Source organism: Bradyrhizobium sp. JYMT SZCCT0428, assembly GCF_018131075.1.
Lineage (GTDB): Bacteria > Pseudomonadota > Alphaproteobacteria > Rhizobiales > Xanthobacteraceae > Bradyrhizobium.
Genome location: NZ_JAFCLS010000015.1, coordinates 56,461 through 168,343, shown reverse-complemented (window position 1 = coordinate 168,343; position 111,883 = coordinate 56,461). Strand labels below are relative to the sequence as shown.

General features: G+C 63.2%; 112 protein-coding genes, 1 other RNA gene and 4 pseudogenes (2 of these 117 running past the window's edge). 61 read left to right on the top strand and 56 right to left on the bottom strand.

The features are described 5' to 3' along the window. The 10 genes from JQ575_RS17835 to JQ575_RS17790 form a co-directional block, all read right to left on the bottom strand. On the bottom strand, window positions 1-375 hold the 5' portion of the coding sequence (locus JQ575_RS17835) for a Crp/Fnr family transcriptional regulator (RefSeq protein WP_212034515.1). It extends 306 nt beyond the left edge of the window; the window shows 375 of its 681 coding nt (coding positions 1-375); its start codon is at window positions 373-375; the stop codon falls past the left edge of the window. An 83-nt stretch (window positions 376-458) separates the two neighbouring features. After that, a complete protein-coding gene (locus JQ575_RS17830; RefSeq protein ID WP_212034514.1) occupies window positions 459-677 on the bottom strand; it encodes a hypothetical protein in 219 nt (72 codons plus the stop codon). 150 nt (window positions 678-827) lie between these two features. Beyond that, complete coding sequence (locus JQ575_RS17825) at window positions 828-1,199, bottom strand: nuclear transport factor 2 family protein (RefSeq protein WP_212034513.1); 372 nt, start codon at window positions 1,197-1,199, stop codon at window positions 828-830. Between the two features lie 43 nt (window positions 1,200-1,242). Then, on the bottom strand, window positions 1,243-1,800 hold the full coding sequence (locus JQ575_RS17820) for a hypothetical protein (RefSeq protein ID WP_212034512.1): 558 nt from the start codon (window positions 1,798-1,800) through the stop codon (window positions 1,243-1,245). A 19-nt stretch (window positions 1,801-1,819) separates the two neighbouring features. Then, a complete protein-coding gene (locus tag JQ575_RS17815; RefSeq protein ID WP_212034511.1) occupies window positions 1,820-3,409 on the bottom strand; it encodes a M48 family metallopeptidase in 1,590 nt (529 codons plus the stop codon). Window positions 3,410-3,569: 160 nt separating this feature from the next. Then, window positions 3,570-4,553, bottom strand: a complete 984-nt coding sequence (locus JQ575_RS17810; protein WP_212034510.1) for an ABC transporter substrate-binding protein — start codon at window positions 4,551-4,553, stop codon at window positions 3,570-3,572. A gap of 168 nt (window positions 4,554-4,721) precedes the next feature. Further along, window positions 4,722-5,315, bottom strand: a complete 594-nt coding sequence (locus JQ575_RS17805; protein WP_212034509.1) for a lytic transglycosylase domain-containing protein — start codon at window positions 5,313-5,315, stop codon at window positions 4,722-4,724. A gap of 824 nt (window positions 5,316-6,139) precedes the next feature. Continuing rightward, on the bottom strand, window positions 6,140-6,730 hold the full coding sequence (locus JQ575_RS17800) for a hypothetical protein (RefSeq protein ID WP_212034508.1): 591 nt from the start codon (window positions 6,728-6,730) through the stop codon (window positions 6,140-6,142). A gap of 339 nt (window positions 6,731-7,069) precedes the next feature. After that, complete coding sequence (locus JQ575_RS17795) at window positions 7,070-7,489, bottom strand: hypothetical protein (RefSeq protein WP_249166711.1); 420 nt, start codon at window positions 7,487-7,489, stop codon at window positions 7,070-7,072. Between the two features lie 6 nt (window positions 7,490-7,495). Further along, entirely contained in the window at window positions 7,496-7,717 is a 222-nt protein-coding gene (locus JQ575_RS17790) for a hypothetical protein (RefSeq protein ID WP_212034507.1), read from the bottom strand. 370 nt (window positions 7,718-8,087) lie between these two features. Here JQ575_RS17790 and JQ575_RS17785 point away from each other — a divergent pair, with 370 nt between their 5' ends. Beyond that, on the top strand, window positions 8,088-8,720 hold the full coding sequence (locus JQ575_RS17785; protein WP_212034506.1) for a LysE family translocator: 633 nt from the start codon (window positions 8,088-8,090) through the stop codon (window positions 8,718-8,720). Between the two features lie 24 nt (window positions 8,721-8,744). Here the strand turns inward: JQ575_RS17785 and JQ575_RS17780 are convergent. Next, window positions 8,745-9,143: pseudogene (locus JQ575_RS17780) on the bottom strand (DUF3734 domain-containing protein); the annotation flags it as partial. A 118-nt stretch (window positions 9,144-9,261) separates the two neighbouring features. Between JQ575_RS17780 and JQ575_RS17775 the strand changes: the two are divergent. Further along, the gene (locus JQ575_RS17775) at window positions 9,262-9,495 is read left to right on the top strand and encodes a pentapeptide MXKDX repeat protein (RefSeq protein ID WP_212034505.1); all 234 of its coding nucleotides are present in this window, start codon (window positions 9,262-9,264) and stop codon (window positions 9,493-9,495) included. Window positions 9,496-9,543: 48 nt separating this feature from the next. Here JQ575_RS17775 and JQ575_RS17770 read toward each other — a convergent pair whose 3' ends face one another. From JQ575_RS17770 to JQ575_RS17745, 7 genes are all read right to left on the bottom strand, one after another. Beyond that, entirely contained in the window at window positions 9,544-9,774 is a 231-nt protein-coding gene (locus tag JQ575_RS17770) for a DUF2798 domain-containing protein (RefSeq protein ID WP_212034504.1), read from the bottom strand. Between the two features lie 104 nt (window positions 9,775-9,878). Then, on the bottom strand, window positions 9,879-10,352 hold the full coding sequence (locus JQ575_RS17765; protein WP_212034535.1) for a VOC family protein: 474 nt from the start codon (window positions 10,350-10,352) through the stop codon (window positions 9,879-9,881). A 210-nt stretch (window positions 10,353-10,562) separates the two neighbouring features. Beyond that, window positions 10,563-12,056 carry a UbiA family prenyltransferase gene (locus JQ575_RS17760; RefSeq protein WP_249166709.1) on the bottom strand — a complete coding sequence of 498 codons (1,494 nt, stop codon included), beginning with the start codon at window positions 12,054-12,056 and terminating at the stop codon, window positions 10,563-10,565. Window positions 12,057-12,066: 10 nt separating this feature from the next. Next, complete coding sequence (locus JQ575_RS17755; protein WP_212034503.1) at window positions 12,067-13,746, bottom strand: hypothetical protein; 1,680 nt, start codon at window positions 13,744-13,746, stop codon at window positions 12,067-12,069. Between the two features lie 189 nt (window positions 13,747-13,935). Then, window positions 13,936-14,643: a Spy/CpxP family protein refolding chaperone gene (locus tag JQ575_RS44670; RefSeq protein ID WP_249166708.1), complete on the bottom strand. Its 708-nt coding sequence runs from the start codon at window positions 14,641-14,643 to the stop codon at window positions 13,936-13,938. Further along, the gene (locus JQ575_RS44665) at window positions 14,640-15,656 is read right to left on the bottom strand and encodes a hypothetical protein (RefSeq protein WP_249166707.1); all 1,017 of its coding nucleotides are present in this window, start codon (window positions 15,654-15,656) and stop codon (window positions 14,640-14,642) included. The genes JQ575_RS44670 and JQ575_RS44665 overlap by 4 nt, the downstream gene beginning before the upstream one ends. Before the next feature lie 686 nt (window positions 15,657-16,342). Then, window positions 16,343-16,552, bottom strand: a complete 210-nt coding sequence (locus tag JQ575_RS17745; protein ID WP_212034502.1) for a hypothetical protein — start codon at window positions 16,550-16,552, stop codon at window positions 16,343-16,345. A 192-nt stretch (window positions 16,553-16,744) separates the two neighbouring features. Between JQ575_RS17745 and JQ575_RS17740 the strand changes: the two genes are divergently transcribed. After that, entirely contained in the window at window positions 16,745-16,972 is a 228-nt protein-coding gene (locus JQ575_RS17740; RefSeq protein ID WP_212034501.1) for a cysteine rich repeat-containing protein, read from the top strand. A gap of 70 nt (window positions 16,973-17,042) precedes the next feature. Here the strand turns inward: JQ575_RS17740 and JQ575_RS17735 are convergent, their stop codons facing one another. Further along, the gene (locus JQ575_RS17735; protein WP_212034500.1) at window positions 17,043-17,462 is read right to left on the bottom strand and encodes a hypothetical protein; all 420 of its coding nucleotides are present in this window, start codon (window positions 17,460-17,462) and stop codon (window positions 17,043-17,045) included. Window positions 17,463-18,062: 600 nt separating this feature from the next. Here JQ575_RS17735 and JQ575_RS46105 point away from each other — a divergent pair. Next, window positions 18,063-18,968, top strand: coding sequence for a transglutaminase family protein (locus JQ575_RS46105; RefSeq protein ID WP_212034499.1), 906 nt, complete (start codon window positions 18,063-18,065; stop codon window positions 18,966-18,968). Window positions 18,969-19,059: 91 nt separating this feature from the next. On the opposite strand, the gene JQ575_RS17725 is transcribed toward JQ575_RS46105, so the two are convergent. From JQ575_RS17725 to JQ575_RS17700, 6 genes are all read right to left on the bottom strand, one after another. Continuing rightward, window positions 19,060-20,088 (bottom strand): ABC transporter ATP-binding protein, encoded by a 1,029-nt coding sequence (locus tag JQ575_RS17725; protein ID WP_212034498.1) that lies wholly within the window; start codon window positions 20,086-20,088, stop codon window positions 19,060-19,062. Next, the gene (locus JQ575_RS17720) at window positions 20,081-21,061 is read right to left on the bottom strand and encodes an ABC transporter ATP-binding protein (protein ID WP_212034497.1); all 981 of its coding nucleotides are present in this window, start codon (window positions 21,059-21,061) and stop codon (window positions 20,081-20,083) included. The genes JQ575_RS17725 and JQ575_RS17720 overlap by 8 nt, the downstream gene beginning before the upstream one ends. Next, the gene (locus JQ575_RS17715) at window positions 21,058-21,879 is read right to left on the bottom strand and encodes an ABC transporter permease (RefSeq protein ID WP_212034496.1); all 822 of its coding nucleotides are present in this window, start codon (window positions 21,877-21,879) and stop codon (window positions 21,058-21,060) included. The genes JQ575_RS17720 and JQ575_RS17715 overlap by 4 nt, the downstream gene beginning before the upstream one ends. Next, window positions 21,876-22,811, bottom strand: coding sequence for an ABC transporter permease (locus JQ575_RS17710; protein ID WP_212034495.1), 936 nt, complete (start codon window positions 22,809-22,811; stop codon window positions 21,876-21,878). The genes JQ575_RS17715 and JQ575_RS17710 overlap by 4 nt, the downstream gene beginning before the upstream one ends. A gap of 91 nt (window positions 22,812-22,902) precedes the next feature. Further along, window positions 22,903-24,492 carry an ABC transporter substrate-binding protein gene (locus JQ575_RS17705; protein ID WP_212034494.1) on the bottom strand — a complete coding sequence of 530 codons (1,590 nt, stop codon included), beginning with the start codon at window positions 24,490-24,492 and terminating at the stop codon, window positions 22,903-22,905. Between the two features lie 383 nt (window positions 24,493-24,875). Then, the gene (locus JQ575_RS17700) at window positions 24,876-27,521 is read right to left on the bottom strand and encodes an ATP-dependent helicase (protein WP_212034493.1); all 2,646 of its coding nucleotides are present in this window, start codon (window positions 27,519-27,521) and stop codon (window positions 24,876-24,878) included. A 232-nt stretch (window positions 27,522-27,753) separates the two neighbouring features. Between JQ575_RS17700 and JQ575_RS17695 the strand changes: the two genes are divergently transcribed. From JQ575_RS17695 to JQ575_RS17680, 4 genes are all read left to right on the top strand, one after another. Beyond that, window positions 27,754-28,740, top strand: coding sequence for a hypothetical protein (locus JQ575_RS17695; RefSeq protein ID WP_212034492.1), 987 nt, complete (start codon window positions 27,754-27,756; stop codon window positions 28,738-28,740). Between the two features lie 27 nt (window positions 28,741-28,767). Continuing rightward, window positions 28,768-29,004 carry a hypothetical protein gene (locus JQ575_RS17690; protein ID WP_212034491.1) on the top strand — a complete coding sequence of 79 codons (237 nt, stop codon included), beginning with the start codon at window positions 28,768-28,770 and terminating at the stop codon, window positions 29,002-29,004. 42 nt (window positions 29,005-29,046) lie between these two features. Next, a complete protein-coding gene (locus tag JQ575_RS17685) occupies window positions 29,047-30,429 on the top strand; it encodes a phosphatidylserine/phosphatidylglycerophosphate/cardiolipin synthase family protein (protein ID WP_249166706.1) in 1,383 nt (460 codons plus the stop codon). A 255-nt stretch (window positions 30,430-30,684) separates the two neighbouring features. Beyond that, window positions 30,685-30,858: a DUF1328 domain-containing protein gene (locus tag JQ575_RS17680; RefSeq protein ID WP_212034490.1), complete on the top strand. Its 174-nt coding sequence runs from the start codon at window positions 30,685-30,687 to the stop codon at window positions 30,856-30,858. 22 nt (window positions 30,859-30,880) lie between these two features. Here the strand turns inward: JQ575_RS17680 and JQ575_RS17675 are convergent, their stop codons facing one another. Beyond that, complete coding sequence (locus JQ575_RS17675; RefSeq protein ID WP_212034489.1) at window positions 30,881-31,405, bottom strand: thioesterase family protein; 525 nt, start codon at window positions 31,403-31,405, stop codon at window positions 30,881-30,883. 88 nt (window positions 31,406-31,493) lie between these two features. On the opposite strand from JQ575_RS17675, the gene JQ575_RS17670 reads away from it, so the two are divergent. The 3 genes from JQ575_RS17670 (at window position 31,494) to JQ575_RS17660 (ending at window position 34,993) form a co-directional block, all read left to right on the top strand. Further along, window positions 31,494-32,906: an FAD-linked oxidase C-terminal domain-containing protein gene (locus JQ575_RS17670; RefSeq protein ID WP_249166723.1), complete on the top strand. Its 1,413-nt coding sequence runs from the start codon at window positions 31,494-31,496 to the stop codon at window positions 32,904-32,906. Between the two features lie 131 nt (window positions 32,907-33,037). Beyond that, complete coding sequence (locus JQ575_RS17665; RefSeq protein WP_212034487.1) at window positions 33,038-34,438, top strand: Spy/CpxP family protein refolding chaperone; 1,401 nt, start codon at window positions 33,038-33,040, stop codon at window positions 34,436-34,438. 168 nt (window positions 34,439-34,606) lie between these two features. Beyond that, on the top strand, window positions 34,607-34,993 hold the full coding sequence (locus JQ575_RS17660) for a hypothetical protein (RefSeq protein WP_212034486.1): 387 nt from the start codon (window positions 34,607-34,609) through the stop codon (window positions 34,991-34,993). Window positions 34,994-35,002: 9 nt separating this feature from the next. On the opposite strand, the gene JQ575_RS17655 is transcribed toward JQ575_RS17660, so the two are convergent. The 10 genes from JQ575_RS17655 to JQ575_RS17610 all read right to left on the bottom strand — a co-directional run bounded on the left by JQ575_RS17655 (window position 35,003) and on the right by JQ575_RS17610 (window position 44,444). Next, window positions 35,003-35,992 (bottom strand): hypothetical protein, encoded by a 990-nt coding sequence (locus tag JQ575_RS17655; protein WP_249166705.1) that lies wholly within the window; start codon window positions 35,990-35,992, stop codon window positions 35,003-35,005. Next, window positions 35,989-36,780 carry a DNA-binding domain-containing protein gene (locus tag JQ575_RS17650; RefSeq protein ID WP_212034485.1) on the bottom strand — a complete coding sequence of 264 codons (792 nt, stop codon included), beginning with the start codon at window positions 36,778-36,780 and terminating at the stop codon, window positions 35,989-35,991. Before JQ575_RS17650 ends, JQ575_RS17655 begins: the two co-directional genes overlap by 4 nt. Next, on the bottom strand, window positions 36,777-37,694 hold the full coding sequence (locus JQ575_RS17645) for a DUF692 domain-containing protein (protein WP_212034484.1): 918 nt from the start codon (window positions 37,692-37,694) through the stop codon (window positions 36,777-36,779). The genes JQ575_RS17650 and JQ575_RS17645 overlap by 4 nt, the downstream gene beginning before the upstream one ends. 122 nt (window positions 37,695-37,816) lie before the next feature. Beyond that, on the bottom strand, window positions 37,817-38,074 hold the full coding sequence (locus JQ575_RS17640) for a hypothetical protein (protein WP_192738016.1): 258 nt from the start codon (window positions 38,072-38,074) through the stop codon (window positions 37,817-37,819). A 205-nt stretch (window positions 38,075-38,279) separates the two neighbouring features. After that, a complete protein-coding gene (locus JQ575_RS17635; RefSeq protein ID WP_212001595.1) occupies window positions 38,280-38,543 on the bottom strand; it encodes a hypothetical protein in 264 nt (87 codons plus the stop codon). 388 nt (window positions 38,544-38,931) lie between these two features. Further along, window positions 38,932-39,810 carry a tetratricopeptide repeat protein gene (locus JQ575_RS17630; protein ID WP_212034483.1) on the bottom strand — a complete coding sequence of 293 codons (879 nt, stop codon included), beginning with the start codon at window positions 39,808-39,810 and terminating at the stop codon, window positions 38,932-38,934. A gap of 61 nt (window positions 39,811-39,871) precedes the next feature. Continuing rightward, window positions 39,872-40,921 (bottom strand): hypothetical protein, encoded by a 1,050-nt coding sequence (locus tag JQ575_RS17625; protein WP_212034482.1) that lies wholly within the window; start codon window positions 40,919-40,921, stop codon window positions 39,872-39,874. Between the two features lie 149 nt (window positions 40,922-41,070). After that, complete coding sequence (locus JQ575_RS17620; protein ID WP_212034481.1) at window positions 41,071-42,864, bottom strand: thioredoxin domain-containing protein; 1,794 nt, start codon at window positions 42,862-42,864, stop codon at window positions 41,071-41,073. Window positions 42,865-43,104: 240 nt separating this feature from the next. Continuing rightward, window positions 43,105-43,569: a DoxX family protein gene (locus JQ575_RS17615; RefSeq protein WP_212034480.1), complete on the bottom strand. Its 465-nt coding sequence runs from the start codon at window positions 43,567-43,569 to the stop codon at window positions 43,105-43,107. A gap of 143 nt (window positions 43,570-43,712) precedes the next feature. Then, window positions 43,713-44,444 (bottom strand): cytochrome c biogenesis CcdA family protein, encoded by a 732-nt coding sequence (locus JQ575_RS17610; RefSeq protein WP_192738010.1) that lies wholly within the window; start codon window positions 44,442-44,444, stop codon window positions 43,713-43,715. 209 nt (window positions 44,445-44,653) lie between these two features. Here JQ575_RS17610 and JQ575_RS17605 point away from each other — a divergent pair, with 209 nt between their 5' ends. The 3 genes from JQ575_RS17605 to JQ575_RS17595 all read left to right on the top strand — a co-directional run bounded on the left by JQ575_RS17605 (window position 44,654) and on the right by JQ575_RS17595 (window position 49,061). Beyond that, complete coding sequence (locus tag JQ575_RS17605; RefSeq protein WP_212034479.1) at window positions 44,654-46,696, top strand: adenylate/guanylate cyclase domain-containing protein; 2,043 nt, start codon at window positions 44,654-44,656, stop codon at window positions 46,694-46,696. A gap of 21 nt (window positions 46,697-46,717) precedes the next feature. Next, the gene (locus tag JQ575_RS17600; protein WP_212034478.1) at window positions 46,718-47,695 is read left to right on the top strand and encodes an NAD(P)-dependent oxidoreductase; all 978 of its coding nucleotides are present in this window, start codon (window positions 46,718-46,720) and stop codon (window positions 47,693-47,695) included. Window positions 47,696-47,768: 73 nt separating this feature from the next. Then, window positions 47,769-49,061 carry an MFS transporter gene (locus tag JQ575_RS17595; protein WP_212034477.1) on the top strand — a complete coding sequence of 431 codons (1,293 nt, stop codon included), beginning with the start codon at window positions 47,769-47,771 and terminating at the stop codon, window positions 49,059-49,061. 4 nt (window positions 49,062-49,065) lie between these two features. Here JQ575_RS17595 and JQ575_RS17590 read toward each other — a convergent pair whose 3' ends face one another. After that, entirely contained in the window at window positions 49,066-49,677 is a 612-nt protein-coding gene (locus JQ575_RS17590) for a TetR/AcrR family transcriptional regulator (RefSeq protein ID WP_212034476.1), read from the bottom strand. A 140-nt stretch (window positions 49,678-49,817) separates the two neighbouring features. Here JQ575_RS17590 and JQ575_RS17585 point away from each other — a divergent pair, with 140 nt between their 5' ends. Together JQ575_RS17585 and JQ575_RS17580 are read left to right on the top strand one after the other, a co-directional pair. After that, the gene (locus JQ575_RS17585) at window positions 49,818-51,050 is read left to right on the top strand and encodes a cytochrome P450 (protein ID WP_212034475.1); all 1,233 of its coding nucleotides are present in this window, start codon (window positions 49,818-49,820) and stop codon (window positions 51,048-51,050) included. 171 nt (window positions 51,051-51,221) lie between these two features. Next, window positions 51,222-54,950 carry an AsmA-like C-terminal region-containing protein gene (locus tag JQ575_RS17580; RefSeq protein WP_212034474.1) on the top strand — a complete coding sequence of 1,243 codons (3,729 nt, stop codon included), beginning with the start codon at window positions 51,222-51,224 and terminating at the stop codon, window positions 54,948-54,950. Here the strand turns inward: JQ575_RS17580 and JQ575_RS17575 are convergent. Continuing rightward, a pseudogene (locus tag JQ575_RS17575) lies at window positions 54,947-56,520 on the bottom strand (ABC-F family ATP-binding cassette domain-containing protein). The gene JQ575_RS17580 and the pseudogene JQ575_RS17575 sit on opposite strands and share 4 nt — an antisense overlap. 244 nt (window positions 56,521-56,764) lie before the next feature. Here JQ575_RS17575 and JQ575_RS17570 point away from each other — a divergent pair. Continuing rightward, window positions 56,765-57,358 (top strand): tetratricopeptide repeat protein, encoded by a 594-nt coding sequence (locus tag JQ575_RS17570; protein WP_312015955.1) that lies wholly within the window; start codon window positions 56,765-56,767, stop codon window positions 57,356-57,358. 96 nt (window positions 57,359-57,454) lie between these two features. Here the strand turns inward: JQ575_RS17570 and JQ575_RS17565 are convergent, their stop codons facing one another. The 4 genes from JQ575_RS17565 to JQ575_RS17550 all read right to left on the bottom strand — a co-directional run bounded on the left by JQ575_RS17565 (window position 57,455) and on the right by JQ575_RS17550 (window position 60,201). Next, window positions 57,455-57,715 carry a ribbon-helix-helix domain-containing protein gene (locus JQ575_RS17565; protein ID WP_212034473.1) on the bottom strand — a complete coding sequence of 87 codons (261 nt, stop codon included), beginning with the start codon at window positions 57,713-57,715 and terminating at the stop codon, window positions 57,455-57,457. Next, on the bottom strand, window positions 57,712-57,900 hold the full coding sequence (locus JQ575_RS17560; protein ID WP_192738001.1) for a DUF4169 family protein: 189 nt from the start codon (window positions 57,898-57,900) through the stop codon (window positions 57,712-57,714). Before JQ575_RS17560 ends, JQ575_RS17565 begins: the two co-directional genes overlap by 4 nt. 275 nt (window positions 57,901-58,175) lie before the next feature. Next, window positions 58,176-59,594, bottom strand: a complete 1,419-nt coding sequence (fumC, locus tag JQ575_RS17555) for a class II fumarate hydratase (protein WP_212034472.1) — start codon at window positions 59,592-59,594, stop codon at window positions 58,176-58,178. Window positions 59,595-59,673: 79 nt separating this feature from the next. Next, window positions 59,674-60,201: an SspB family protein gene (locus tag JQ575_RS17550; RefSeq protein WP_212034471.1), complete on the bottom strand. Its 528-nt coding sequence runs from the start codon at window positions 60,199-60,201 to the stop codon at window positions 59,674-59,676. A gap of 24 nt (window positions 60,202-60,225) precedes the next feature. Here JQ575_RS17550 and JQ575_RS17545 point away from each other — a divergent pair, with 24 nt between their 5' ends. After that, complete coding sequence (locus tag JQ575_RS17545) at window positions 60,226-60,414, top strand: hypothetical protein (protein ID WP_212034470.1); 189 nt, start codon at window positions 60,226-60,228, stop codon at window positions 60,412-60,414. Here JQ575_RS17545 and ssrA read toward each other — a convergent pair. Further along, window positions 60,415-60,772: a transfer-messenger RNA gene (gene ssrA, locus JQ575_RS17540) on the bottom strand. Between the two features lie 78 nt (window positions 60,773-60,850). Between ssrA and JQ575_RS17535 the strand changes: the two genes are divergently transcribed. The 21 genes from JQ575_RS17535 (at window position 60,851) to JQ575_RS17440 (ending at window position 80,139) form a co-directional block, all read left to right on the top strand. Continuing rightward, complete coding sequence (locus JQ575_RS17535; RefSeq protein ID WP_212034469.1) at window positions 60,851-61,471, top strand: chromate transporter; 621 nt, start codon at window positions 60,851-60,853, stop codon at window positions 61,469-61,471. Beyond that, the gene (locus JQ575_RS17530; protein WP_212034468.1) at window positions 61,468-62,001 is read left to right on the top strand and encodes a chromate transporter; all 534 of its coding nucleotides are present in this window, start codon (window positions 61,468-61,470) and stop codon (window positions 61,999-62,001) included. Before JQ575_RS17535 ends, JQ575_RS17530 begins: the two co-directional genes overlap by 4 nt. Before the next feature lie 105 nt (window positions 62,002-62,106). Beyond that, the gene (locus JQ575_RS17525; protein WP_212034467.1) at window positions 62,107-62,607 is read left to right on the top strand and encodes a tripartite tricarboxylate transporter TctB family protein; all 501 of its coding nucleotides are present in this window, start codon (window positions 62,107-62,109) and stop codon (window positions 62,605-62,607) included. A 7-nt stretch (window positions 62,608-62,614) separates the two neighbouring features. Next, the gene (locus JQ575_RS17520) at window positions 62,615-64,180 is read left to right on the top strand and encodes a tripartite tricarboxylate transporter permease (RefSeq protein ID WP_212034466.1); all 1,566 of its coding nucleotides are present in this window, start codon (window positions 62,615-62,617) and stop codon (window positions 64,178-64,180) included. Between the two features lie 128 nt (window positions 64,181-64,308). Then, window positions 64,309-65,295, top strand: coding sequence for a tripartite tricarboxylate transporter substrate binding protein BugD (locus JQ575_RS17515; protein ID WP_212034465.1), 987 nt, complete (start codon window positions 64,309-64,311; stop codon window positions 65,293-65,295). 270 nt (window positions 65,296-65,565) lie between these two features. Further along, window positions 65,566-66,360: a thymidylate synthase gene (locus tag JQ575_RS17510; protein WP_212034464.1), complete on the top strand. Its 795-nt coding sequence runs from the start codon at window positions 65,566-65,568 to the stop codon at window positions 66,358-66,360. A gap of 8 nt (window positions 66,361-66,368) precedes the next feature. Beyond that, window positions 66,369-66,854: a GNAT family N-acetyltransferase gene (locus JQ575_RS17505; RefSeq protein ID WP_212034463.1), complete on the top strand. Its 486-nt coding sequence runs from the start codon at window positions 66,369-66,371 to the stop codon at window positions 66,852-66,854. Beyond that, window positions 66,854-67,381, top strand: a complete 528-nt coding sequence (locus JQ575_RS17500) for a dihydrofolate reductase (RefSeq protein WP_212034462.1) — start codon at window positions 66,854-66,856, stop codon at window positions 67,379-67,381. Before JQ575_RS17505 ends, JQ575_RS17500 begins: the two co-directional genes overlap by 1 nt. Before the next feature lie 169 nt (window positions 67,382-67,550). Continuing rightward, the gene (hflK, locus tag JQ575_RS17495; protein WP_212034461.1) at window positions 67,551-68,699 is read left to right on the top strand and encodes an FtsH protease activity modulator HflK; all 1,149 of its coding nucleotides are present in this window, start codon (window positions 67,551-67,553) and stop codon (window positions 68,697-68,699) included. After that, a complete protein-coding gene (hflC, locus tag JQ575_RS17490) occupies window positions 68,696-69,604 on the top strand; it encodes a protease modulator HflC (RefSeq protein WP_212034460.1) in 909 nt (302 codons plus the stop codon). The genes hflK and hflC overlap by 4 nt, the downstream gene beginning before the upstream one ends. A gap of 91 nt (window positions 69,605-69,695) precedes the next feature. Then, entirely contained in the window at window positions 69,696-69,896 is a 201-nt protein-coding gene (locus JQ575_RS17485; protein WP_192737988.1) for a DUF2065 domain-containing protein, read from the top strand. A 254-nt stretch (window positions 69,897-70,150) separates the two neighbouring features. Next, window positions 70,151-71,665 carry a Do family serine endopeptidase gene (locus JQ575_RS17480; protein ID WP_212034459.1) on the top strand — a complete coding sequence of 505 codons (1,515 nt, stop codon included), beginning with the start codon at window positions 70,151-70,153 and terminating at the stop codon, window positions 71,663-71,665. Window positions 71,666-72,067: 402 nt separating this feature from the next. After that, window positions 72,068-72,727, top strand: coding sequence for an NrtA/SsuA/CpmA family ABC transporter substrate-binding protein (locus JQ575_RS46100; RefSeq protein ID WP_312015954.1), 660 nt, complete (start codon window positions 72,068-72,070; stop codon window positions 72,725-72,727). After that, entirely contained in the window at window positions 72,610-73,068 is a 459-nt protein-coding gene (locus JQ575_RS45715; RefSeq protein WP_312015958.1) for an ABC transporter substrate-binding protein, read from the top strand. Before JQ575_RS46100 ends, JQ575_RS45715 begins: the two co-directional genes overlap by 118 nt. Before the next feature lie 3 nt (window positions 73,069-73,071). Next, a complete protein-coding gene (locus JQ575_RS17470; RefSeq protein WP_212034458.1) occupies window positions 73,072-73,818 on the top strand; it encodes an ABC transporter permease in 747 nt (248 codons plus the stop codon). 5 nt (window positions 73,819-73,823) lie between these two features. Then, a complete protein-coding gene (locus JQ575_RS17465) occupies window positions 73,824-74,687 on the top strand; it encodes an ABC transporter ATP-binding protein (RefSeq protein WP_409364797.1) in 864 nt (287 codons plus the stop codon). A 168-nt stretch (window positions 74,688-74,855) separates the two neighbouring features. After that, window positions 74,856-75,581: a Crp/Fnr family transcriptional regulator gene (locus tag JQ575_RS17460; RefSeq protein WP_212034456.1), complete on the top strand. Its 726-nt coding sequence runs from the start codon at window positions 74,856-74,858 to the stop codon at window positions 75,579-75,581. Between the two features lie 421 nt (window positions 75,582-76,002). After that, a complete protein-coding gene (locus JQ575_RS17455; protein ID WP_212034455.1) occupies window positions 76,003-77,058 on the top strand; it encodes an efflux RND transporter periplasmic adaptor subunit in 1,056 nt (351 codons plus the stop codon). A gap of 50 nt (window positions 77,059-77,108) precedes the next feature. Further along, window positions 77,109-77,789, top strand: a complete 681-nt coding sequence (locus tag JQ575_RS17450; RefSeq protein WP_212034530.1) for an ABC transporter ATP-binding protein — start codon at window positions 77,109-77,111, stop codon at window positions 77,787-77,789. Continuing rightward, on the top strand, window positions 77,786-78,946 hold the full coding sequence (locus JQ575_RS17445) for an ABC transporter permease (protein WP_212034454.1): 1,161 nt from the start codon (window positions 77,786-77,788) through the stop codon (window positions 78,944-78,946). Before JQ575_RS17450 ends, JQ575_RS17445 begins: the two co-directional genes overlap by 4 nt. A 2-nt stretch (window positions 78,947-78,948) precedes the next feature. Further along, entirely contained in the window at window positions 78,949-80,139 is a 1,191-nt protein-coding gene (locus JQ575_RS17440) for an ABC transporter permease (RefSeq protein WP_212034453.1), read from the top strand. 17 nt (window positions 80,140-80,156) lie between these two features. Here the strand turns inward: JQ575_RS17440 and atzF are convergent, their stop codons facing one another. Together atzF and serB are read right to left on the bottom strand one after the other, a co-directional pair. Next, window positions 80,157-81,515, bottom strand: a complete 1,359-nt coding sequence (gene atzF, locus JQ575_RS17435; protein ID WP_212034452.1) for an allophanate hydrolase — start codon at window positions 81,513-81,515, stop codon at window positions 80,157-80,159. Between the two features lie 97 nt (window positions 81,516-81,612). Continuing rightward, complete coding sequence (serB, locus tag JQ575_RS17430; protein WP_192737979.1) at window positions 81,613-82,506, bottom strand: phosphoserine phosphatase SerB; 894 nt, start codon at window positions 82,504-82,506, stop codon at window positions 81,613-81,615. Between serB and miaA the strand changes: the two genes are divergently transcribed. The 7 genes from miaA to ilvC all read left to right on the top strand — a co-directional run bounded on the left by miaA (window position 82,505) and on the right by ilvC (window position 89,759). Continuing rightward, window positions 82,505-83,446, top strand: a complete 942-nt coding sequence (gene miaA, locus JQ575_RS17425; protein ID WP_212034529.1) for a tRNA (adenosine(37)-N6)-dimethylallyltransferase MiaA — start codon at window positions 82,505-82,507, stop codon at window positions 83,444-83,446. The two genes, serB and miaA, sit on opposite strands and share 2 nt — an antisense overlap. Window positions 83,447-83,856: 410 nt before the next feature. Further along, window positions 83,857-85,632, top strand: coding sequence for an acetolactate synthase 3 large subunit (locus JQ575_RS17420; protein ID WP_212034451.1), 1,776 nt, complete (start codon window positions 83,857-83,859; stop codon window positions 85,630-85,632). Window positions 85,633-85,637: 5 nt separating this feature from the next. Next, the gene (locus tag JQ575_RS17415; protein WP_212034528.1) at window positions 85,638-86,624 is read left to right on the top strand and encodes a threonine dehydratase; all 987 of its coding nucleotides are present in this window, start codon (window positions 85,638-85,640) and stop codon (window positions 86,622-86,624) included. Between the two features lie 19 nt (window positions 86,625-86,643). Beyond that, window positions 86,644-87,186, top strand: coding sequence for an acetolactate synthase small subunit (gene ilvN, locus JQ575_RS17410; protein ID WP_192737977.1), 543 nt, complete (start codon window positions 86,644-86,646; stop codon window positions 87,184-87,186). 3 nt (window positions 87,187-87,189) lie between these two features. Beyond that, complete coding sequence (locus tag JQ575_RS17405; protein ID WP_192737976.1) at window positions 87,190-87,888, top strand: class I SAM-dependent methyltransferase; 699 nt, start codon at window positions 87,190-87,192, stop codon at window positions 87,886-87,888. A gap of 102 nt (window positions 87,889-87,990) precedes the next feature. After that, the gene (locus JQ575_RS17400) at window positions 87,991-88,593 is read left to right on the top strand and encodes a LysE family translocator (protein WP_212034450.1); all 603 of its coding nucleotides are present in this window, start codon (window positions 87,991-87,993) and stop codon (window positions 88,591-88,593) included. Window positions 88,594-88,739: 146 nt separating this feature from the next. Next, on the top strand, window positions 88,740-89,759 hold the full coding sequence (gene ilvC / locus JQ575_RS17395) for a ketol-acid reductoisomerase (RefSeq protein WP_212034449.1): 1,020 nt from the start codon (window positions 88,740-88,742) through the stop codon (window positions 89,757-89,759). A 103-nt stretch (window positions 89,760-89,862) separates the two neighbouring features. Here the strand turns inward: ilvC and JQ575_RS17390 are convergent, their stop codons facing one another. After that, complete coding sequence (locus JQ575_RS17390) at window positions 89,863-90,987, bottom strand: DUF2336 domain-containing protein (protein ID WP_212034448.1); 1,125 nt, start codon at window positions 90,985-90,987, stop codon at window positions 89,863-89,865. Between the two features lie 152 nt (window positions 90,988-91,139). Between JQ575_RS17390 and JQ575_RS17385 the strand changes: the two genes are divergently transcribed. The 3 genes and pseudogenes from JQ575_RS17385 to JQ575_RS17375 all read left to right on the top strand — a co-directional run bounded on the left by JQ575_RS17385 (window position 91,140) and on the right by JQ575_RS17375 (window position 92,633). Beyond that, window positions 91,140-91,397: a hypothetical protein gene (locus JQ575_RS17385; protein ID WP_212034447.1), complete on the top strand. Its 258-nt coding sequence runs from the start codon at window positions 91,140-91,142 to the stop codon at window positions 91,395-91,397. 158 nt (window positions 91,398-91,555) lie between these two features. Further along, window positions 91,556-92,400 (top strand): annotated as a pseudogene (locus tag JQ575_RS17380) (SDR family oxidoreductase). Next, entirely contained in the window at window positions 92,397-92,633 is a 237-nt protein-coding gene (locus tag JQ575_RS17375) for a hypothetical protein (RefSeq protein ID WP_212034446.1), read from the top strand. The pseudogene JQ575_RS17380 and the gene JQ575_RS17375 overlap by 4 nt, the downstream one beginning before the upstream one ends. Window positions 92,634-92,666: 33 nt before the next feature. On the opposite strand, the gene JQ575_RS17370 is transcribed toward JQ575_RS17375, so the two are convergent. Further along, window positions 92,667-93,290 (bottom strand): hypothetical protein, encoded by a 624-nt coding sequence (locus JQ575_RS17370; RefSeq protein ID WP_212034445.1) that lies wholly within the window; start codon window positions 93,288-93,290, stop codon window positions 92,667-92,669. A gap of 110 nt (window positions 93,291-93,400) precedes the next feature. Here JQ575_RS17370 and JQ575_RS17365 point away from each other — a divergent pair, with 110 nt between their 5' ends. The 3 genes from JQ575_RS17365 (at window position 93,401) to JQ575_RS17355 (ending at window position 94,699) form a co-directional block, all read left to right on the top strand. Next, complete coding sequence (locus JQ575_RS17365) at window positions 93,401-94,117, top strand: TetR/AcrR family transcriptional regulator (protein ID WP_212034444.1); 717 nt, start codon at window positions 93,401-93,403, stop codon at window positions 94,115-94,117. A gap of 145 nt (window positions 94,118-94,262) precedes the next feature. Then, window positions 94,263-94,445, top strand: a complete 183-nt coding sequence (locus JQ575_RS17360) for a hypothetical protein (protein ID WP_212034443.1) — start codon at window positions 94,263-94,265, stop codon at window positions 94,443-94,445. 11 nt (window positions 94,446-94,456) lie between these two features. Then, a complete protein-coding gene (locus tag JQ575_RS17355) occupies window positions 94,457-94,699 on the top strand; it encodes a hypothetical protein (protein ID WP_212034442.1) in 243 nt (80 codons plus the stop codon). 30 nt (window positions 94,700-94,729) lie between these two features. On the opposite strand, the gene JQ575_RS17350 is transcribed toward JQ575_RS17355, so the two are convergent. Then, a complete protein-coding gene (locus JQ575_RS17350) occupies window positions 94,730-95,335 on the bottom strand; it encodes a Crp/Fnr family transcriptional regulator (RefSeq protein WP_312015957.1) in 606 nt (201 codons plus the stop codon). Between the two features lie 372 nt (window positions 95,336-95,707). On the opposite strand from JQ575_RS17350, the gene JQ575_RS17345 reads away from it, so the two are divergent. The 4 genes from JQ575_RS17345 to JQ575_RS17335 all read left to right on the top strand — a co-directional run bounded on the left by JQ575_RS17345 (window position 95,708) and on the right by JQ575_RS17335 (window position 99,790). After that, the gene (locus tag JQ575_RS17345) at window positions 95,708-95,932 is read left to right on the top strand and encodes a response regulator (RefSeq protein WP_212034440.1); all 225 of its coding nucleotides are present in this window, start codon (window positions 95,708-95,710) and stop codon (window positions 95,930-95,932) included. Between the two features lie 13 nt (window positions 95,933-95,945). Beyond that, window positions 95,946-96,047, top strand: coding sequence for a Cir/Yir/Bir family protein (locus JQ575_RS44650; protein ID WP_249166703.1), 102 nt, complete (start codon window positions 95,946-95,948; stop codon window positions 96,045-96,047). 261 nt (window positions 96,048-96,308) lie between these two features. Next, complete coding sequence (locus JQ575_RS17340) at window positions 96,309-98,021, top strand: sulfatase-like hydrolase/transferase (RefSeq protein WP_212034439.1); 1,713 nt, start codon at window positions 96,309-96,311, stop codon at window positions 98,019-98,021. Window positions 98,022-98,119: 98 nt separating this feature from the next. Then, complete coding sequence (locus JQ575_RS17335; protein ID WP_312015952.1) at window positions 98,120-99,790, top strand: sulfatase-like hydrolase/transferase; 1,671 nt, start codon at window positions 98,120-98,122, stop codon at window positions 99,788-99,790. 104 nt (window positions 99,791-99,894) lie between these two features. On the opposite strand, the gene JQ575_RS17330 is transcribed toward JQ575_RS17335, so the two are convergent. The 7 genes and pseudogenes from JQ575_RS17330 to JQ575_RS17305 form a co-directional block, all read right to left on the bottom strand. Beyond that, window positions 99,895-100,836: an NAD(P)-dependent oxidoreductase gene (locus JQ575_RS17330; RefSeq protein ID WP_212034438.1), complete on the bottom strand. Its 942-nt coding sequence runs from the start codon at window positions 100,834-100,836 to the stop codon at window positions 99,895-99,897. An 8-nt stretch (window positions 100,837-100,844) separates the two neighbouring features. Continuing rightward, on the bottom strand, window positions 100,845-101,663 hold the full coding sequence (locus JQ575_RS17325; protein ID WP_212034437.1) for a dienelactone hydrolase family protein: 819 nt from the start codon (window positions 101,661-101,663) through the stop codon (window positions 100,845-100,847). A 111-nt stretch (window positions 101,664-101,774) separates the two neighbouring features. Then, window positions 101,775-103,334: an ABC transporter permease/substrate-binding protein gene (locus JQ575_RS17320; protein WP_212034436.1), complete on the bottom strand. Its 1,560-nt coding sequence runs from the start codon at window positions 103,332-103,334 to the stop codon at window positions 101,775-101,777. Beyond that, a complete protein-coding gene (locus JQ575_RS17315) occupies window positions 103,331-104,131 on the bottom strand; it encodes an ATP-binding cassette domain-containing protein (protein ID WP_212034435.1) in 801 nt (266 codons plus the stop codon). Before JQ575_RS17315 ends, JQ575_RS17320 begins: the two co-directional genes overlap by 4 nt. A gap of 143 nt (window positions 104,132-104,274) precedes the next feature. Beyond that, window positions 104,275-105,414, bottom strand: coding sequence for a hypothetical protein (locus tag JQ575_RS17310; protein ID WP_212034434.1), 1,140 nt, complete (start codon window positions 105,412-105,414; stop codon window positions 104,275-104,277). A gap of 95 nt (window positions 105,415-105,509) precedes the next feature. Continuing rightward, window positions 105,510-105,587 (bottom strand): annotated as a pseudogene (locus JQ575_RS46440) (ABC transporter ATP-binding protein); the annotation flags it as partial. Window positions 105,588-105,671: 84 nt separating this feature from the next. Continuing rightward, complete coding sequence (locus tag JQ575_RS17305; protein WP_212034433.1) at window positions 105,672-106,076, bottom strand: helix-turn-helix domain-containing protein; 405 nt, start codon at window positions 106,074-106,076, stop codon at window positions 105,672-105,674. 128 nt (window positions 106,077-106,204) lie between these two features. Here JQ575_RS17305 and JQ575_RS17300 point away from each other — a divergent pair, with 128 nt between their 5' ends. The 4 genes from JQ575_RS17300 (at window position 106,205) to JQ575_RS17285 (ending at window position 110,851) form a co-directional block, all read left to right on the top strand. Further along, on the top strand, window positions 106,205-107,839 hold the full coding sequence (locus tag JQ575_RS17300; protein ID WP_249166701.1) for an amidohydrolase: 1,635 nt from the start codon (window positions 106,205-106,207) through the stop codon (window positions 107,837-107,839). Between the two features lie 78 nt (window positions 107,840-107,917). After that, a complete protein-coding gene (locus tag JQ575_RS17295; RefSeq protein ID WP_212034432.1) occupies window positions 107,918-108,745 on the top strand; it encodes an ABC transporter ATP-binding protein in 828 nt (275 codons plus the stop codon). Next, on the top strand, window positions 108,745-109,530 hold the full coding sequence (locus tag JQ575_RS17290; protein WP_212034431.1) for an ABC transporter permease: 786 nt from the start codon (window positions 108,745-108,747) through the stop codon (window positions 109,528-109,530). Before JQ575_RS17295 ends, JQ575_RS17290 begins: the two co-directional genes overlap by 1 nt. 136 nt (window positions 109,531-109,666) lie before the next feature. Then, window positions 109,667-110,851 carry an MFS transporter gene (locus JQ575_RS17285; protein ID WP_312015951.1) on the top strand — a complete coding sequence of 395 codons (1,185 nt, stop codon included), beginning with the start codon at window positions 109,667-109,669 and terminating at the stop codon, window positions 110,849-110,851. A gap of 199 nt (window positions 110,852-111,050) precedes the next feature. Here the strand turns inward: JQ575_RS17285 and JQ575_RS17280 are convergent, their stop codons facing one another. Then, window positions 111,051-111,500, bottom strand: coding sequence for a cupin domain-containing protein (locus tag JQ575_RS17280; protein ID WP_192737955.1), 450 nt, complete (start codon window positions 111,498-111,500; stop codon window positions 111,051-111,053). A 208-nt stretch (window positions 111,501-111,708) separates the two neighbouring features. Between JQ575_RS17280 and JQ575_RS17275 the strand changes: the two genes are divergently transcribed. After that, on the top strand, window positions 111,709-111,883 hold the 5' end (the start) of the coding sequence (locus JQ575_RS17275) for an ABC transporter substrate-binding protein (protein WP_212034430.1). It continues 854 nt past the right edge of the window; 175 of the gene's 1,029 nt are visible here — the first part of the coding sequence; its start codon is at window positions 111,709-111,711; its stop codon lies beyond the right edge, outside the window.

Here is a 111,883-nt window from a genome sequence, read left to right as displayed (position 1 = left end):
CAACAGATAGGCCATGAACATCTCGGAAAATTTCGGTTGATCGTGAAGGGTCGCAAGCATCGCGGCCTTCGTGATACCGGTAACCAGGCAGTCTTCCATCGCGGTCGTGGTCGCGATCCGCACCGAATGGCCGTTCATGCAGCCTTCGCCAAAGAACTGGCCGGGTCCAAAAATCCCGACCACCGCCTCTTTGCCCTGCTCGGATATGACAACAACCTTGACCCGGCCGCTTTGAATATAAAAGACGGTGTCTGCCGCATCGCCCTGGGCGAAGACGACCTGATCCTTATGAAATTCAAGGATGGTTTTGCCCTCGCCCACGACGGCGAGGAACGCCTTGGGATCAAAGGCAGCGTGATTGGTGTTGTTGGCCATGTTCGGTTTGGTCCCGCGGCAGAACATCTACTCTAGCCGTTTTGGCCGTAGCGGTCCGCAATTTAACTACGTCCGGGGCGGCCCTACTTATGGCCATCCACGGTATGGGCGGCCAGCCACTTTTTGTCGCAGGCGAGCGAGCGCATCGAAGCAGCTATCTGCCGGCGCTCATTGCGGGCGGGCCCGGGCGGCATGGAGCGCGCGTGCCTGATAATCAGCCGGCGCAGTTCGTAAAGCTCCGCCATCGTGTAGCGGTTGGTTTCGACGGTGTTATTCTCCACAAGCTCGCGGGCCCATGTCATCTGCCTGATCTTCCGATGTGGGGTGATGATAGCATCATGCCGCGTCGCAGCACCGACTCGCTGGTCAAAATTGCTCACATTGCCAAATAACGGGAAGGGGAACCCTCGGGGGTACGCCGCACGAGGTCCGAAAAGTGCCCAAACCGTCTCTCAATCCACGATTTTCCAGTACGAGTCCTTGCGGATCACCTTGCCCTCGCGGAACGTATAGAAGTCACAACCCTGGAGTTCCTTTCGCGCGCCCTCGCGGGTGGTGCCTGTGAGGGTCCATTTCGAGATGCCGGTGTCGGCAACCGCGTCGACAAAATGCGCAGGGTTGCCGTAGTGGACATCGGGCAAGCCTTCCAAGCGCGTTGCCAGCGCTTGGCGTACATTCCGCTTGCCCTCGAAACGGGAGCCCCACGGGCTGCTTCCCCTCGGCATCTCCAGCACGCAATCGTCAGCAAAGCATGCCATGATGCGGTCGAGATCGTGCGCGTTGAAGGCTTCACACAGCTCCGTCAGTGCGGCGCGAATGTCCATTTGCCGTCTCCATCCCGTTTGGACAGTCCTGCCTGCACGCGCATCAGAGGCCGAGCGTGACCTCGGCCCAGCGCATCACCCTATCGCCGTTGAGGAATTCGATCACGCTTCGCTCGCTCGCCGCCGGCCGGTCATGGCCGAGCACGGCGGTTGCGGCGATCATGTCGCAGCGTTCGTTGAAGACGACCGATATCGCCGTTTTGCCGGGCGGATTGCGCGCGTTGAGCGCGTAGGCGCGGCTGCGGCCTTTCATCCACGCAATGTTGACCGGACGGCCGGCGCCGAGCGGCGCAACGTCGCCGACGAGAACAAGATCTCCCATGCGATCCAGATCTTCATCGTCGGCGACGCCGGTCGTGCAATTGCAGAACCCGATCTTGGCACGCAGATAGAGGCTTACCTCGGCGCCGCAGTCAGCCGCCTTGCAGCGGAACGCCTTGCCCTTTCCCCACTGATCGATCGGGAAGGGCCAGGCCACCTCGGTCCAAACAGGCGCGGTCGCAGTTGCGGCCGCGTGCCGTGGCAGACCGAACCAGGCCAACGCCGCCGCGAGTACGCACCCCAGCGAGGCTGCTGCGACGGCGATAGCTACCTTTCTCATTGCGTCACCGTTCTGCTCGCTAGTTGCTGGCGAGATAGGTCTTTGCCGCCGCTATCTCGCGCCGTTCCGTGTCGGCGTTCGCCGCAAGCGCCATCAGTTGCTGATAGTTCTGTCGCGCCGCCGCCTTGTCACCGAGCGTGTCGGCGGCCTTGGCTGCACCGGCGTAGCCCTGGAAGCGGTTCGGCTCCTTGGCCTTGGTGGCCTCGAATGCCACAAGCGCCTCCTTGGTCATGCCGCGATCGAGCAGCATGAAGCCGTAGAGTTCGCGCGCCGGCGCCAGCGGACCCGGTGTGACCACATGCTTCTCGGTCAGGTCCTCGGCGTCCGCTGCCGCACTCATGGCCTTGAGGGCCTCGTCGTATTTGCCCTCCGCGTGCAGCACCCAGGCAGCGGCGACCTGATGCTGGATGTCGACGATCTGCGACCAGTAATTATCCTTGGCGTCGCGCAACTTGTCGCGCAATTCCGCGAGCTTCTGGACATCGGCCTTGGCGGCTTCCGGCTTGCCGGAGCGCGCCGCGCCGAGCGCGCGTGCGAAATGCGAGATCGCCATCGCGTAGTTCAGGCCGCTCGGCCTGACCGATAGTTGCGAGGCGGCGTCCCAGTCGCCGCGGTCGATCGCAAAGCGCGCCGGCGAGGCCGCCAGCGCGTAGTCGGCGGCCGCGACCGTCGCCTTGAAGTCGGTCTCCTTGATCATGTCGTCGATGACGGCGCGCGCCTGCTGGTCCTGGGCGAGCTGAAGATGGGCATAAACCATGTAATCCTGCGCGTGCAGGTAATTGCCCACCGACTTCTCGGACTTCGCGGCTTTCACGGAGGCGGCGTTGGAGGCGATCGATTCCTTCCAATAGCCGACGCGGGTGTAGATGTGCGACGGCATGTGCTGGGCGTGCGGCGCGGCCGGCGCGATCTTGGCGTAGCGGTTGGCGGCGTCGAGGCCTTTTTGCGCGGTCGCCGGATAGTCGTAGAGGTGGATCAAATAGTGCGTCACGCCCGGATGCTGCGGCAGCCGTACCGACATCGGCTCCAGGATCGCGGCGCCCTTGGTCTGCTGCGCGTAGGTCTTGTCCTTCAAATCCGCCGACGTGTTGAGGGTGATGGCGTAGGCAATCTGGGCCTCGTCATCTTCTGGATATTTCGCCGCGATGTCGGCCTGTTTGTCGCGCAGCGCGCGCATGCGCTGGGCGTGGGGGATCGTTTCGTGGTCTGCGTACATCACCATCATCGCATCGATGTAGTCGCGTTCGCGATCGGTCTTTGCTCCGATCTCCCTGGCTTTGGTGATCGCGGCGAGGCCGGGCGCAAGATTCGGCTGCGGAATTGCGGCGTGCGGATTGTCCATCATCGTGAGCGCGATGCCCCAATAGGCCATGGCGCATGACGGGTCAGCCTTGATGGCCTCCTCGAAGATCTCCTTGGCATTGGTGTACCAGAACGAGTGCTGATAGCGCATCGCGCGATCGAAGCGGCGCTGCGCAACATCGTTGCAGGAGGTCTTGAAGTTCACGTTACCGAGCTGCTGATCGACGTCGTCTTGCGCGGCGACCAGCGGCTGAGACGTAGAAAGCATAAGAGCCGCGACGGCGACACCGAATGGAGACTTCCGCATGGATTTCCTCCCTCTGGCTCATCTATGGATGGCACTATACGACTTTCGCTCCTTTGCCGTAACCACTTTGCCGTAACCACCGCATCGTGGCAGTGCAATTGACCTTTCGGGCCCCTCCGGGCAATCGGCTTAGGTGCGTCTCGGGGACCGCTTTGCAGCTTCACTCGATCAGCTGATCCGCGAGCACAAGAATTGTCGGCGGGAAATTGAGCCCGAGCGACCGGGCAACCCTGACGTTGGCGACCAGCTCGAACCGCGTCGGCAACTGAATCGGCATCTCCGCCGGCTTCTGGCCCTTGAGGATGTTGTCGACATAGCCCGCAGCGCGACGGAACAGGTCGGCGAGATCGGCGCCATAGCTGAAAAGCGCGCCGGCCCGCGCGATTTCAGCATGTTCGCCGATCACGGCAATGCGCAGGTCTGCCGCGATCCGGCAGATGTCATCCATCATGGCCACCGTCAGGAAATCGCGGATGACGATCATGGCCGTGCCGCCGTCGTCGGCGAGCTTCCTGATCTGCTCGGTGAGTTGCGCGGCGGACGGCGCGTTGAGCCCGAGGCGCACCGGCTCGATGCTGGCGCTCCTCGCATCCGCCATGGTCTGCGAGCCCCAGGCGCTGAAGGTGGGATCGGTGGCGTTGTGCATGACGCCGATTTTCTTCAGGCCGGGTAGGATCTCCTTGAGCATTTCGATGCGCTTGGCCGAAATCTCCTCGCCGAACGCCGAGAAGCCGGTCACGGTGCCGCCGGGCCGGGCCAGACTCTGGAACAGTTCAGGATCGCTCTGCACCGCCGGCAACGCCACCGCGACCACGGGAATATTCGTCTTGCGCACGATGGCCCGCGCCGCGGCCTGGCCCGGCGAAAGAAATACATTCACCGGCAGCGCAACCAGCTCGTCGATCATGGCGTGGCCTCGCGCGACGTCGCCGTTGGCGCTGCGCGCATTGACGATGATGGTGCGTCCTTCGACGTGGCCGAGCCCAACCAGCGCCTTGCGAAAAGCGCCGACCGTCACGTCGTCGACGTCGGCATTGGCAAATCCGACAAAGCCGACGATCGGAATGCGTTGTTGTGCCCGCGCTGCCAGCGGCCATGAGACCGCCACGCCGCCGACCAGCCGGATGAACTCGCGTCGCTTCATGGCCGGCCCCGCGCTCGACAGTTTCACCCGATGGTAAGCACTTTTCGGCGGGGGTCCAAGTGCGGCCGGAGCTCCGCGTTGGGTCACAAGCTGATTTGGAGGGTGCGTCCGCACTGCAAGGCGGTCGTTCCACGACGGCGAATGGCCGGATCTCGGCAATAGGGCGATCTAGATGCCTCGCATCTTGTGATCGGCCCAGTTCTTGAGATCGCGTACCGTCAGTACCTCGAGGAACGGGTTGGCCCTGACAAGCTTCTGGCGGGTGGTTCGACCGGTCGCGTCAGCGGCGGCCATGACGGATGCGGCGTCGGCATGTTCGGCGCCGGACAGCAGGGCCACGGCGCCGGCCGGTCCGGCGAAATAGGCCAGATAAAGCGAACCGGATGTGAGCGGCAGGCCCCGCTTATGCAGCGTCCTGGCATATTGCTCCACCAGCCGCGTCATGATCTCCCGCGTCAGCTCGGTGTCCCGTCGCAGCTCCAGCAGTTCTTTGTCGCTGCGGCCCTTGAGCAGATCGCGGCGATGCTTTCGGATGGCTTCGAGCCATGTGTCGTCAAGAAACTGACCAGCCCCGGTGGCGCTGGACAGCTTGTTCTTCTTGTTCGCATTTCCCGCCGATTCGACCTTGATGATGCGCTCCACCAGAGCCTTGACGTCGATTGAATCGATTGTCTGCCGGTTTGAAAGGCTGCGAAAGATGTAGAGGCTTGCAATTACCGCCAACGCAATCGCCGCCGCCAGAACGATCGCAACGATTGCCACGTAGCGCGAGTCTCGCGATATGTCAGGTGCGCACCGCTCGTCCGGGCGAGGCGGCCTGATTTCCTCGACATGCTCTGTTCGCTTTGGGGGACGAGCGAGGTGAGGCGGTTCGGCGCCGGCCAGCGCGACATTGCACGACGGCCATTGCGCTAGGTCTGGCATCGGGACGACAAGTTCAATGCTTGAAGCAGACCATCGAAAGCATTCGGACGACACGGCCTGGCCTCGCCCATCGGCTTCGGCCGGGCCACCCTTGCCGCTTTGTCGGGATTTGTGGATTGAGGCCTGGGTTTGTCAGGCTCCGTGTAGTTGGACCCAGGTCGCAATTTTCGGGCAACGGGCTTGTTGCCGCCTGTAGCGCTCCCGACCGTGCCCGAATCCTTTTCTGGAGTTAAGGCCGCCGTTGCATCCGGCGGCGGTGCTGGTTCGACGGATGGGATCGGCTGAACCGGTGCTTCATGCTGCAAACGGTGGATTGCGCGCCGGTCAGCCGTCTCCAGGGTGTCACCCGAAGCGCTGACGTCGATGGTCAGTTGCTCGAATCGATCTGGCGCACTTGTCTTCGTGCGTCGCGGTGTCCCCAGCTCCATGATGGTCAGTGCGCTGAGGCCAACAACGATGAGACCTGCCCTCATCATGATCTACTGTTCCAGGACGAAGATGCTTGCCCCGAGACGGGGAAAGTAATCTGCCCAACGTCGCAGAACGATTTCTAGGATCCAATGCGGCGGGTTAGCGGCAGAATTGACTTGGGCGCAGGAGCGGCGAAGTAAGTCTGACAACAGGGTTAATGCACGGAGGTGCGAGTGTCGCTGCGCTGAAGCTCAATGAAGGTTGAACAGCTCTCTCACCAGCTGCCCGGAAATGATGTTCGCGAACGACAACCTGGTTGGCGGTGCGACCGGCGCCGGGCTGCTACTCAGGGCCACAGGCGTGTTGACTTGCGCATGGGGCGATGACGGCTGTCTGGCTGCAGCCTCCTTCACCAGCCTCTTTGTGGCCTTTGGCTTGCTTCTTTCCACGGCAGTAACCGACGCATGAGAAGTTATCGGCGCGTATGCTTGTGCTTGCGGAGGCGGCTCGTCCGGGATGGCGTCGGCGGCCGGCGCCGGCGGCGGAACGATCGTCGGAAGGTTGGTGTCGATGACGATCCGTTCCGGTGGCTGCTGCAGAGAAGCGATCCGGATGACCGGCCTGTTAACCTCGTCACTCGCCGGCTCCGCCAACGGTTGCGGAAAGAACCAGTTGGCCGCGAACAGCAACACAAGCAACGATGCGCCGACCCAGGCTATGTATCGTCCGAGAGGCATAACCATCTCCGCCACAAAACCTGACGGAGAGCAAACGCCGTAATTCCTGACAGTCCGTAACTGAACGTGGTTACTGCCGGAATTGCTGTTGCTGAGTTCGATCACAAACTTTCGTGAGCTACTCGGTGTAGATTTGATGGGAGTTCGGCAGGTCCGGGAATTGACTGCCTGCTACCGATGAACCGGCATACGCGCATACCGCGATGACAAGCGCCCTGATGATTGTGAACATTTGCTGCCTCTTGCTGTTGGAGGCAGCCTAGAGCGGATTCGTTTCAAGCCGCTTAGGGAAGGTGGTTTTCACGTCCTTGACCGACTTGGTAAACAGTCTGCTTGTATCCATTTTTTCGTAGCGATGCCGCCGGCGCAGCCCGTGCTGCACCGCATCAGGATCGCCAGCGCTTCTTCTGCCCGTGGCGGCGCAACGGACCTCAGACGCGAGGTTCAATGCCAAGTCGGCCGGAACGACTTAGCCACCGCCAGCGCAGCCCACTCGTCGGTTTCCAAAGCAATTTTCTGTGCGAGCATGACGTCGCCGGGCACCAGCGGCTGGTTTGGCACAAAACACCAACCGGCTTTCGGGCGCCCATGTTGGTCAAGTTCATGAATATTTGTCGCGGTGCCATAACAGATCCGGTATCGCTTGCCGCTCTGGCAGCCCGTGACTTCGAAATACCCGTACTTGTTGAACTGAATCAGTTGCTCAGGCGATAGCCACGCTTGCAGCAACCTTATGCCGCGCACCTCCCTTTGAGGGCAGCCCAATTCCCGATATTGAGCCCGCAGCAATTGCCAGCGGTTAGCACTATCCGCCAGCAATTGCCTGATGTTACGGACCGCATTCCGTAGCGTTGTCTGCAACATGAGACGCTAACCGCCGACCAGCCTTGGATAAAACAGGGTTTCTTCGGCTTTCGGATCGAATCTGCGGGTTATCGTCGGATCGCCAGAGGAATTTCTGACTGCCGCTGTGAAGCCGGCGCCTGTGAGCTGTTCGAAGCGTTTTTCCGCTTCGAGCAGCGCCTTCGCATCGTTCGCATCAAACTCATGGCGGGTATCGCCAGTGTGGTCCATCACGATTTGGGATGCCATTGCAAACACTCCTTGGGGTTCGCACCATCAGCAAATCTGCAATGGCAGAGGTTCCGAAAAGTTCCAAAGGCTCGCCAAAATACAATTGCCCTCCGCCGGCGGCTCAGAAATGGGTAATTCATTTTCGAAATGCGGCAGGGTGCAATTTTCCGGCTCGCTGGCCGAAATTACTCACATTCCGAACGGGGGCAGGGCGGCTCAGGGTAATTTGCGTCGCTTTTGGTACAAGTATGGGCTGGGTGGGCGGCTACCCAACTGCTAATGAAATGGGCCTGCCTCCGTCACAGCCATCACCGGCTGGCACACCCGACAGGGTGTCGCCTAACCTCACTACGCACGATCAAACTCACCACGCCTATGGATGCGAATAATGACCCTGACGACCTACTTGCTGTACCTGGCCGCCGTGGCCGTGTTGGTGCTGTCACCCGGCCCAACCATGCTGACCTGCATGACGACGGCGCTGAACGAAGGCAAGTCGGGTGCGCTGGCGGCTGCGGTTGGCAGCATCAGTGCGGTCCTCGGCGTCATGGCGCTTTCGGCGCTGGGCCTCGGTGCATTGCTCGCCGCATCGGAGCTTGCCTTCACCGTGGTCAAGGTGATCGGGGCGATCTATCTCATCTGGCTCGGCATCAAGACGTTCGGCAACACCGCGGAAGCCGTCGATATCAGGAGCGCTCCAGCGGACGGCGGCCGGCGCTTGCGCACGCACTATGTCAGGGGCCTCCTGGTCGGGTCGAGCAATCCCAAGGCCATCCTGTTCTTCACCGCGTTCTTCCCGCAGTTCCTCAACCCGGCCGAGCCGTTCGCCGCGCAATATTCCATCCTCGCCCTCACCTTCATCGCATGCGAATTCAGCGTGCTGGCGATGTGTGCCTTCGGCGTTTCCGCGATCGCTCCGGTCCTGCGCTCCAGCTGGCACATGCGCTGGATCAACAGGGTGACCGGCGGGCTGTTCGCGACGATGGGCGGCCTGTTGTTGCTCAGCCGCCGTCACGCCTGACAACAAGAACTCTGTGTCAGGCCGTCACTCGGCCGCCTCCGCCAACAGTTCCGTCTGCTCGTGCAGGACAACGCCCGACAGCGGATCGAACTCGCCGATCCACGGCTTGCGTTCGAGCACCGCCCTTGTGTGGCGATAGCCGGCGTCCCAGCGCTGCATGATGCCGGACGGGCTGAAGTCGATGTCCTTGGTGTGGTCTTCGCGGGCGAGCTGCGGAGCGAGCAGCCGCACCACATGCATCCGGGTCGGGCAACCATAGCTCGCTAGTTCCTTCACCGCTTCGCTGTAGCGCTCGGACTCCGGCAGGCGTGCGGCGAGCTGATTGATGACGTGGCGCAGCCGATGCGCCTGCTGCTGGCGCGCGACGTGGCTGGCGATCCGGCTGGAATACTGCACGTCCTTGTGTCGATTCAGCACCTCCGCCGATTGATCACAGCGATTTGTTCACCACCGTTCGATCGCCATTCGTAACGAAGGCCGATCGATCAACGTAATCGAAACAGCGGCTAACCGCTAACACGCACAACAAAGGGTATTGAACATGACAACCAGGAATCTGCGCGCCTTGCTCTCGAGTTCCGCTCTCGCTCTCTCGGTCGGGCTTGCCTCCGCGCCCGCGGCTTACGCGCAGGACAAGATGGGCAAGGACGGGATGGCAAAGGACGCGATGTCCAAGGACGGAATGAAGAAGGACGATGCGATGTCCAAGGACGCGATGAAGAAGCACGACGGCATGTCGAAGGATGCGATGTCGAAAGACGGCATGAAGAAGTAAGGTCCGGTCGCCAGAAAGCTGCAGGCTCGCTTCGGTGAAGCGAGCCTGCTATTCTTCCCTTGTCACGGCATGGGCGAGGCGCCGGATGACGGGCGCCGCGAACAGCACGACCGGCAGCATCAGGATCCAGGCGAATAGCCAGGCTTGCAGCCAGTGCATAACGAAATGGCCGGATCCGACCAGCGGAAAGCTGGCGATCGCCGCCGCTATCGCGCAGGTCAACCCCGACTGGATGAAACCATAGACAAAGTGGCTGTAGCGCCGCGGGATTCCCAACATGCGAGCCTCGACAGGGATTGTTCCCTGTCAGGAAGCAAGAGATATGCCTAACAACGTTGCCGCGATTGCGTACCCGACGGACCAGCCACTTCTCCCGGCGAACATCAGCCGCGCCGCGCGGCCTCGATCGCGGCGACGTCGATCTTCTGCATGGTCATCATGGCATCGAAGGCGCGCTTGGCTTCGGCGCCGCCGGTCGCCATCGCGTCCGTCAGCACGCGCGGCGTGATTTGCCAGGAGACGCCCCATTTGTCCTTGCACCAGCCGCATGCGCTCTCCTGGCCGCCATTGCCGACGATGGCGTTCCAGTAGCGGTCGGTCTCTTCCTGATCGTCGGTGGCGATCTGAAACGAAAACGCTTCCGTTTGCTTGAACACGGGGCCACCGTTGAGGCCGATGCAGGGAATGCCGGCAACCGTGAAGTCGACGGTCAGCACGTCGCCCTTCTTGCCCGAGGGGTAGTCACTAGGTGCGCGGTAGACGGCGTGCACGGCGCTGTCGGGAAAGACTTCGGCGTAGAAGCGGGCGGCCGCCTCCGCGTCCTTGTCGTACCAGACGCAAATCGTGTTTTTTGCAATCTTCTTGGTCATTTCTCATCCTTTCGCTGCGCTTGCGTGCCGCTTGCGGTGTCCAGACCGGCCCGGTCGGCCTGGCGAAACGACGAACGGGGTCGGCCGAATCCGACATCGTCCTGCGTTTTTTTTTGGATGATTTACAGGGCGCCAGGCTGTGTCTTCAACGTCCGACGACGCGGAACCTCCGCATGTCGATGCGCGATTGGCGGCATGTCAGCCGAACACGCCCGACCATGCCAGTCCGAAGCACACCATCAGGGCGCCGCCGAGCGCCAGGCTCGGCCGGTCGGTGACGGCAAAAGCCACGGGATCGTCGTGCAGCTCGCTGCGTCCGCATTTCAGCCAGATCCGGCATACGAACAGGAACAGGATGGCCGGAAAGGCCCAGAGCCAGGCGGTGTTGCCATAAAAACTCTGCCGGAAGGCGTCGTTGATGATGTAGAGCACCATGATGAGCACGGCCGCCACCCCGGTCGCCATGCCGATGCCCATGATGAGCGGCAGGTCGATGGACTTGTAGCCGCGGCCCCGGACTTCGGTGCCGCCGCGCTCGATGACGCGGGCGACCTCGGTGTGGCGTTTTGCGAAGCTGAGCGAGGCGAACAGGAACATCGCGAATACCAGCAGCCAGGGCGACGGCGGCGCGCCTGACGCCACGATGCCCGCGCCGAGGCGCAGCGTGAACAATCCGGCCAGCACGAAGCCGTCGAGAATCGGGATGCGCTTGAGCGCGAACGAATAGAGCAGGGTTATCGCGAGATACAGCAGCACGACGGCAACGGTTGCCGGTCCGGCCAGCGCCGCAACGGCCAGCCCTGCGAACAGCCCGACCGGAACGGCTGCGATGGCCGTTGCAAGCGGCAGGCGCCCACTCGCCAGCGGCCGGTTCCGCTTCGACCAGTGGCTGCGGTCGTCGGTCAGGTCCCAGATATCGTTGACGAGATAGGTGGATGAGGCAACCAGGCCGAGGGCGAGGAACGCGCATGTCGTCGCGTAGACGGCGTCCACATGAGAGACCAGTCCGGCGAGGATGAGCGGGACGAAAACCAGCGCGTTCTTCGCCCATTGGTGCGGACGCATGCTGCGCACCAGCGCACGGATGCGGGACGTTCGCGGAAACACCTTGGCGACGGTCGCGACGCTTGCGGCGGCGTGCTCTACCGAACTTGCCGCCTCGACGACGATGGCATTCCTGGCGCGGCGCCAGATCGGGATATCGGCGCGCGCGTCGCCGGCATAGTCGAATCCGTCGGGGAATCGTTCGGCGAGAACCTGTGCCTTCGCTTCGCCCTTCAGGTTGCGCAAGCCGTCGCTGCCGATGACGCCGCGAATGAACGCAATCCGTCGAACGACCTTTTCCGCGACCTTGGCGTCGGCGGCGGTGGCGACGTAGACCGGTCGTCCGCTCGCCGCGATATCGGCCGCGTAGGCCAGCAGTTCTTCGTTGAACGGCAGAACGTCCGGCTCGATATTGGTTTCCTCGGCGAGACGGCGCTTGAGATAGGCGCGGCCACGCAGCATCCACAGGCCGATCTCGAACAACCGCCACGGCGCGGCTCGCAGCAGCGCGAGCACGGTCTCAAGCAGCATGTCCGCGCGCACCAGCGTGCCATCGAGATCGAGGATCAGCGGCCGCGGTTGCGGCGCCTCGCGCCGATCGGAGAGTGGCGAAACGGAGAGTGCAAGCGGCAGGGGTGAGGTGGACATGCGGGCCCTTTCAGCGGGTACGGCTGTAGAAATCCCAGCAGGGATGCAGCTTGTGGCGCGTGAACTCCCGTTCCAGCACGGTACGGAAGGTCGCAGGATTGGTGTCGGTCGCGCCGGGGAGAATGCAGGTGCGGAAGAACACACCGTCCGCGTCCGCCAGATAGGCCGACGCTTCGGTTACGGAAAACGCCGGCACCGTGCGGCGGAAATCCATCGCCAGGGTGGTGCCGCGCGCCGGCGTCAGGCCGAGCAGCCGCGGGAAGGATTCGGCGAAATCGATGGTCGTATAGCGCTGCGCCTTGGTCGCGTAGCCAAGCCGCTGAAAGTTCGCGCCGGCCTCGGCAACGCTGACAGCCCACGCCGCGCGCGTCGCCGGGCTGGTGCTGCCGGGATCGCCGTCGAGATCGAAGCCGTTGTTGGCGGTCTCGTCGAGGAAGGGCAGCCACTCGGATTGCAGGCGCGTCATCAGTCGGGAGCCGGCGAGGGTGGCTGTTGGCACGCGCATGCCTGGAAGGAACGTTGCAAAGCCGTGGTCGGTCGTGCCCTGCCGTTCCCGGACGAATGTCGAGACGACGCGCTTTTCGACGACGTCGGCCATCGGCAGCACCAGCGTCGCGCCGAGTAGCGCTGCGGCAATCAGGCGCCAGCCGCGGGTCGTGCGCAGGCTCGGGTGGAAAAGGACGGCCGCGGCGGCGATCAATCCGACGCCGCCGGTGTTCTGACTTTCCGCGGCCAGCGCCACCGCGACCAGCAGCGCTGCGTCCACGACGAAGGCTTCGCGGGCAAGCGTATCGTGCACGAAATGGAGCGGGCGCCTCACCGCCGCGGTGAAATCGAGTTCGCGGGCCGCGAGCACCACGATCGTGATCGTGACCGCAAGCGGCAGCCAATTGCGCGCCGAGGAGGCAGCGAGCCGGAAAGCGGCGCCGCCCCGGTTCAAGGCGCTCATCGAGACGATGTCGTGCAGGTAGCCGGAGACGAGGCCTCCGGTCGCCAGTTCGACCAGTCCCGCCAGCGCGACGGTGACGAACAGCATGACGAAGAGCGCGGCGGGTCGCGCGCGTCCAAGCAGCACGGCCGCGACGACGAGGCCGAGCATTGCGATCGCGGCGGTGATCTTGATGAAGATCAGGGCGGTGAGCAGGTAACCCAGCAACACGCCGTCGTCACGGGCCTTCGGCAGCACATACCACAATGCTGCCAGGAACAGGATCGCGGTCGCGAAGCGGTTATAAGTGGCAAAATAGCTGATCTCGGAGAGCATGGTGGAGTCGAGCGTGTAGGGCACCAGAACCACCACGGCGAGAACCGCAAAGCTTGCGGCGAAACCCCAGGGCGATTGAATGCGCGACGCGATGACGGCGAACGGCGGCACCACCATGAGCCATGCCAGCGCGTGCAGGCCGATGAACGGTTGCCCGCCGGGAAAAAGCCGTTCGGCAAAATGCGTCAGGTAAAGCGTGAGCGGGCCGATCGGCGAAGCAAAGTCGACGTGCGGGACTTGCCCGACGCCGATGCGATAGGCGCCATCGAGGATGAAGACGAAATCCCACACCGCGCGGCCGTAAGGAACGACGTGGACCAATGCCGCAACTGCCACGACCAAAACCGTGAAGGCAGCAATCGCGGTGATCCGCCAATTGAAAGATGCTGCCCGGGACCTGATGAGATCGTAACTTGCTTCCGTCATATCGAACCCTCAGCTATCGCGCTTTGGTCGATATGGTCTTTTGGAGCGAGCGCAAACCCGTTTTAAAAAACACGGTAACTTTTAAGATGAACGCTCGCCGCACTGCTTTTCAGGCGTTTCAGAGTGACGCTGTTGGCACAACAGTGTCGATCATTGGCACACAATTTTCGGGCGATCTGTCGCTTGCAATCAGCGGCCAGCGAACCGTCCCAGCGTGTTGAAGCGCGCCTTCTGCTCGCTGGCGAGCGTGGCATAGAAATCATCGAGCGCCGGCTGCACCAGTTTGGCCGATTGCATCATCGCCTCGAGCCGCTTCTCCATCGCCTCCAGCCGCCCGACCGGCGTCAGCGGTACGTCCACCGGACAGGCAGCTTGCAGCGTCTGAACGGCCTTCTCCGTGGCCTCGCGCAGGCGGTCGAGCGCTTCCTTCTGTTTGCCCGCCGGACGTATCACCGTTTCGATCCGCTCGATCGGCAGGCTGGTCAGGCTGGGCTTTGGCTCGCCGCAGCTATCCGGCTGCGCGTTCGCTTCCTGCTGCGGCTGCGGTAGCGAACGTTCGCCGATGTCGGGGCCGAGCGCGTTGAAGCGGGCCTGTTGCTCGTCGCTGAGTGAGCTGTAGAATTTCTCCAGGGCCGGCCGCACGATCCGCACGGACTCGAGCGTGGCGCTGAGGCGGTTCATGATCGCCCGCAAGCGGCCGGGCGGCGTCATCGCAAACGAGTCGACGCAAGATTCCTTGAACGCGTCGGCGGCCATCGCCGCCGCATTCTTCAGATCGTCAAGCGCTGCGCGCTGTTCGGGCGTCGGCCGCACCGCCTCCTCGATCGCAGCGATCGGCCAGGCGGTGATACCCTTTTCGGGCTCCTTGCACAGTTGCTTGAGATCCTGTGGGCTCATGCCCGCGCTTTCGCGCGCTCGGGAGCCGCCGATTGCGCCGTCGCTCTGCCGGGAATCAGTCGAGCCGAGCCTGGCATAGGAGGAATACGGACTATCCGCGCCCAGAACACGGTATCGACGAAGTCATCGTAGGCGTGAGCCCAATAACCGGCGTCGTAGCCGGAGGGCCAGAACGTGTATTCGAAAATGTCGGAATAGGCATAGGGCCAGAACACGTGGCCGGCCCACGGCACAAACGCCGCGCGCAGGCCACGCTTCCAGGCGTGGCGGGGAGCCCAGCCGTGCCGCCCGCCCTCGAGCGCCGCCTGGACGCGCGGATCAGGATTGCTGCGGAAGCGCTCGGCAAATCGCCCGCGGGCGGCGGCCTGCACCGCGGCAGCGGCGGTCTCGGCCTGCCTGCCGGCAGGCGGCATTCCCAGCTCCTGCCGGCGCGCCACATCGCGTTGCTGCAGGCGCTGCTCGCGCTGCAGCTGCCGCTGCTCGGTTTGCAGCAATCGTTGCTGCGCGCGTTGCGCCCGCACGCCATCCGGCTGTCGCGACTGCAACTCCTGCACGCGCCGCTGCAGCCGATCGATGCGCTGCTCGCGTTGCGCGCTCTCGCGGTTGAGCGTGTCGCGCTGCCGTTCCTGCGTGGTTTGCTGGAGCCGCTGCAGGCGCTCCTCACGCTGCAGCTGCCGCTGTTCGGTTTGCAGCAACCGTTGCTGCGCGCGTTGTGCGCGCACGCCATCGGGCTGTTGAGACTTCAAATCCTGCACGCGCTGCTGCAACCGGTCGATGCGCTCCTGGCGCGGCGCGTTCCGGGGCGAAAGCCCGTCGCGCTGCCGCTCCTGCACCGCTTGCTGCGGCGGCTGAATGCGCTGCTCGCGCTGGCCGATCCGATCCTGCCGGGATGGGCTCGCGGCGGCCGGTGCAGCTGCTCTCGGAGCGACGGGGCGCGGTGGCGCGGCGATCTGCGGCGCCGGACGCTGCTGCGGCGGAGCCGGACGGAACGCCGGCGCGGCGGGCCGCGCCATAGCGGGCGGAGGGGCAGGGCGTGCCATCGCGGGAGGCGGTGCAGGGCGGGCCATCGCGGGAGGTGGCGCAGGACGGGCCATGGCAGGCGGCGGTGCAGGATGAGCCATGCCGGCCGGGGGTCCCGCGGGCCGGCCCGCGCCCGCAGGCGGTCCATGCCTTTTCTCCTGGGCGGCGGAAGAGCCCACGCTCGCCGCTATCATCGAAACGCCGAGAAGAATTGCTGAAAGGCGAAGGCTGGGTGCAAGCATGATCGTCGCTACCTGGCAGCTCGTTAGTCGCCCGTCACTCTCAACGCGCGAGCGCGGCAATCGATCTATGACCGTCATTGCGGCGTTGCGACGCAGGCTGACGGCGCCCAATCCTGACGAAACTCAAAACCTGACGAAACTCAAAATCGACGCGCAAGACCGTTTTACGGTTGGTGGATCGATTGCACGTCGAGCCGCTCGGCCTCAGCGGTCGCAACCACCGCCGCTGTTGCAGTGACGGCAAGGGCCACGATTGCAAAGGCTAGTCCGATAAGTCTCAAGCCTCGCCTGTCCGCCACCGGTCATCCAAACGCATATCGAAGCGCCGTTGCGATGCCGGCTGCCACGAGACTTGCAATGGCGGCCAGCGTCCAATCCGGTCGCGCGCTTCGTGTAGCGAGTCCGGTCAATGCCTTTGCAAAGCTTGCCATCAGCCTTCACCAACTCTCGGATCCCAGGCGATCCAGATACGAAAGGCCGGAGCATGTCAGTTCTTCGGGATCGCTTTCACCAGCCTGCCATTTTCCGCTCAGGTACCTCTCAAGCGAGCAACGACGCGGATCGGCCGCGTCAACATCATCGTGCGTGGCCAGGTGCACGGTCCAGGCTCGATCGACAGCAGTCTTCAGCGGAAACTCGTCATCCATTTTGAACTCCAAATCTTTCGCGCTTGCTTTCAATTCGATCGGGCGAAAAAAGTTGCCGCTTTTTCCCGAGAATATGATTCGTCCCGGCGGGCCGGATAAAGGCCCGCCACTGCCAGGCGCACCGGGTATGTCGATCGAGGAACCGCAGACGGGGAGCGACGTTTTGTTCCCGTCAACACACGGAGAATTGTCATGCGTTCAATCGTCCTGGTTCTGGTCATTTTGCTGACCGAGACTTCGCTGTCTTTTGCACAGGGTCAGAAGGGTACATCGCAGGAACAGCAGGCCTGCACACGAGATGCACAGCGCTTCTGCCGGCAGCAATTGGGCGATGATGGAGCGGTTCAAACATGCCTGCAACAGAACAAGGCCAAGCTGAGCACGAGCTGCCAAAAGGTATTTGCCAGCCGCGGCATGTGAGGCGCTGTGTTCTCGCCAAGTCGGGTTTGGACCGTAACGGACTTGCGGGCGCTATTGTTTGCTCAGCGCATCACCCAGCCGGTCCCGGAATGAAGCAGCGCCACATAGGGATCATACTTCCTCGGGTGTCGAAGCGCGGCCACCACCAAACCATCGCGATGCCGCTGAGGTTCGGCTGGTCGATCACGACGGAGTATGGCACGTCGAACCACTGCCCGGGTTCAGTTGGCCGATGCGGATGCTTCAGCAGGACCCTGTAGCCACCCTTTGCCATATCCCACTCGGCCTCCACGTGCTGGCCGTCTCCGGAGTCACAACACCCTACGCCCGCCTTGTTCTTGAGACTCTTGAACCAATTGTTGAGTTCTGGCCGCATCGCGTCATGCGGATAGGCTGTGCTGATCCCGAGAAAAGCAGCCGCACTCAATCCTGCCATGCGAGCTGCGATCAACCGATAGAGACGCGTCGGTCGTCCATTCGAGTTGGTCATGGAAACCTCCGTTTCCCCCAAACCCGCTCTTGTAAGTCATCGAGCCTACGCGACCTTTCAACCGGGAAGCGCCGCCACCCAGGGGTACTCCGTATGGCTGACCTGACCGGGAACAAGTGGCAGTTGGGCTGTGCGGCGGTACAAGGCTACGAAATTTCGCAGACCTTTGGTGGCCACCATGGTCGCGTCGTTGAATCGGATAAGGGCACGTTAGTTCGGTCAGGCCCTCTGTCATACTTGATCCTGACAAGGGCGCAGAACGCGTTATGCCTTTATGCGCGGGAATTAATTTGCGTTTGGCAGCGAACGTCTGAGCCTGGCGCAGGCAGCAGCTCTCCAAGGCAGGTTGTGACCCGGGCGGGCGCCGGCCAGAAGCAATCCTGAGCTTGCGCCCCAAGATGTTGAGTGTTCCACTCGGTGCATCTGTTGCACAGACGGAGTGCTGTTGCGGATTCAGGCGCTGCTGCTGCCGATCAAGACGCTGGTGATGAGCGGACAGTAGGTCCTTGCTCAACTGAGGGTGTGTCACCCTTCTAAACCTAAAAATCAGGAGATCGAGATGATGCAGGGCGACTAACCACATCACCACGGGAGGGAATAGTGGCGATTCTTTTCGAGATAAAACACGTCACCGGTTACAAGTATGCGAACCCGGTTACGTTTGGCACACACCGCGCCATGTTCTTGCCGAGGCCTGCCGCACGCGGGCGCCTCCTCAGTTGGTCCGCACAAACCAGCCTTGCTTCCACAATTCGCTGGGTCAGTGACAGCCTCTCCAATAACGTAACAGTGATGGAATTCAGTGAGCCCGGCAAGGAGCTGACGTTTACGTTTCAGTTTCGGGGAATCCATTTCGGCGGAAAAGAAGTTGAGGAGTTTCCTCTGGAGAAACGGGCGGAGCGAGTGCCGGTGCAGCATACCCCGGACGAGTGGACGGACCTTTCCGTCTATATGCGCCCCCATGCCGAGGACCCTGATGCCAGTGTTGCCGCCTGGGCCAAGAGTTTCGTTGCCGACAACCAGGATCGCACGACAGACGTTCTACGGCGGATGCTGGACACGTTCCACGATACCTTCCGCTACAATGCCAGGGATGCCGAAGGCACTCAGTCTCCCGGTGAAACTTTGAGCTCGAAGTCAGGAACCTGTCGGGATTATGCTTGGCTAATGATCGAGACATTGCGCCGGCTCGGCTTCGCCTCGCGCTTCGTCAGCGGCTATATCTACGATGCCGCGCTGGATGGCGGCGAGGTGGGTATGACCGGCTCCGGCGCAACTCACGCATGGCTCCAAGTGTTTCTCCCCGGTGCCGGATGGATGCATTATGACCCGACCAACCGCATCAGCGCCGGCTATGATTTAATCGCAGTGGCGATCGGCCGCCATCCAGGCCAAGCAGTCCCTCTGGCAGGCTCGTGGGCTGGTAAAACGCAGGATTACCTGGGCATGTCGGTCAATGTCACGGTCCGAAAGCTCGGTGACGTCTCCGACTCGTCCGAAGGATAATTTGCGTCGATATCCTGGAACGGCGTGCTCCGATCCCGATTTCGTCGCCAAATAAATCCTGTAGCCGAGAGTTCAACCCCGGGCAGCAATCTCAGCTGTCGGACGGGGCCAGCGCCGTCTGACCGGCAATCTCGTCGGCTCGCCAGCAGCGGACCGCGTGTCCGTCGGGACGCGTTTCAAGCGATGGCCGGGGCTCGCGGCGACACACGGCTTCGGCGTAACGACAGCGCGGACTGAAAGCACAGCCGTCCGGCGGATTGAGCGGATTGGGAAGCTCGCCCGGTATCGTAGCAAGCGGCGCGCGTCGCAGCGGATCGGGAATGGCTGATATCAGGGTCTGCGTATACGGGTGCGCCGGCCGTTCGAAGATCTCGCGCCAGTGGCCGCTCTCCACAATGCGGCCGAGATACATCACGGCGACCCGGTCGCTCATGTGTTCGACGACGCCGAGGTCGTGGCTGATCATGATGTAGGAGAGGCCGAGCGTCTCCTTCAGTTCCAGCAGCAGATTGATGATCTGGGCGCGGATCGAGACATCCAGCGCCGATACGGGTTCGTCACAGATGACGATCCTGGGATTGAGGATCAGCGCGCGGGCGATGCCGATGCGCTGACGCTGGCCGCCCGAGAATTCATGCGGGTAGCGGCCGGCTTGTTCGGGCCGCAGGCCGACATGCCGGAGCATCGCCGCGACACGGTCGTCGACCTCGCTCTTGGCCGTCACGCCGTGCAGGCGCAGCGGGTCTTCCAGCGTGCGGCGAACGGTCTGGCGTGGATTGAGCGAGGCGTAGGGATCCTGAAACACGATTTGCACGATGCGGGCCAAGGCCTTTCGATCGCCCGATTGCCGGTCCGTCACGACCTGGCCGTCCAGCACGATGCGGCCCCGCGTCGGCGCCTGCAGGCCCAGGATCGAAAGCGCCAATGTCGACTTGCCGCATCCGGACTCGCCGACCAGACCGAGGCACTCGCCGCGCTTCAGTTCGAGATCGACGCCGTCGACCGCCCGCAGCAGCCGCCGGCCGCCGCCCAGCAGGCCGCCACCGACGGGAAAATGGACCGCGAGATCCTCCACGCTGAGGATGACATCGTCGCCGGGCCTTGCCGCAGGTTCATGCATGGTGATGACACCTGACCAGCCCGCCGGCACCGAGCAAGGTCGTCTCCGGCTCGGTAGTCCGGCAAATGTCGGTCGCCCGCGCGCAGCGCGGATTGAACCGGCAGCCGTCCGGGAAATCCGTGATCGCCGGCACGACGCCCGCGATCTCCGTCAGCCGCGTCCGGCCAAGGGCGGCGCGGCTGCCCAGCCGCGGCAGCGAGTCGACCAGGCCTTGCGTATAGGGATGCGAACTGGTCCGGAAGATGTCGTCCGAGCCGCGCTCCTCGACAATGCGGCCGGCATACATGACGGCGACGCGGCGGCAGACATTGGCGACCAGGCCGAGATCGTGGCTGATCATCAAAATGGCGGTGCCTCTCTCGGCGCATAGGTTCCGCATCAGCTCGATGATCTCCGCCTGCACGGTGACGTCGAGCGCGGTTGTCGGCTCGTCGGCGATCAGAAGGTCCGGCCCGCATGCGAGTGCGATGGCGATCATCACGCGCTGGCGCATGCCGCCGGAAAGCTGGTGCGGGTAATCCTTCACCCGCCGTTCGGGCGCGGGGACGCGAACGCTCGCCAGCGCCTCGACCGCGAGTCGGTCGGCCTCCCGCCAGTCCTTGCCCTGGTGCAGCACGAACATCTCGGCGATCTGCCGGCCCACGGGCGAGACCGGATTGAGCGCCGTCATCGGCTCCTGGAAGATCATGGCGATGCGATTGCCGCGCAGCGCGCGTTGCTCGGCGGCCGAAAGCCTCTGGATCTCCCGGCCGTCAAATCGGATGGCGCCGGCGCCGATCGAAAGCGGCTGGCGCAACAGGCCGATCAAGGCGAGCGCCGTAATACTCTTGCCGCAGCCGGATTCGCCGACGAGTCCAAAAGTCTCGCCACGGTCGATGCGGAATGAAACGCCCTCGACCGCCGCAACATGGCTGGATCGATAGTTGAGATCGATGCGCAGATCCTCGACTTCGAGCAGCGGAGGCCCCGTCATGTGCGCCGGCTCCGCGACTGTGGATCGAGAATGTCACGCAGGCCGTCGCCGAGCAGATTGAGGCCGAGCACCGTCAGGAAGATGGCAAGGCCGGGGAAGATCGAGAGCCACGGCGCCGTCGTGATCTGGTCGCGGGCTTCCGAGAGCATGCTGCCCCAGCTTGGATAGGGCGGGCGTACGCCGAGGCCAAGGAACGAAAGCGCGGCTTCGGCCAGTATTGCGCCGCCCATGCCCAGCGTGCCGATGACGATGATCGGGCCGACCATGTTCGGCAGCAGCTGCGTGATCATGATGCGCAAATCGCCGTAGCCGAGCACTTTTGCGGCCTGCACATAGCCCTGGCTCTTGAGCGACAGTGTCGAGGCCCGCGCGATCCGGCAGGTAAAGGACCAGTTGGTCAAGCCGAGCGCGACCAGCAGGCTGGTCAGGCCGGGTCCAAGCACCGCCATGATGGCAAGCGCGAAGATCAGCGACGGGATTGCGAGCATCAGGTTGGTCAGCCCGTTGACGAAATCGTCCCACCAGCCGCCCCAATAGCCCGCGGTCAGGCCCAGTGTCACGCCGATGACGCTGTTGACGAGTTGCGAGACGATGCCGACCGTCAGCGAGATGCGCGCGCCATGCACGACGCGGGAATAGATGTCGCGGCCCTGCGCGTCGGTGCCGAACCACCATATCCAGCTCGGCGGCTCCTCGGCATTCAAGAGGTTGGCATCCATGACAGGATCGGTATGCGCCAGCCAGGGCGCGAGCAAGCCGACGAAGATCGCAAGCGCGAACAATGCCCCGCCGATGATGAGATTGGCCCCTAACCTCATGCGTATCGGATCCTCGGATCGATCACGCCATAGAGCAGGTCGATCAACACGTTGATGGTCAGGAAGAACAGCACCACCACGAGGATCGAGCCCTGGACGGCAGGAAGGTCGCGCTGCAGGACACTGTCGACGAGCAGCGAGCCGATGCCCGGCCAGGAGAACAGTTTCTCGACGACCACCGCCTGTCCCATCAACGCGCCGAACTGCAGGCCGATCGTCGTGAGAATGAGGACGAGCGCATTGCGCATCACATGCCACTTCACGACCCGGGTCTCGCTCATGCCCTTCGAGCGTGCGGTGCGGACAAAATCCGCGGTCATGATTTCGAGAACCGCGGCGCGCGTCGTCCGCGCCAGCAGCGCCATCGGCGAGACCCCGAGGGTCACGGCCGGCAGGATCAGGTATTTGAGCCCGCCGTCGCCATAGCCGAAACTCGGCAGCCAGCCGAGTTTCAACGCAAACAGGTACATCAGCAGCAGCCCGAGCCAGAATTTGGCCATTGAAAGCCCCGACACCGCCAGCACCATCGAGAGCGTGTCGACGAAGCTGCCCGGCCGCAGCGCCGCGATGAAGCCGAGCGGTACCCCGATCACGATCGCAAACGTCATGGACGCGAATATCAATTGCAGCGTCGGCCACATTCGTTTGGCGAGCATGGTCGTGACCGGCTCGCGGGTGCGGAACGATGTGCCGAAATCGCCGGTCGCGAGCTTGGCAATGTAGGAGCCGAAGCGCACGTAGACGGGATCGTCGAGGCCGAGCTGCTTCTTCATGCGCTCCACGACCTGCGCGTCCGCCGGGCCGCGGCCGTCATCGTTCATGCTTGATATGATGCTGCCCGGCACGACGCTGAACAGCACAAAGATCACCAGCACGACAGCCAGCACGGTCGGAACGGTTTGCAGGATTCGACGGATCGCGAACGAGAGCATCAGGCCTGTTCCTCCCTCCCTCTATCGTTTTTTGCGTTTTGCGATGGAGGGAGGGCGAGAGCGCGTGTCACTTGTAGTTCACTTGGCTAGTTCATTTGGCGGGTGAGGTCGCCTCGACCCAGAGGTCTTCGACGTTTTGATGGGTCAGTTCCGTCGCGTTCAACTGAACCCCCTTGAGCCACGGCTGCACCGCCATGACCGCCTTGTTGTAGTTGAAGAACCAGACCGGCGCTTCGTCATAGAGCAGGGCATTGGCCTTTTGCAGCAGCTGGACGCGCTTGGCGGCGTCGTCGGCCTGCGCGGCCTCATCGATCAGCTTGTCGAAGTCCGCGTTCTTGAAGCTGGTATAGTTGCAGGCCGATTGCGGCGTCTTCGAGTAGTAGCATTTCAGCGCGGCCAGCGGATCCGGGCCGGTCGACTGTGAATAGACATAGGCCTGGAAGTCGCCGCTGCGAACCACCTCCGCCAGTACCGCGGTCTCGACCTGCTTGACCTTGGCCTTGATGCCCACTTTGTCCAGCATCGGGATAACCGCCTCGACGATCGGCAGTCCCCAGCTTTCATTCTGGCTCGTCGTCCATTCGAATTCAAAGCCTGTTGGATAGCCCGCGTCGGCAAGCAACTGCTTCGCCTTGGCGGGATCGAACGGGTAGGGCTTCATCGTCTTGTCGTAAGCGGGCGAGGTCAGAGGCAGCCAGCTGGTGGCGCGATAGGCTTTGCCCTTGACCAGTTTGCTGATGATCAGATCGGTATCGATCGCGTAGTTGATCGCCTGCCGGACCCGCTTGTCAGAGAACGGTTTGAATGCGGGATTCATCCCCATGTAACGCGTGAAGACCTCGGCGACTTCGGTGATGGTGCCCTTGAGGTTGGGATCGGCCTGGTAGGCGACATACTGCGCGGGTCCGAGCACCGAGGTGTCGATCTCCTTGTTGCGGAAGGCGACATCGCGTGCCGCGGCTTCGGCCATGATCGACACCATCAGCTTGTCGGCGTAGGGCTTGCCGGGCTTGTAGAACTTGTCAAACCGCTCCAGCACGACGCGCGATCCCGGCACGTGCTCGACGAATTTGAATGGCCCAAGGCCGATCGGCTTCTGGATGAAGCTGTCCTTGGCGCCCTCGTCGGCCGGATAGATCGAAGTTAGCGCGGTGAAAAAGTAGAAACCTGGATCGACCTTCTCGGTCAGCTTCATTTCGAGCGTGAAGTCGTCGATCTTTTTCAGGCCGGAGATTTCCTTGGCTTTGCCCTTCTCGACATCCGCGGCGCCCTCGATGAGGCGGACAAAACGCGCGCCAGGATAGGCCTTGGCGCCGTCCATGATGCGGTTGTAGCTCCAGATGACGTCGTCGGCCGTCATCTTGCGACCATGGTGGAAATAAGCGTCGTCGCGCAGCTTGAAGGTATAAACAAGACCTCCGCCCGAGACGATGGCCTCCTTGGCGAGCTCCGGAACCGGCTTACCCTCGGCTGAGTCCCAAATGTAGAGCGACCGATGCAGGCCCTTGGCGACGATCTCGTCCTGGGCGCGTTGCGTCGTATGAATGTCCATGCTGGTGAAACTTGAGCCATAGGGCGCCGTCATCCGAATGGTGCCGCCCTTGCGTGGCGTCTGGGCCTCCGCCGTGACTGATAGCGCCAGCGTCAGGCCAGCCACGATCGTAATCTTCTTGAACATCATGCTTTTCTCCAACCGTGCAGGAGCATTCCGGTTCGAGAGTTGATCACTCGCGGCATATCGAGCGCAAGGTTTTCATTTCGTGGTGATGGGCGGTCGGGGACCAATACTTGTGCGGTGCGCTATCTGGTCCAAGTATCGTCGGGGGATGACCGGATGCGCGTCGAACGAAGCGGGCAGGCGCTCGGAATCTGGAAGCTCTACTCGCAGTTGCGGGTAGGTAAGCGATTGCAATTGAACGGATTTCAGTGGAGTCGTAGCCCGGATGAGCGAAGCGATATCCGGGACTTTGCTGTTGGTTCCCCGCATGTCGCTTTCGCTCATGCGGGCTACCGGCTGCAATCCTCTCCTCTCACACAGCGGAGAAGGGAAAGGATCGTCTTACTTCACACCCGCTCCACAAAACTATCGACCACCTTCTTCTCGCCGGCCTTCTCGAAGGCGATGGTGAGCTTGTTGCCGTCGATCTTGACGACGTTGCCGTAGCCGAATTTCTGGTGGAAGACGCGGTCGTCGAGCGAGAATTCTGAAACGGTGCCGGTGGATTTGGCAACGAGTTCACCCTCGATCACCATCGGCCCGCGCTTGGTGCGGGAGAAGCCGCCGCGCGCGTCGCCGGAGGATGAGAATGACGATTGGCTTTCCTCAAAACCGTTGCGGGTCTGGCCATGACGGCCGCCCTGATTGTTACGGGCGCGATTGGCCTGCGCGCGCCGCCAGCCCGGCGTGGTGTAGCTGGAGCCGAAGGATTCCACATTGTCGAAGCGGGAGGCGCCGTAGCCGCCGCTGCCGCCCCAGCCCGAGCCGCCCTTGGATTCCGTGATCTCGACATTGTCAGCCGGCAATTCGTCGAGGAAGCGCGACGGGATCGTGGTCGTCCAGCTGCCGTGAATGAGGCGGTTGGTGGCGAAGTACAATTTGGCGCGGCGGCGGGCGCGGGTCAGCGCGACATGGGCGAGGCGACGCTCTTCTTCCAGACCGGCGCGGCCCTGCTCGTCGAGGGTGCGCTGGCTCGGGAACAGGCCGTCCTCCCAGCCCGGCAGGAACACGTTGTCGAATTCGAGGCCCTTGGCCGAATGCAGCGTCATCAACGACACGGCTTCATCGTCGGCGCCGCTGTCGCGGTCCATCACCAGCGAGATATGTTCGAGGAAACCTTGCAGGTTATCGAACTCCCCCATCGATTGGACTAGCTCTTTCAAGTTATCGAGCCGTCCGGCAGCGTCCGCCGAACGGTCCTTCTGCCACATTTCGGTATAGCCGCTCTCGTCGAGCACGATCTCGGCAAGCTCCGTGTGAGCGATCTTGTCGCTTTGAGTGCGCCAACGATCGAATTGCAGGATGAGGTCGCGCAACGAGCCGCGCGCTTTCGGCTTCAACTCATCCGTCTCGACCACGTTGCGGGCGGCTTCGAACAAGGGAATGCGGCGCTTGCGGGCGTGGTCGTGCAGCATCTGCACGGTGGCGTCGCCGAGGCCGCGCTTGGGTACGTTGACGATGCGCTCGAAGGCGAGATCATCGGCCGGCGAATTGATCACGCGTAAGTAAGCCAGCGCGTCCCGGATTTCGGCGCGCTCGTAGAACCGGGCACCGCCGATCACGCGATAGGGCAGGCCGAGCGTGATAAAACGTTCTTCGAATTCGCGCATCTGGAACGAGGCCCGCACCAGGATCGCGACCTCGTTGAGGTTGTCGCCGGCGCGCTGCAGTTCCTCGATCTCTTCGCCGATGGCGCGGGCTTCCTCTTTCGAATCCCAGGAGCCGGTCACGGTGACCTTCTCGCCGTCGACGTCCTCGGTGCGCAGCGTCTTGCCGAGCCGGCCTTCATTGTGCGCGATCAGATGCGAGGCGGCGGCGAGGATGTGGCCGGTGGAGCGGTAATTGCGTTCGAGCCGAATGACTTTCGCGCCGGGAAAATCGTGATCGAAGCGCAGGATGTTGTCGACCTCCGCGCCGCGCCAGCCATAGATCGACTGGTCGTCGTCGCCGACGCAGCAGATGTTTTTCGGCGCGGTCATCGCGGGAAGGGCGCCTCGCTCGTCATTCCGGGGCGCACCGCCAGGTGCGAGCCCGGAATCTCGAGGTGAGTCCGCTTCAGCTCGAGGTTCTCCGATGTGCGATTGCACATCCGGGTTCGCGTCTTCGATGCGCCCCGGAACGACGGCTGGATCAAGCGGCCCCGGAATGACGGCCGAGAGGGATTGCGCTTTTGAAGGCGACGGCGCCTGCGACAGCAACCGCAGCCACAGATACTGCGCGACGTTGGTGTCCTGATATTCGTCGACCAGGATGAATTTGAAGCGGCTCTGGTATTGCCGGAGCACATCCGGGTGCTCGCGGAACAGGCGGATGTTCTCCAGCAGGAGATCGCCGAAATCGGCGGCGTTGAGGATCTTCAGCCGCTCCTGATAGCTGGCGTAGAGCTTGCCGCCCTTGCCGTTGCCGAACACGGCGGCTTCGCCCGCCGGCACCTGCGCCGGCGTCAGGCCGCGGTTCTTCCAGCCGTCGATCAGCCCGGCCAGCATCCGCGCCGGCCAGCGTTTGTCGTCGATGTTCTCGGCCTGCAGCAATTGCTTGAGCAGGCGGACCTGATCGTCGACGTCGAGCACGGTGAAATTGGATTTCAGCTGCACCAGTTCGGCGTGATAGCGCAGGATGCGCCCGCCGATCGAGTGGAAGGTGCCGAGCCACGGCATGCCCTCGACGGCCTGGCCGAGCATCTGGCCGAGCCGCAGCTTCATCTCGCGCGCGGCCTTGTTGGTGAAGGTCACCGAGAGGATTTCGTGCGGGCGCGCGCGGCCCTGGCTCAGGATATGGGCGATGCGGGTGGTCAGCACGCGCGTCTTGCCGGTGCCGGCGCCGGCCAATACCAGCACCGGGCCGTCCAGCGTCACGACGGCGTCGCGCTGCTCCGGATTGAGCCCGCTGAGATATTGCGGGGCCGCCGTGGCGCGCGCACGCGCGGCGATGCCGCCAGGTGCAGGTGGCGGTGCAGCGGGCGCGTCTGACGCAAGCTTGCGCAGGTCAGTCAATGAGCATGTTCCTGATTCTCAACGGAATAAGATGGCACTCGCATGATCAATTTGCGAGGGGACATGGCCGGTAAATGCCAATTTCGGCGTGCCACGAACGCGGCCGGAAGCCAAGTGAAGCTGCAATTATATCTCCAGAATTCGTGCGTTTGCCCCGCGGGCGGGCTTGCCAAAACGCATATTTCAACTCAAAATTGCTCACTTAAAGTTTGCATCTTCAGGGGAGGGCGATATGGCCAAGGGTGATACGCCAAAGGAACTGGTCGATGCGCTTGATCTGGTCAGCGGCGAGAAAGCCCTCAAGCTGGAATCCCTGAGCGGCGTCGAAACGAGGGAAGTGCGGCGAGTGCGCACCATCTTCGAAGACCCGAACATTGTCGCCATCGGTATCTCCCAGAAGATATCCGAGAAAGAGAATACCGGCGAACTTGGCGTCTGTTTCTATGTCGAAAAGAAGCTCGCCAGGAGCAAAATGAAAAACAACAAGATGATTCCGCCCGTCCTGAGCGTGGCGGATCGCAAGGCGGTATTCACGGATGTTCAACAGATCGGCAAGGTTCGCCCCCAGATCAACAAGCGGAAGTCGCCGCTGCTCAGCGGGTTCAGCGTCGGAAGTTCGATAGATACGGGAACCCTGGGCGCCATCGTCAAGAAGGGAAAAAAGCTGTTCGTGCTGAGTAATTCGCACGTGCTTGCCAGGAGCGGGTTGGGGAAGGTCGGCGACAAGATCATTTTCCCCGGCAAGTTGGACAATGGCGGGAGAGATCAGGTCATCGCCACCCTGTCCGCCTTCCTGAAATTCAAGACTGGCGACGATTTTCTGAACCGCGTTGACGCGGCTCTAGCCGAGATCGATGAAGACTTCCTCGAAAAGATAGATTTCTCGATCCGCGGAACGAAAGCCCCACTTGCGACGACGGTTCCCGTTCGCGGCATGAAGATCGTGACGCGCGGACGGACGTCCGGAGACACGGAGGGCGAAGTTCAGGACGTCCACTTCAGGATCGTGCTGCCCTATCAGGGAGTCGGCCAGGTCGGCTTCCTGGATCAGGTGAAATGTTCGCATTATTCCAAGGGCGGCGACTCCGGTGCGCTGATCGTCGACAAGACAAGCAAAAAAATTGTCGGTTTGCACTTTGCCGGGTCACCCATCGCGAGTATCTTCAACCCCATCGCCGAAGTCGTTAAGGCGCTAAAGTTCCGCTTCGTGGCAGCATGAGAAGCGGGCCGGCCATGCGGACAAAAAATGGCGAACGAGGATCAGGCCAACAAGGCCCGCGAGCAAAACAGTCGGGATTTGCTGAAGCGCGGCGTCCACGCCGTTGGCGTGGAGGATCGCGGCAAGAGCGGCTGGGTCGTCGTCTGTCATGTCGCCCCCAAAGCGAAAGCGAAGCTGCCTTCCACGCTCACCGTCACGACGCATCAGGGCGATGTCGATGTCCCTCTCGTGACCGTCAAGAGCGAGCCTTTCAGGCCGGAATAAATTTCCAGACCGTAATAAATTTCGCAAAAATGGGGTGATCAAATGCCAAGTTTTGTGCTGCGCCAATCCATGCTCAGACATCGTGGGCCATTTCTCGCCGAGTCGGAGAGCGTCCGTCGCGCCGATGACGGCATCAAGCCTGCGCGGACCGAGGTCTTCATGCCGGAGATGGTTCCGCGCAACTGCCGCCTCCAGGACTACAAGGAAATAACGGTCCCCGCGGTTGATGTGGATCAGGAGATTATCGCCTTTTGCTCGCCGGATTCGACGTTCGCGGCGACCAAGAAGCTGTTCGACAATGCCAAGAAGAAGATCCTGATTGGCATCTATGATTTCTCCGCCGAGCACGTCAAACAACTTGTGCTGGACGCGCTTGAGCGCGGCGTCAAGGTCAAGCTGATGCTCGACATCGACAGCAAGGACGAACAGAAGTTTTTCGATGATCTGAACGATTCCGGGGTAGATGGCGTGCCGGCGCCTTCATGCGCGAGCCATCGCGTCAGTTATTTCAGTTCCTCTCATGAGAAGGTGATCGTCATCGATGGGGAATGGTGCATCGTTCAGAGCGGCAACTACAGCAACCACAGCATCCCCCTGAACGTGAAGGATGGGGGCGATCGCGCGCACTTCCGGCCGGGCAACCGCGATACCGGTCTTGCCATCCGCTCCAAGAAGCTTTCCAAGTTCTTCACGCGCATTCTCGAAAGCGACATGGCCCTCGAACTGACCGGTCCGGAGGCGGTGGCACGGGCCGTCGAAGCCGCCAACGCGTTCCTGATCGAAAAGGCGCCTACCCGGATTCCGGCCAAATTGTTTCCTAGCAAGACCTTCAAGCTGACCAAGCCGCTCGAGATCCAGCCGATCCTCAGTCCTGACAACTACATGAAAGTGATGCCGGACAAGTTGCGGGCCGCGAAAAAATCCATCCTGATCGAGCAGCAATACATCCGTGGCAAGCAGCCTGATATTTCCGAGCTGCTTGCGGCAATCAAGGAAGCGCGCGAGGAAGCCGGAAGGCTCGATATCCGCATTATTCTCGGGAAGGTTTTCAGCAAGAGAGATCTGCCGAAGGAAAAGGAAAACCTCGCGCTCCTCAAGAGGGAGTTTGGGCTCGTTCTCGGCAAGAACATTCGCTACATCGATACGTCGCGCTTCGTGCACTGTCACAACAAGATGATTCTGGTCGACGGCCAGAATGTTCTCGTCAGTTCGCAAAATTGGTCCGACTCGGCGGTCTCGAAGAACCGCGAAGCCGGCATATGGCTATCTCATTCGGGCATCTGCGATTATTTCACGAAGATTTTCGAGAACGATTGGTCGACCGCCCTCAAAGCCCCGGACGCCGTCGCGGATGAAGTCGAGCCGGAGTCGCTGCGCGTTGGCGGATTCGTCCGGGTCTCTCCCGCCGACTATCAGGAAGTTTGACCGGACCCCGAAGGAAGGCCTGCTTCTGCCTGAGTATTTCTCGCCCGGTTCGCACACCCGGACCGGGCGTGCGCTTCAGTTGCTGCTGTTATCCCGGGACAACTTTCCGCCGGGCCGCTCGCGATTTTGTTCCGCCAATTCCGAAAATTTCCCGGTTTCGCACCCAGGAACCATCGCTTCCGGGACGGATTGTTTTGGCATGAGCTGGCGCGATCCTCTTAGCCGCGCCGATCGCAACCAAACAGAGGTGGTGTCATGCTGAGCTGGGTCGTTACGTTTCTGGTCGTCGCATTGATCGCAGGTATTTTGGGCTTCGGTGGCATCGCCGGCGCCTCCGTCGAAATCGCCAAGGCGATCTTCTTCATCGCCATCATCCTGTTCCTGGTCTCGGCGGTGGTAGGCCTGGTGCGTGGACGGACGCGGGTCTAGCCGCAACCGTTAGTTTCAAGCGCTATTTCGAGGGCATCGCCACCTTTCGGCCGGTGCCCTCGGGACGTGGAATGGCCGCATGGCTCTCCACCACCGCCTGGACGCGGGCGCGGATATCAGGCGGAAACGGCGCGGTCTTTCGTGCGTTCATGTCGATGTGAATGGTCATGTTCTCCGAAGTCGCGGAGATCCAGCCCTCGGCGGCATGGCGCAGCTCTTCAAACGTATGAATGCGCTTCTCGTCGGCCGCGAGCAGATAGACCGTGACCTGCACGGGATCGCCGAGGTGAATCTCGCGCAAATAGCGCACATGGCATTCGGCGGTGAAGGTCGAGCCGTCGCGTTCCTTCCTGTAAGTGGGCCCTATCCCGAGATGCAGCCACATTTCGTCGATCGCGCGGTCCATCATCACGTTGTAATAGGCCATGTTGAGATGGCCGTTGTAATCGATCCATTGCGGCTCGATCTGCATCACCGACGACAGGAACGGTGCTGAAGGCAGGGGCAAGTCGGATAGCTTGTTTTTGGCGGCTGAAGCTGAAGTCATCATCCATCCCTGTTTGGCCGATCGCTCTTGACCCCTCATATATCCTTTGCCACGGTCCGCTCAAAGCCGGGAGGAATTTTGCGTGGCGATGACGATATCGGGCAATGAGAAGCGGCCGGAACCGCAGGCGCTGGCAAGCGCCGTTGAGGCGCTGGCGGCGCGGTTCGGCAACCGGCTGATTACCTCGCAGGCCGTGCGGGAACAGCATGCCCATACCACCACCTGGCTGCCGACCCAGCCGCCCGACGCTGTCGTGATGGCGCAGGAAACCGGCGATATCCAGGATGTGGTGCGGATCTGCGCCAAGCATACCGTTCCCGTGATTGCGTTCGGCACCGGCACCTCGCTGGAGGGGCAGGTCAACGCGCCGGCCGGCGGCATCTGCATCGATCTGCACGACATGAATAAGGTGCTGGCAGTCCATGCCGACGACCTCGACTGCGTGATCCAGCCCGGCGTGACCCGCAAGGCACTGAACGAGCATTTGCGCGACCAGGGCGTGTTCTTCCCGATCGATCCCGGCGCCGACGCCTCGCTTGGCGGCATGGCCTCGACCCGCGCCTCTGGCACCAACGCGGTGCGTTACGGCACCATGCGCGACAATGTGCTGGCGCTGAAAGTCGTGCGCGGCGACGGCGAGATCATCACCACGGGCACGCGGGCCAAGAAATCCTCCGCCGGCTATGATCTGACGCATCTGTTCGTCGGCGCCGAGGGCACGCTCGGCATCATCTCCGAACTCACGATCAAGCTGCGCGGCATTCCGGAGACGATCGCGGCCGCCGCCTGTTCGTTCGAGACGGTGCGCGGCGCCTGCCAGGCGACGATCCTTGCAATTCAAACCGGCATACCCGTCGCGCGCATCGAACTGCTCAACGCCGAGCAGGTGCGCGCCTGCAATTCCTATTCGAAACTGACGCTGCCGGAGACGCCGCTGCTGCTGCTCGAATTCCACGGCAGCGCCAATGAGGTCGCGGAGCAGTCGAAGAATTTCAAGGAAATCGCCGGCGAATGTGGCGGCGGTGATTTCACCTGGACCACCAAGCCGGAGGACCGCACCAAACTCTGGCAGGCGCGGCACGACGCCTATTGGTCGGTGAAGGCGCTGCGCCCCGGCGCCGGCGTTGTCGCCACCGACGTCTGCGTGCCGATTTCGCGGCTGGCCGATTGCGTCACCGAGACCGAAGAAGATTTGAAGCGGCTCAATCTGCTGTCGCCGATCGTCGGCCATGTCGGCGACGGCAATTTCCACTGCTCGCTGGTCTGCGACGTCGACAATGCCGACGAGATGGCCCGCGGCGAGGATTTCATGCACCGCCTGGTCGAGCGCGCGCAGGCGATGGGCGGCACCTGCACCGGCGAACACGGCATCGGGCAGGGCAAACAAAAATATTTGAAGGCCGAACTCGGTGATGAGGCGATCGACGCCATGCGCGCGCTGAAGAAGGCGCTCGATCCGCAAAACATCTTCAATCCCGGGAAGATCGTGCCGGCGGTTTAGGGCCGGGCGCAACTTCTCTCGCGAATTCCCTGAAGGCTCGTCCACTTGCCACCTCGCAAGTGGAACTTTTGCTCCCTGTCGGCGTCAGTCTGTTGCCGCAAACGTGAGCGATTGGCGCAAGGGAGCGTGCCATGTCCAAACCGGCAATCGGAATTGTGGTCTTTGTTCTGGCGGCCCTGCTTTCGAGCATGGCGATCGGCAAGGGCGGAGGTCACGGTGGGGGCCACGGCGGCGGTCATGGCCACGGGCATGGCGGGGGTCACCATGGCCGGGCCCACGGTGGCGGGCACGGGCATTTCGGCGGGCATCACCGTCATTTTCGTGGTCACCACGGCGGCGGCAAGTTCGCCATATCCCGTTCGTATTCGCGCGGCGGCTTTCGCGGCCATCACGGCTTTGCCGGGCGCAGCGGCCCGAATCTCAGCCAGATCCGCAACGCCTCGGTACGATCCGGAAACTTCCGCCATGCGATGAATTCGCTGTCGCGCGCCGGCGGGTTGCGTGGCGGGCGTCTGCTCAGCAATCCCGCGGCGCGGGCACAGATCGCCGCCGGTCTCGCCGTCGCGGGCTGGCATCAGGGCCGTGGCGGAGGCGGGTGGTGGCAACACGGTAATGGCGGCTATGGGTGGGTTGGTCCGCTGTTCTGGCCGTTCGCCTATCACGACATCTACGACTACACGATCTGGGGAGACCGCATCGGCTTCTGGGACTACGGCTACACTGACATTTACGCGGGAATATTCGCGCCGTATGGCTACGATGCTTTGACGGGCTATCTGGAACAGCGGCCGTCCGGCCGCAGACATCGTGGGCCCGCTCCGCTGGCGCAAATGTGCGGTGACGACAGGCGCGCCATCGCCGGCCTGCCGATCGATCAAATCCAGCTCACCGTTCTGCCGACCGAAACGCAATTTGGCGCGCTCGACGAACTCGGCAACGCATCGATCGCGGCTGCGCAGAACATTCGTGCGGCATGCCCGTCGCAAATCGTATTGACGGCGCCGGGCCGGCTCAGCGCCATGCAGCAGCGGATCGAGGCGATGATTTCGGCGGTCGCGACGGTGCGGCCACCGCTGGAGAAATTCTACGGAATGCTGGACGACGAGCAGAAGGCCCGCTTCAACGCGCTCGCGCAGGACCAGCGCAGCATATCCGTGGCCAACAATGCGAGGAGCCAATCTGTCCAGGTGCCTGCGCAAGGGACTGCACAGGGCTGTGGCGTGACGCAGTCTGCCGCCTTGGCATGGCCCGCCAGCGAGATCGAAACCAGGTTGCGTCCGAGCGAGACCCAGCGCTCCGCCCTGCAAGTGCTACAGGATACCAGCGCCGAGGCTGCCGAGACATTGAAGGCGGCCTGTCAGCCGGGCGACGTGATGACGCCGCCAGCGCGGTTCGCCGCCATCGCCAAGCGGCTCGATACCATGCTGCAAGCCGTCAAGCAGGTGCGCGCTGCGCTTGAGGATTTTTACGCCACGCTGGACGATGAACAGAAGGCGCAGTTCGAGGCGATCGGACCAAGGCGACCGTCGTAGATGGTCGCCCGAGATCATGGAGGCCGGCTGCACACCACAAGCAACGAACCGGATTTGCAAACCTCTGTTGCCGGAATGTCACCACCGATTGATTTTCCCGGATGAGAATGCGGCCGCTGATCGCACGATCGCATTGTTTGTCCTGCAAACGCGCTGGCTGTTGATACCATGCAATGGTTCAAAAAGGACGCACCCGCACCCAAGGAGATCTGGGACGAGCCCATCGAGGGGCCGGTCGGCGATCTCCAGGCTGCGAACAAGATACGGGAAATCTGCCGTTCCGCGGCCAGCAGTGCGGAAAAGATCGGCGGTGCTGCCGACCGTTCAAAAATCAAGTCCGAAGTCGAACGTTATGAGCGCGCCGCGAAAGCCGCTATGCAAATTGCCATGAAGATTTCCGATGGTCTGTTGCGTGACACCGCCGTGCGCCAGATCCTCGAACTCTGCCTCCAGGCCAATCACACCACGACCGCGCGAACGCTGTTTCGCGCCATCCAGTCCAAATCGATCAGTGACGACGTGCTGAAGCAGCATCCTTCGCTGGGCACGGCGTAGCCGGCCGCGCTACTTCGGGCGCGGCGAAGTGATGGCTTTGCGGATCGCCGCCAGCGGCGCTGCGTCGTCGAATTCGAGGCTTTCGCCCTGCGGCTTCAGGCCGAGGTCGCGCCACAAGCTCGCGAGATCGGGCGTCACGGGCTTTGAACCCATCTCGCCATGAAGCGTGGTCAGAACGTCGACGCCGACGGCCTTGTCGGCGGTGGAGAGAATGCGATCGAGCGGCCAATCCTTTTCATGATTGCCGCCCGCGGCGAGGACGCCGCGCATGGCGTCCTGCAGGCCGAGGCGATTATTCGTTCGCTTGCGGATTTCGATGTCCGCGAGCAGGCAGAACAGCGCGCCGCCCCAATATCTCCGGCCCCAGGTGTCGGTGTTGTCGAGGCCCTGATCGCCGGCCTGCGGCAGGCCCTTCGGCATGTCGCGCATCATCGCCTGCCAGATCTCCGCTGCCGTGAGGTCCCCGGCCTGCACCCGCGCTACCGGCTCGATATAGACGGCAAGACCTTCGGACAGCCACGGATGGCGATGGTTCAGATCGGGCAGGGCGGTGTGCACCATTTCATGCACCATCACCCAGTCGCGCCGTAAAACCTCTTCGGTGGAATCGCGGCCGAGCGGAATGCGGATCGCGGCGCCGCGATAGCCCCACGTCGTGCCGCCGCGAATGCGGGCGCCGTCGACCGGCACCAGCAGCAGCCGCAGCTGTTCGACGGGAAACCGTCCATAATAGGTGGCGACGGCCTTCGCCGACATCCGGACCCAACCCAGCACCTTTTCTCGCGGCAGCGCCAACTCGCCGGGCGCAAATCCGACATGGATGGTGCTGCCTTCGATTTCGATATCGGTCTTGGGCATCCGGTCGAACGCGTCATACGGCATCCGGTCGCCGCGCATATATTCCGACTGCGCATCGGCGCGGGACGAAATCAGGCTTGGCAGCAAGGCAGTGAGGATGGCGGTCAACACGATCCAGCTGATGCCGCCGAGGGTTTTCATCGCGACACAGAGGTGGAAACAGCCGTCAGGTTGCCCGATGTAATCCAGCCGTGCAGATAGCCCGCGCCGCGCGCTGCCGCGCCATCGGGATCGTCGTAGGTAGCTAACATCTCGCAGAGCACGCCGAACGGAATGCCGTTCGCGGCCTCGTCCCACATCATCGCCTCTTCAGGGGGAAGTTCGCGGAACATCGGCGTGGTGTCCTGGCGCCAGACCAGGATGCGCGACGGTTCTTCCAGGGTGGCCGCGTCCGGTGGTGTTTCATCGTTCTTGAGCGCCATCCAGACCGCGGAGGCATTGGTGGAAAGATCAAGTCTCGCGGCACTGGGGTGCGGCTGGAACTTGAGATCGTTCCATTGCTCCGGCGCGAACGAAGCCATGGCGGTCAGTTCAAGCACTGGGCCTTCCGCGGCGTCGAAGGCGTCGTTGAGCGCCTTCTCCAGCGCGGCAAGGTCGGCAAGTATCGGGTGATTGCAATAGGGCTCGGCCGATCTCAAAAACTCCGGCAGGCCTTGCGAGAACCAGCGCAGGTTCGGATCCTCTGACGGGCGCGCTTTGACATAGGCATGGCCCATTTCGTCGAACGTCTCATCGCCGAGATACGAATGCAGCAGCCCGTGGTCGTTGCGCAGCGCTTCGACCAGCCGCGAGCCATAGGCATAGCGATAGACGCCGTACAGCGTCTCGCGTTTCTCGCGGGGGCTGTCGAGGATTTCGGCGAGTACTGTGTCGTCGCCGGTCAGGATGCCGCGCTGGAAATCAGCCTGCTGCCGCGCGAAGTCGCTCATCCTGCCTGCTTGCCCAAGTTCTTGCCCAAGGGCGGCAAGACTCTTTCGGCGATCTCGCGGGTGCGGTTCACTTCCACGAGCAATTCGTCGAGCGGCGGGATGTTGTCGTCGCGCTCGATCATGGTCGAGACCCGGCCGAAGCGCTTGATGGCCGCGACATAGAGATCCCAGACGTCTTCGCAGACGGGATGATCATGGGTGTCGATGATGTGGGTGCCCATGTGGCTGTGGCCGGCCATGTGGAACTGCACGACGCGGTCCGCAGGAATTCCGTCAAGGAAGGTCATGGGGTCATAGCCGTGGTTGAAGGCGCTGACATAGACGTTGTTGATGTCGAACAGCAGCCAGCAGCCGGAGCGGCGCGACAATTCGGCAAGGAATTCCCATTCCGTCATTTCGGAATTGTTGAACTGGACATAGGTCGAGACGTTTTCGAGCACGATGGCGCGGCCGAGGAAATCCTGCACCAGCTGCACGCGGCTGACCACGTGGTCGAGCGCCTCTGACGTGTAGGGGATCGGCAACAGGTCGTGCAGGTTCTTGCCGTGCACGCCGGTCCAGCACAAATGGTCGGATATCCATTTTGGTTCGACACGCCTGGCGAGATCCTTCAGCCCCTGCAGATATTCGAAGTTCGGCGGGGCGGTCGATGCGATCGACAGCGACACGCCGTGCATCACGACGGGATAGCGTTCGCAAATCCGGTCAAGTACGCGCAGCGGCTGGCCGCCGGGCAGCATGTAGTTTTCGCTGATCACTTCGAACCAGTCGATCGGCGGGCTTCCGCCCAGGATCTCGTCGTAGTGTTGCGCGCGCAGGCCGAGCCCGAAGCCAAGGAATGGAGGCTTGTCCGACTGCAGCGGGCGCTCCGCAAGCGCCGCCGGGGAGTTGGGCAATCTGCTTGCGACGTTCATGTCGTCTCCGCTTCGCGCATCGCGATCAGGCGATGGGTATTGCCTCAAATTATCATGGAAAGGGGACCCGGCATACACCGGGCCCCGTTCCCGGAACGGAGCCCCGTTCCGGATTATCTCGATCAGGCGGGCGAGTACTTGCCCTTGGCGGCGTCGCACTTTTCCTTGGTCATGGCCGAGAAGCCCTGACCCTTGCAGGCGTTCTGACCCTTGCAGGCGCTCGCGCCGCTCTTGCAGGCGCTCTGGCCCTTGCAGGCGTTGGCGCCGACGCATTTGCCTTCGCCGGCTGCGTAGGTGACGGTCGACATCGTCGCGCCAGCCAGGAACAGAGTGGCCGCAGCGGCGGCAATCGTGGCGCCGGATTTGGAAGTCATCTTCATGGGCGTCTCCTCGAGCAAGAAGTGTGAAGGTGCACCACCCGCAAGCCACTGATATCAGGACCGACAGATGGTACCCGGGGATAGATACGCGGCGGGTTTGGCTTGGTTACACGGCCGGATAAAATTATTTTAATAATCGGCCATCTTTTGGGTCAAACGATGAGGGCACGACGCGCCGGGCCCTTTTCGCGTCAATTTGGGACGATCAGGCCTTGACGAACTTGCCGCCCATGGCGGTGCACGCCTTCTCGGTGGTCATCGAGAAGCCCTGACCCTTGCAGGCATTCTGGCCCTTGCAGGCGCTCGAGCCGCCCTTGCAGGCGCTCTGGCCCTTGCAGGCGTTGCCGACCATGCACTTGCCGGCCGCGGCGTTTGCCGACGTCGACCCGGTCGACACAACCGCGCCGGCGAGGAACAGAGTGGCAGCGGCGGCAGCGAGCGTCGCACCGGATTTCGTATTCAACTTCATGACGTTCTCCTCGATGATTGTTTGAAGACAATAGGACGCCGTGAGCGTTCGATGACCTGGGATCATCGACGCACAACGCTAAGGCAATGGATGCCAATCAGATCGCGGTGGCTCGCGAAGGCCGTTAGCCTCCGTGATTTGAATGCTCATCCGGACACAGCTACGGGGCATCGGGCGATTTGGTTACAGAGTTTCGAAAGAAAGTTTTCTTTTCTCGATTTGGACGACCCGTTCATGTCTAGCCGCTGTGTCCCGGGAGTATTTCGTTGCGCGGCAGAATGGCGACAGAAGCCGTCCGCGCGGCAACATCGGAAACTTCGTTGCGTTGCACAACGAGAGTGTTGGCTGCTGAGCGAGCGTGTCCTCAGGCCAGCGTGCGGCGGCGACCTCAGACGGTGGCGCCGAGCTGAGCGAGCAACTCTCCGATCAGCTTGCGCCCGTCGGTATCCTGCGTCATCGCGAGCGCGTTGCGATAGTCCGCGATCGCAAGGTCGAACCGCCGCATCATCCGGTAGGTCAGCGCGCGGTTGCGCAGAAAGGCGGGATTTGCGGGATTGATCTCGATCGCTTGCGTGAAGTCGGCGATAGCAAGGTCGTATCTGCGCAAGGTATGATGGAGCTGGCCGCGGTTGCTGAGGGCGCCGGGGTGTCGTGGCGCGATCTGCAGCACCTTGCCGTATTCCGCGATGGCCAGCTCTTCGAAGCGGCCTTCGTTGACGAAGGCATCGAAATCGGAGCCGGCCTTCTGCTGCAACGCCGCTGCCCGGCCGAAGTACGCATTGACCCACTTTGGATTGATCACGATCGCGGCGTCGTAATCCTGCATCGCGCGGTCGACGCGGCCCTTGTCCCGGTAGGCGTCGCCGCGGTTGGTGAAGGCAAGGGGATCGTTGGGATTGAGCCGGATCGCCTGGTCGAACTCCGCGATCGCGCGGTCGAGCTGCTTCTGGCGCAGGAACGCGACACCGCGGCTGTTGAACGGGCCATGGGCGGTCGGATGGGCTCTTGTAGCCGCATCGAAATCCGCCACCGCCCGGTCGTAGACGCCGAGGGCCAGATTGGCGTTGCCGCGGATGAGGTAGACACGGGCGAGTTCCCTGGCCTCGGCGGGCGGCGCGTTCGTGATGACGAATGAGCAGGCCGCAGCCCTCGGGGCGGGCGGGGTGGCATTGTCCAGGCAGATGCGCTGCTGCGCTTCGGCCTGCGCGCCTGCCGGTGCCAGGATGATTGTGACGGCGGTGAGAAGCACACGGGCAAGCACCCGCATCGCGTGCTCCATGTTTCCTGACTGTCCCGTTGCTGATCCAGGCTGCTGCGTCGCTTTCATGTCATGAGCGTCCTGGCTGGCGCGCGATCGTGTCGGAAGCCGTCTGGGGCGTGGACTTGGCGCGCGCTTCGTCCTGCAGACGCCGGTTGGTCTCGGCGTTGCGGCGAACGAGCGTGTCGATTGCCCGCGCGATTTCGTCGTCGTGCCGGCCGAGCACGCAGCCGCCCATCGCGATCGCGCCATAGTCGAGCACCGCGTGGCGCTTCGGGTCGGTGGCTTCGACGAGAAGGTGGGGGACCACGTGGCCGGCCTGTCGCAGGGTCTGCACCATGGGGGTCTGCTGAACGGCGGTCGGCACTTGCTGGTCGTTCGGGTCGCTGATGACCATCATGCGCAAGGCGCGGTTCTGCGCGAGCCATTGCACCTTGCCCGTGATGTCGAAATAAGTCCTTGCGGGATCGCCCGGCTTTGCGGGACCCCGGGTCACGATCTGTCCCGAGCCGGAAATCAGGCAGGCGACGTCGCGCCGCATCTCGGCCAGGCCGAACACAAGACGGCCTCCGCCGGACTCCCCGAACAGATGGAAGCCTTCGAACTGGTAGCGTTGCCGCAGCGCCTCGAGCGCCATGTCCATCAGGTGCAGCTCGACGAGGGTCTTGCGTGACAGATGGGTGCCGGAGGTGCCCTCGACGCCGATGCGTCCAAGATAGATCGCCGTGGTCTTCGCCATTTTCGAAAAATGGTCGGCGATAGCGACGAGTTTGTCGGTGTTGACGTCACTGGCCTTGGACGGATCTGCCCAGGCCCAACGGGTCGGATCAACCGGACCGTTGTGATCGCCGTTCAGAATGATGACCGGGCGCGAGCCCTGGCCTCCGGCGGTGGAAAGATAATAGCGGACGCAGAAATCCTGGCTGTAGACGTTGAGCCAGAAGGTCTGCGGTTTCGCGGCGCACTCTTCGCGCGTCATCGTGATCCCGCGCAGCGAGTCTTCCTTCCTGATAATCTCCGCGCCGGCAGGGTTGGCCAAAAACACCGAAACGGCCAGCAGCATCGCTGCGAGCGAGCCGCGCGCCACATTCGACCAGCAAGCATATTTTGAGCGAGCCATGACGACCACACCGGTTCATTCCAGTTGGCCGTTTGTCGCTGGAAGGGGGTGGAGGCGCTGTGATGCCGGTCACACAGCGGCGTTTCAGGCTAGCGGACGGCCGCGCTGGGCGCTGCAGGCGGGCATCGCTCGTCTTATGAGTAGGCGCCCTAGTTCAACCCGGCGCGCGAGGGCTTCAGCTTTGCCATCTGCTTCACCGTGGCCTGTAACTCCTCGGCGTTGAACGAGGGGAATGAGCAGATGCGGTTGCTGCAGGCGAACGCCGCGGGCTCGCCGAGATCGGGATATTCGACGTCGGGATTGGGCAGCTTGCCCTCGCGCAGGTCCAGCCACTCCAGGCGCTTGTAGCGGGCCGGCAGGGCGCGCGCGAGCGTATGCAGGGCCTGCGCGCGGGGCGCATCCTTGTGGCCGACGATTGTCATATGGGTCGGCTCGATCGCGAGTTCTTCGTCGGCGAGCAGCACGCCGGGCAGCGGGCGCATCATGTCGGCCGAGGCGCTGCTCGCATAGCGCATCGCATGTGAGGCGTGCTCGCGATAGGTTTCGTCGCCGTAATAGCGGTTGAGCAGGTTCATGAAGCGCGCGACCTGCACCTGGTCATCAAGCAGTTTTGCAGGTTTTGCGAGCACGCCGGTTTTGCCTTCCGCTGTTTTCGAGGTCACGAAGCCACCGGCCTCATCGCGGAAAGTCGCGACGAAATCGCCGGCTTTGGCCGCTGACGTGAGCCACTCGCGGTTGCCGGTGGCGGCGTAGAGATCGAGGAAGGCCTGGCCCATCGCCAGCGTGTCGCCGAGGAAGGGGCCGCCGCGATCCTTCTCGCCATGGCGGAATCCGCCATCCGGCAGCGCGCGGTTGGCGTTGACCCATTTCGCCGCGCGTTCGGCGATCGCCAGCGCTTTTGCGTCGTTGGTGACGTTGTACCAGGCGGCCAGAGCCGAGATCGCCCAGCCGTTCTCGCGCGCATACAGATTCTTGTCGATGCGCGGCATGCCGAGTTTGCGGCGCGCGGCATCGCCCAGCGCGTAGTATTTGTGCCCGTCGGTGTCATGATCCATGTCCGCATCCTGGCTGACATAGAACGCGCCCTCGGGACCTGAGAGAAAGGTCGCAAGATAGCGCTCGATATCGCGGGCCGCCTTGAGATATTTCGGGTCCTTCCACAGCGCATAGGCCTGGCTGTACTGCCGCAGATATTGCGCCTGGAACGACATGATCTTTTCGAAATGCTGTTTGGTCCAGGAGCCGGCTTCGGAATATTGATACACGCCGCCCCACAACGGATCGATCAGTGCGATTGCCGCATCCAGCGTCTGCCGCGCGCGCTTGATCGCAATGGCATCGCCGGCCTCGGCACGGGTGATCGCAAGATCCATGCTGTCGGCGTCGATGAATTTCTGGTTCTCGCCCCAGCCGCCGAGCTTTTCGTCATAGGACTCGTCGACATTCCTGGCTAGGTCCGCGCGCTGCTGCTTGCTGAGGAAGGCCGAGGCTGAAGGTTTGACTTCAAAGGCCTCGCCGACCGAAGGTCCGGGCGAGGGATCGTCGATGATGGCCTTGAGCAGCGCCTGCATCCGCTCCGGCTCGATATAGCCCCGGAGCTTGGCGATCTCGGTTCCATCGGGGCCGAACACGATGGTCGCCGGCCAGCCCCAATCGCCATAGCGGCTCGACAGATCCGGATTGGCGTCCTGGTCGACACGTACAGGCAGATAATTCGACGCCAGCAGCTCCTTGACCTGCGGATCGGCATAGGTGGTCTTTTCCATGACGTGGCACCAGTGGCACCACACCGCCTCGAGATCGAGAATGACAAAACGCTTTTCGGCGGCCGCGCGCGTGAACAGTTCGTCGCTCCATTCGCTCCATTTGACGCCATCGGATGCGTGGGCCGAACCCGCCGCGAACGCGGCAATGGCGAAGGCGGCGATGCGGACGAGTTTCATGGCGGCTCCCGGAAGCTGGTGTCTCGACAGCTACGCGCGCGCCAAAATCCGGGCTCAGACTTATCCGCGATGTAACGGCATTGTGAGACCGTGGGGGAAGGGGGTTTTCGTCATGCCCGGCCTTGTGCCGGGCATCCACGTCTTTGCAGTCGGGCAGGAAGACGTGGATGGCCGGGACAAGCCCGGCCATGACGGAGTAGACATAACGCGCTACGTCATGGGCTTGCTTGAGTCAGGCTCTCACGTCGATGCGTCGGCGTGCCCGGCCGCATTGACCAGCAGCCGGTCGAGGGAGGCGGCACCAGGGCCTGCGATCGCGAGCCACGTGAAGGCGGCGAAGTAGGTCATTTCCTCGAAGCCGAGCAGCGTTTGCAGCGAATCGACGTCGCCCCATTTGGCCGACTTGATCGCGACCAGCATGACCACCGCCAGCATCGCGGCGGGGATCCGGGTGAACAGGCCGAGGATCAGCATGGCGCCGCCAAAGCATTCGACGCCCGATACGAAAGGGGTAAGGATTTTCGGAAACGGGATGCCCCAGCCGATAAAATTCTCGGTGACCTGCGGCAGGTTGTTGAGCTTGCCCCAGCCGGCCAGCATGAAGGTGTAGCCGACGACCAGCCGCATGATCAGCGGGCCGGCCCAGGAGAAATGTGAGGCGATCTGCGCCGGCAACAGGATCAGAAGATTGACGATGAAATTCATGCGGGCCCCTCCAATTATTATCGTGACGCGAGGCCGCACCGGCGGCCTCTCTAATCAAGTGCGCGAAAACGCTGCGGCCGCGCAGAGCGGCAATCTGGTCATGGCAGGAGTTTCGCAACGGATAGCCCGCTTGTTACGGGGCGCTAGCCGAAATTTTGCAGTGCGGGGAACGTCTCCAGCAGCCAGATGCTGACGCTGGTAACGGCGCCGGTCAAAAAACCGATGCCGGTAATGACCATCAATACACCCATGGCGCGCTCGACGGTGGTGAGATGCCGCTTCATCCGCGCGAACAGCTCGGAGAATTGTTCGATCATGAAGGCGGCCAGCAGGAACGGGATGCCGAGCCCGAGGGAATAGACCGCGAGCAGGCCCGCGCCCTTGGTTACCGTGGCTTCGGCGGCCGCGATCGACAGGATCGCTGCGAGTATCGGCCCGATGCAGGGGGTCCAGCCGAACGCAAACGCAAGCCCCATGACATAGGCGCCCCACAGCCCGACCGGCTTCGGCGCGGTCAGCCGTCCCTCGCGCATCAACAGCCCGATGCGGGTCAGCCCCAGGAAATGCAGGCCCATGATGATGATGACGATGCCGGCGAGAATCGACAGTTCCGCCGACCAGGCCCGGATCAGGCCGCCGATGATCGAAGCGCTGGCGCCGAGCGCCACGAACACGGTGGTAAAGCCGAGCACGAACATCAGCGCAGCAGTCATCACCGCGCGTTTCGAGGCCTTCGTCGCCCCGTCATTGTTGACCTGCTCGATGGTCGCGCCGGTCAGGTAGATCAGATATGGAGGCACCAGCGGCAGCACGCAGGGCGACAGGAAGCTGACAAGACCGGCAATCAGGGCCGCCGGGATGGAAACATCGTGCATTGCATGACCTTCGAGAACCGCCGCAAGGCATAGCGCCGTCTTGGCTTGTACGGAACAGGCAATCGGTAAGTTTCGTCGGCTTCCGGCTCAACTCTGGTCACAGAGCCGTGTCCGAGGCATATGGAAGGCGCCGGGATCGCCTCGCCGGTGAAACAGACGCTACTATCGTTCCGTATTGCGGTAACCGACCCCGCGAACCAGGACCCCGCATGCGCATCGGCATCCGCAACGCCATCTCGGCCCTCGTGCTGACGTCGATCGTCGTCAGCGCCGTCGGCGTGCATCTGTTGTGGTGGCGCACTGCCCACCAGGTCAGCCAGACCCTCGCCGACACCATCAACGACCAGATCGTGTCGGCAGTCGGCGACGAACTGCAATCGATCACCTCGGAAGCGCGGTCGTCCATGTCGGCGGTGCGCACCTTGTTGCTCGGAAAAGTGTTCGAGGCGCGCGACGCCGAGATGCGCGAGGTGGTCATCCGATCGCAGTTGCGGTCGCAACCGACCATTTCCTGGGTGGCGTTTGGATGGCCGGACGGGACGTTCTTTGCCGGGCACAAGCTTGGCAATGGCGTCATCGAAATGATCGAGATCGCGGGCGATCGAAAGGCCAAGATCAACCGTTATGAGTTCGGAGGTGGCGACACGCTGCTCAAGTCCAGCCGCGTCGAGGACACCAATTATTCCGTCACCGATCAGGAATGGTTCCGCGAGGTAGCCGGCTCCAACGACGAAAACTGGTCGACGCTGACGAAGCATCCGAACGGCGAACGTCTGGCGGCGGCCTTCGCGGCGCCGATCCAGATCGATCAAAAACCCGCCGGCGTCATCGCCATCATCATCGAACTGACGCGGGTCTCGAATTTCCTGTCGCAGCTGACGGTCGGCAAATCGGCCGGCGCTTTCATCCTCGATCGCGAGGGCGGCGTGGTCGCGGCGCCCGATCCCGACGCCAGCGAAGTGACGCCGCTGAAAACCGATCATCCGCTGTTTGCGGTTGCGGTGGACGCGATGAAGAATGCCGGCAGCGCATATAATCCCGGCGAAGGCGAGCCGCTGAAACGCCAGGTGACGCGGGACGGCAAGGTCTATCAGGCGGTGCTGACGCCGATCTCGTTTCCGGGCTGGTCGCTGGTCACAGTGGTGCCGGAGTCGGAATTTCTGGGGCCGGTACAGATGACGATCCGGAACCTGCTGATCGGTCTCGCGGTGCTGATCGTGATCGCGGGTTTGCTGTCGGCCTGGCTCGCCCAGCGCCTGATCGCGGCGCCCCTGATCAAGGTGGTGGGTGAGATCAGGCATGTCGAGCGCTTCGATCTGGACAAGGTCGAGCGGCATCCGTCACGGCTGACCGAGATCGAGAACCTGTCCGGCGCCATCGGCGACATGGCGCAGGGGCTGGCCGCGTTCCGCAAATACATCCCCGCTGATCTCGTGAAGCGGCTGATCAGCGACGGCAATGGCGCGCGCCTCGGCGGCGCGGTACGGCCGATGAGCGTGATGTTCATCGATCTCGCCGGCTTCACCGGTATTTCGGAGCGGCTCGGCGACCGCATCATCCCGCTGCTGTCGCGTTATTTCGATTCCGTCTCAGTGCAGATCCAGGCGCAGGGCGGCACCATCGACAAATTCATCGGCGATGCCGTGATGGCGTTCTGGGGGGCGCCGGCGCCGAACCCCGAACACGCCGTCGATTGCTGCCGCGCGGCTCTGGCCTGCCAGCGTGCGATGGCGGAGATCGGTCTGGTCGACGACCATGGCCAACCGGTCAAGATCCGCATCGGCATCAATTCCGGCGACATGCTGGTCGGCAATATCGGGTCCGAAGTGCGGCTGAACTACACGGTGATCGGCGACGCCGTGAACATCGCAAGCCGGCTCGAGGGCACCAACAAGGTCTACGGCTCCACGATCATCATCGGCCCCGAAACGCGGCGTCTTGCCGGCGACCGCATCGTGGTGCGCGAACTCGATCGCCTGGCGGTCTACGGCCGCGCCGGGGGCTTGCAAATCTACGAATTGCTTGCGATGACGGACGAGGCCGGCGGTGCGATCGACTGGGTGAAGGCCTACGAAGCCGGCCTTGCATGCTGGCGGGCGCGCGAATTCACCGCCGCGATCACGGCGTTCGAACAGGTGAAGAAGATCAAGGATGATGCGGCGGCATCGGTCATGATCGCGCGCTGCAGGGAGCAGCTCGAGAATCCGAGCGACCAGGAATGGGACGGCACGACCGTCGCCAAATCCAAGTAGGAAATAGGCGGAGATGTTGATTTGAAAGTCCTGCTCACCCATACGCCGCAAGCGAGGGCGCAATATTACGGCGAGCGCAGCCTGAGCGGATTGCAGGCGATCGCGCAGGTGGAGTTGCACCAGAGCGACGATGCGCTGGATGCGTTCGGCCTGATCAACGCCGCACGTGATGTCGAGATTATCGTCGCCGACCGGCTCACCGCCGGGCCCGGCGAGATATTTGCGCGGCTGCCAAAGCTGCGCGCCTTCGTTCGCTGCGCCGTCGACATTCGCAATATCGACGTCGAGCAGGCTTCGCGCGCGGGCGTGCTGGTGACCCAGGCCGGACCCGGCTTCGTCCAGTCGGTGGCCGAACTCGCTGTGGGATTTATGGTCGACCTGTCGCGCGGCGTCTCGCGTGCCAGCGCCGACTATCATGCGGGACGCAAGCCGCAGGTGATCATGGGCCGGCAACTGGCCGGCAGCCGGATCGGCATCATCGGCTACGGTAGCATCGGCCGCTACCTTGCCGGGATTGCCAAGGTGCTGGGCATGGAAGTGCTGGTCGCCGATCCCTTTGCGACGGTGAGCGAGCCTGACATCCAGCATGTGCCGCTCGGCGAGCTGCTGGCCCGTTCCGACTTTGTCGTCTGTCTCGCTGTCGCCAATGAGGCGACGGAGAGTTTAATCGGGCAGGCGGCGCTGGCGCGGATGCAGCCGCATGCGTTCTTCATCAATCTGTCGCGCGGCAATCTCGTCGACGAGGCCGCGCTGGCTGCGGCCCTGTGTGAGAACCGCATTGCGGGCGCCGCGATGGATGTGGGCCGCGCCCTGGACCAGATGCCGACGCCGGAACTGGCAAAACTGCCTGACGTGATCGCGACCCCGCATATCGGTGGGCTGACGCCGCCTGCGATCGAAAGCCAGTCGCTGGAAACGGTGCGGCAAGTCGAGAAGATCATCGCTGGCGAGATTCCGGTCGGCGCCGTCAACGCTATCAGCTGGACGCGACGTCCTTGATGCTCTGCAGCATTCATGGCTGGCAAGACGACCCGGCGCTTGAACAGTTGCGAATGAAACGATACGCAGGCTGATGCGTCTTCCCTTCTTTTACGGCTGGATGATCGTCGCGGTGACGTTCGTCACCATGGCGATCGGCGTCAATGCGCGGACCGCGTTCTCGCTGTTCTTTCCGCCGATCGTCTCCGAGTTTGGCTGGGAGCGCGGCATCACCGCGGGCGCCTTCTCTTTCGGCTTCATCGTATCCGGCGGCGTCAGCCCGCTGATCGGCCGCTTGATGGACCGTTACGGCCCGCGCGCGGTGATGGAACTCGGCGTCGCCTTGATGGGCTCAGGCCTGCTGCTGGCGCCGCTGACGACGCAGCCATGGCATCTCTATCTCACCATCGGCGTGCTGGTCGGCGCGGGCAGTGTGTGTCTCGGCTATTCCGGCCAATCGCTGTTCGTGCCGAACTGGTTCATCCGCCGCCGCGGCCTGGCGATGGGGCTGGCGTTTGCCGGCGTCGGCATCGGCTCGGTGACCCTGCTGCCCTGGGTGCAGTTGATGATCGACCAAACCGGCTGGCGCACCGCCTGCACCGCAATGGGCATCGTGGTGCTCGTGGTGCTGGCGCCGATCAATCTGTTGCTGCGGATGCGGCCTGAGGATATCGGGCTGCTGCCGGATGGCGACGCCGCACCGACGGCGACTTCAGCGAAACCGGTCTCGAACATCGTCGATCCCGTCTGGGCCGCGACCGACTGGACGCTAGGTCGCGCGCTGCGCACCGCGCGGTTCTGGTGGATATGCCTCAGTTATTTCTGCGGACTGTACATCTGGTACGCGGTGCAGGTGCACCAGACCAAATTCCTGCTCGATATCGGCTTCTCCGCCAATGTCGCGGTCTGGGCGCTCGGCGTGGTCAGCCTGCTCGGCATTCCCGGCCAGATCTGGCTCGGGCATCTCTCCGACCGCATCGGGCGCGAATGGATCTGGGCGATCAGCTGCCTGGGCTTTGCGATCTGCTTTGCGGCGCTGATCGCGCTGAAATTCGCCCCGGTGTTGCCGCTGGTCTATCTGATGATCGTGACCCAGGGCGTGCTCGGCTACGGCCTGACCTCGGTGCTGGGCGCGGTGGTGCTCGAAATCTTCCAGGGCAGGCACTACGGCAGCATTTTCGGCACCATCATGCTGGCGGCGCTGGCCGGCGGCGCTGCGGGCCCGTGGGCGACCGGGTTTCTGTTCGACCGTTACGGCAGCTACACGCTGGCCTTTGCGATCGGCATCGCCGTGAGCGCCTTGTCGGCATTCGCGATCTGGCAGGCATCACCGCGGAAGATCCGCGCGGTGGCGGGGCAACTGCATAAGGTGCGAGGGGGCGGCTAGATATTTACTTGGACGCCACGCCGATCACGCGTTCCAGGTCGCTGATTGCGCGCAGAAAGCTGTCTGATGGCGTGGTCTCCGGATCGATCAGGCGGTGCAGGCGGAAGCCGTCTTCCATCGCCAGAACGATAGCGCCCCACCAGGCCGGATCGAGCACCGAATCCTTGCCGCTGTTCTTCGCCGTGGTCTCGATGATGTCGGCGATCAATTTTCGGCGAGCGCGCAGCCGCTTGGCGAGTTCAGGCCGGCGCTTTTCGGCGCGCGCCACGAACAGGATCATCTCCATGTGCAGCAGGGGCGAGCGGCCGAGCGGATCCTGCTGGCTGCGGTCCATGGTCTTCAGCGCGTCGATGAAATCCGGCAGGCTTTTGTGCTTCGCGAGCAGATCGTGAAGGCGCAGAATCGACAGCTCGACGTGATTCTCGAGCATGGCGATGATCAACTCGTCCTTGCTCGTGAAATTCGAATAGAATGCGCCGCGCGAGAAGCCGGCCGCGGCGGCAATGGTTTCGATGCTGGCGCCGCCGATGCCTTGTTCCTCGAACACCCGCGCCGCCGCCTCGAACAGCTTGTCGCGGGTATCATCCCTTGTCGGTCTGGTTCGAACTCTTGACATCGGCCCATTTTAGGTGAGAATGCAACTCAATACAACAGTGTATCGAGTTGCAGGGCCCGGATGGCAAGATCCGGCATCAGCGGACGCGATGCGCTGATAGACTAATAAAAACTGCGGTGTGGAAACCAATCGAGGTCATCATGAACGAGCACGTTCAGGCTGCGACGAGCGAACCGCTTTTCAATCCGTTGTCACCGGAATTCATCCGCAATCCCTATCCGCATTACGCGCGGATGCGCGCCACCGATCCCGTGCATCTGACGCCGCTCGGCCTCTATGTTGCCAGCCGGCACGCCGAAGCCAGTCTGGTGATCCGCGACAAGCGCTTTGGCAAGCAGCATGTCGAACGCACTATCCGGCGCTATGGGCCCAACATCATGGAGGAGCCGGCCTTTCGCAGCCTGGGCCTGATGATGCTGCAGCAGGATCCACCCGACCACACCCGCCTGCGCGGGCTGGTGGTGCAGGCTTTCACCGCGCGCCGGGTCGAGGACATGCGTCCGCGCATCCAGCAAATCGTCGACGAGACGCTCGACCGGATCATCCCGCAAGGGAAGATGGACCTGATCGAGGACTTCGCCTTCCGCCTGCCGGTGACCGTCATCTGCGACATGCTCGGCATCCCCGAAGAGCATCGCGAGGCGTTTTACACCAGGGCGCGTGCGGGTGGCCGCATTCTCGATCCCGTGCCGTTGTCGCCGGAGGAGATCAAGCAAGCCAACGAAGGCACAATGATTTCCGAGATGTATTTCCAGCAATTGTTCGAGTTGCGGCGAAAGAACCCCGGCAACGATCTGACCACTCAGCTGGTGCAGGCGGAGGAAGACGGTCACAAGCTCTCCAATGAGGAACTGACCGCCAACATCATCCTGCTGTTCGGCGCCGGCCATGAGACGACCGTCAACCTGATCGGCAACGGCCTGCTGGCGCTGCATCGCAATCCGGACCAATTGGCGCTGCTCAAGGCCAAGCCCGAGCTCATGACCAACGCGGTCGAGGAGTTCCTGCGCTATGATTCCTCCGTGCAGCTGACCGGCCGGGTGGCGCTGGAAGACATCGACGACCTCGGCGGCAAGCGGATTCCAAAAGGCGAGACCGTGCTGTGCCTGCTTGGTTCGGCCAACCACGATCCGGCGGTCTATCCAGATCACCCCGAGCGTCTCGATATTACCCGGCCCAATGTGAAGCCGCTGTCCTTTGGCGGCGGTATCCACTTCTGTCTCGGCGCCCAGTTGGCGCGCATCGAGGCGGAGATCGCGCTTTCCACCCTGCTGCGCCGGATTCCCGACCTGCGGCTGGATGACGCGGTGAACCCGGAATGGCGGCCGACCTTCGTGCTCCGCGGCCTGAAGCATCTGCCGGCGAGCTGGTAACCATAAGCCTCGACATCAACGAGCCCCTCAGGTTCTGAATAAATCGGAACCGGCGGGGCTATGGCGCTGATGGTGCTGTGACTTCGCCATACTTCTCTCTATATATTGAGCTGCTCCGGCCCTGAGTTCGCGTGGCGCGGTCTGTGCCGGAGCGGTTCATGGGGAGACACCGTGCAGACGACGCTGCTCGGCCTGGCAATCGCCTTTATCATTGCGCTGCTGGCCGCGCTTGTCGGGCCGTATTTCATCGACTGGAATCAATTCCGGCCGCAGTTCGAGGCCGAGGCGAGCCGGATTATCGGCGCGCCGGTGCGCGTCGGCGGAAAGCTCGACGCGCGGCTGTTGCCGGCGCCGTCGCTGCAACTGCGCGCGGTGACGGTCGGCGGCGCCAACGAGCTCGGCAAGGTGCGCGCCGACAAGCTCGACGTCGAGTTCAGCCTGGGTTCGCTGATGCGTGGCGAAGTCCGCGCCACCGAACTTTCCATCAACGGCATGTCGCTCGATCTCGGGCTCGATCCAAAGGGCCGGATCGACTGGCCGGCCTCGACCGGAACGCTCAATCCGGGCTCGCTGGCGATCGATCGGCTCAATCTCACCGGCCGGATCGCGCTCCACGACGCCGCCAGCCGCAGCACCCTCGAACTGAACGACATCGCCTTTTCCGGCGATGTCCGTTCGCTGGCAGGCTCGATCCGTGGCGACGGCAATTTCGTGCTGTCGGGCACGCGCTATCCGTTTCGGGTTTCTTCCGGCCAGACCGCCGACGGCAACGGCACCCGTGTCCATCTGAACATCGATCCCGGCCCGAACACGCTCTCGGCCGATCTCGACGGCATATTGTCGTTCGAGACGCGGGCGCCGCGTTTCGACGGCACGATGGTATTGGCGAGTCCGCCTCGCCCCAAGGCCGGCGACTTCGATACGTCGCCGCCATCCTGGCGTGTCACTTCCCGCGTCAAGGCCGATTACTCAACCGCACGGCTCGATGCGCTCGAAGTGACGTATGGCGCGGACGAACGCGCGCTGAAACTGGCGGGCAATGGCGACATGCGCTTCGGCGGCTCGCCGCTGCTGCGGGCGTCGCTCGTCGCGCGCCAGCTTGATGCCGACCGATTCTTCGCCAAGGACAGCAAGGACGTCAGCGCCACTGAACCGGTCCGCGTGCTGCCGGCGGTGCGCGCGATGATGTCGGGCCTTCCACAGGTCCCGATCGCGGCGCAGATCGGATTGGCCTCCGAGCAGGTGATGCTGGGCGGCCGTCCGTTGCAGGACATCGCCGCGGAACTGCATGGCGATGCGAAATCCTGGAGCGTACGCAAGCTGGAGTTTCGCGCGCCGGGCACGACGCGGGTCTCGCTGAGCGAGGCGACCGCAAAAGGCGCGTCGCCGGATCAGTTCAAGGCCGCGCTCAACGTCGAATCGTCGGACCCCGACGCGTTGATGACCTGGCTGCAGGGCCGCGGCGACATCGGCTTTCGCAGCCAGAAGCCGTTGCGGCTGCGTGGCGACGTCACCATTGCGCCTGATGGATTTGCCATCGATGCGATGAAGGCCGAGATCGATGGCGGCGCCGTTGAGGGCCGTATCGCGGTGTCACACCGGCAGCCAAGCAGCGGCTCGAAGATCACGGCAGAGTTGAAGGCCGAGCGCCTCGACCTCGATGCGGCCACGGCGCTGGCGCGTTCGCTGGCCGGCCCGCAGGCCGAATGGCCGGACGAAGGGCGGCTGTCGCTGGATATCGGCCGCGCCATTTCCTCAGGCCAGGAGTTGCGGCCGCTGGTGGCCAGGCTTGGTTATGGACCGAAGGCGTTTTCGCTCGACCAGTTGAATATTGGCCAGCCTGACAAGGTCGCGTTGGAAGGCATCGGCCGTTTTGATCGCTTCGCTTCGATTGGGAAGCTGGAATTTCATTCGACGGCGTCGTCGTTTGGTCAGATCACCGCGCTGGTGGCGCCGTTTGCGCCGTCGCTGGCTGCGCGGCTCAACGCGATGGGGGCGAGCCCGGGGCCAGCGCGCGTCAAACTCGCGCTCGAACTCAACAAGAGCGCCGGGCAGGCCGATCTTGCCAACGCGCGTGCGGTGGTCGACATCGATTCGCCGCAGCTCAAGGGGATCACCACCATCACCGCAAAGCCGGCAGTGACGGCGATCCAGGGCATCGATCTGGAGGCGCTGGGGCGCAGTGAAATCGGCATCGAGTCGAAGATGTCGTCGGGGCAGGGCCGTGCCTTGCTTGCGCTCCTGGGGCTGGATCGGGCGATGACCGCCGGCGACGGCCCGGCGCAATTCGAAGGCTCGGCAACGGGCGCATGGGGTGGATCGCTGCGGCTCAAGGCGAAGATCTCCGGAAGGGGGTTGGACGCCGATGCCGACGGTACGGCGGAGCCGTGGGCGCAGGAGGCCAAGGGCAGTTTCTCGCTAAAGGTTCGCAGCGCCGACTTTGGGCCGCTGCTCGACCTCAAGCCGACGGACACGCTGGCACAGAATATCGGCCTGTCCTCGCGCGTGTCGCTCGCAGGCAACAAGCTCACGTTCGACGATCTCGACAGCAGCATTGCCGGCTCACGGCTGCGCGGACACGTCGCGGTTACCCTGGGCGATGAAAAAAATATCGAAGGTGAAATCGGTCTCGACCAAATCGCGCTGGCGCCGGCCTTTGCGTTGGCGATGGGGGCTGCCGGACACGATGCGGCGGAGCCGCTCACCGCGGGGCTGGTCAAGGGCTGGCGCGGCAAGGTCGCGTTCCAGGCATTGCGTGGCTTGCTGCCGGGCGGCAGCGAATTGCAGCCGGTGAGCGGGATCGTGAAAGGCGACGGCCAGTCGCTGACCTTCGATTCCATCAAGGGCAAGATCGGCGGCGGCGAGGCCACGGCCACGATCGACGCCAGGCAGGGCCCAAATGGCATTGCGCTGAACGCGAGCGTGCAGCTCAGTAGCGTCGATGGCACGGCGCTGCGCTATCGCAATCTCGCGATGCCCGCGGGCCGCGCGTCGCTGCAGATGGCGTTGGCAAGCCAGGGCCGCAGCGCGGCGGCGCTGACCGGCGCACTCTCCGGCAGCGGAACCGTGACGCTGGAATCCGCGAGGATTGCCGGGCTCGATCCACGCGCCTTTGAGGTGGCGGTTCGCGCCAGCGATGGCGGTCAGGCCAAGGACGATGCGCGGCTGAAGCAAATCGTCGAACCGGCGCTGCTGGCCGGCGCGCTGGCGGTGGGTTCGGCGCAAATCCCGTTCAACATCCGGGATGGCCGGCTGCGCGTCGGCGCCACCACGCTCGATGCGAATGGCGTGCGCGCCACCGTCTCCGGCGGCTATGACATTCCGGCCGACCAGGCCGACATCCGCGCCGCGCTGGCGCTGACGATGGTGGGACCCGCGACCGGCCGCCCCGAAATTCAGTTGTTTGCCGTGGGCACGCCCGATGGGCTCAATCGCAGCGTCGATGTGACGGCGTTGTCTTCCTGGCTGGCGGTGCGGACGATCGATCACGAAACACGAAGGCTGGATGCGATCGAGCGTGGCGAACCGCCGCCGCCGATGCCGGCGCCGATATCGTTGCCGCCGGATGCGGTGGTGCCGTTGGCGCCGGAAGCGGCATCGCCGAGCGAGGCGCTGTCGCCAGTCCCGGTGCCCGGCCGCGATCCGCGCCGGCCGCCGGCAGCGAAGCCAAAGGCGGCCACACCGCCGCGCCCGTCGGCGCCGGTCGCCACAGCGCCTGCGCCAAATCCGCCGGCGCCGCTGGCGAGCCAGCCGCAGCTTGCACCGCTGCCGCCGCCGATCGAAGTCAGGCCGGCGCCCGGTGCGGCGCCTGTAGCGAGGCCAAAGCCGAAGCCACCGCTGTCGCTGACGCCGCAGGTCGCCAATCCGCCGCCGCAGCGGCCGGCGCTGCAGAATAACTAGAGCACGATCTCGCGCTGGATCCGGATCGACTGCAAGAATGCCTGATCGTGGCTGATCACGATCAGCGCGCCGTCAAATCCACGCAGCGCATGTTCCAGCTCCTCGATCGAGGCGAGATCGAGATGATTGGTCGGCTCATCCAGCAGCAGCATGAAGGGCGGTTGAGGTCTTGCGAACACGCAGGCCATTCCCGCGCGCAGCCGCTCGCCGCCGGACAGCGTGCCGGCGATCTGCAGCGCCGCGCGGTTGCGGAAGGCAAAGCGGGCGAGGGCGGCGTGCGCCTCGTTGCCGGTCAGCTCCGGATTGAGGCGGCGGAGATTGTCGAGGATCGAGAAGCCGGATCAAGCAGCCCGACATGCTGGTCGAGTACGGCGACACGATCGGTCGGGCGACGGATCTCACCGCTCGCAGGTTTCAGTTCGCCTGTGATCAGGCGGAACAGCGTGGTCTTGCCGGAGCCGTTGGCGCCGCGGATCGCGATCCGCTCGGGCCCGCGCGCCTCGAACGACATGGGGCCGAACAAGGCGCGGCCTTCAAAGGACATCATCACATCCTTGAAGGCGATCAGTTCACGCGCGCCGGGCAGGTTGGTCTCGGGCAAGTCGATCGCGAGCGGCGTCAGGACTTCCACTTTGGCGCGGGCCTCTTCGAGCGCGTCGGTGCGGTCGCCGAGCAGGCGATCGGCAAGACGACCCTCGCGGGCGCTGCTCGCTTCCGCGATCTGCTTTTGCGCACCCAGCATTATTCTTGCCTGGCTGCCCGAGCGTGCATAGGCGCGACCGACGCTGTCGCGGCGTGCCTTCTTCTCGCGCGCCTTCTGTATGGAGCGTTCGGTGTCGCGCAGCGCGTCCGATGCGCGCTCGAGCTCGGCTCCCGCGCGTGCCCGGGCGGCATCGCGCGCCTCGGCGAAGGTCGACCACGCGCCGCCAAACACGGTAATGCCAACCGGCGTCAGTTCGACGATGCGGTCGACGCGCTCCAGCAGCGCGCGGTCATGGCTGGCGACGAGTGCGCCGCCCTGCCAGCGTTCGAGCAGTTGGGCCACCGCTTGCCGTCCATCGGCGTCGAGATTGTTGGTGGGCTCATCGAGCAACAACAAGTCCGGACCCTCGATCAAGAGGCGCGCCAGCGCGACGCGCGTTCGTTCACCGCCGCTCAGCGAGGCGACCCCGCGATCCAGCGGCATCGCGGGCAGGCCGGTTTCGACCAGCGCGGACTGCAATCTGGCTTCCAGCGTCCAGTCGGCATCCGCGGCATCGTCGAGCGAACCCTCGCCGCGTTCGAGACGGCGCAGGCGGGCGAGGTCGCCGGCAACACCGAGCGCTTGCGCGACCGTCTGCCGGTCGTCCGCCAGCTGCGCGAGCATGCCGATCGAGCCGATGCGTTGCACGGTTCCGCCGGCAGGCTCGCTCTCGCCCGCGATCAGGCGCAGCAGTGTGGATTTGCCGGAGCCGTTGCGGCCGACGAGCCCCGTCCGCTCGCGCCCGAGCGCAAGCGTCAGTCCGTCGAACAGTGGCCGGCCGTCAGGTGTGTTGAGGGAAATCGAATCCAGACTGAGAAAGGCGGGCATGAAGAGCTTCCGAAATGGACAGGGATCGCGGTGCGGTGTGCATTGCGATGTCCATTGCTCTCTCCATTTGTCCGTTTGGCTGGATCGGCTTTTCCTAGAAACTTGCCGGTCCCAAGGCAAGGGTGTCCTCGCCGGTCTCTCCGATTTGTGAGGACGCCGCGACGAAGTCGGGGAATGGACGGTGCAAGGCGGGGTTGAAGGATACGGCTGGAGGAATTCCTACCCTCGAGAGCAGGAGGCGCGCGTGGTCAATTCCGTGATCAGGTTAGTAACACTGGCAATGTCCTTGATGGCGCTGGCCGTTGCATCACCGCCGGTTCCAGCCTTTGCCGCCGGAGGTGGCGGTGGCGCCGACTCACCGATGGCGACCACCCCTCCGCCGGAAACCAGGTCGGCACCGCGGCCCGCCAGAAGCAGCACCCAAAAGGCCAAGAAGAAAGCCAAGGAAACCAGCCTCGGCGACCCCGCCTTTATCCAGGGGTATCGCGCAGCCTACGCGACGATCTATGACCGCAACGAGTATGCCGGCGCCATCGAGCAGTTGAAGGCGCTCGGCCACGACGATCATCCCAACGTGGCCAATCTGATCGGCTACTCCTATCGCAAGCTCGGCGACTACAAACTGTCGCAAGCCTGGTACGAGCGCGCGCTCAAGGCGGATCCGAACCACGTGCTGACCTGGCAGTACTACGGGCTGTGGCAGATCGAGCAGGGCAACCGTGATTCTGCGCAATATCATTTGAGCCGGATCGCTGCGATCTGCGGCACCGACTGCACGGAGTATCGTTCGCTCGCGGCCGCGCTTGAGAAGCCGCCCGGTTCGAGCCTTGTCTATTGAGGTGTGCGAGACGATCGCCGCGGGCGCATTCCCTTGCGAGAAGCGCCTGCGGCTAGTTTGGGTTGGCGATCAGCTTACAGCCCGACGAAATGCGTTCTAGCTCTGCGGTCTGGCCTCAGGAGCGGCAGTGGCTGCCGGCATTGCGCGGGTGCGGAAATAGTCCAACACGAACAGACGTATCGCCGAGGACAAATTGCCCTGCTGGCGGTTGCTGTCGATCTCGCCGACCAGTTCGGACAGCGTCATGTTCCGCAGGCCCGAGATTTCCTTCATGCCGTTCCAGAATGCCTCTTCGAGGCTGACGCTGGTCTTGTGGCCGGCAACCACGATCGAGCGCTTGACGACCGGCGACTTCATGATGCGTCTCCGCCGTCGATGCGATGTTGATCCAGCAAGTTCCCGGCGCGATCCTTCGCCTGCTCGTCGAGCGCGCGTTCGGATTTAGTGCGGCCGAACCGCGCCCGGTTGGCGTCGGCCTGCTTGGCCGAGGCTTCGCGCTCGTTGCGCTTCTTGAAGCGCTTCAGGTTGACCACGTCCCCCATGCTCGCCTCCATCATCCGGCGACTTGAAGGTGTGAAAATCCATTACGTATGCAAACGTGATCACGCCGCGCGCGTGCAAAATAGATAGTCATCAGAATCCCCGTGTAGTGCTCTCTGATAGCATCAATAAATAAGTTTCGCTCTGCGAAAACTAAATATCTTGTGCTGGTACCATGTGTCCGCGAGATGGCGATAGATCAGCAAACTCATTCTTTGGGAGTTATGATCTATATCAAGTCATGCACGTCCGTAGTTTACCGGGGGGCACGAGACCATTAGCCCGGGTGTGTCATCTTGTCGGGCTGGACCAGGCGATCAAACTCGGCCGCAGTGACGAACCCAAGCCGCACAGCCTCTTCTTTCAACGTGGTTCCGCGCGTATGCGCCGATTTGGCGACCTTGGCGGCGTTGTCGTAACCGATCTTGGGCGCGAGCGCCGTCACCAGCATCAGTGAACGCTCCATCAGATCGCGGATGCGCTTTTCGTCGGCGCGTATTCCCACCACGCAATGCTCGGTGAAGGAGCGCACCACGTCCGACAACAATTGGATGGAATTCAACATACAATATGCCAGCACGGGCTTGTACACGTTCAGCTCGAAATGGCCCTGGCTGCCGGCGACGGTCACGGCGGTCTGGTTGCCGAACACCTGGCAGCAAACCATCGTCAGCGCTTCGCATTGGGTCGGGTTGACCTTGCCCGGCATGATCGACGAACCCGGTTCGTTTTCGGGCAGGATCAATTCGCCGAGGCCGGAGCGCGGGCCCGATCCCAAAAGGCGAATATCGTTGGCGATCTTGAACAGGCCGGTCGCCACCGAGTTGATCGCGCCATGCACCAGCACATAGGCGTCGTTGGAAGCCAGCGCCTCGAACTTGTTGGCGGCACTCGTGAACGGCAGTTTTGTAATCTTGGCGACGTGCCTTGCGAAGGTCCTCGCGAATTTCGGTTTCGAGTTGAGGCCGGTGCCCACAGCGGTGCCACCTTGCGCCAGCGGGAACAGATCCTTCACCGCCGCGCGCAGCCGTGCGATGCCGCTTTCCACCTGCGCAGCGTAGCCGGAAAATTCCTGACCCAGCGTCAGCGGCGTCGCATCCTGGGTATGGGTGCGGCCGATCTTGACGATCCTGGCGAACGCCTTTTCCTTCTTGCGCAGTTCGCGATGCAATTCGCTCAGGGCCGGGATCAGATCGTCAATAATGCGTCCAGCGGCGGCGATATGCATCGCGGTCGGGAATGAATCATTCGACGACTGGCTCATATTAACGTGATCGTTGGGATGAACCGGCTTCTTGGCGCCGAGTTCGCCGCCGAGCATCTGGTTGGCGCGGTTGCCGATCACCTCGTTGAGATTCATGTTGGACTGGGTGCCCGAACCGGTTTGCCAGACCACCAGCGGAAAATGATCGTCGAGCTTGCCTTCGATCACCTCGCGCGCGGCGCGGGTGATGGCGGTAGCGCGGCGCGCGTCGAGCAGGCCGAGATCGCGGTTGGTCTGCGCGGCGGCGAGCTTGACGATGCCGAGCGCATGGACGAGCGCGGTCGGCATGCGGTCATGGCCGATGCGGAAATTCTGCCGCGAGCGTTCGGTCTGCGCGCCCCAATAGCGATCGGCGGGGACGTCAATGGGCCCGAAACTGTCGGTTTCGCTGCGGGTGGATTTGGATCGTGGGGGTGTCGCTCGTCGGGCCATCAATGAATTCCGTTACGCGTGGATGCGGAACGGTCATTCTAGCGCGCCGCGGATTTTCCCGCGCGTAGATTGTCTCCAGTTATTTCTTGCGGAAACGGTCCAGCCGCACCACTTCCGCGCCCTCGCTCGGCTTGGCCGGCTCATCCTTGCTCTCGTCCTTGCTTTCGGCGGCTGTAGCCGGCGCAGGAACGGGCAGGCTGGGGGCTGCGGCAACGGTGGGCAGCTTGGCCGTGGGCGTTTCTGCGGCCTCGTCGGAGGGCTCGAATTGCAGCCCGAACTTCACCGAGGGATCGAGGAAGCTCTTGATCGCCGCGAACGGAACCACCAGCCGCTCGGGGATGCCGCCGAACGACAGGCCGACCTCGAAGCGATCCTCGCTCACCACCAGATCCCAGAACTGGTGCTGCAGGATGATGGTCATCTCTTCCGGATATTGCGCCAGCAGCCGCGGCGACAGTTTGACGCCGTCGGCGGTGGACAGGAAGGTGATGAAGAAATGATGCTCGCCGGGCAGGCCGTGTTCGGCGGCGTCGGTCAGCACGCGGCGCAGCACCCCGCGCAGCGCATCGCGCGCCAGCACGTCATAACGGATGTGGTCGGTCGCCATGGTGGTCCTGTCAGGTTGAGATGGGTGGCGCTGCCGGTCGCCCGACTCGCCATTTTGACCCATGCTACCCCGGCGGGGGCCGCAGGTCAGCAGGCGTCATGGATCGAATTTCCGGCAGCAACGTTCCGCCGAGCGGCAAATCGCAGGAAAACTGGCAAGAAAACCGGCAAGAAAACTCACAAGAAATCTCGCTGGAAAAGCACGAGCAAATAAAGTGGAGGCTTCTGTTGCCAGGTGCCTCCGAACCCCGCCTAGCGGAGCTTAACCCACTAGGACTTTAGACTTGGTTTTTCAAACTGCGTTACGCAGCCTGAGCAACCGGAGCATAGTTGTCGTTTGCAACTATTGCATAGCCCGATAACGGCGGAACCATACCGAGAAAAAACACGCCCTTTACGCCCTCGTCGATCCTGTTTCGCCCCCGCCGAAACCCACCTTCAGCGGGTGGGCTTGGGTGGAGGCGCCGGGTACTGCCCCCGGGTCCGAATGGTTTATTGCGACGGCAATTTATTTCCATAGCCGGCGAACCGGCACCCCTAATATAGGGGGCAAAGGCTGAGAAAAATAGTGCCGGGATAGGCGTGGAAAGCGCGGGAACCGGCCGAATTGGGATTGGCCCTGGCGGTGCCGCCGTTCTAGGTTTTGGGTCATGAAATCCCCGGCTTCGGAATCCCCGCCGGCCGCCGTTCCGGCGCCGGATCTTCCTGCATCGCACCCGCCAAACCAGCCCGGTCTGCTCGAGCTGTTCGTGGCGTTCGCCAAAATGTCGCTGGCCGGCTTCGGCGGGGTGCTGGTCTGGGCCCGCCGCGGAATCGTCGACCAGCACCGCTGGATGACGGCGGAGGAATTCAACGAGACCTTCGCGCTGTGCCATTTTCTGCCAGGGCCCAATATCGTCAACCTGTCGGTCGTGTTCGGCTCGCGCTTTCGTGGCGTTGCCGGCGGCATTGCGGCCTTTGCCGGGTTGGTCGGCCCGCCCATGGTGATCGCCACGATCCTCGCGGCGCTGTACGCGCGCTACGGCGAAATCGACGCGCTGCGGCGGATCCTGGCCGGCGTCTCCTGCGCGGCGGTCGGGCTTCTGATGGCCGTCGTCTTCAAGATGATGATGCCGCTGATCAAAAAACGCGACCTGGTCGGGCTCGTGATCCTGCTCGCTGTATTCATTGCCATCGGCGTGCTGCGCCTGCCGCTGCAGACGGTGCTGCTGGTGGCGGTCCCGCTCAGCCTCGGCATTACCTATTTTCTGCGCCAGCGGGTGGCCGCATGAATTCGGACGGCAATCCGATTTCAACGCTCGTTTGGACTTTCGGTTTGATGTCGCTGTTTGCGGTTGGTGGCGCGAATTCGGCCATACCCGAGATGCACCGGATCGCGGTCGACGTTCACCACTGGATGAATGACAAGCAATTCGCTGACATCTTCGCCATCTCCCAGCTCTCGCCGGGGCCGAACGTGCTGATCGTGACCCTGATCGGCTATTCTGTCGCCGGGGTGGCCGGTGCGCTGGCGGCGACCCTGGCGATGTGCGGCCCGACCGCCGTCCTTGCCTATTATGTGAGCCGCCTTTTGCAGCGGTCGAGCCAATCCCGCTGGCCCGCCATTATCCAGGCGGCCCTTGTTCCGCTTTCGATCGGCCTGATGGGCGCCAGTGGCCTGATTTTGGCGCTGACTTCGGACCTTAGCTGGGTGGCCGGCCTGATTACGGCCGCCGCCGCGGTTCTGGCCTTTGCGACGCGGCTCAATCCGGTCTGGATATTGTTGGCCGGAGGTGCTTTGGGTTTTGCTGGCGTTATCTGAGGAAAATCGCTAGGCAAGACCTTGGGACTGTGCACAAACGCCATCCAATCAGAAACGCCATCCAATCAGAACGGGCGGGAAGCCCTGTCGGGGGGAGAGATATCGATGAGTGATACGCCGAGCCACGGGCCGGTCAAATCGATCATGCCGAAATGGGTTCGCGGCCCGCAGGACTTCGTCGGCGGTGTCGCGCTGATCGCGATCGCGCTGTTCGCCCTGTGGGCGTCGAGCGATTTGCAGGGCATGCGGGGGTTCTCGTTCGGGGCCGGAACCGCGCCGCGCATGTTCGCCTATCTGTTGCTTGGCCTCGGCGTTGCGGTGATGGTCGTCGGCCTCGTCACCGAGGGCGTGCACCTGGCGAAATACCACTGGCGCGGCCCGCTGTTCGTATCGCTGGCGATCCTGTCCTTTGCGCTCATGATCCGCCCGATGGGCCTGATCGTCACGGCGTTCTCAAGCTTCCTGATTGCGGCATTGGGCACTCCGGAAACGAAATGGACGGAAACCATCATCGTCGCCGTCTGCCTGACGGCGTTCTGCAGCCTGTTGTTTCCCTACGCGCTGGGTCTGCCCTTGCAGATGCTGCCCAAATTTATGATCCGGTGAGGGTGTGATGGGTGACGTTTTTTCAAACCTTGGCCTCGGCTTCGGCGTCGTATTCCAGCTGGTGCAGTGGACCCCCGCTTTTCTTGGCGGCGTGTCCATTCCCATTCCCGTCAACATTCTGCTCTGCCTGATTGGTGCACTGGTCGGAACGCTGGTCGGCGTGCTGCCGGGCATCGGCACCATCGCCACGGTCGCCATGCTGCTGCCGATCACCTTCGGCCTGCCGCCGGTCGGCGCGCTGATCATGCTCGCCGGCATCTACTACGGTGCGCAATATGGCGGTTCGACCACCTCGATCCTGGTCAACATTCCAGGCGAGGCGGGCTCCGTGGTGACGGCGCTCGACGGTTTTCAGATGGCCAAGAAGGGACGCGCAGGTCCGGCACTGGCGATCGCGGCCATCGGCTCGTTCTTTGCCGGCTGCGTCGCGACCGTCCTGATCGCCGTGTTGGGTGCGCCACTCACAAAACTCGCGCTGGCGTTCGGGCCGGCCGAATATTTCTCGCTGATGGTGCTCGGCCTGATCTTCGCGGTGGTGCTCGCCAAGGGCTCGGTGCTGAAGGCGATCGCGATGATCGTGTTCGGCCTGCTGCTGTCGATGGTCGGGTCCGACATCGAGACCGGCGCATCGCGGATGGCCTTCAACATCCCCGAACTCGCGGACGGCCTCGGCTTTGCCACCGTCGCGATGGGCCTGTTCGGCTTCGCCGAGATCATCCGCAATCTCGATGCGGGCGGCGAACAAGATCGCCAGCTGGTGCAGCAGAAGGTCACCGGCCTGATGCCGACCAAAAAAGACCTGTGGGATTCCACCCCGGCGATCCTGCGTGGCACGGTGCTGGGATCGATCCTCGGCATTCTGCCGGGCGGCGGCGCGGTCATCGCATCCTTCGCCGCCTATACGCTGGAAAAGAAGGTATCGAAGCATCCGGAGAGATTCGGTCACGGCGTGATCGAGGGTGTCGCGGCGCCTGAGAGCGCCAACAACGCGGCGGCCCAGACCTCGTTCATCCCGCTATTGACGCTCGGCATCCCGCCGAATGCTGTCATGGCGCTGATGGTCGGCGCGATGACCATTCACGGCATCGTGCCGGGACCGCAGGTGATGCAGAAGCAGCCCGAACTTGTCTGGGGCATGATCGCTTCGATGTGGGTCGGCAATTTGATGCTGCTGATCATCAACCTGCCGCTGGTCGGAATCTGGGTGCGGCTGTTGCGCGTGCCCTATCGGCTGATGTTCCCCTCGATCGTGGTGTTCTGCGCGATCGGCATTTATTCGGTGAACAATGCGCCGACTGACGTGGTGCTCGCCGGCGTGTTCGGGCTGGTCGGATACTGGCTGATCAAGCATGATTTCGAGCCGGCGCCGCTGCTGCTCGGAATGGTCCTCGGACCGCTGATGGAAGAAAACCTGCGCCGGGCGCTTCTGATCTCGCGCGGTGACTGGTCAGTGTTCCTGACGCGACCGTTGTCGGCGGTGTTGATGGCGATCGCGGCAGGCCTGCTGGTGCTGGCGGTGCTGCCATCGCTCCGCAAGAAGCGCGATCAGGTGTTCGTGGAGTCCGAGAACTGACCTGGAACTGACCTGCGTCGGCTCGCCACAGCCCGAAGTCTACTCGACTTCGTTTGTTCTTTCGTGAAATGGAAATGCCGGCCGATCGGGCCGGCATTTGCTTCAATGGCTTTAGCTGGGAGAATTAGATGAAACTATATGGTCGTCGCTCTGTGGCGGGTGGTTGCTTGGCCATCCTTGCCGGGCTGGTCGCGCTTGCCGCGCCGGCCCAGGCGCAAAACTATCCGACGCGCAGCATCACCATGATCGTGCCGTTTGCGGCGGGCGGTCCGACCGACGTGATCGCGCGCATCGTCACCGGCCATATGGCGCAGACGCTCGGTCAGGCCATCATCATCGAGAACGTGGTCGGCGCCGGCGGCACCACCGCCACGACGCGCGCGTCGAAGGCCGCCAATGACGGCTATACGCTGATCACCGGGCACATGGGCACGCATGCGGCGTCGGTGCCGCTCTATCCCAAACTCGCCTATCATCCCGAGAAGGATTTTGAGCCTGTCGGGCTGCTCGCCGGCACGCCGATCCTGATCCTGGCGCGCAAGGATCTCGCACCCAAGGACCTCAAGGAATTCATCGCTTACGTCAAGGCGAACGAAACCAAGGTCAACGCGGCGCATGCCGGCGTCGGCTCGGTCTCGAACGTGTCGTGCGAACTGCTGAACTCGGTGCTGGGGGTCAAGCCGGTCGGCGTGCCCTTCAACGGCACCGGACCCGCGATGAATGCGCTGGTGGCCGGGCAGGTCGATTACATGTGCGACCAGATCGTCAACGCCGTGCCGCAGATCAATGGCGGCACCATCAAGGCCTATGCGATTGCGACCGCCGAGCGCAATCCGTCGCTGCCCGATGTTCCGACCACCACGGAGGCCGGCCTGCCGGCCTTCCAGGCCCAGGCGTGGAATGCGATTTTCGCGCCCAAGGGAACGCCGGCCCCGATCATCGCCAAGCTGAACGAGGCGATCGTCAAGGCGCTCGACGATGAGAACGTCAAAAAGCGCCTGCTCGAACTCGGCAGCGTGATCCCGGGCCCCAAGGATCGCACGCCGGAAGCGCTGGCCGCACTGGTGAAGAGCGAGATCGCGAAGTGGACACCGGTCCTCAAGCCGGCAGGTTAATCAATCCGATCAAGTAGATAGGTGAGGGGCGGAACGCAGGTTCCGCCCCTTGTCGTTTTTCGTAGCGTTTTCAAGCGAAGTGGATACCGGTTCGCGTGAAGAAAACGCGTCAAAAACAAGATGCTTTAGCCCGGTAGCATCACTTTTCCGGGGTATAATCGGGGCGTAGCCGAATCGGTGCTGTCGATCGCCGCTTCCGGCCGCTAAATTCGCCTTCCCGAAAGGCTTGCGAGACCGACGCCAAGAAGGCTCCTTGATCAAGAAGACTCCATGAACCAGTACCACGACCTGCTCGAACGGATCCTCAGCGACGGTGCGGAAAAGCACGACCGCACCGGCACCGGCACGCTGTCGATCTTCGGTCACCAGATGCGCTTCAACCTCGGCGCCGGATTTCCGATGCTGACCACCAAGCGGCTGCCGCTGAAGGCGATCGTGCACGAATTGCTGTGGTTCCTGGCCGGCGACACCAACATCAAATATCTTAGGGATAACGGCGTTTCGATCTGGGACGAATGGGCCGACGCCAATGGCGACCTCGGCCCGGTCTATGGCTCGCAATGGCGATCCTGGCCGGCACCCGATGGCCGCCGCATCGACCAGATTTCCAACCTCATCGACATGATCAAGCGCAACCCGGATTCGCGGCGCCTGATCGTGAGCGCGTGGAATCCGGCCGATGTCGACAAGATGGCGCTGCCGCCCTGTCACTGCCTGTTCCAGTTCTATGTCGCCAATGGCAAGCTGTCGTGCCAGCTCTATCAGCGCTCCGCCGACGTGTTCCTCGGCGTGCCCTTCAACATCGCGTCCTACGCGTTGCTGACGATGATGGTGGCGCAGGTGACGGGATTGAAGGCCGGCGACTTCGTGCACTCGCTCGGCGACGCGCATCTGTATTCCAACCATCTCGAACAGGCGCGGCTGCAACTGACGCGACCGACGCGGCCGCTGCCGGTCATGAAGATCAATCCTGACGTCAAGGACATCTTCGCGTTCCGTTACGAGGACTTCGCGCTCGAGGGCTACGATCCGCACCCGCATATCAAGGCTGCGGTCGCGGTGTGAGCGATTGAATGGCCCTTGCTATCCGCCGCGCGCGCCCCGATGAAGCCGGGCTTGTCTTGTCCCTGGTTCGCGAACTCGCCGAGTACGAAAAGCTGCTTCACGAGGTCGAGGCCACCGAAGCTGACATCGACGCCGCGCTGTTCGGCAGCCATCCGCGGCTGTTTTGCGAGATTGCGGAATGGGAGGGCGAGCCGGTCGGCTTCGCCGTCTGGTTCGTCAATTTCTCAACCTTTAGCGGCCGGTCCGGCATCTATCTTGAGGATCTGTTCGTCCGTCCGGCGCAGCGCGGCAAAGGCATCGGCAAGGCGCTGCTGTCGCAGCTTGCGAAGCAATGTGTGGCCAACGGCTGGTCGCGCTTGCAATGGTCGGTGCTGGACTGGAATACGCCGTCGATCGACTTTTACAAATCGCTGGGCGCGGTCCTGATGGACGAGTGGACGGTGTGCCGGGTAAGCGGACCGGCGTTGACGGCGCTGGCGCAAGGGACGCGTTGATGGAAATTGTTCTCATTGTCGCGGTCGCCGAAAACGGCGTGATCGGTGCTGGCGGCGCCATCCCGTGGCGGCTGAAATCCGACATGCTGCGGTTAAAGGCGATGACGATGGGAAAGCCGATCGTGATGGGCCGGAAGACCTTCCAGTCGTTTCCGCGCCGGCCGCTCCCAGGGCGGACCAACATCGTGGTGACGCGCGATGCCGCCTGGCGCGCGGAGGGCGCCGTGGTCACCACTTCCCTTGCCGACGCCGAGGCGATCGCCACCGGCGATGCGCTGCGACGTTTCGCCACTGAGATCGCGATCATCGGCGGCGCGGAAATCTACGCGCATTGGATCGATCGTGCCGATCGGCTGGAAATCACCGAGGTGCATGCCCGGCCCGACGGCGATACCCGTTTCGCCGCAATTGCGGCTTCCGACTGGGAAGAGGTCGCGCGCGTGCGAAATCCGGCCGGACCCGACGACAGCGCCGAGTTCTCCTATGTGACATTTCGTCGGCGCGGCACGCGTCAATTGTCGCATTAACCTCGCTAGCCAATGTTTGCATTGACAATTATGGCCCCAATCATAGCTGCTTCAGACCATAAGCTTGCGTTGTAAGGGCCCGGGCGGTCCCCTATAAAGCCGGTCGGACATGCGAGGCCGGGCATTTTGCCCAATCAGGCGGACCCGGGCCCGCGGAGGAGACTTTTATATGCCGTGGAAGAATCAAGGCGGGGGCCCGTGGGGCTCGGGTCCGAAGGGACCGTGGGGCAACGGACCTCAATCGGTTGGGCCGCGCCCGCCCGATCTTGAGGACCTTCTGCGCCGCGGCCAGGACAAGCTGCAGAATCTTCTGCCCGGCGGCCATTTCAGTGGCATGGGCATCGCGCTGGTTCTGATCGGCGCGCTGGCGATCTGGTTCCTGTCGGGCTTCTTCCGCGTTCAGTCGGAAGAACTCGGCGTGATCCTGCGCTTCGGCAAGCACATCAAGACCGTGCAGCCCGGCCTGAACTACCATCTGCCGTATCCGATCGAGACCGTGCTGTTGCCGAAGGCGCTGCGCGTTTCCACCATCTCGATCGGCATGACGCTGATCAGCGATCCGAGCGGCCGCGGCCGAACCATGCGCGACGTGCCGGAAGAAAGCCTGATGCTGACCGGCGACGAGAACATCGTCGACGTCGACTTCACGGTGCTGTGGCGGATCAAGCCCGACGGCGTCGGCAATTTCCTCTTCAACATCCAGAACCCTGAAGGCACAGTGAAGGCGGTCGCCGAAAGCGCGATGCGCGAAGTGATCGGCCGTTCCAACATCCAGCCGATCCTGACCGGCGCCCGCACCACCACGGAAGCCGGTGTGCAGGAACTGATGCAGAAGACGCTCGACAATTATGGTTCGGGCGTTCAGATCACGCAGGTACAGATGCAGAAGGTCGATCCGCCCGCGCAGGTGATCGACGCGTTCCGCGACGTGCAGGCCGCCCGCGCCGATCTCGAGCGTCTGCAGAACGAAGCCCAGACCTACGCCAACCGCGTCGTTCCGGACGCGCGCGGCCGCGCCGCGCAGATCCTGCAGGTCGCCGAAGGTTACAAGGAACAGGCGGTCGCCGAGGCCAAGGGCCAGAGCGCGCGCTTCCTGAAAGTCTATGACGAATACAACAAGGCGAAAGACGTGACGCGGCAGCGAATTTATCTCGAGACGATGGAACGTATCCTCGCCAATGCCGAGAAGCTCGTCTATGACGGCGGTTCGAATGCACAGAACATGGTGCCGTATCTGCCGCTCAACGAATTGTCGCCGCGGCGAACGCCGGCGCCGCCCGCCACCGGTCAGCAGCAGCAGCAGGGAGGCAACCGATGAGGTCTCCCGTCACAGGCATTGTCCTCCTGATCACGCTGTTCGTCGTCGTCATCTTCGGCTACAGCTCCGTCTTCACCGTCGACCAGACCCAGCAAGTGCTGGTGGTGCGGCTCGGTGAACCCATCCGCGTCGTCACCGAACCGGGCCTGAACTTCAAGGCGCCGTTCATCGACACCGTCATCTCGATCGACAAGCGCATCCTCGATCTGGAAAATCCGTCGCAGGAAGTGATCGCTTCGGACCAGAAGCGGCTGGTGGTCGACGCCTTCGCCCGCTACCGCATCAAGAACGCGCTGCGCTTCTATCAGAGCATCGGCTCGATCCAGGCCGCCAACGTCCAGCTCACCACGTTGCTGAACGCGGCGCTGCGCCGCGTGCTGGGCGAGGTCTCCTTCATCACGGTGGTGCGCGACGAGCGCGAAGCCCTGATGCTGCGTATTCGCGAACAGCTCGACAAGGAAGCCGACGGTTACGGCATCCAGGTGGTCGACGTGCGAATCCGCCGCGCCGATCTGCCGGAGCAAAACAGCCAGGCGGTCTATCAGCGCATGCAGACCGAACGGGCGCGTGAAGCCGCCGAGTTCCGCGCCCAGGGCGGACAGAAGGCGCAGGAGATCAGGTCGAAGGCCGATCGTGAGGCGACCGTCATCATCGCGGAAGCCAATTCGACGGCCGAACAGACGCGTGGTGCCGGCGACGCCGAGCGCAACCGCCTGTTCGCCGAGGCCTATGGCAAGGATCCCGACTTCTTCGCCTTCTACCGCTCGATGTCGGCCTATGAGACCGGACTTCGCAGCAACGACACCCGCTTCCTGCTGCGGCCGGATTCGGAGTTCTTCCGCTTCTTCGCCAATTCGGCCGGCCACCCGCCGGCCGCCGCCGCACCAGCCGCGCCGAAGCAATAGCTTCCGGCCGGCCACACCATATCAGGCGAAGCGGACCCCGCTTCGCCTGCGACAAAAGCAAGAACTGCGTTCAGCGGGAGGTTGCCATCCGATGAGGTCCATAGCGTTTGCCGACTTCCTCATCGGCCTGGGAATCCTGTTTGTGCTGGAAGGCCTGATGTTCGCGGCAAGCCCGGCCTGGATGCGCCGGGCGATGAAGAGCGCGATGACGACGCCGGACAACATTCTGCGCGCGGTGGGCATCGGATCGGCGGTCGTGGGCCTGCTCCTGATCTGGCTGGTTCGCCGCTAGTTGGGTCTTGTCATTCCGGGGCGATGCGAAGCATCGAACCCGGAATCTCGAAATTCCCCAGGGCGCAATTGCGCCCCTGAGGTTCGCATCTTCGATGCGCCTTGGAATAACCAAAAAAATCGCCTGCGGAATCAACGAAATCGTGAGCCGCCGATGGCCGGTTTTTCGCCGAAATGCCCGGTTCAAATGCTTGCGCCTCGGACCCGTTCGGGCGCACTGTGGACCCCAAATCGACCCGCTGGAGAGAAGCTGACATGACCGGAGCCAGACCCGCTTTGAGCCGTCGCCTGCGCATGATGGGGGCTGCGATTTCACTCGGCGCTGTCGCCGCTCTGGCTTCAGCGCCGGCTTTCGCGCGGGGCCCGGACGGCATCGCCGACATCGCCGAAAAGGTGATCGACGCCGTCGTCAATATCTCGACCTCGCAGAACGTCGAGGCCAAGGGTGGTGGCGGCGGCGACCGGCAGGCCACGCCGCAATTGCCGCCGGGTTCGCCGTTCGAGGAATTCTTCGACGACTTCTTCAAGAACCGGCGCGGCGGCGCTCCCAAGGGCGGCGAGCGAAGCGAGATGCAGCCGCGCAAGACCAATTCGCTCGGCTCCGGTTTTATCATCGATACCGCTGGCGTCGTCGTCACCAATAATCACGTCATCGCGGATGCCGACGAGATCAACATCATCATGAACGACGGCACCAAGATCAGGGCCGAACTGGTCGGCGTCGACAAGAAGACCGATATCGCGGTGTTGAAATTCAAGCCGGTGAAGCCGCTGGTCGCGGTCAAGTTCGGCGAGTCCGACAAGCTGCGTCTCGGCGAATGGGTGATTGCGATCGGCAATCCCTTCAGCCTCGGCGGCTCGGTGACGGCCGGCATCGTCTCGGCGCGCAACCGCGATATCAGCCAGGGGCCCTACGACAGCTACATCCAGACCGACGCCTCCATCAACCGCGGCAATTCCGGCGGTCCGCTGTTCAATCTCGAGGGCGAAGTGGTCGGCGTCAACACGCTGATCATCTCGCCGACCGGCGGTTCGATCGGCCTCGGCTTCGCGGTGCCTTCGAAGACCGTGATTGGCGTCGTCAATCAGCTCCGGGAGTTCGGCGAGCTGCGCCGTGGCTGGCTCGGCGTCCGCATCCAGCAGGTCACGGACGAGATCGCCGAAAGCCTTAATATCAAGCCGGCGCGTGGCGCGCTGGTCGCCGGCATCGACGACAAGGGCCCGGCCAAGCCCGCCGGGATCGAGCCTGGCGACGTCGTGGTCAAGTTCGACGGCAAGGACGTCAAGGATCCGAAGGACCTGTCGCGCGTGGTCGCCGACACCGCGGTCGGCAAAGAAGTCGAAGTCGTCGTCATCCGCAAGGGCGCGGAGGAGACCAAGAAGGTGACGCTCGGCCGGCTCGAGGATAACGAGAAGGTGCAGCAGGCCGCCGCCAAGTCGAAGGACGAGCCCGTCGCCGAGAAGCCGGTGACGCAGAAGGTGCTTGGTCTCGATCTGGCCGCGCTGAGCAAGGATCTGCGCGGCAAGTACAAGATCAAGGACAGCGTCAAGGGCGTCGTCATCACCGGCGTCGACAACGCCTCCGATGCCGCCGAGAAGCGGCTGTCCGCCGGCGACGTCATCGTCGAGGTGGCGCAGGAGGCGGTGACGAACACCGCCGACGTCAAGAAGCGGGTCGATCAGATCAAGAAGGACGGGCGCAAGTCGGTCCTGCTGATGGTTGCCAACGGCGAAGGCGAGTTGCGCTTCGTTCCGCTGCTCGTGCAGTAACAAGCTTCGGGAAAGCGGCGGCGCTTTTCGCCGCCTTTCCCGCCACCTTTCCTGGGCCGGCTGTGTTGGCGGGCGGTGTCTCGACCGGCCGCCTGACCGCAAATCCAATCAAGCCAAATCCAATCAAGCGATGACCCGACCTCGTGACCGGGGGTGCGCAAGCACCCCTGCGTCACGTCGCGCCTGCCCGCATCCAATGTCGATTAATTGCTTCCTTGGACGGGGGCCATGGCCGACGATCCGCATCTCGGAAAACAGCGGGATCACCTCAACGGTCCCAACAGGCTGGCCGGGAGGTCCAAAGGGAGGACGCGGGGCTTGCGGTGGGACCGGTCAGGGGCCGGCGCCATCATTGTCACCGAGCATGCCGTCAGAACCCCTGGCGGCCTATGGAGATCACTCATGCCGCGCGCCAGATCCATCCCCGCCGCCGCGTTTGCGGCATGTGCCGTGCTCTGCTGGTCGATCGCCGCGCCCACGATGGCGGCGGCACAGGATCTTGTGAAAGCGCGGCTGGCGCAGAATCTCGGTCCGATATCGGGCCTCGTCATCGTCGCCAAGGCGAAGGGAATGTTCGAAAAGCAGGGGCTCGACATTACCGTCGCCAACTTCACCTCGGGCAAGCAATGCCTGGATACCGTGCTCGGCGGCGGCGCAGACTTTGCAACCACGGCCGAAGCGCCGGTGACCGCCGCGGCGATGGCCAACCAGCCGATCGCGTTCGTCGCCGGCATGGAATACTCCGATCTCAAGACCATGACGGCGGCAAAGGCCGGGATCAGGACCAAGGCCGACCTGCGCGGCAAGAAGATCGGTTTCACCGCCGGCACCGGCAGCGAGGTCTACACCGCGACGCTGCTGAAGGCCGCGGACCTGACGCCGGGCGACGTGACGCTGGTCAATTTGCGGCCGCGGAAATGCTGCCGGCGATGGCGGCCGGCAGCATCGACGCGTTCGATACCTGGGAGCCGCATATCGCCAACGCCAGAAAGGCGCTCGGCGAGAACGCGGTGCTGCTGGACACCAAGGGTATTTACTCCGAGACATTCAACATCGTGGTGACGCGGCCCTATCTCGACGCCAACGGTCCGCTGGTTCAGAAATTCTTGCGGGCCTTGCTGGACGCCGAGGCGTGGCTGAAGGCCAACCCGGACGAGGCGATCACGACCATCGCCGACATCGTCGGCATGAAGCGCGACGAACTCGCTGCGATCTGGCAGGACTACATCTACCGCGTCCGTATCGACGATCAGCTGCTCGGCATTCTCAAGCTGCATGCGGCGTGGCGGCTGGAGAGCGGCAACCACCCGCCGGGCGCGGCGATGCCTGACTTCACCAAGGTGCTGGCGCTCGAACCGCTGCGCGGCATCGATGCCAGCCGCGTCACCGTCTCGGCCAAATAGAAGATGAAGCGGATCAATATCCTGGTCGGCGCGCTTTCGATCCCGCTCTTTGTCGTGGCGTGGGAAGTGATCGCGCGGTCCGGGATCGTCAACGCCGTGCTGTTTCCGCCGCCGTCGGTCGTTGCGGTCGCCTTGGTCGAGTGGGTGCGAAGCGGGCAGTTCTTCCTCGATCTCGGGGCGAGCCTCTATCGCGTCGTGACCGGGTTCGTGGTGGGCGCGGCGCTTGGCATAGCGCTCGGCGTTCTCACCGGGCAGTTTGCGCTGGTATCAAGCCTGCTGTCGCCGCTGTTTCATATCCTGCGGCCGATCCCGCCGATCGCGTTCGTTCCGATCGTGATCCTCTGGTTCGGCCTGTCTGAAACGGGCAAGCTGTTCCTGGTGGTCTGGGGCGTCTTCTTCACGGTGTGGCTGTCGACGCATATCGGCGTGCAGAAGGTCGACCGCGGCCTGATTCGGGCGGCGCTGATGCTCGGGACGCCGCGGCGCCAGATGCTGCAGGAGATCGTGCTGCTCGGCGCCTTGCCCTACATCGTGGTCGGGCTTCGAACCGCGATCAGCATTTCATTCTACACGCTGGTGGCGGCCGAACTGGCGGGGGCCTTTGCCGGCATCGTCTACCGGATCGAGATCGCGCAGCAGAATCTGCAGACCGGCCAGGTGATGGGCGGATTGGCAGCGCTCGGGTTGATGTCGTTTATCGCCGACCGCCTGTTCGCGGCGGTCGCGGAACGCACGGTGTGGTGGCGATGAAGCAGATGGTACACCGGTCCGACGCCGCGTTGGCGCTTGCACATCCACAGCCGTCACCTGCAGGAGAACGCGCGGTGGCTCGCACCATCATCAGCGTCGCCGACCTCAGCATCGTGTTCGACACGCCGCAGGGGCAGGTGATCGCCGTCGATCGGGTGACGTTCAGCGTGGCTCACGGCGAGTTTGTCTGCATCGTGGGACCATCCGGATGCGGCAAGTCGACGGTGCTCAACACCATCGCGGGCCTGGAGACGCCGTACAGCGGCGCGGTGACTGTGGACGGCAGGCCGATGCAGCGCCCGCGGCCCGATGTCGGCATGGTGTTCCAGCAGCCGCACCTGTTTCCCTGGAAATCCGTCCGCAAGAACATCGCCCATGGTCCGCGCATGCTGGGCAAGTCGCGGAGCGAGGCCCGGGCGATTGCGGATGGGCTGATCGAGATGATCGGTCTCAATCGTTTCGCCGACGCCTATCCGCACACGCTCTCCGGCGGCATGCAGCAGCGCGTTGCGATTGCACGCGCGCTTGCCAACCAGCCGCGCGTGCTGTTGATGGACGAGCCGTTCGGCGCGCTCGACGCTCAGACCCGCAGCGTGATGCAGGACAGCCTGCTCGAATTGCGCGAACGCATCGATGCAACGGTCGTGTTCGTCACCCACGACATCGATGAGGCCATTCTGCTGGCGGACCGGGTCCTGATCATGAGCGCGGGCCCCGGACGCATCCTGCGCGATCTCGGCGTCGATCTGCCGCGGCCGCGTTCCAACGCCATCATGCTCGATCCTGCCTACCTCGCGCTGAAGAAGGATTGTCTCGACCTGATCCGGTCCGAAGGCCGTCGCGCCTTCGATCAGTCGAGCGCCGGCTAGAGCGTTTTCAAAGCGAAGTGGATACCGGTTCGCGTTAAAGAAAACGCGTCAAATCAAAAATCTGGAGCCCCGTTCCGATTGCATCGGAACGGAAAGGCTCCTACGGCGCCAAATTGCGCCTTGTTGGCACGAGTCTTGAATTGATCAGCTCAATTCAAGGAGGCGACCATGACAGCAGCACATGCGAGAGCCGCGGCCGGAATCATGCTGGCGGAATCAGAGAGCCTCGTCCGCCCGCTGCCGGGTCTGCTGGACGAACTGTGCGAGGCGGATCGGCGGCGCCTGCGCGGTATAGGCCGCGACAAGCCCCTCGAAACCGGCCAGTTCGTCTGGCAGCAGGGCGATGGTCAGACCGGAATCTATTTGATCCGATCCGGCCGCATTCGCAGCTACTACGTCGCGCCGTCAGGGCGCGAGGTGACGTTGGCCTACTGGTTTCCGGGCAACTTTGTCGGCGGCCCGGATTTGTTCGGCACCGGACCGCATATGTGGACATCGGTGGCGGTTGAGGCGAGCGAGCTGACATTTCTGCCGGGACCGGCGCTGAAGAAAGTCGCGCTGGAGTCCGCCCCACTGGCGGTGGCGTTGCTGGACGCGCTCGCGTTCAAGGCGCGGTGCTATTCGGCGATGGCGCAGATGCTGGGGACGCGCTCGGTCACCGAGCGGCTGCATCGCCTGCTGATTTTCCTGTCGCGGATACACGGCATCCGGAGCGGCCGCGAAACCACCATCGCGGTGCCGTTTACGCATGGCGACCTCGCCAATCTGATCGGCTCGACCCGGCAATGGGTCACCGTCCAACTCGCTCGCATGCAGCAGCGCGGCATCATCCGGTATCATCGGGGGCTGATCTCGATCCTGAACATGCCGGCGCTGGACCTCGAGGTGGTCTAAAGCATCGAGGCATAGCGGACGCCATCTGGGCCAATCGCATGGAACCGTAATCGACAAGACCTTTGCGTTCGCCCGTATGGAGAGCGGCGCGCCTTTCGACAAAGTGGCGATTGCCGTTGGATGAACCACCGCATATCAAAAATGGCGGCATCTGTCACACGCAACTCTTGGTCTTCCAGTAATTGCTTCCGCTGCCATTAAGCTTTAAATTCTCGTTATTCGCCTCGTCGAAAAAACGGTCGCCGCCTGGCGATCGCGCGACTAAGCGGGATTTGCAACCGAGCTGGGTTTGCCGCCTCGCCGAAAGCGGGCCCACCCCAACGATGACGCGACGCGTAGACCGGCTGTGAGCGAGACCACTGGCGCGAGAACGATGCCGCCCGTGCAGGAACGGCAGCGAGCAGGTGGATGGAAATGAACAATGACCGAAGACAAGAGCAAACTGCTGAGATCGCTTACGATCGATCGCAGCGCCGGCAAGGCGGAGCGATCGGGCAGCCGTTGGTTGCCGATCTCAGCGGTGATTATCATCTGCGTCGCCGGATTCGCCGCCTTTGCCGCATTCGAGTTCCGCAGGCAGGACCCGACCAAAGAGGCCGCATCGCAAACTGCACAGCAGCCCGTCGCACAACCGCAGCCGCCACAGCAGCCGCCAACGAATAGCAAGGCGACCGGCAGCCTGGCCGCCTCCGGCTATGTGGTGGCGCGCCGCAAGGCAACCGTTGCCGCCGAGATCACCGGCAAGGTGGTCGAAGTGTTCATCGACGAAGGCATGACGGTGACCGAGGGGCAGGTCGTCGCGCGGCTCGACAGCGTGCTTGCTGAAAGGGACTATGAGCTGGCCCGCTCGCGCGCCGAGACGGCCAATGCCGCGATCGCCGCGATCGCCGCCGATCTGGAGGACGCGACCCGGATCATGACGCGCGTGCAAACACTCTCGCAGAAGAACTTTGCGACCGAGGCCGATCTGACCAAGGCGCAGGCCCGGGTCGGCGTGCTCAACGCGCAAATGCGCCAGGCGCAGTCGCAATTCGAGACCGCCAAGATCGACGCCAAGCGCAGCGCCTCGATGCTGGACAAGCATCAGATCAGGGCGCCGTTCGCCGGTGTCGTCATCGACCGCAGCGCACAGCCCGGCGAGATGATTTCGCCGATGTCGGTGGGCGGCTACACGCGCACCGGCATCTGCACCATCGTCGACATGGACTCAATCGAGATCGAAGTCGACGTCAATGAGGCCTTCATCGGCCGGGTCGTCGCCGGAGGCGCCGTGAACGCGATGCTGGATGCGTATCCGGACTGGACGATTCCCGCCTCGGTGATTGCCATCGTGCCGACGGCGAACCGCGAGAAGGCCACGGTGAAGGTGCGAATCCGCTTCGAAAAGAAGGATCCGCGCATCCTGCCCGACATGGCGGTGAAAGTGAATTTCCTGGCCGATCTAAAGGACGCCACCAAGACCACCGCCGCGAACTAGCTTCCGGCCGGAAACCTTGAGAGGAGAAAAGCGTGACAGCCGAGCATCCGATGGTTCGCCTTAGCGGCGTAGCCAAGCGTTTCACCAAGGGCAAGGAAACAATCTCGATCTTCGATCATCTCGATCTTGCGATTCCACGCGGCGACTTCATCGCCGTCATGGGACCGTCCGGTTCGGGCAAGACGACGCTGCTCAATCTGCTCGGGGGTATCGATCGCGTCGACGCCGGCGAAATTTCGGTTGCGGACCAGCGCATCGATGGTCTCTCCGAAGGTGAACTCGCCGCCTGGCGGGCCGCCAATGTTGGCTTCATCTTCCAATTCTACAATCTGATGCCGATGCTGACCGCGGCGCAGAACGTGGAGCTGCCGCTGTTGCTCACCAGGTTGAACCGCAAGGATCGCGCCGCGCGCGTTCACACCGCACTTTCCGTGGTTGGACTCGCCGACCGCGTCAAGCACCGTCCGCGCGAAATGTCGGGCGGCCAGCAGCAGCGCGTGGCGATTGCGCGCGCCATTGTCTCGGACCCGAACCTGTTGCTTTGCGACGAACCGACCGGCGACCTCGACCGGCAATCCGCCGACGAGATCCTTTCAATCCTGCAATTGCTCAATGGCGAACTCGGCAAGACCATCGTGATGGTAACGCATGATCCGGCGGCGGCAAACTATGCCAAGCGCGTCCTGCATCTCGACAAGGGCCGCTTCGTCGAACGGGAGCTCGCCGCGTGAACGACTTCGACCTGGTCCGGAAAAACCTGTTTCGCCGCAAATTGCGCGCCGCCCTGATGATCGTGTCGATCCTGATCGCCTTCATGATCTTCGGCGTGCTCGCTGGATTCTACCGCGCCTTCACCGCCGGCGAAGATGCCGCCGCCGCGGACCGCATGATCACCGTCAACAAGATCAACTTCACCCAGCCGCTGCCGATCGCCTACTATAATCGGGTGCGGGCGGTGGAGGGCGTGCGGCAGGTGACCTTCGCCAACTGGTTCGGCGGCTACTATCAGGACCCGAAGAATTTCCTGATGTCGCTGGCGATCGAGCCGAGCACCTATTTCGACGTGTACCGCAGCGAATTCGAAGTTCCGCCCGAACAGCTTCAAGCCTTCATGCGAGATCGCGGCAGCGCGGTGGTCGGCGAAAGCCTGGCGCAGAAGTGGGGCTGGAAGGTCGGCGATCGCATCCCCGTTGCGAGCAATATTTTCAGCCAGAAGAGCGGCGGGCATACCTGGGATCTCACCATTGCCGGCATCGTCAAGGGCAAGGCCGAGCACGTCGACACCAACTTTCTGCTGTTTCAGTACGCCTACTTCGACGAGACCCGCTCGTTCGGCAAGGACACCATCGGCTGGATGATCCTTCAGACCACCTCTCCCGAAAGCAACCCTCGCGTCGCCAAGACGATCGACGCGATGTTCGCCAATTCCACCGCCGAGACCTCGACCGACACCGAAAAAGCGTTCGGCAAGGCGTTCGCGGCCCAGTTCGGCAACATCGCGCTGATTGTACTGCTGGTTGTCGGCGCCGCCTTCGTCACCATCCTGATGATCGTCGGCAATACCATGGCGCTGTCGATCCGGGAGCGCACCCGCGAGATCGGCGTGCTGAAGACGCTTGGCTTTTCGGGCCCGCGGATCCTTGGGATGGTGCTCGGCGAATCCGTCCTGCTGGCCCTGCTCGGCGGAATTCCCGGGTTGGCGATTGCGGCGCTGATCGCCATGGCCCTGCGCACAAGCCTGTCCAACATCGCGCCTGCTTTTGCCGTGTCGCCGACCATCATCATGCAAGGCCTGGCGTTGATGATCGCGCTGGGGCTGATCACGGGGATCATTCCGGCGCTCAACGCCATGCGGCTCAAAATTGCAACCGCGCTTGGACGGGGATAGACATGCGTTCGCTCTGGCTTCAGGTGGCCGCCGTCACCGCCATCAATCTCAGGAGCATAGCGCAGCGGCGCTGGCTCTCGCTCTCGACGGTGATCGCGATCGCGCTGGTGGTGATCGTCCTGCTCGCGTTCCTGGCGATGGCCAACGGATTCCAGCGCACCATCGCGGGATCCGGTGCTGATGACATCGCGATCGTGCTGCGGGCCGGCTCGCAGGCCGAAATCAACAGTACCGTGAGCCGCGATCAGGTACGACTGATCGAGGACGGTCCCGGCATCGCGCGTGGCAGCGACGGCAAACCCCTGATCTCGCCGGAACTCTATCTGGTGGTCGACGGCATCAAACGCTCGACCGGGACCAAGGCCAATTTGCCGCTGCGCGGGATCGGGGAACAGGGCGCCGCGCTGCGCAAGGGCATCACCATCACCGCAGGCCGCATGTTCAACCGGGGCAGCAACGACGTGGTGGTCGGCAAGGCCCTGCTGCGGGAATTCGAGGGATTCGACCTCGGCAGCACCGTGGCCTTCGGCGCCACGCGCTGGACCGTGGTCGGCGTGTTCGAGGCCGGCGGCAGCGTGTTCGAATCCGAGATTTGGGCCGATCTCAACGTGGTGCAGAGCCTGTTCAATCGCAACAATATCGTACAGATCGTGCGCGCGCGCCTCACCGGGCCGGCCGCCCTCAATGAGCTCAAAAGCTATAGCGACAACGATCCGCGGCTGAAGCTCGATGTCAAATCCGAAGCAGCTTACTTCGCGGAACAGGCCTCGCAGACCTCTGATTTAATTCAGAAACTTGGCTGGCCACTGGCGATCGCGATGGCGCTAGGCGCGGTCGCCGGCGCGCTCAACACGATGTATTCGTCGGTTGCCAGCCGCGCGACGGAAATCGCAACGCTGCGCGCCATCGGCTTTGGCGGTTTTCCTGCGTTCGTCGGGACGCTCGCCGAATCGCTGGTGCTCGCCGTCATAGGCGGCTTGCTCGGCGCCGCCGCCACGTATCTGATTTTCGATGGCGTCACGGCGTCCACCCTTGGCGGGAACTTCACCCAGGTGGTGTTCGACTTCAAGCTCAGTCCCTGGCTTATCGCCGAGGGGGTTGGGCTGGCGCTGATCGTGGGCCTGATCGGTGGGCTGTTTCCAGCCCTGCGGGCCGCGCGATTACCGATCGTCGAAGGACTGTACGCGCACTAGAGCCGGGCCCCCCATTGTTACTTTGCATGGGGTTGTTTTCGCGATTTTGTGTCGAGCCGCCTCGCCAGCGCAATCAACGCCCGGTCGGACCAGGCCCGCGCCAGCAGCGTTACGCCCATGGGGATACCGTTGGGCAACACGCCGTTCGGGATCGCTACCGCGCAGAGATCCAGCAGGTTGGCGAAGTAGGAGTAGTGGCCGAGGCGGTTATTCAGCGTGATCGGATCGCTGTGCATCTCGTCCAGCAGGAACGGGCGCGGCGCCGTGGGCACCACCAGCGCATCGATACCGGCGAGGAGATCTTGCGACCGCCGGCGCAGCCGCAACAGCCGGTGCATCGCGGTGAAAGTGTCTACCGCCGAATAGCTCGTCGCCGTCCGGAGCACGGCTTTGGTGACGTCGAGCAGGCGATCGGTATCGACCTCCATCAGCGACGATATCGATGCGCGCCGTTCCGCGACCCAAGGGCCGGTGAACATCATCTCGCCGGCCTCGGCGAACGGAGCAAAGTCGATCTCGACAGCGGTGCCGCCGAGAGCGGAAAATCGCTCGCAGGCCTGTTCATAGAGCGCGCCGCATTCGGGCATCCCGAAGAATTCGAGATCCTTCGCCATGAGGCGGCCGAACCTGAACTTGCCGCTCGCGCGGGCGCTGACGGAGGCCGGCGCGGGCCGGCTGTACGGATCCTCGGGATCGAAGCCTTCCATGACGTCCAGGATCGCGGCGCCTTCCTGCACCGAATTGCAGAAGATCGAGACGCAATCCAGCGTCGGGCAATTCGGCACCAGGCCGCGCGACGACACCAGCCCGACCGTCGGCTTGATGCCGACGATGTCGTTGAAGCCGGCGGGAATGCGGCCCGAGCCGCCGGTATCGGTGCCAAGCGCGAACGTGACGTGGCCGGCGGCGACCGCGACCGCCGAGCCCGAACTGGAGCCGCCCGAGACATAGCGCGGGTCTGCGACGGCAGAGCAGGAGCCGTAGGGCGAGCGCGCGCCGGAGAGGCCGGTGGCGAGTTGGTCGAGATTGGTCTTGCCGATGCAGATCGCGCCGGCCGCGATCAGGCGTTCGACGCTTTCGGCTGAACGTGCCGGCATGTAGCTGAACGCAGGGACGGCGGCCGTCGTCGGCATGCCGGCAACGTCGATATTGTCTTTGACGCCGAACAGGACACCGAGCAGGGGAAGGGTTTCGCCTGAATCGGCGCGTCTCATCAGCGTGCGGCAATGATCCCGCGTCTCCGCGATCGGGCGGACATGGATCCAGCAGTTCCGGTCACGCTCGGTCTCGATCCGCCGATAGGCCGTCTCGATGGCCTGCAGCGGGTCGCTACCGGCAGGGGAGGACGTTGCGAATCGTAGATTGATTTGGTTCACCTGAAAGAACTCCACCCGCGCTGCTTTCGGCAAAACTGGGCGAGCGGGTCGTCACGAACAAGCAATTAAATGCTTCGTGTTCAGGTGCCGCGGCGGTTCACGCCGTCACGAATTCATCGCGCCGATAGCCCTGCGCATACAGCAGCGCGGTGAGATCGCCGTGGTCGATCCGCGCCGCCGCGGCCGCCGCCACTGCCGGCTTGGCGTGATAGGCGACGCCAAGGCCCGCGGCCTCGATCATGCCGAGATCGTTGGCGCCGTCGCCGGTCACCAGTGTGTCGATGTCGTCGAGATCAAAGGACTCGGTGAGTTCGATCAGCGTCGCGAGTTTGGTGGCGCGGCCGAGGATCGGCTCGGTGACTTCGCCCGTGAGCTTGCCGCCCGACACCTTCAATTCGTTGGCGCGGTTTTCCTGGAATCCGATCATCGCGGCGACCGCATTGGTGAACAGTGTAAAGCCGCCCGAGATCAGGCAGGTGTAGGCGCCGTTGGCGCGCATGGTCATGACCAGTTCGCGGCCGCCCGGTGTCGCCGTGATGCGCTTTTTCAGCACTTCATCGACCACGCCGACCGGCATGTCTTTGAGCAGCGCGACGCGCTCGCGCAGCGCTGGCTCGAACTCGATCTCGCCGCGCATCGCGCGCTCGGTTATGGCGGCGACGTGCGCCTTCAGTCCGGCAAAATCGGCCAGTTCGTCGATGCATTCCTGGCCGATCATGGTGGAATCCATGTCGGCGAGAAAAAGCTTCTTGCGCCGGAAGGCGGCAGGCTGCACGACAATGTCGATCGGCAAGTCGCCGCGCGCCTGGCGCAGGCGGGCCTCGATCGCCTTGATATCCTCGCTGCCGGTGAAGGGGATATCGACCGCGACTTCGTCGAACAGCCATTGGGCCGTGCCGGGCGAGGGCAGGACGGCCAGCGCGCCGTCGACGATGGTGGAGTCGAGCGCGGGGTTGACGGGATTGCAGATGAGCGTGGCGACGAGGGACATGCAGGCGAATTCGCGTTTGGGGAATAAGGCCGTGCTTATCGCAGGGCCGACCGCCAGCGGCAAGTCGGCGCTGGCCCTTGAGCTGGCGCAAAAAGCCGGCGGCGTCGTCATCAACACCGATTCCATGCAGGTCTATCGCGATCTTCGCATCATCACGGCCCGCCCGACGCCCGCCGAAGAGGCGCAGGCGCCGCATTGGCTCTATGGCCATGTCGATGCCGCCGTGAACTTTTCCGCCGGCGCGTGGGTCGCGGACGCCGCCAAAATGCTGTCGGAAGCACAGGTCGCAAAACGCCTGCCGATCTTCGTCGGCGGTTCCGGGCTCTATTTCAAGGCGCTGACGCGCGGCCTGTCGGCGGTGCCGCCGATCCCGGCGGATGTGCGCGACAGCGTGCGCGCGCGGCTGGAGCGCGATGGCGTCGAAGCGCTGCACGCCGAGCTGGCGCAGCGCGACCCGGTAACGGCGGAACGCCTGAAACCGCGCGACCGCGCCCGCATCGCACGGGCGCTCGAGGTGGTCGAGGCGACCGGCCGCGCGCTGACCGACTGGCACCGCGAAGGCCTGCCGCCGCTGCTGCCGCAAGGCGAGTTTCACGCGCTATTTCTGTCGCCCGAGCGCGACCAGCTCTATGGGCGGATCGATGCGCGGTTCGACGCCATGCTGGAGGCAGGCGCATTGGAGGAGGTGGCCGCACTGGCCGCCCGACACCTCGACCCGCTGCTGCCGGCGATGAAGGCCCACGGCGTGCCGGCGCTGATCCGGCATTTGAACGGCGAGATCAGCCAGACAGAGGCCGCCGAAATCGGCCGCGCGGACACCCGCCACTACGCCAAGCGGCAGTTCACCTGGTTCCGGCACCAATTGCCGGAGTTTGAGTGGGTGGCGCCGGAGGCGGCGCTGGGGTGGCTGGAGTCGAAGGTCTCCTCCGAGCCCGGATGAGCGTAGCGACATCCGGGATCTCACACCCCTGCCGCCCCGGATGTCGCTACGCTCATCCGGGCTACGGCTTCCCAGGCCCCCTGCATGGCAGGGAACAGCAAATTCGCACTCGCCGAACGGCCGGAACCCCGTTACACTGCCTTAATCGGGCTGAAAGCGTCCTTCCCTTGACTTCCGGGGTTCGGTCGCTATAACCCGCGTAATCTTCGGGAAGTCTGGACCGTCCGATGCGTAATATTATTACCAAGCTCCTTATCGTAGTCGTACCCTGGCGCACCGCCCGGGATGGCTGAGGCCATCCAGTTGCAGGCGGTGTGCATAGGGCCTCTGGGGCCCTTTTTTATTTCCCGAATCCAAGCCGACGAAGCCGCGCAGACATAGCGCATCCGGAGCAAGCCAAGGAAAACGTCATGACCGACAAGAGCCACGATCCGAACCAGATGACCGGTGCTGCGATGATCGTGCGCGCGCTCATCGATCATGGCGTCCAGCATTTGTTCGGCTATCCCGGCGGTGCGGTGCTTCCGATCTATGACGAGATCTTCCAGCAGAGCGAGGTCGAGCACATCCTGGTGCGGCACGAGCAGGGGGCCGGCCATGCCGCCGAAGGTTATGCGCGCTCGACCGGCAAGCCGGGCGTCGTGCTGGTGACTTCCGGCCCCGGCGCCACCAACATGGTGACGCCGCTGACGGACGCGCTGATGGATTCGATTCCGCTGGTCTGCATCACCGGCCAGGTGCCGACGCATCTGATCGGCAATGATGCGTTCCAGGAATGCGACACCGTCGGCATCACGCGGCCCTGCACCAAGCACAATTGGCTGGTGCGTGACGTCAACGATCTCGCCAAGGTGCTGCACGAGGCGTTCTACGTCGCCACGACAGGCCGTCCCGGCCCCGTCGTGGTTGACGTGCCAAAGGACGTGCAGTTCGCGACCGGCACCTATCATCCGCCGCGCAAGTCCGACGTGCATGTTTCCTACACGCCGCGGGTCAAGGGCGACGCGACGCAGATCCGCAAAGCCGTGGCGCTGCTCGCCGGCGCAAAGCGCCCGGTGATCTACAGCGGCGGCGGCGTCATCAATTCCGGACGCGAAGCCTCGAAATTGCTGCGCGAACTGGTCGAAGTCACCGGCTTTCCGATCACTTCGACCCTGATGGGGCTCGGCGCCTATCCCGCGACCGGCAAGAACTGGCTCGGCATGCTCGGCATGCACGGCACGTATGAATCCAACATGGCGATGCATGATTGCGACGTCATGCTGTGCGTCGGCGCGCGCTTCGACGACCGCATCACCGGCCGCACTGACGCGTTCTCGCCGGGCTCGAAGAAGATCCACATCGACATCGATCCGTCCTCGATCAACAAGAACATCCACGTCGACGTGCCGATCATCGGCGACTGCGGCAACGTGCTCGGCGACCTGTTGCAGGTGTTCAAGGCGGAAGCGAAAAAGCCTGATATCAAGGCGTGGTGGCAGGAGATCGCCGTATGGCGGGCGCGCAATTCGCTGGCCTACCGGAAGAACAGCGAAGTCATCCTGCCGCAATATGCCATCGAGCGGCTGTTCGAGGCGACGCGCGGGCACGACACCTACATCACGACCGAAGTCGGTCAGCACCAGATGTGGGCGGCGCAGTTCTTCGGCTTCGAGGAGCCGCACCGCTGGATGACCTCGGGCGGCCTCGGCACCATGGGCTACGGGCTGCCGGCCGCGCTCGGCGTGCAGGTCGCGCATCCGGACAGCCTCGTGATCGATATCGCGGGCGATGCCTCGGTGCAAATGACGATGCAGGAGATGTCGACGGCGGTACAGTTTGAACTGCCGATCAAGATCTTCATTCTGAACAACCAGTATATGGGCATGGTGCGGCAGTGGCAGCAGCTGCTGCACGGCAACCGGCTGTCGCATTCCTATTCGGAGGCGCTGCCGGATTTCGTCAAGCTGGCGGACGCGTTCGGCTGCGTCGGCCTGCAGGCTATCAAGCCCGGCGACCTCGACGGAGCGCTCAAGGAAATGATCTCGGTCAAGCGCCCGGTGCTGTTCGATTGCCGTGTCGCGGCGCTGGAAAATTGCTTCCCGATGATTCCGTCCGGCAAGGCGCACAATGAAATGCTGTTGCCAGCGGAAGCGACCGACGAAGCGACCGCGGCGGCCTTTGCCGGCGGCAAGGCGCTGGTGTGACGGCGATGTTTGACCTGGGGCAACTCGAGCACGCGCACAGGATCGTCGGGGCAGCGATGCCGCCGACGCCGGCGCATGCGTGGCCGCTGCTGGCGCAGCGGCTCGGCGCCGACGTGGTCGTCAAGCACGAGAACCACACCCCGATCGGCGCCTTCAAGGTGCGGGGCGGGCTGGTCTATGTCGAGCGGCTGCAACGCGAGCGGGCGCAGACCTCAGGAATCATCTCGGCGACGCGCGGCAATCACGGCCAGAGTCTCGCCTTCGCCGCGCGCCGTTTCGGCGTGCCGGCAACGATCTATGTGCCGCATGGCAATTCGGCCGAGAAAAACCAGTCGATGCGCGCTCTCGGCGCCAACCTCATCGAGCATGGCGAGGATTTTCAGTCCGCCCGCGAGGAATGCGAGCGTCACGCCGAACGCGAGGGCCTCGAGCTGGTGCCGTCCTTCCACCGCGACCTCGTGATGGGGGTTGCCACCTACGCGCTGGAATTGCTGCGCGCCGCTGATGATATCGATGTGCTCTATGTGCCGATCGGGCAGGGCTCCGGCATCTGCGGCTGCATCCTGGCGCGTGATCTGCTCGGGCTAAAGACTGACATCGTCGGCGTGCAGTCGACGGAAGCGCCGTCCTATGCGCTGTCGTTCGCGGCCGGCACCGTGGTGAAGACCAACAGCAGCAATACGCTGGCCGACGGCATGGCGACCCGCGTTCCCGATGCCGAGGCGCTGGCGATCATTCGCAAGGGCGCCTCGCACATCGTGCAGGTGACCGACGACGAAATCGCCGACGCGGTGCGGGCCTACTGGACCGATACCCACAATCTCGCCGAGGGCGCCGGCGCCGCAGCGCTCGCCGCAGCCCTGCAGGAGAAGCCGAAGCTCCGCGGCAAGCGGGTCGGGCTGATCCTGTCCGGCGGCAATATCGATTTCGATCTGTTCTGGAAATGGATCGCCCGCAACGAAAATGTCACCGCCGCCAAGGCACTGGCGTAGCCAAGATTTGGGAACGACAATGAACCAGCCCGCATCCGCCTATTTCCTCGAAGAGCGCCACGATCCGACAGAGTCGCACACGCTCTCGGTGCTCGTGCAGAACGAGCCGGGCGTGCTCGCGCGCGTGATCGGGCTGTTCTCCGGCCGCGGCTACAACATCGAAAGCCTCACGGTCTCGGAGACCGAGAGCCAGAAACATCTCTCCCGCATCACCATCGTCACCACGGGAACGCCGATGGTGATCGAGCAGATCAAGCACCAGCTCGATCGCATGGTTCCGGTCTACCGCGTTGTCGACATGACTCTGACCGGCCGCTCGATCGAGCGCGAGCTTGCCATGGTGAAGGTGCGCGGCGGCGGCGACAACCGCGTCGAGGCGCTGCGGCTGGCTGACGCGTTCCGCGCCCGCGTGATCGACGCCACCACCGAAAGCTTCGTGTTCGAGATCACCGGCAATTCCGCCAAGGTCAGTCAATTCATCGACCTGATGCGACCGATCGGCCTTGTCGAGGTGTCGCGCACCGGTGTTGCCGCGATCGGGCGCGGGCCTGAGGGGATGTGAACCATGCTGGCGCGCGACTGGTATTACAATCAACGGCGGCAACTCGGGCTCGATTCCGCGGTCGCCTCGATCTACGACCGGCATGACGACAGCGACATCCGCGCCCGCGCGGCGCTGACCATGCTCGGCGTCGAGCGCGGCTGGCGGGTGGCCGATATCGGCTGCGGCAACGGTGTGTTGGCCGTCGAGGCGGCGCTGATGGGCGCCGAGGTCGACGCCATCGACATCTCGCCGGCGATGCTGGCGCTCGCCAACATCCAGGCGCGCGACCGCAAGGTCGCGGTCCGCACCCAGCCGGCGGGCATGTTGAGCTTCGCCTACCAGCCGAATTCCTACGACCTGATCGTCAGTGAATTCACGCTGCATCATCTGCCGGATTTCTGGAAGGCGGTGGCGCTGGCGCGGATCCATGCCGCGCTGAAGCCCGGCGCGAATTTCTACCTGCGCGACATCGTCTTTGTCAGCATGCCCGACGGCGTCGATCGCGACGTCGAGGCGTGGGCCGATTTCTCGATCAAGAACCACGATTTCGAGCGCGAGAGCGTGGTCACCCATATGCGCGATGAATATTCGACCTTCGGCTGGGTGATCGAGCGCATGCTGACCGATGTCGGCTTCACGCTGGAATCGGTCGATTACCACGCGCCGCTGCACGGCACTTATCTTTTGCGCAAACCGAAGCCGGACCATCAACAGAGCTAGAAAAAATGAAACCGGCCGATGTCTGCATCGCCGTGATGCTGCTGGCGAAGCGTTCGCAAGCCTCCTCAAAAACAGTTCTGCCAAAGATCGCGTGAGGCCACCATGTCACATTCGCTGCTGATCGCCTTCGTGCTGTTCGCCACCGTGATGTTCTTCACGCCGGGGCCGAACAACATCATGCTGCTGTCCTCGGGGCTGACTTACGGGTTCCGCCCGACCATCCCGCACATCGCCGGGATCACGGTCGGCTTTGCGTTCATGGTCGGCGCGGTCGGGCTTGGCCTTGGCACCATCTTCATCGCCTATCCGGTGCTGCAGACGGTCCTAAAATATGCCGGCGTCGTTTACCTGATCTATCTTGCCGCCGCGATCGCGATGTCCGGGCCGGTTTCGGCCGACCAGGACAACCGCCGCGGGCCAATGACCTTCTGGGGCGCGGCCATGTTCCAATGGGTCAACGCCAAGGGCTGGGTCATGGTGATCGGCACCATCACGGCCTATGCGGCGATCGCGGCCTATCCCTGGAACATCGCGATCCAGGTCGTCCTCAGCCTATTGCTGGGGGTGCTTTCCTGCACCGCCTGGGCGCTGTTCGGCAGCGCGCTGCGGCCGGTCCTGACCTCGCCGAGGGCGGTCCGGGCCTTCAATATCGTGATGGCGGTGCTGCTGCTGGCCTCGCTCTACCCGGTCTTCATGGACGCATGATGCCGCACCGCGCCATGCAGAAACGGGTTTCCCAGAAAGCGGAAAATGCTCTAGACAACGCCGGAAATTCGCGGGCGACCGGCGCTCCATCCTAACCCAAATGCCTGATTAACCGGCCCATTCTGGCCACCGATGAGGAAACGACTATGCGAGTTTATTACGATCGTGATGCCGACCTGAACCTGATCAAGGGCAAGAAAGTCGTCATCGTCGGCTACGGCAGCCAGGGCCACGCCCATGCGCTGAACCTGAAGGATTCCGGCGTCAAGGAAGTGGCCATTGCGCTGCGCAAGGGCTCGGCCTCGGCCAAGAAGGCGGAAGCCGCCGGCTTCAAGGTGATGGAAGTCGCTGAGGCCGCCAAATGGGCCGACCTCGTCATGATGCTCACCCCCGACGAACTGCAGGGCGACATCTACCGCGAGCATCTGCACGACAACATGAAGAAGGGTGCGGCGCTGGTGTTCGCGCACGGCCTCAACGTGCACTTCAACCTGCTCGACCCGCGCGCCGATCTCGACGTGCTAATGATCGCGCCGAAGGGCCCCGGCCACACCGTGCGCTCGGAATATCAGCGCGGCGGCGGCGTGCCCTGCCTGATCGCGATCGCCAAGGACGTGTCCGGCAACGCCCACGACCTCGGCCTGTCCTATGCCTCGGCCGTTGGTGGCGGCCGCGCCGGCATCATCGAGACCACGTTCAAGGAAGAGTGCGAGACCGATTTGTTCGGTGAGCAGGTGGTGCTCTGCGGCGGCCTGGTCGAACTGATCAAGGGCGGCTACGAGACGCTGGTGGAAGCCGGCTACGCGCCAGAGATGGCCTATTTCGAGTGCCTGCACGAAGTGAAGCTGATCGTCGACCTGATCTATGAAGGCGGCATCGCCAACATGAACTACTCGATCTCCAACACCGCCGAATACGGCGAATACGTCACCGGCCCGCGCATCGTGACCGCCGAAACCAAGGCCGAGATGAAGCGCGTGCTCGCCGATATCCAGAGCGGCAAGTTCGCCCGCGACTGGATGCTGGAGAACAAGGTCAACCAGACCTCCTTCAAGGCCACCCGCGCCAAGCTCGCCGAGCATCCGATCGAGGAAGTCGGCGCCAAGCTCCGCGACATGATGCCGTGGATCAAGAAGGGCGCGCTGGTCGACAAGACCAAGAACTGATCGTCCGACGGTCAAGACGAATTAGGGCCGCGCATTGCGCGGCCCTTTTTCATTCGCAGGATCGGTAGGGTGGGCAAAGCGCAAGCGTGCCCACCATTCTCATTCACGGACGAGCGCCATCCGGCGCGGGCGGTACGTGCGGCTGCTTCTCGATCCGGTTGTGCAACTGCCAGAAGCGCACAGTGCGCTGGGCGGTTTCCATCGACAGTTTCCTATAGTCCCGTTCCGCAACAGCTAGTGTCTGATTGTCGATCTTCAGCTTCACCGGGCGGTTGCGCAGGATGCTCTCGACCGTCGGCCAGTTCAGACGGGCCGACCGGCAGGGAATCAGGATCAGGTCGGAGCGGGGCCCTTCGATCAGGCGGGCCATCATTTCGGCCGGCACGTCGTTGAGGACCGCGAGCGAGACCATGACCTCGTCGAACTTCTTCGCCTCGGCGAAACCATAGACGGCCGCGTCGTCCAGCTCTTTCAGTTCCATCATCAGCCTGACCAGTTCTTCGGCCACGCGGAAGTCGCGCCCGGACGGAGGTCCCTCGCGCACGATGTCCTCGATCACCCGCCGGATCTCTTCCTGGAGTGCGGGCGGCGCAAGGGCCAACAGCCGGGTGCGAACGGCGTCCTTGGCGCGGCGCAGCAGGTCGCGCAGGAATTTGACGGGAAGATCGAGGCGCAGGCCGAGGATCTCGACCAGTTCGTCGTCAGCTTCGGAATGGGCGACCATGCCGGAATAGCCGGCCTCGGAGAACCGCGCGGTCGCGTTTTTCGCGAGCCTGCGAATGACCTTGGTTTGGCCGCGATCGACGATCACGTCGGTGACGGCCTCCGGCAAATTGTCGCGCGCCGAAATCGCGAGCAGATGGTCCTGGCCCTTGCTGCTGGCGATCTCGACCAGTGCTTCGGTGCTGATGCGGCTGGAATGGGTCAGCACCTCGCCGGCGACCGCGATTTCGTCGTCCCATGCGAGATATTGGATGACTTCGAACGGCGCGTAGTCGAGCGGTGCCAGCCGCTTGCTGAGCTCGGTTCTCGCCCGCGTCTCGACGCGTGCGATCAAGAGGCAGAGCACGTCGTCAAACACCTTGACCTGGTCTTCGCTGAGGCGTTCGCCGTCATTGAGGAAGAGATCGGTGACCGGACGCAGGGTTTCGACGCGTCGGGCTGGCGATCCACCCCTTACGGCATCTTCGAGTTCGGCGATAATCGAGTGAGCCGGCTGTTGCGCCATTGTGGCGGCCTGTTTGTTGTTTCAATTTCAGCACGCACAATGGCGAGTGCGGTCTTTCGCGAGTGTTAAGGGAAAGCCCGTAGAAATGCGGAACGACAGCACTGAAAACAGGCAATTGCGAAATTCGCAACCATTGTCGCGAAATTCGCCGCATGCGTGCGCCGAACATTGTCCGCTTTGCATTCCTGATTGCTTTACCACGCAGCGCGACGTTGCATGCCGTTATATTGCGCCGTGACCAGCGCCTGACCGCTGGCATTCGCGCGATTTGCGCCGTTTCCGGTATTTTGACTGGCAGCTATCCTCCCAAACCGTTCGAAGGCGAAGCGCTCCGACAACAGGCCATCAAGCGTGCTCCACTGCCGAGGAGGCGGTCCATGACGCGCGCGCTAAGGATTTTTTCACGATGAATTCTGTTAAGGCCGGACTTGCGTTCCTCACCCCTCCTGCAAGAACGGAGGGCGGGCGCGCGCGCCGTCGTGACGGGAATTTTGGCCGCCGCCGCCGCGCATTGCACTTCTCTCGATCCGGATTACATCAACCCCGCCTCACGGAGGGGGAGACAATCATGAGATCCGTCGTCATCACCGGTGCATCCACCGGCATCGGCTGGGCTGCCGCGAAACTGCTGCTCGATCGTGGCTTTCGCGTGTTCGGCAGCGTGCGCAAGCAGGCCGACGCGGACCGCCTCAGGGTTGAGTTCGGCGCCAATTTCACGCCGCTGCTGTTCGACGTCACCGACGAGGCCGCGGTGCTGGCCGCCGCGCGCGAGGTGCGCAGCCAATTGAGCGGCGAAACGCTCGCCGGCCTCGTCAACAATGCCGGCATCGCGGTGGCGGGTCCGGTGCTTGAACTCGCGGCCGACGAATTCCGCCGCCAGATGGAGGTCAATGTGATCGGGCCGGTTATCGCAGGCGTTCGGCCCGCTGCTTGGCGCCGATCCGTCACTGAAGGGACCAAAGGGGCGCGTCGTCATGATCTCCTCGGTCTCGGGGAAAAATGGCGTCCCGATGACGTCGGCCTATGCGGCCTCCAAGCACGCGATCGAGGGGCTGTCGGAGAGCCTGCGCCGCGAATTGATGCTGTTCGGGATCGACGTCATCATCATCGCGCCCGGCGCAGTAAAAACGCCGATCTGGAGCAAGGCCGAGGAAGTCGAAATATCCGGACACGAACTCGCCGTTCTTTCCGGCGCTGCAAAAGGTCCGCGCCTACATGCTGCAGCTTGGTTCGATCGGATTGCCCGCGGAGAAAATCGCCGCGAAGATCTTCGACGCGCTGACGCTGCCAAATCCCAAGGTTCGCTATTCGATCGTGCCCGATCCGCTTCAGGTGTTGGCGGCGGCGCTGCTGCCCAAGCGCACCGTCGACAGGATCATCGCCCGGCGCCTTGGCCTGACGCCGCAAGCATGACGACGATCGGCAAGACCAACGCGGAGCTGACCGAACTCGTCAACGAGGCGCTTGGCGGTCAACCGGGATGCGAGACGGCGCGCATCACCGGTCTTCAACCGGTGCCGGGCGTCCGCGGCGGCCGCAACTGGGAAATCCCGAGCGTCGCGCTCGGCGACAGCCTGATCAGCGACGTCGATCGCGCCGTGATTACGATTCATCGCCGATTGGGCCGCACGTTTCATCTGATCTGATATCACCGCATGGGCGCGCAGGCGCAGCGGCCGTCATCCCGCCTGCATCGTGCGCGGCGTTCGCGCCGCGGCCATGCTGATCATCCGCAAGGCGAACACCGCCAGCAGCGGGACCAGGAACAGCGCGTATAGCGGCATGTCGGGAATTCGCTTGCCGAACGAGACCATGAACTGAAACAGCAGATAATAGCCGCCGATCAGATGCAGCCTGCGCCAGGCGCTCGCGCCGAGGGCCTTGGCTGACCGGTCGAATGACGTTGCCGTCATCGCGATGATGACGGCATAGCCGATGCCGCCGAAAATGTAGGAGGTGAGCGAGGTCGCGGCCGCGTAGCCCGCGGGATCCATCATTGCGAAGGCGGCGATCGCAACCGCATGAATGCCGTGCGAGGCTGCGAAGGTCACGCCGAGGGTGCGGCGGTTGCGGCGCTGGCATCGCGTCCAGGCGTTGGGCCAGAGCCGCGCCAGCGCGGCGGCGCTGAAGGCGAGACAAAAGAACAGCAGCGAGGTCCGCGCCGTGAAGCGGATCACCATGCGCACGCCATCGACCTCGAATTGCCGCATGCCGGCGATCCAGACGCTAAGCGCGAGCAGGGGCAGCGCCAGCACGGCGAACAGCCGCCAGCCTTCGAACCAGTTTTGACGGCTTTCCGACATCGCGCGTTCCCCTGCAGTAAATGTAATCATCAGTTACATATGCGCGTCACGCATCGTCAATCCGTGTAATCGATGCTTACATTCACAAGGGGGTGATGTTAGGAGGGACGATGCGTTCCTCGGCCAAGCCTCCTTCCGTCAAACTGCCGGCCAAGCCGCTTCGCCGCACGGCGCGCGCGCCGGCGCCAAAGCCCTATCACCATGGCGATCTCCGCCGGGTTCTGATCGACGCCGCGCTGCAACTGGTCGGCGAGGGCGGTCCTGACGCGGTCAGTGTCCGCGAGGCTGCCCGCCGCGCCGGGGTGTCGCCCGGGGCGCCGTTCCGGCATTTTCCCAGCCGCGACGCCCTGATGAACGCGGTCGCCGAGGAGGCGCAGCGCAGGTTCCGGGCCGAGATCGAAGCGGCGCTGGCCGAGGCACCGGCCAACAATCCAGCCAACAATCCACCCAACAATCCCTTGGGCCGGTTCCGGAGCCTGGGCCTCGCGTACCTGCGCTGGGCGATGAAGAACCCGACCCATTTCGAGATCATTTCCAGCCGGCGCTTTTTTGATCACGACAAGGCGGCCGGCGTCTCGCAGGACAATGCCGAACTGATCGACTTGGCCGAACGCACGCTGGCGGAGGCGTTTGCGCAGGGGCAATTGCGCTCGGCGGACCTGAAACAGGTGCAGATCGCCGGCCGGGCGCTGGTCTATGGCTTCGCCCGGATGAATATCGACGGTCATTTTCCGCGCTGGGGCGTCGCGGATGCCGAAGGCACCGCGGAAGCTATCCTCGATCTCTTCATAGAAGGTATCGCCAAGGTTCCCGGCAGATCCGCTTGATGCATTTCAGGCGCTTTCCACCGCGCGTCACGCACGAAGCCGGAACCGGCAATCTCGCCGCGCGTTGAGCAAGCGCGGCAAGGCGTTCCGCCACTGTTCGCTGCTGCACAATTTAAAGACTGCATCCTGAACCGGGAGGACGCCCGTGGTCAGAGAAGGTCCTGCGCAACCCGCACCACCGCCAAAAGAACCCTATCCCGCCGACAAGGCGCGAGGCGCCGAGGTGATCCTCAATACGCCGCTCAGAAAGTGGACCTTCTTTGGCGGGCTTATCGGCGCGATTCTGCTGGTGCTCGCCTTGAGCCTTGTTCGCCTCGGAAGCGGCTAACGGAGACTGCCATGAAACGAAACCTGTTCTGCGCGATGTTCGTGCTGAGCCTGAACGGTGCCGGTCTCGCCCAGCCCGCGGGAAACGTCCCCGCATTCTACATCGTGCTGAACTCGCTGACGAAGACCTGCACGGTGGTCGACAAGACCCCTCGCACCGATACACCCAACATCACGGTGGCCAGCGATACGATCTACAAAACGCGAGCCGAGGCGGAAACCGCGGTCAAGACGCTGAGGCCATGCAACCAATAGAGCGGCATCCGCAACGCATCAGCCTGCCAGTTACTTCTTGAGAGGCCCGAGCAGCCTTTCGTAATGCGTCTTGACCGAACCGTAGCATTCGCAGGCACTCGCCTGCAGCGCTTCTGCATCCACGATCTGGATCTTGCCGCGGGCATATTTGATCAGACCCGCCTCCTGCAATGTCCTGGCCACCGCGGTCACACTCGTTCGTCTGACACCCAGCATCTCACCAAGATATTCCTGCGTGAACGGCAGGTAATCACTATCGGACAAATCTCTCGCGCGCAGCAACCAGCGGCAGAACCGCGCTTCCACCTGGTGCGTGGCAAAACATGCAGCGGATTGCTGGGCCTGGGCGTAGACCGTTTGTTCGTGCCGCATGAGCAGGGCAAGCAGTTTCGGGCTTTGCATTGCGACGGATTTCAGGGCTTCGATGTCGCATACGACGATTTCACCGCTGAGCTGAATGATGCCGCGGCTCACCGCTATCTTGCCGTCAAGCGCTGCGGAAGCACCCACCACACCGTCCTTGCCGATCATGGCCGCTTCGACCATTTCGCCGGTCGACAGCGTGATCACGAGCGACACCACGGCGCTGGTCGGAAAGTAGACGTGGCGGATTCGCTGGTCCGCCTCGAACAACACCCGGTGCTGGTCGAATTGTGCGGCCTTCAAATGCGGACCGAGAAGTTTCATGTCGGACGGTGGGAAAAGGCTGAGCAATTGATTGTTCATGAAATGCGATCCTGCTGACAGGCGGGAGCGCGAACTACTCTCAGCTATCGGTGCCTTGGCGGGATACCCGATAATTCCCGGACGGTACGTCAACTACCGGACATAGCAAGAAAATAATCCCACTATGTCGGGTATCGGACAGACGCTGGAACGCATTCGGCGAACGATCCGACAGGATCACAACGGGCTCGCGAACCTCCATTTTGCAGGATGCCGTTTGGCGCGCCGCGACTAGCAGGGCCCGATCAAACCAGCCGGCGAGAAATGCATGAAGGAAGGATCATGTCCAAAATGCCGGACGTCCCCCTTTCCTCGATCGAACGGCCGCGCTGCGGCAGGTGCCTCACCCGGATGATGCTGGCCCGCTTAGCGCCACTGCCTGACGGGTCGGAGGAGCGGACTTTCGAATGCCCGAAATGCAACGCGATCGAGACCAGGACGGTTGCCGACCCGCTGAAATCGGAAGCCGTCGTGCGGCTGACGACCAATGTCCGGCCGCCGGTTTGACGAAGACCTGAGCTTGACGGAGATCGCGATGCGGGTCGCGGGCGCCTCTGCGTGGACCATCGTGATCGCCGTCTCGATATTCTTCGCGATCCTGTTTTTCCTCGGGGCGGGCTGATGGTCTGGCTTGGCTCAGGTCGCCCGCGACGGTCCTGCGCCTTGGCAGGGAGGCGCGAGGGGCTGGCTGGAGGTCAGCGGTGTGGGCCGGAGCCCTGCCGGATTCACTAAAGCTTTGCGTTGCAACGGCAAATTCATTGCCTGTTCATGACGTTTACACTACGTTTTCATGACACGATCCAGGTTCCGGCTGCGTCGTGCGCCTCCTGGCCGTCGCCAGCCAAGGCATTTGCATTGCGCCGGGTAGTGTTGCGTCCCGCCCATGGCGCCCGCGCCAAACCCAGGTTCCTCTGCCACCGCTGCGGTTACCGCAGGCCTTGCCGCGATCGGCATATGGCGGCTGTTGGCCGTCGCCGCGCCGCAGATGGCCGCACTGGCGATCATGCTGCAGACCGAGGCCGATTTCGGCTCGCGCCTGTGCTTCGCACTCTCCTGGGGCATCCTGAACCTGCTGTTCATCGCGCTGCTGCGGCGCCCCGCGCTGTCGGGTGCGCTGTCGCTGACGCTGGTGGTGGTGCTGGTGCTGCTGTCGCGCCTCAAGCACGACGTTGTGCAAATGACCGCCAACTTCGTCGATCTGATGGTGATCGATCGCGACAGTGCAGCATTCCTGTTTACGATTTTTCCAAACCTGCGCTGGTCGGTAATCTCGGCGGGCCTTGTGACGATTCCGCTGATGTATGCGCTGTGGTGGCTCGATCCGTTCCGGATCCGCCGGTTGCCGGCGCTGGCGGGAATGCTCGCCTGCCTTGCCGCGCTCACGGGATACGCCTTTGCCTGGCCGGACGATGCCTGGCGCGGCTACTATCCCGACGGCTATCTGTCCAAATTCGCCCGTTCCGGCGTTACCGCGGTCTCGGATTTCGTCAACTACGGCTTCATGGAGTCCGACGCCGTCGCCGCCGGCCGCCTCAAGCTGCCGCTGGTGGATTCATGCGCCCCGGCGGGGCGGCGGCCGCACATCATCATGGTCCATGATGAGTCGAGCTTCGATATTCGCCAGGCGCAGGGCGTCAAGGTTCCGGCGGGCTACGGCAGCCATTTCGACTCCTTCGACGGCAAGGCGCGCAAGTTCGTGGCCGAAAGCAGCGGCGGGGCGAGCTGGTTCACCGAATACAATGTGCTGGCCGGGCTTTCATCGCGCTCGTTCGGCCGGTTTTCCTACTTCGTGACCCGTATCGCAGCGGGCCGCGTCGAGCGCGGCTTGCCGCTCGCGCTGCGCCGCTGCGGTTACAGCACGACCTCGCTCTATCCCGCCCACGGCGCGTTCATGAGCGCCCGCGGCTTCCACACCACCACCGGCATCCAGAAATTCTACGATGCACGCGATCTCGGCGCCAAGGGCATCGAGCCCGACAGCTTCTTCTACGACAAGGCGCTGAACCTGCTGTCGCAGAACGCAGCATTGAACCCGCAGTTCATTTTCGTCTATCTCGCCGCCAATCACTTCCCGTGGGAGACGCCGTTTCGTGCCGACCTGACGCCATCCTGGTCGAAGCCCGGCAACGCGCCGGTGGTCGATGAATATGTGCGCCGGCAGACCATGAGCGCCAACGACTACGCGGCGTTCGTCGCCGGCTTGAAGAAGAAATTTCCGGCGCAGCCGTTCCTGATCGTGCGCTATGGCGACCATCAACCGGAATTCTCGTCGCATGTTCTCGATCCCGGGATCGACGAAATCGCCGCCGGCAAGAAATTCGAGAGTTACGATCCACGCTATTTCACCACCTATTATGCGATCGACGCCATCAACTTCGAACCGGTCAAGAGCCCTGCGGTGATGGAAACCGTCGACGCGGCCTATCTGCCGCTGGTGGTCCAGGAGGCCGCCGGCATCCCGCTCGATCCCTCCTTTTCGGAGCAGAAGAGCATCATGCTGCGTTGCAAGGGCGTGTTCTATGCTTGCAAGGGCGGCGCGGAAGCCCGACGCTTCAACCGGCTCCTGATCGACGCCGGTTACGTGAAAAACCTCTAGCAACAAGGGAGGGCAGCATTCCAGCCTCCGCCAAACCCGCAGCAAGCCGGACCGACGATACAGCATCGCGCGGGGCCTGGTTCTATGCCGGCGTCGGCGTGGTCGCCGCGTTGCATCTTGCGGCCCTGGCTGTCCTGCTCAGCACGGAATACGGATTCGTTGGGATCACGCTCGCGCTGCTGGCGTGGGTTTTTGTGAATTGCCTGTTGCTGCTGGTGCTGCGGCGGCCCGGCGTCGCCGCGGCGCTGGCGCTGGTTTTGGTGGTGCTGCTGATCGTGCTGTCGCGCTTCAAGTTCGACATTCTGCAGCTATCACTGACCTTCCTCGATTTCCTGATCGTCGATCGCGATACGTTTTCGTTTCTGCTCTCGGTGTTTCCACAACTCCGGACGCAGCTTATCGTGGCGGCGGTGATTGCCGTTCCGCTGCTGTGGGCGATCTGGCGCGCCGATCCGCTTCGCGCAGCGCGCGGCCCGGTGCTGGCGGTTCTTGCCGCCACGACCGTATCGATGTCGGCGCTGTCGGTCGCGGCCCCCGAGCAGCCTTGGGAGCCGTTCCAGGGCATCAATCATATTTCCAACCTCGCGCGCTCGGGCGTGGTCGCGGTGTCGCGGCTGGCCTCGACCGGATGGATTGAGGCCGATCCGCCGGCGCGCGGCTCGCTTGGCCTGGCCCCGGGGGCGCACGCCACGGCCCGGCCGGCGCTGCCGCCAGACGAAAAATGCGATACCACTGCCAAGCGCCCGCACATCATCATGCTGCTCGACGAGTCGAGTTTCGACATCACCGCAGCACCGGGTGTCAAGGTTCCGCCAGGCTATTCCGACTTCTTCAAGTCCATTGACGGCAAGCAACGGACCATGATCGCGGAGGCGACCGGCGGCCCGACCTGGTACACCGAGTTCAATGTCCTGACCGGCATGTCGGCGCGCTCGTTCGGCGATTTGAAGTTCTACGTCACGAGGATCACCGCGAACCGCATCGAGCGTGGCCTGCCGCAAGCGCTGCAGCGCTGCGGCTACAAGACCGTCTCGCTCTATCCGACCTATGGCGACTTCCTCAGCGCGCGGGCGTTCCAGAAGGGGGTCGGCGTCAACAGGTTCATCGACATGGCCGACATGGGCGTCGATGAGGACATGCAGCCAGACAAGTTCTACTTTGATCAGGCCTTGAAGGCGTTTGCTGACGAGCAAGTGTCACAGTCGCCGGTCTTCATGTTCGTGTATCTCACGGCCAATCATTTTCCCTGGACCAGCGTCTATCGGCCCGATCTGACGCTGGACTGGAAACCGCCGGGAAATACGCCGGAGATCGACGAGTATATTCGCCGCCAGAGCATGACGGCAAAGGACTACCGCGATTTCACCGCACGGCTGGCGCGCGACTATCCAGACCAGTCGTTCCTGGTGCTGCGCTTCGGCGATCATCAACCGGCCATCTCGCAGAAACTGCTCGAGCCCGGCATCGACCGGAAGCTGCTGGGGCAACGTTTGATGAGCGCGGATCCGCGCTACTTCTCGACCTACTATGCGCTGGATGGAATCAACTTCCAGCCGCCGGATCTGTCGTCGGCCCTCGCAACCCTCGATGCCGCCTACATTCCGCTCGTCATCCAGGACGCCGCCGGCATTCCGCTCGATCCCTCGTTCAAGGAGCAGAAGAGCATCATGCTGCGATGCAAGGGCGTGTTCTATGCCTGCAAGGACGGCGCGGAAGCCAGGCGCTTCAACCGCCTCCTGATCGACGCCGGCCTGGTGCGGGGACTGTAGTGGCGTTGGGTGGGCAAAGCGCTAGCGTGCCCACCATCTAGTTCGGAGAGCAATGGTGGGCACGGCGCGAAGTGCGCCTTTGCCCACCCTACCTTCGGCATCACTTATTTCTTCTTCACGGCGGCAAGGATGCGGTCGGCTTCAACGCGCCAGTCGGGGCTGCGGGCAAACGCGTCGGTGCCTTTCGTGCCGAACAGGCCTTCGTCCGCGAGATCGGCGATAAAGGCCTGGCGTTCGGCGGTGCCTTCCGCCGACCACGGTGTGAGGCCGGCCTCGCGCACGGTCTCAGCCACTTCGCGAACCTCCTCGCTGCGGCGACGGCCATGCTCGATCACGCGCTGGAAGAAATAGGCGCCCTGCTTTTCCCAGTCGATGCCGGGAAAGGTTTCTTTGAGCGACGCCAGCACGGCGTCCTCGACGCCATAGGCGCGCGCGGTCGTAAAACTCTCGATCACCATCGCTTCCAGGCCCTTGATCATCACGCTGCGGCACATCTTGACCGCCGAAGCGACGCCTAATGCCTTGCTTGCCACCTTGGCGTCGAAGCCGAGCCGCACCAGCAGCGGCGCGAGCGCCTCGGCGCCGCTGCCGCCAAGCAACAGGGGCACCTTGATCCGGTACGGCGGGATCGACGTCATCACTGCGCCTTCGACATAGCGGCCGCCCTTGCCGTCGATCAGGCCGGCGGCGCGCTGCTTGGCGCCCGGCGATGCCGAATTGAAATCGAGGAACCAGGCGTCCTGCCTCACGGCCGGCGCGCAAGCCTGCGCGACGGGGACAGCCTGGCTCGCGGTGACGGCGGAAACAATGAAATCGGCACCCGCGGCGAGATCGGCATGGGACGCCGCAAGCGCGACGCCATGCGCGAAAGCATGGTCGCGCAGGGCTGAGCCTGTCTGATCGCTGCGCAGCTTGATATCGTAGGCCGCGACCTTCACGTCCTGCTTGCGCAGGTCTTCGGCGAGAATGCGACCCACTTCGCCATAGCCGACGAGGCCTACGTTCCACTGTCTTGGGTCGGTCGATACAACGGTCATTTGAGACATTCTCCAGATTAAGGCTTCAATACGCTTGCAACGAACGCAACCGCGCGCGCGATCGCGTCGCGGGTCGCGGACGCATTGGCGGCGTCGCTCTGGCGCGAGGGACTGGGATCGTCGAAACCATGCGCCGCACCGGGATAGAGCTGGAACTGGATGTCGCCGCCGATCGCGCGGCTTTTGGCGACGAAGTCGGCACAGCGCCGCGGCGAGACTTCCTCGTCGGCTGATCCATGCAGCACGCGCACCGGCGCGTAAGGCTTGAGCCCGTCGGCGAATTGGCCTTTCAGGCCGCAGCCCGGGTAGAACGCCAATCCGGCCCGGAAGCCGGTTGCGGGCGTCGGCGTGGTGATGCCGGGCGCGGTCACCGACATCGTGGCGAGCGTGGCGCTGCCGCCGTTGGACCAGCCCTGCAACGCGACCCGATCTGATATCACGTCGCTGCGCGTTCGCAGGTAAGCGAGGGCACCATAGGCGTCGAGCGGACGAATGGTGATTTCATTCAATTCATCGGGCCGGGAATCGTAGCTGAAACGGGGAAAACCAGTTGGATAACCGCGAGGACCAAAACCATCGACCAGGATGGCGAGATAACCTTGCCGCGCCCAGATGTGTCCCCATTGCTGATTGCGTTTCGATAGCGTCGAGGCGTCATATTTGCCGTTGGCGGCCGAAGAATAGACGCCGGCGCGGCCATGCATCATCACCACCGCAGGCGTGCGCGATGCATGCGGCACCTCCGGCGTGAAGACATAGCCGACCAGCGTCGTTCGCCCGTCGGCACTGGCGAAGGTGACGCGCGCAGGCAAGGATGCCGCTGTGGCATCGGCCATTCCGAATATCAAGCCCGACATAACAGCGATACAAGCGGCAGGCGGTACGAAAGAGCGCGAAAAATTCACGGCGCGGTTCCATGTGAGCCGGGACACCTTAGCGCAGGTCACCTACTTCGTCCCGATCTTCTCCCACAGCCATTTCGCCACCGCGTCGGGCGATGAAGTCGCGTCGTTGCCGGCCGCGCGCAAGTTCGCCTCGCGCATCACGGCGATATCGATCTTGCCGAGCAGCGGCTGCAGCGCCGCCCGCAACGCCGCATCGCCGGCGCGCCTGGGGGCGAGCAGCACCATCGCATCATAGGGCGGGATCGCGTGCCTGGGATCGGCGAGCACCACCAGATCGTATTTCGCGATCAGTCCGTCGCTGGTATAGCCCGCGATCACGTCGACCTCGCCGGAAGCTGCCGCCGCATACATGAAGTCCGGCTGCATCTGCCGCTGCGCGCGGAACGACAGTCCGTAGGCCTTTTTCAGCCCGGCCCATTCCGGCCTTGAAAAGAACTCGTAGTCTGCGGCCATCGACATTCCGGCCGCGTGCGGCGCCAGATCGGCGATGCTGCGGATGCCGAGTTGCTCGGCCCGTTTGCGCGGCATCACCAGCGCATAGGCGTTCTCAAAACCGAGTTCGCCGAGCAGCGTGATGTTCTGTTTGGCGAGCATGGTCTTCAGCTCGTTGAGCACTTCCTGGCGCGGCCTGATATCGCTGCGCTGGAACTGATTGGCCCACAGCGTGCCGGAATAATCGACGTAGACGTCGATATCGTTGGCGGCCAGCGCCCCGAAGATCACGTTCGAGCCGAGGCCTTCGCGCGAACTGGCGGAGAGGCCGGCGGCCCTCAGCCGCTGCGCCATCAGCGCCGACAGCACATATTGTTCGGCAAAGGTCTTGGCGCCGATGATATAGGTGGTTTGCGAGCGCGTCATGGCGGGCACCAGCGTCGCCGCGACCAGCACCGCGATGCCGGCGCCGCCAAACGTGGCGCGCATGCGGCTGCGGTTGCGCAAGCCGTTCTCGATCAGCGCCAGCAATTGATCGACGGTTAGCGCCAGCACCGCGGCCGACAGGCAGCCGAACAGCACGAACACCCAGTTCTGGGTCTGCAATCCAGCAAAGATGTAGTTGCCGAGGCTGGTCTGGCCGATCGGCGTCGACAGCGTCGCGGTGCCGATCACCCAGACCGCCGCGGTGCGGATGCCCGCCATCATGACCGGCAATGCCAGCGGTAATTCCACCGTGAACAGCGACTGCAGCGGTGTCATGCCGACGCCCTGTGCGGCTTCGAGGATCGCGGCATCGACGCCCTGCAGGCCGGTGATGGTGTTGCGCAGTACCGGCAGCATCGAATAGAGCGCCAGCGCCAGTACGGCGGGGAGGAAACCGAAGGCGGAAAATCCAAATCCGAACCACGACAGCGACACTGCCGCGAGCGCCAGCAGCAGCGGATAGAACAGCGCGAGCAGCGCCAGGCCCGGCACGGTCTGCACGATGCTGGCAAGCCCGAGCAGCGCGCCGCGCAGTACTCGACGATTGCGTGCCGCAATCGCGAGGGGCAGGCTGACCGCGAGCCCCAGCGCCAGCGCGGTCACGCTGACGCGGACATGGTTGCCGAGATAGTCCGGCAGATGCCCGAGCGCCTCGCTCCAGCGCGGATCGGCGAATAGGTTCATGCCGCGCCATCCCGCGGCAGCAACGCGCCGAGCCGTTCCGCCTGCCGTCGCGGCGTGCGCAGCAACTCGCCGACGTAAGCGTCGCTGCTATCAGAGAGTTCGGCGGGCGTGCCTTGGGCCAGCAGCCGTCCGCCGCGCATGATAGCGATGCGGTCGGCGAGCAGCATGGCCTCGGTCATGTCATGGGTGATCATGACTGTGGTCAGCCCGAGCCTGCGGTGCAATTCGCGATAATCGTCGCCGAGCGCGTCGCGGGTGAGGGGGTCGAGCGCGCCGAACGGCTCGTCCATCAGCACGATGCGCGGTTTCGCTGCCAGCGCCCGCGCCACGCCGACGCGCTGGCGCTGGCCGCCGGACAATTCATGCGGCAGCCGGTCGCGATGCTGCGCACGGTCGAGCCGCACCAGATCGACCAATTCATCGACCCGCGCCGCGATTTCGTCGGCAGGCCAGCCGAGCAGCTTTGGTGTGATGCCGATATTGCCGGCGACGGAAAGATGCGGAAACAGCCCGCCGCTCTGGAACACGTAGCCGATCCGCCGGCGCAGACCGATCGGGTCAACATTGCGGACGTCCTCGCCTTCCACCGTGATGTGGCCCTCGTCGGCGTCGATCAGCCGGTTGGCCAGCCGCAGCAGCGTGGTCTTGCCTGACCCGGAGCCGCCGACAACGGCCAGGAACTCACCCTCGGCGACATCGAGCGAGACGTCGTCGACCGCCACCACGCGGTTCGCGCCTCGGCCACCGTCGAAGGTCTTGCCGACATGCGCGTAGGAGATGAGAGACGAGGTGGGCATTCGGCGTGGATTCTCCGCGAGGGAAACAGCGATAGCCGAACAATCGGCCAATCGTGAGCCGCCTGCCAACCTTTTTCTGCCGCCGGCACGCGGTAACGCCATTCGATGGCCTCGTCGGCCGGCAGGCCATTGAGGTGACGCGGTCAGTCCTTCGGGATCATCGCCGAGGCCATAAACGCTGCGACCGCAGCGGAATATTCCGCCAGTCCCTCATGGCTAAAGTGCATATCGTTGCCTCCCCAATAGAAGCGCTCGGGGCGCGATCCGGACCGCTTCTTCAGTGCCTCGGTGGCGTTGAAGAAAAGAAAGCTGTTGGTGACGCAAATCTTTTGTACCGAAGAGCTGACGAGATTGTTCCACAGGAGGCCGTTGGCGTCGGGTTTGAGGTGCTGGAGATGCGGATGAGAGATGAACAGCACGCGGCTGCCATCCCCAGTGTAATCCTTCAGCACCTCAGCCAGCTCCAGCAGATTGTTCCTGAAACTTGCGAGCGGCTGTCCATATTTCCGTTCGAGATCGGCGTCCTGGTCCTGCGAATAGGAAAACAGGGTGAAGTCCGATCGGTTCTTCTCAACCACCGCTGGCATATGGACAAAGGAGTGCCAAAGCCTTGCCGCAAAGCGCATGAGGTACAAGGGATGTTTGCGGGCTTCCATCAGGCCGAGGCTGCATTCGCGTCCAATGGGTGAAGCCTTGACGCCGACATTTTGTCCGCGTTCGTTGCGGACAATCAGCCCGCGGTATCGGGCAAAGTCGTCGTACAGATCGGTTTCGTCCACGTCGACCACGATATAGTCGGGACGCAGCACCGGCAGCAGCTTCTTGGCCTGCGGCACGAAGATGGCCGGGGAATACGAGGTATATCCCGCATTGTAGGTCTTCAGGCAGGTACCGCGCTCTGTCTTGAAGTATTTTGCAACGTGATACGGCAGCGTGTTCTTGTCGTCGTAGCCTTCCATAAAGGAATCGCCGAGGAACAGGACCGAAACCGGGTTTTCGCACTCGGCCTGCTGTGCCGTATCGTCGGTGATCCTGATGCCGTTCGCGTCAAACGATCGCTTGTAGCTGAAGCCGGTCGAATCGCCGTAGATGCACAGATTCTGGTCTTGCGGTGTGGGCTGATGGTTCACCACGTCGGATTGCCAGTTCAAATTGACGCTGGCCATTTCGAGATCGTACAGGGGACCGAAATATTGCTGCAGCCGAAACCCAATCTCAAAGATCACGGCCCACGTGATGACCAGCAGTACCGCCGATCCGACGAGGTGAAACCCCCGCTTCATTGAACGTCTCCGGTATGAATTCCGAACAAACCAATAAATACCTAAATTCGTCGCGTTACGATGGGCCTGTCGCTAGGCAAATCCCTGTCCGCGACGACGGAAAGATGCGGAAACAGCTCGCCGCTCTGGAATACATAGCCGATCTGCCGCCGCAACCCAATCGGGTCGATATTGCACGCCCGAGCCGGAGCCGCCGACGATAGTCAGCTGAAAGCAGGTAATCTTGAGCGTGTGGCAATTCGGTGAGATCGACAGGCTCAGCCCGGAAACGCCCCCAGCCGGCGATCTTCGCACTGCGGCCTTCGCTGAATCTCCGGCGGCTTCCAGTTGGCGCCGCTCTGGCTAAGTAGCTTGCTTCCCCATTCCGCCAACGGCATCAACAGAGCTACGAGTTCCCGTCCTTTTGCCGTCAGGCCGTAGCGGATCTGCCTGGGTGAGACGGTCCCGGAACGGCGAACTGCGCCATTCCCGATCAGTTCCTTCAGTACGGAAGACAAAACCTGCTGGCTGACGTCTCCGACGGAGTATCTGACCTCACTGAATGTGAGGTCGTCGAGAGACAGCAGATAGAGCACCCGAACCTTCCATTTACCGGAAACGATCGCAAGCACGGCCTCGACCGGGCAATCATCCAGTGCGGGGCGCTTGCGATTGTAGGTCATGGCGATTTCCTGGTCAGAAATTTATGTGTCTGGCTTGGCAGTGATCGGCGTGGAAGCATTGTTGCGGGAAAGTAGGTAATCGATGAATTTCCCGGCATGATCCCAAATCCGAAACCAGGCATTCATTTATGACTGAAATGCGTTCCGCTCAAACCCCCGGTTCTCCCACTGCAAATCCAGCCGACCTGATTTTCGAGAACGGGAAGGTCTACACGGTCGATGCACGACTGCCGTGGGCGGAAGCAGTCGCTGTCAGGCACGGAAAAATCGTGTTCGTCGGCTCTGCCAAGGGTGCAAGAGATTGGCAGGGTCCGCAAACCAGGATTGTCGATCTGAAGGGCCGCATGATGATGCCCGGCCTCGGCGACGTCCACAATCACCATACGCGGGGCGGGCAGCTCGACTTGTTCGAACTCTCCTTCCAGGCGAGCATCTCCTTTGACGAAATCCTGGCGCGGGTGAAGGCGCGCGCATCCCAAACGCCTGCCGGCGAATGGATTTGCGGCGGCATCTGGAGCAGCGAACTGATCGCGCGGCTTGGGACCGTGGAGGCCAAGGCTGCGCTGGATGCGGTCAGCCTGGGCCATCCCGTCATGTTGCGCGACGATAGCCTTCACAACAGGTGGGTGAACAGCAAGGCGCTGGAACTGATGCACGTCACCGCGGCAACGCCGGACCCGGAGCTCGGGCATATCGTGCGCGATCGATCGAGCGGCGCGCCGGTTGGGCTACTTCTGGAAAAGGCTTCGGCGCTCGCCGAGCAGGCCGCCGTCAAGTCTGTGAACGATCCACTGCAGCGCGATATTGCCTCGACGCAGCGCGCTGTCGAGATTCTGAATTCGTACGGTGTCACCGCTTACCAGGATGCCAACACCACCTTGCCCATGCTGCAGGCGCTGACCGATCTGGACAAGCGCGGCGAACTCAACGCCTGGTGCGTCGGCTCGCTGCCGGTGTTCAATACCCTTACTGGCACCGAGCTGTTCGGTGAGGCACTCATTGCAAGGCGTGAGGAGTTCCGGACAACCCATGTCCGACCAGACTTTATCAAACTGTTCATGGACGGCGTGCCGATGACGCGAACCGCGGCCATGCTCGAGGCCTACAAGCCGGACGAAACCGGGCATGCCGTTGTCTGCCAGTCGTTTCTGCGGCTTCCGGACGTTGTGCACTGGATTGTCAGGGCCGAGACGATGGGCCTTGGCGTCAAGGTCCACTGCGCGGGCGATGCCGCTGTGCGCGATATCCTCGATGCCGTGGAGATCGTGCGCCGGCTGCGCGGGCCCGACGGCCCCATGCATCACATCGCGCATGCGAGCTTTATCGATCCGGCCGACATCCCTCGCTTTAGGGAACTCAATGTCGTCGCGGATCTGTGCCCGGCGATCTGGTTTCCTTGCGCCATCACGGTCGCGAACCAGGCCGTGATCGGCGAGCGCGCCGAGCGCTATTGGCCGAACCGCGACCTGCATGCGGCTGGTGCATTGATGGCTGGCGGCTCGGATTGGCCGGTCATCGGCCTGCCCGATCCCTGGTTCGGTCTCGAGGGAATGGTGACGCGACGCAACCCCAAGGGAGGCTATCCGGGGGCGCTATGGGCCGAACAGGCCATCGATCTGCCCACCGCCATCGAGATTTACACGCGCAATCCCACGAAGGCGATGCTGGAAAAGAATCTGTTTGAGGTCGGGCATGATCGCCTTTCGCATACCAAAGTTCTCTCGACCTGGTTCGAGGGCAGGCTCGTGCATGGCCAAGCATAGCTGGGCCACGTCATGACGCCGCGTTGAACTTGTCGTCGGTACCCGCTAAGGCATCCATCCGGATATTTTGGGGGAAGCATGGCGGATACCGCAGAACCTGTGGCGGTCGCGCTCGACAATGCGACGGTGGCCTTTCGCGTTGCCGGGGATCGCGTCTATACGGCCGTGGAGCGCGCCAGCCTTTCGGTCGCCCATGGTGAATTCGTCGCCATCGTGGGGCCCACCGGATGCGGGAAATCGACGCTGCTCAACGTCGCCGCCGGCCTGTTGAAGCCGGCCGCGGGCGCGGTGCGGATTTTCGACCAGCCGCTTACCGGGCTCAATCGGGACGCCGGCTATCTGTTTCAGGCTGACGCGCTGTTTCCCTGGAAGACCGCGATCGACAATGTCGCCATTGGCCTCGAGATCAAGGGCGCGCCGCGGGCGATGGCGCTGGAGCGCGCGCAGGGCTGGTTGACGTCGGTCGGGCTCGGCGCGTTCGGCAACCGCTATCCGCATATGCTGTCCGGCGGGCAGCGCAAGCGCGTTGGGCTCGCGCAGGTGCTGATCCGCGATCCCAAGATCCTGCTGATGGATGAGCCGTTCGGGCCGCTCGATGCCCAAACCCGCCAGATCATGGGCAATCTGTTGCTGGAACTATGGACCGCCGACCGCAAGGCGGTGCTGTTCGTGACCCACGATCTCGAAGAGGCGATCGCGCTGGCCGACCGCGTGGTGATCATGTCGGCGGGACCCGGCGCGCGCATCATCGGCGACTGGAAGGTGGCCCTGCCGCGCCCGCGCGACATCTCGGAAGTGCGGATGGAAAAGCAGTTCCACGAGCTGCACCGGGAAATCTGGAGCGTGCTGAAGGATGAAGTGATGAAGGGTTACGCGCAGTCTTCGCTAGCGGCGGAGGCCTCCTGATGCCCCGCCTGACGCTGCTGTTCTGGCAATTGATGGTCGCCGTGGTCGCGCTCTCGCTGTGGCAGTTCTTTGCCACCGTGCCGGTGTTCGGCCGCATGTTGCTGCCGCCGTTCTTCTTCTCCACCCCGGTCGATGTCGCCAGCCAGATCTACAAATGGTTCGCGACCGGGGTGATCTGGAAGCATCTGATGATCACGCTGTGGGAGTCGGTCCTGGCCTTCGTGATCGGTTCGGTCGGCGGCGTGCTGGTCGGCTTCTGGTTCGCGCGCCAGCCCCGCGTTGCCGCGGTGTTCGATCCCTATGTCAAGATGATGAACGCGTTGCCGCGCGTGGTGCTGGCGCCGATCTTCGCGCTGTGGCTCGGGCTCGGCATCTGGTCCAAGGTCGCGCTCGGAGTGACGCTGGTGTTCTTCATCGTGTTCTTTAACGTCTATCAGGGCGTCAAGGAGGTCAGCACCACCGTGCTCGACAACGGCCGCATGCTCGGCATGAGCGAACGGCAGTTGACGCGGCATGTGTACTGGCCCTCGGCGCTGTCGTGGATGTTTTCCTCGCTGCATACCGCGGTCGGTTTCGCCGTGGTCGGCGCCGTTGTCGGCGAATATCTGGGATCGGCGGCCGGCCTCGGCTACCTGATCCAGCAGGCCGAGGGGGTGTTCGACGTCGGCGCTGTCTTCGCCGGCATGTTCGTGCTGTCGGCCTTCGTGATCCTGATCGATTTCGGCGTGACGCTGGTCGAGCGGCGGCTCTTGGTATGGCGGCCGGCGCCCGTGGCGCGGGATTGATCGACGCCGTCGGAGGGCCGCGACGTTGTTACAGAGGCCTGCTTAATTGTTGCTCGCCTTCGGCGAGCGAACTGACGCATGATCAAACCGGGCCGCCCCATGCGCGGCTTCGATCGGCGCGACCGCCCGAAAGCAAATGATCCCCGCACAGGACGCAGGCCAATCCGATGAGACGTCGCTGCGCTACGCCGGCTGGCGCGTCGTGCTCGCCTGTTTCCTCATGGCGCTGTTTCTGTTCGGCTTTGGCCTTTACGGTCATGGCGTCTACCTTGCCGAGCTGCAGCGTCTGAACGGCTGGCCGGCCGCGCTCATTTCGGGCGCGAGCACGGTGTCGCTCCTGCTTGCCAACATTTTTGCGACGTTCACCAACGCACTCGTGTCCCGGCTGGGTGCCAGGCGGCTGGTCCTGCTCGGAATTGCCGCGCTAGCGACGTCGACGACGCTGCTCGCGTTCGCGACCGCGCCGTGGCAGCTCTATATCGCTTTCGCACTGATGTCGCTTGGATGGATCGGGATGGGGACGATCGTGAGTGCGACCATCGTGAGCCTCTGGTTCGTCCGCCGCCGCGGTCTCGCCATCAGCCTTGCCTTCACTGGCGCCAGTTTTAGCGGCGTCATCTTGACGCCCTCGCTGGTATATCTGGTCGAACGGTTCGGCTTTGCGGCCGCGATGCTGACCGGAACAGCGGTCATGGTCGCCGTTCTCGTCCCTGTCACGATCGCCTGGATCGGCCCGCCATCGGCCGGAGGTCCGGCTGATCCGCTGCATGCCGAAACGGCTTCCGCCCCGACCGACATTTCGCGCGCGCAGCTCATCCGCCGCGTCGCGTTCTGGACCATCTCGATCCCGTTTGCACTGGCCCTCGTGGCCCAGATTGGCTTTATCGTCCACCAGATCGCCATGCTCGAGCCGAAGATCGGCCGCGCCAATGCGGGTCTGGCGGTTTCGGTGATGACATTCATGGCGATCGCCGGCCGCTTCGGCCTCGGCATGGTGGTCGACCGGTTCGATCCGCGGCGCGTCACCGCTATCTCGATCGTCAGTCAGGCGGCAGCACTCCTGAGCATCCTGCATTTCGATGCGATTCCGATCGTACTGGCTGCCTGCGCGGTGTTCGGCTTTTCGGTCGGCAATCTCATCACACTGCCGCCGCTCATCATGCACCGCGAGTTCAGCGCCGCGAGCTTTGTCGTCGTCATGGGGCTGTCGAATGCGATCAGCGGAACCGTGGGCTCATTGGGGCCCGCCTTTCTCGGTTTCGTCAGAGCTGGAGCGGGGGGTACGAGACGCCGATTGCGTTCTGCATCGCGCTACAGCTGATCGCGGCGGTGATCTTGGTCCAGCGCGGGCGACCAGCTGCGGCGGAGGGGCGGGGGTAGGGTCTCTCGTCGTCATTGCCTGCGACAAACGCGAAGCGTTTGCGCAAGGGAGCGCAGCGACGAAGCAATCCATACTTCCTTTCCGGGGCGAGATGGATTGCTTCGCTTCGCTCGCAATGACGGAGGAATGACCGTCCGCGTCAGTTCAAGATCTTCGTATCATCCGGCGCCTGCGGCGGGGTCTTGATCGCGATCGCCTTGATGGTGCGGCCGACAGGCTTGGTGCCGCCATGCGGGGTGCCTTTGGGGATGACGACGAGGTCGCCCGGCTTCACCGTCACTTCCTTGTCGCCAAGCCAGATCGTTCCGGTGCCTTCGAGGATGAACTGAATCTCGTTGGCGTTGGCATGCAGATGCTTCGGCGGGCTGCCATCCTGGATCGCGATCGTCACGCCATCCGCGGAGACCAGCATCTTGTTGCGCATGCCGCCGGCGTTGAGAGGAGACAGCTTGTCCCCTTCGAGATCGCCGGTCGAGATGACCTGCGCGGTGATGTTTTCGGCGGCAAGGGCAGGGCGCAGCAGATGCGTGACGCCGCAGCCGGCGGCAAAGGCGGTGGCGATCGACAAGGTGATGGCGATACGATTCATGGATAATCCTCCCAGTGAAACTTTTGCGGCGGAATGCTACGCCGCGAAGCCGCACTTCGCCAGCGCGACGAAAAACCACGCATCCGCGATGGAATAAATCGCAGCGAGCGGAACAGCGTTGCAATAATGGCCTCCGCATTGTCGCCAAAGTCGCCTTCTCAAGGCCGGTGCACTGCATTATCCTGTCGGCAACCCATCGGAGGAAACCATGAAGAAAATTGTTGGCCGGCTGGCCGGGGCGCTGCTGGCGCTGGTCCTGACATCAGGCTTTGCCGCAGCGCAAAGCAAGGTCACCATCGCGATCGGGGGCGGTTCCTGCCTGTGCTATCTGCCGACGGTGTTGGCCAGGCAACTCGGCGAATACGAAAAAGCCGGCCTTGCCG

Bases quoted from the DNA above. Each gene is read 5' to 3' on its own strand.
- JQ575_RS17830 (WP_212034514.1), bottom strand. From the start codon at position 677: ATGACATGGGCCCGCGAGCTTGTGGAGAATAACACCGTCGAAACCAAC.
- JQ575_RS17825 (WP_212034513.1), bottom strand. From the start codon at position 1,199: ATGGACATTCGCGCCGCACTGACGGAGCTGTGTGAAGCCTTCAACGCG.
- JQ575_RS17820 (WP_212034512.1), bottom strand. From the start codon at position 1,800: ATGAGAAAGGTAGCTATCGCCGTCGCAGCAGCCTCGCTGGGGTGCGTA.
- JQ575_RS17815 (WP_212034511.1), bottom strand. From the start codon at position 3,409: ATGCGGAAGTCTCCATTCGGTGTCGCCGTCGCGGCTCTTATGCTTTCT.
- JQ575_RS17810 (WP_212034510.1), bottom strand. From the start codon at position 4,553: ATGAAGCGACGCGAGTTCATCCGGCTGGTCGGCGGCGTGGCGGTCTCA.
- JQ575_RS17795 (WP_249166711.1), bottom strand. From the start codon at position 7,489: ATGTTGCAGACAACGCTACGGAATGCGGTCCGTAACATCAGGCAATTG.
- JQ575_RS17790 (WP_212034507.1), bottom strand. From the start codon at position 7,717: ATGGCATCCCAAATCGTGATGGACCACACTGGCGATACCCGCCATGAG.
- JQ575_RS17785 (WP_212034506.1), top strand. From the start codon at position 8,088: ATGACCCTGACGACCTACTTGCTGTACCTGGCCGCCGTGGCCGTGTTG.
- JQ575_RS17775 (WP_212034505.1), top strand. From the start codon at position 9,262: ATGACAACCAGGAATCTGCGCGCCTTGCTCTCGAGTTCCGCTCTCGCT.
- JQ575_RS17770 (WP_212034504.1), bottom strand. From the start codon at position 9,774: ATGTTGGGAATCCCGCGGCGCTACAGCCACTTTGTCTATGGTTTCATC.
- JQ575_RS17760 (WP_249166709.1), bottom strand. From the start codon at position 12,056: ATGTCCACCTCACCCCTGCCGCTTGCACTCTCCGTTTCGCCACTCTCC.
- JQ575_RS17755 (WP_212034503.1), bottom strand. From the start codon at position 13,746: ATGACGGAAGCAAGTTACGATCTCATCAGGTCCCGGGCAGCATCTTTC.
- JQ575_RS44670 (WP_249166708.1), bottom strand. From the start codon at position 14,643: ATGAGCCCACAGGATCTCAAGCAACTGTGCAAGGAGCCCGAAAAGGGT.
- JQ575_RS44665 (WP_249166707.1), bottom strand. From the start codon at position 15,656: ATGGCGCGGCCCGCCGCGCCGGCGTTCCGTCCGGCTCCGCCGCAGCAG.
- JQ575_RS17745 (WP_212034502.1), bottom strand. From the start codon at position 16,552: ATGGATGACGAGTTTCCGCTGAAGACTGCTGTCGATCGAGCCTGGACC.
- JQ575_RS17740 (WP_212034501.1), top strand. From the start codon at position 16,745: ATGCGTTCAATCGTCCTGGTTCTGGTCATTTTGCTGACCGAGACTTCG.
- JQ575_RS17735 (WP_212034500.1), bottom strand. From the start codon at position 17,462: ATGACCAACTCGAATGGACGACCGACGCGTCTCTATCGGTTGATCGCA.
- JQ575_RS17725 (WP_212034498.1), bottom strand. From the start codon at position 20,088: ATGCATGAACCTGCGGCAAGGCCCGGCGACGATGTCATCCTCAGCGTG.
- JQ575_RS17720 (WP_212034497.1), bottom strand. From the start codon at position 21,061: ATGACGGGGCCTCCGCTGCTCGAAGTCGAGGATCTGCGCATCGATCTC.
- JQ575_RS17715 (WP_212034496.1), bottom strand. From the start codon at position 21,879: ATGAGGTTAGGGGCCAATCTCATCATCGGCGGGGCATTGTTCGCGCTT.
- JQ575_RS17710 (WP_212034495.1), bottom strand. From the start codon at position 22,811: ATGCTCTCGTTCGCGATCCGTCGAATCCTGCAAACCGTTCCGACCGTG.
- JQ575_RS17705 (WP_212034494.1), bottom strand. From the start codon at position 24,492: ATGATGTTCAAGAAGATTACGATCGTGGCTGGCCTGACGCTGGCGCTA.
- JQ575_RS17695 (WP_212034492.1), top strand. From the start codon at position 27,754: ATGGCCAAGGGTGATACGCCAAAGGAACTGGTCGATGCGCTTGATCTG.
- JQ575_RS17690 (WP_212034491.1), top strand. From the start codon at position 28,768: ATGGCGAACGAGGATCAGGCCAACAAGGCCCGCGAGCAAAACAGTCGG.
- JQ575_RS17685 (WP_249166706.1), top strand. From the start codon at position 29,047: ATGCCAAGTTTTGTGCTGCGCCAATCCATGCTCAGACATCGTGGGCCA.
- JQ575_RS17680 (WP_212034490.1), top strand. From the start codon at position 30,685: ATGCTGAGCTGGGTCGTTACGTTTCTGGTCGTCGCATTGATCGCAGGT.
- JQ575_RS17675 (WP_212034489.1), bottom strand. From the start codon at position 31,405: ATGACTTCAGCTTCAGCCGCCAAAAACAAGCTATCCGACTTGCCCCTG.
- JQ575_RS17670 (WP_249166723.1), top strand. From the start codon at position 31,494: ATGACGATATCGGGCAATGAGAAGCGGCCGGAACCGCAGGCGCTGGCA.
- JQ575_RS17665 (WP_212034487.1), top strand. From the start codon at position 33,038: ATGTCCAAACCGGCAATCGGAATTGTGGTCTTTGTTCTGGCGGCCCTG.
- JQ575_RS17660 (WP_212034486.1), top strand. From the start codon at position 34,607: ATGCAATGGTTCAAAAAGGACGCACCCGCACCCAAGGAGATCTGGGAC.
- JQ575_RS17655 (WP_249166705.1), bottom strand. From the start codon at position 35,992: ATGAAAACCCTCGGCGGCATCAGCTGGATCGTGTTGACCGCCATCCTC.
- JQ575_RS17650 (WP_212034485.1), bottom strand. From the start codon at position 36,780: ATGAGCGACTTCGCGCGGCAGCAGGCTGATTTCCAGCGCGGCATCCTG.
- JQ575_RS17645 (WP_212034484.1), bottom strand. From the start codon at position 37,694: ATGAACGTCGCAAGCAGATTGCCCAACTCCCCGGCGGCGCTTGCGGAG.
- JQ575_RS17640 (WP_192738016.1), bottom strand. From the start codon at position 38,074: ATGAAGATGACTTCCAAATCCGGCGCCACGATTGCCGCCGCTGCGGCC.
- JQ575_RS17635 (WP_212001595.1), bottom strand. From the start codon at position 38,543: ATGAAGTTGAATACGAAATCCGGTGCGACGCTCGCTGCCGCCGCTGCC.
- JQ575_RS17630 (WP_212034483.1), bottom strand. From the start codon at position 39,810: ATGCGGGTGCTTGCCCGTGTGCTTCTCACCGCCGTCACAATCATCCTG.
- JQ575_RS17625 (WP_212034482.1), bottom strand. From the start codon at position 40,921: ATGGCTCGCTCAAAATATGCTTGCTGGTCGAATGTGGCGCGCGGCTCG.
- JQ575_RS17620 (WP_212034481.1), bottom strand. From the start codon at position 42,864: ATGAAACTCGTCCGCATCGCCGCCTTCGCCATTGCCGCGTTCGCGGCG.
- JQ575_RS17615 (WP_212034480.1), bottom strand. From the start codon at position 43,569: ATGAATTTCATCGTCAATCTTCTGATCCTGTTGCCGGCGCAGATCGCC.
- JQ575_RS17610 (WP_192738010.1), bottom strand. From the start codon at position 44,444: ATGCACGATGTTTCCATCCCGGCGGCCCTGATTGCCGGTCTTGTCAGC.
- JQ575_RS17605 (WP_212034479.1), top strand. From the start codon at position 44,654: ATGCGCATCGGCATCCGCAACGCCATCTCGGCCCTCGTGCTGACGTCG.
- JQ575_RS17595 (WP_212034477.1), top strand. From the start codon at position 47,769: ATGCGTCTTCCCTTCTTTTACGGCTGGATGATCGTCGCGGTGACGTTC.
- JQ575_RS17590 (WP_212034476.1), bottom strand. From the start codon at position 49,677: ATGTCAAGAGTTCGAACCAGACCGACAAGGGATGATACCCGCGACAAG.
- JQ575_RS17585 (WP_212034475.1), top strand. From the start codon at position 49,818: ATGAACGAGCACGTTCAGGCTGCGACGAGCGAACCGCTTTTCAATCCG.
- JQ575_RS17565 (WP_212034473.1), bottom strand. From the start codon at position 57,715: ATGAAGTCGCCGGTCGTCAAGCGCTCGATCGTGGTTGCCGGCCACAAG.
- JQ575_RS17560 (WP_192738001.1), bottom strand. From the start codon at position 57,900: ATGGGGGACGTGGTCAACCTGAAGCGCTTCAAGAAGCGCAACGAGCGC.
- fumC (WP_212034472.1), bottom strand. From the start codon at position 59,594: ATGGCCCGACGAGCGACACCCCCACGATCCAAATCCACCCGCAGCGAA.
- JQ575_RS17550 (WP_212034471.1), bottom strand. From the start codon at position 60,201: ATGGCGACCGACCACATCCGTTATGACGTGCTGGCGCGCGATGCGCTG.
- JQ575_RS17535 (WP_212034469.1), top strand. From the start codon at position 60,851: ATGAAATCCCCGGCTTCGGAATCCCCGCCGGCCGCCGTTCCGGCGCCG.
- JQ575_RS17530 (WP_212034468.1), top strand. From the start codon at position 61,468: ATGAATTCGGACGGCAATCCGATTTCAACGCTCGTTTGGACTTTCGGT.
- JQ575_RS17525 (WP_212034467.1), top strand. From the start codon at position 62,107: ATGAGTGATACGCCGAGCCACGGGCCGGTCAAATCGATCATGCCGAAA.
- JQ575_RS17520 (WP_212034466.1), top strand. From the start codon at position 62,615: ATGGGTGACGTTTTTTCAAACCTTGGCCTCGGCTTCGGCGTCGTATTC.
- JQ575_RS17515 (WP_212034465.1), top strand. From the start codon at position 64,309: ATGAAACTATATGGTCGTCGCTCTGTGGCGGGTGGTTGCTTGGCCATC.
- JQ575_RS17510 (WP_212034464.1), top strand. From the start codon at position 65,566: ATGAACCAGTACCACGACCTGCTCGAACGGATCCTCAGCGACGGTGCG.
- JQ575_RS17505 (WP_212034463.1), top strand. From the start codon at position 66,369: ATGGCCCTTGCTATCCGCCGCGCGCGCCCCGATGAAGCCGGGCTTGTC.
- JQ575_RS17500 (WP_212034462.1), top strand. From the start codon at position 66,854: ATGGAAATTGTTCTCATTGTCGCGGTCGCCGAAAACGGCGTGATCGGT.
- hflK (WP_212034461.1), top strand. From the start codon at position 67,551: ATGCCGTGGAAGAATCAAGGCGGGGGCCCGTGGGGCTCGGGTCCGAAG.
- hflC (WP_212034460.1), top strand. From the start codon at position 68,696: ATGAGGTCTCCCGTCACAGGCATTGTCCTCCTGATCACGCTGTTCGTC.
- JQ575_RS17485 (WP_192737988.1), top strand. From the start codon at position 69,696: ATGAGGTCCATAGCGTTTGCCGACTTCCTCATCGGCCTGGGAATCCTG.
- JQ575_RS17480 (WP_212034459.1), top strand. From the start codon at position 70,151: ATGACCGGAGCCAGACCCGCTTTGAGCCGTCGCCTGCGCATGATGGGG.
- JQ575_RS46100 (WP_312015954.1), top strand. From the start codon at position 72,068: ATGCCGCGCGCCAGATCCATCCCCGCCGCCGCGTTTGCGGCATGTGCC.
- JQ575_RS17470 (WP_212034458.1), top strand. From the start codon at position 73,072: ATGAAGCGGATCAATATCCTGGTCGGCGCGCTTTCGATCCCGCTCTTT.
- JQ575_RS17465 (WP_409364797.1), top strand. From the start codon at position 73,824: ATGGTACACCGGTCCGACGCCGCGTTGGCGCTTGCACATCCACAGCCG.
- JQ575_RS17460 (WP_212034456.1), top strand. From the start codon at position 74,856: ATGACAGCAGCACATGCGAGAGCCGCGGCCGGAATCATGCTGGCGGAA.
- JQ575_RS17455 (WP_212034455.1), top strand. From the start codon at position 76,003: ATGACCGAAGACAAGAGCAAACTGCTGAGATCGCTTACGATCGATCGC.
- JQ575_RS17450 (WP_212034530.1), top strand. From the start codon at position 77,109: ATGGTTCGCCTTAGCGGCGTAGCCAAGCGTTTCACCAAGGGCAAGGAA.
- JQ575_RS17440 (WP_212034453.1), top strand. From the start codon at position 78,949: ATGCGTTCGCTCTGGCTTCAGGTGGCCGCCGTCACCGCCATCAATCTC.
- miaA (WP_212034529.1), top strand. From the start codon at position 82,505: ATGCAGGCGAATTCGCGTTTGGGGAATAAGGCCGTGCTTATCGCAGGG.
- serB (WP_192737979.1), bottom strand. From the start codon at position 82,506: ATGTCCCTCGTCGCCACGCTCATCTGCAATCCCGTCAACCCCGCGCTC.
- JQ575_RS17420 (WP_212034451.1), top strand. From the start codon at position 83,857: ATGACCGACAAGAGCCACGATCCGAACCAGATGACCGGTGCTGCGATG.
- JQ575_RS17415 (WP_212034528.1), top strand. From the start codon at position 85,638: ATGTTTGACCTGGGGCAACTCGAGCACGCGCACAGGATCGTCGGGGCA.
- ilvN (WP_192737977.1), top strand. From the start codon at position 86,644: ATGAACCAGCCCGCATCCGCCTATTTCCTCGAAGAGCGCCACGATCCG.
- JQ575_RS17405 (WP_192737976.1), top strand. From the start codon at position 87,190: ATGCTGGCGCGCGACTGGTATTACAATCAACGGCGGCAACTCGGGCTC.
- JQ575_RS17400 (WP_212034450.1), top strand. From the start codon at position 87,991: ATGTCACATTCGCTGCTGATCGCCTTCGTGCTGTTCGCCACCGTGATG.
- ilvC (WP_212034449.1), top strand. From the start codon at position 88,740: ATGCGAGTTTATTACGATCGTGATGCCGACCTGAACCTGATCAAGGGC.
- JQ575_RS17390 (WP_212034448.1), bottom strand. From the start codon at position 90,987: ATGGCGCAACAGCCGGCTCACTCGATTATCGCCGAACTCGAAGATGCC.
- JQ575_RS17385 (WP_212034447.1), top strand. From the start codon at position 91,140: ATGCGTGCGCCGAACATTGTCCGCTTTGCATTCCTGATTGCTTTACCA.
- JQ575_RS17375 (WP_212034446.1), top strand. From the start codon at position 92,397: ATGACGACGATCGGCAAGACCAACGCGGAGCTGACCGAACTCGTCAAC.
- JQ575_RS17370 (WP_212034445.1), bottom strand. From the start codon at position 93,290: ATGTCGGAAAGCCGTCAAAACTGGTTCGAAGGCTGGCGGCTGTTCGCC.
- JQ575_RS17365 (WP_212034444.1), top strand. From the start codon at position 93,401: ATGCGTTCCTCGGCCAAGCCTCCTTCCGTCAAACTGCCGGCCAAGCCG.
- JQ575_RS17355 (WP_212034442.1), top strand. From the start codon at position 94,457: ATGAAACGAAACCTGTTCTGCGCGATGTTCGTGCTGAGCCTGAACGGT.
- JQ575_RS17345 (WP_212034440.1), top strand. From the start codon at position 95,708: ATGTCCAAAATGCCGGACGTCCCCCTTTCCTCGATCGAACGGCCGCGC.
- JQ575_RS17340 (WP_212034439.1), top strand. From the start codon at position 96,309: ATGGCGCCCGCGCCAAACCCAGGTTCCTCTGCCACCGCTGCGGTTACC.
- JQ575_RS17330 (WP_212034438.1), bottom strand. From the start codon at position 100,836: ATGTCTCAAATGACCGTTGTATCGACCGACCCAAGACAGTGGAACGTA.
- JQ575_RS17325 (WP_212034437.1), bottom strand. From the start codon at position 101,663: ATGGCCGATGCCACAGCGGCATCCTTGCCTGCGCGCGTCACCTTCGCC.
- JQ575_RS17320 (WP_212034436.1), bottom strand. From the start codon at position 103,334: ATGAACCTATTCGCCGATCCGCGCTGGAGCGAGGCGCTCGGGCATCTG.
- JQ575_RS17315 (WP_212034435.1), bottom strand. From the start codon at position 104,131: ATGCCCACCTCGTCTCTCATCTCCTACGCGCATGTCGGCAAGACCTTC.
- JQ575_RS17310 (WP_212034434.1), bottom strand. From the start codon at position 105,414: ATGAAGCGGGGGTTTCACCTCGTCGGATCGGCGGTACTGCTGGTCATC.
- JQ575_RS17305 (WP_212034433.1), bottom strand. From the start codon at position 106,076: ATGACCTACAATCGCAAGCGCCCCGCACTGGATGATTGCCCGGTCGAG.
- JQ575_RS17300 (WP_249166701.1), top strand. From the start codon at position 106,205: ATGACTGAAATGCGTTCCGCTCAAACCCCCGGTTCTCCCACTGCAAAT.
- JQ575_RS17295 (WP_212034432.1), top strand. From the start codon at position 107,918: ATGGCGGATACCGCAGAACCTGTGGCGGTCGCGCTCGACAATGCGACG.
- JQ575_RS17290 (WP_212034431.1), top strand. From the start codon at position 108,745: ATGCCCCGCCTGACGCTGCTGTTCTGGCAATTGATGGTCGCCGTGGTC.
- JQ575_RS17285 (WP_312015951.1), top strand. From the start codon at position 109,667: ATGATCCCCGCACAGGACGCAGGCCAATCCGATGAGACGTCGCTGCGC.
- JQ575_RS17280 (WP_192737955.1), bottom strand. From the start codon at position 111,500: ATGAATCGTATCGCCATCACCTTGTCGATCGCCACCGCCTTTGCCGCC.